Source organism: Candidatus Sphingomonas phytovorans (assembly GCA_029202385.1).
In the GTDB taxonomy this organism is placed as follows: domain Bacteria; phylum Pseudomonadota; class Alphaproteobacteria; order Sphingomonadales; family Sphingomonadaceae; genus Sphingomonas; species Sphingomonas phytovorans.
The window spans coordinates 2,634,920-2,750,262 of record CP119314.1 but is presented as its reverse complement, the minus strand read 5'-3'; the positions used below and the strand labels follow the sequence as shown (position 1 = coordinate 2,750,262).

Genomic DNA, 115,343 nt, shown 5'->3' with positions numbered 1-115,343 from the left:
GAAATATGGCGTGATGGGCGCGGCCGCGATCATCTTCTTCGCCTTTTACGGCTTCGACGCGATCTCGACGGCGGCGGAGGAGGCGAAGAACCCCGACCGCGACCTGGCGATCGGTATCGTCGGATCGATGGTCGCCTGCACCCTGATCTACATCATCGTCGCCGCGGCGGCGGTGGGCGCGGTGCATTACACCGTCTTCTCGAAGAGCGCCGAACCGCTCGCGCTCATCCTGCGGGAACTGGGCAGCGGCGGCGTGGCGACGGTGGTCGCGGCCGCCGCAGCGATCGCGCTGCCGACGGTGCTGCTCGCCTTTCTCTACGGGCAGAGCCGGATCTTCCTGGTGATGGCGCGCGACGGCTTCCTGCCGCCGGCGCTTGCCGAAATCTCGACGCGCGGCACGCCGGCGCGGATCACGGCGGTGACGGCGATCTTCGTGGCTATCCTTGCCGGGCTGCTGCCGCTCGACGTGATCGCCTCGCTCGCCAATGCCGGGACGCTGTGCGCCTTCGTCGCGGTGGCGACCTGCGTGCTGGTGCTGCGCCGGCGCAGCCCCGGGGCGCGGCGGCCGTTCCGCACGCCGCTTGCCTGGGTGGTGGCGCCCGCCGCGATCCTCGGCTGCTGCTATCTGTTCATGAGCCTGCAGCGGGTGACTCAGATATCGTTCCTGATCTGGAACGGGATCGGGCTGCTGGTCTATTTCCTCTACGCACGGATGCGCTCGCTTGAGGGGCGGGCATAGGGGCGTCTTGCCGCGGCTCAGCCGGGCAGGCGGGGGGCGTTCTCATTGGTCACGAGGCGGCAAAGCTCGACGCGGCGATTGATGTCGAGCTTGGCGAAGACTCGCCGCAGATGCGTGGATACGGTCCAGTGGCTGATCCGCAACGTCTGGGCGATCTCCTTGTTGGACAGGCCGCATGTCACCAGCTGCGCGATTTCCCGTTCCCGCAGCGACAGCAACTCGCTGGTGGGCGCGGGCTTGTGAACGGTCGGGGTCGCCCGGCGCCCGGCGATCACTCGTTCCGTTGCGTTGATTACCCAGTTCTCGGGCTCTCGCGCGCGGAGGCTCGCTGACATTGATCCGTCCCCGCTAATAGTTAATCAGAAGAGTGATGCCTTTGCTGCGCGCGCAGCCGGCCTGAACGAAACGACATTGTTATCGATCAATCCCGGTTGTTTGCGCAATCCCAACGACTCAGCGCTTGTCAGCCAATCGTCGCATGCGTCGACAATAGCTTCAAGTAGAGATTCGAAATCAATTCGCACCGTTGTGAGGAGATAATCCTCCGCCAGCCAGCGTAATATATCACGCCCGGTGACCGCCATACGACTGCGCTGAGATGTTACGGGGATTTCGTGGAGATAGCGCTTCATTACTTCCTCCAGCACGTCCCAACCGCTATCTGCACCGAACAGATTGACGATATCTGGCGAACCGAGAATGTCGAACGCTTCCTGGAGTAGCGAGAGGACTTCACTGCGCAGCACGGCGACATGGCCGTAGGAGACGTGTTTGAGATTCTGGCGCAGGTCCAGGCCTGAACGCCGCACCACCGCCATGCTGCCGAACGTCTCGCGCCCGCCATCGGGACGCAGCACTTCCGACACGCGCTTGTCTTCGAAGAAACGCGATACGTGCTGGCAGAAGGTGCTGAGCAAGGCGTGGAAGGCGATGTTCGGCTCGGCACCGGCGGGCGGCAGGGATTCGGTATAGCCGAACACCTTGCGATAGACCGACCGCCGCTCGCGCTGGGTATAGCGCAACACCCGTTTGCGATCGAACTGATAGAGCGCCAGCGCGCCGGGCCCGTCCGAAAGCCGCACCTCGCCCGACTGGAAGAGTTGCTGAAGCTTGAGCACGGCGCGGAACACGCCGGCGCGCTCGTGCTGGTAGATATAATAGAGATCGCCGACCGCCGCCAGGCGCTCGCGGCTGATCTGGTCGTCATAGGTCGGCACCAGCCCGACCGGTCGAACTTCGTCGAGCCGCGACGCGACATTGTCGCCGAGGCCAATCAGGCGGGCGAGGCCGTTGTCGCTGTCGGGTGCACCGGGATCCGGCTTCAGCGCGTCCATCAACAGTGCCTCGGCATCGCTGATATACTGGTTGATCAGCTCGGCCTGGGCAGGCGTCTTGGCCAGCTCGTCGCGGGCGTCGCGCACCATCGTCGAGCGAAGGGCCTGCAAGGATGCAAGCAGATCGTTGAGTTCACCCAGGGTTTTCGGATTGTTGGCCATGGCGGTCTCTCCGGTGCGTTGATCGATCAGGCGGTGGCGGAATAGTGGGCGCGCGGGTTTCCGCCGAGTTCCCCGGCATTGTCGGCGGCAGCGGTCAGGTAGCCGGTCAGCTCGACCAGCTGCTGGTGCGCGCCCAGTCGCGCGATGCCCATGCTGCGCGCCGCATGCTTGAAGCAATTGGCTGCCTCGGCCAGCGCGGCCAGCTCAAGAGCGAGGAGCACGGCTTCGCTCTGGCGCAATTCAGCGGCACGGTTGCCCGCCTGTGCAAAGGGCCGCGCGACGCTGTCCACCCAGCGAAGGAACTGGCCGATGGACAATTGGGTCCTCGTCCCCTTGCCATGCGACAGGAACTGGACTTCCTGTTCGTCCATGTCGGTGCCCGATTGCTCCAGCGCGGCTTCAAGCAGATCCACGCTGGTCAGCGCGCAGGTGAGCTGCGCCTCGAGACGCGCGGCGTAGAGGCCGAGGCGATAGCGGTGCGGGTCGCGGATGAGGCGCCCGCCCATCGAGGCGAGCAATTCCAGCAGATTGGCAAGCTCGGCACGCAGTTCCTCGTCCTCGACCAGGCTTGTCGGGGCACACACCTCTTCGTCGCGGAAGGTCGACAGCCAGGCGATGATTCTCTCGATCCCGTCGCCGGGGACGAGGGAGAATGTCCGCGCCTTGGGAAGCGCCTCGCCTTCCTGCAGATACTCCAGGATCGCGAGCACCAGCCGGTGGAACTGGAAGGTCGCGCGAGCGGCGTTGATCCCCATCGGGTCGCGCGCGCTGGCGACCAGGCCATTCAGCTCATCGCGAATGGCGGCGCGCTCGCGCGGCGGGCCGGCTTCGGCACCCCGCGCAAGTTCGAAACGGGTGGTGACGGGCAGCCGGCCGATAATGTCCTCGACCGCGTCACTTTCTGCCTGGAGCAGATCGGCATTCACGCGCTGGCCGCCGCGCAGCAGATCGGAATCGCCACTGGCACCGCGCGTCACGGTCCGCCGGTCGGTACGGTAATAGACGCGGTATCCGTCCTGTTCCCTGAAGGCGAAATTGTTCCTGAGTGCATCGATCAGGCGCTGCCGCTTGACCTCCACGGTGCCGGTGTCGCCGAGTGTCGGGAAGCCGGCGGTGTTGAGCGAGGCGGCCATCTGGTCGGTCACCGTCGCGAAGGCGCCCGAGCTGCGCCCGCGGGCAACCGAACCCCCTCCTTCCGAGATCATCGTGGCGAGGGTGATGCCGAGTTCCTCGACCGCAACGGCGGTTGCGTTGTCTTCCGGTTCCATGGTGCCTGTCTCCTTCGCGTCGATGCTGTGCGAAAAGTCTCTCGCCGCCTCGGCGAGGGACCCCGTCGAAGCCTTTATTGTGTCGAATTGGCTTTCCAGATCGGCCCACAGGCGCTGGAGCTTCGGCTGGGCGGACTTGCCCGAGACTTCGTCGAGCTGGCTGTCGAATTCGACGATGAAGTCGATGCTCAGGACGCTGTCGCCCAACGCCTCATGCAGCGACAGATAGGCCGCGATCGCCTCGCCATGGCCGCCTTCCGCAAGGCTCTCGATTGCCGTCGTCGAGTGATGCTCCGCATTTGCCAGTCCCTCGCGGGCGGTTGCCAGCAGCCGCGTCTCGTTGCCCCTGCTCAGTTTCGCGACCATCTGGCGCGCTGCCTTCGCCAATTGGCGAAGGGCGAACAGCTCCTGCCCGAACCGCTCTCGCGCGGCGCTGGTGAAGGGGTCGTCCTCCATCGTCAGCACCTCCCCAGCGCATCGTAGAAGTTGCGGTGGATCGTGGCGGGCGAGACCCGTGCCCAGGCGAGCGCCTGGCGCGCCGCCGCGATGAGGAAGCGTTCGGGAAGGATGCCGGTATCTGTGCCGGTCTGAAGCCGCTCGGCGGCCTCACGCACCAGCTCGGCATGCTTCGGCTCGAACCGGATGACATCGGCGAGTGCCTTGCCGCCATATTCGTCGAAGCTTTCGAAACAGATCGCATCGAGCACCGCATCGATCTGCTCGGGCAGCCGCGCCCGCACCCATTGGGGTACGGGCTTCCAGGCGCTCGCCGGATACAGCGCGTCCCAGGCGCGGCGAAAGGCGGCTGCGTCGCCGGCGAAGCCGATGCGCTCGAGCAGGCGGATGTTGAGCGGGACGCGAATGATCGGGGTGGGATGCACCGCCTCGTCGTTCCACGCCGCCGTCGAGGCGCGCGACCGGCCGACCACGTCCATCAGCGCGCCGACATAGGCAGGCCCGATCAGCAACAGGCCGGAGAGATCGGCATAGGTTTCCTTGTGCCAGCGCTGCCATACCTCGGCATTGCGCGCCGGGAGCCTGTGCGCGGCGAAGGAGGTGGCGATGCGCCGGGGCATCAGGTCCCACAGGCCGAGATCGCTCTGGAGGTTGTGCGACACCTCATGCGGCACCGCGCCCAGCGACCAGGGATTGAGCAGCCGGTGATACGGCACCTTGACCAGAGGGAAGGGGTTGAGCTGCTGCCCAAGCTTGCTGAGCCGCACGCCCCGCCGGAACGTGGCCGGACCGAAGCCGGTCTCCATATAGGTGAGCGGGGAAGGCGACGGGATCGAGCGCGCCTTGCCGAGCCCCATGTACACTGCCTGGTAACAATCGAGCGCGATTCGATCGAGTGCGCCGAGCCAGGGCGCGAACGATCCGGTGCGCTGGCCGAAGACGTTCAGGTAGAATTCCCAGATCTGTTCTGTCTCCCGCGCGCGGGTCTCACTGCGTTCCTTGAGATTGAGCAAGGTGGCGCGCCCCTTGTCGCCGGCGCCGGCGAGATCGCGGGCATGCAGTGCGAGGTCGCGTTCCTCGACCTGCTGGCGTCGCCGGGCAGCGTCGATCAGCGCGTTGACCGTCTTGAGGTGGGAGCGGTCGGGCGCATTCGGGCCGCGGCCGAACTCGCCCTCACGGAAGGGGCGCATGCCGCTCACATAGCGGTCGGCATTCACTGCCGTCCGCCAGGCGAAATAGGGCAGCGCGCTGGCCCCGCCGGCCGGGTCGGGCGTGCCGGTGACGGCGCCTGCTCCCGCGCCGGTGGCCATGCCCGCCGCCACGGCGTCGAGGTCGAGAAAGGCCATGGCGCTCACGGTGCCAGCTCGGCCTGGCGTTTGCCGCTGCTCTTCTTGCCGGTGGCCACGACCGCCGCCACCGTCGCCAGCATCTTGAACGCCGGGGAAAGGTCGGAGGCGACGACCGCGTTGACGGCCTTGGCGAGGGCTGACGTGTTGACCTGATCGACGATACCGAGTTCGGTCGCGGCCGAGGCCACCGCCGAGGCTACCACGGCACTGATGACGGTGCCGTCCAGCGTGCCGCCGCCATCGGACGAACTGATCAGGCTGACGATCTGCTGGATAAAACTGCTGCTGGCCAGGTTAGCCAGTCTGTCGACTACCTCCGGCATCACGCCGCCACCGGGATAGACGATCGGCAGCATCGCCCTTCTGAAGGATGCCGGCGCGCGATTGCGGATCAGCGCGATCGCCTGTTGCCGCGCACGCGCGCGGTCTTCGGCACCCTTCACGCGTTGTTGCGCGCGGTCGGTCCTGGTGCGGTCGACACCAATGGCCGCCTGCTTGTTGGCGCGGCTCCGTTTCGAGGTCGGGTCCATCGCATGGTCGGCCTCCGATTCGGATGACATGCCCCGTTGCAGGCGCGTGATCGCGTCCGTGGCGGCTCGGCGCAGCGACGCGAGCTCGTCGGCGCGGACTCCGGGCGTGGCGCCGTTCGGCCGCGCGGCGTCGATCGGGACAGGCGGCGTTTGCGGACCGGGCACCATCCATCGCGGAGCAGGCCGTGCTGTCGTCGGGAGGGCGGGGCCGCGTCCAATGCCGGCCATCGGCATGGTCGGTGGGCGGGGGCCGATCGCCGGACGGGGACCCGCCGGGGTCGTCATCGTCGGCGCGGGCCGTGTTGCCGGGCCGCGCGTATCGAGTTGCGCCAGCGTTCCAAGTATCTGCTTCAGGCCGGTAAGCGCCGTACGCAGTTGCGGGTCTGCGCGACCGGCTGGCGTCGCCGCCACGGCGAAGCCTGTGGCGGCGAGCTGATGCGCGCCCGCTTCGGCGCGGTGGACATCGGCGAGGAAACGGTGCCGCGCGATGGGCGTGGCCTTGCTCCAGGAGGCGGCGCGCCATTGCTTCAGGCGCGCTGCCTGCTGTCCAAGCGCCTTTGCCTGGGCCATCAGGGCAGGTGTCGTCGGGACCGGGTTTGCCATTGCTACCCTCCGCAAGTCAGCATTCGGGGACAGGCGGTGCGGGGGATCGCCCGCGCCGCCCTGCGCGCCTCAGAAGAAGCGCTCGGCGCCGGCCACGGCCCGACGATCGATGCCGCGCTTCTTCGCCGCATTCTGCGCGAGCGCCTTGGCGATCGACTGGGGATTGGCCAGGGTGCGGCTGGCATGCCGTGCCATCACCCGCACCGCGGTCTTCGGCGTCACCGGCCGGCCGGTCTGGGCCTTTTGGGTGAGCGTCGCCACGGTCTTCTTCTGGATGGTCGGCAGCATGCGGATCAGCGCCTTGGCGCGGGGATCGCCGGTGGCGGACAGGCGGCGCGCGACATCGCTACCCGCCTTGGCGAGCACCGGTACGACTGCCCGCACTGGCAGAGGGGCGCGGCTGGCGATCGTCACGGTGATGGCGGAGCCGAACATGCCGGCATCGTTCGGGTTCGCCCTGGTCGCCGCGACCGCCATCGATTCCGACAGCTGATCGTCGTCGCGGGAGACGCGCACCGGCGCATTCAGCTCGTCCTCGGTCTCGCCCTCTTCCTCGCCCTCCATCTGCTTGACGAAGCCGCCGAGCTTGCTGCCGAGCATGGCGCCCGCCGGGCCGCCCAGCGCGCCGCCGATCACCGATCCGATCTGCGGGGCGAATTTCTTGGCGATCGGCGCGACGACCTTCGCCGCTTTCTTGGCCGCGTCCCAGATCTTGCCGAAGAATTCCTCGCCTTCCTGGTCGCCGAAGGGATCGAAGCCTTCGCCTTCGAGCTCGCCTTCCCAGTAATTGTCGGCGGCGCCAAATTGGTCGAAGCCGTCGCCATATTGGTCGCTCAGCTGATCGAAGCCGTCGCCAGCGAAATCCTCGAAGTCGCCGCCAAAGCCCTCGCCTTCATATTCGGCATTCATGAAGCCATAGCCGCCGACCTCGTTCAGCTCGAACGGGTCGCCTTCCAACTCGCCGAAATTCTGCTGGTTCTCGTACATGGCTCGCCTCCTCGCGAAATCTCGACCCGCAGGGGGTCCGGCGCGGGTCTGCTCCCAGGTCCGCGAGAGGATATGACCATGTTCAGGTGGTCCGCCGGTAGTCGCGTGCATCGACTACCATAAGTGGGGTAGCATGTTTGCCGGCGAGCGCGGCTGTCAGGGCCAAGCCAGGCCCGGGGTCGGGCGAGGTCAGCCGGCGCAGACCAGGGCGAGGATTTCGTCGCCCGAGGGTTGTTCGTTCAACGGCTGGGTGAAGGGCTTGGCCGGGTCGGGCTTCCTGACGCCGGTCTGCACGCCCTTGTCGTAGAGTTCGGCACGGCCGATCGTGATCAGCTTGCTCTGGCAATCGAGCATCACGTCGGCGATCGCGTAGCGCGGATCGCCGATCTTGCCCGCGCGCAGGCGGAAATAGCGCAGCGTGCCCGATGTCTTGATGCTGTCCGTCGCGACGGCGCTGGCATAGCCGTCCGCCGTGACGAAATCCTTCCATTGCTCCGCCGCCGCAGCGACGGGAACGGCGGCGACCGCCAGGGCCAGAGACCAGACGATCGCCGTTCGCATCATGTCTTCCTCAGGCAGCCAGCTTGCGCAGCACATACTGCAGAATGCCGCCGTTGAGGAAATACTCCAGCTCGTTGACGGTGTCGATCCGGCAGCGGGTCAGGAAGGTTTCCGTCCGCCCGTCGGCACGGGTGAGGATCACCTCGACATCCTGGCGCGGGCGGATGTCCGCGACGTGCTGGATGGTGAAGCTTTCCGACCCGTCCAGGCCAAGCGTCTGGCGCGTCACCCCTTCCGCGAACTGCAGCGGGAGCACGCCCATGCCGACCAGGTTCGAGCGGTGGATTCGCTCGAAGCTCTCGGTGATGACGGCGCGCACGCCGAGCAGGTTGGTGCCCTTCGCCGCCCAGTCGCGCGACGAACCGGTGCCATATTCCTTGCCGGCGATGACGACGAGCGGCGTGCCATCGGCCTTGAAGCGCATTGCGGCGTCGTAGATCGGCATCACTTCGCCTTCATACTTCGACATGCCGCCTTCGACGCCGGGGACCATCTCGTTGCGGATGCGGATATTGGCGAAGGTGCCGCGCATCATCACGTCGTGGTTGCCACGGCGCGCGCCGTAGGAGTTGAAGTCGGCGCGGCTGACCTGATGTTCCTGCAGATAAGTGCCGGCCGGGCTGTCCGCCTTGATCGAGCCTGCCGGGCTGATGTGGTCGGTGGTGATCGAATCGCCGAGGATCGCGAGCGGGCGCGCCTCGATGATGTCGGTGACCGGTGCCGGGGTCATGGTCATGCCCTCGAAATAGGGCGGGTTGGCGACATAGGTGGAACCGGCGCGCCAGGTATAGGTGTCCGATCCCTCGACCTCGATGCCGCGCCATTTTTCGTCGCCGGCATAGACGTTGCCGTAGCGCGAGCGGAACATGGTGTCGTCGATATTGGCGCCCATCACCTCGGCGATCTCGGCGTTCGAGGGCCACACGTCCTTGAGGAAGACGTCCTCGCCGTTCGAGCCCTTGCCCAGCGGCGTCTCGACCATGTCCTCGGTCACCGTGCCCTTGATCGCATAGGCGACGACCAGCGGCGGCGAGGCGAGGAAGTTGGCGCGCACGTCGGGAGAGACGCGGCCTTCGAAGTTGCGGTTGCCCGACAGCACCGATGCGGCGACGATGTCGTTCTCGTTGATCGCGGTCGACAGCTCGCTGGCGAGCGGGCCCGAATTGCCGATGCAGGTGGTGCAGCCATAGCCCACCAGGTTGAAGCCGAGGGCGTTGAGGTCCTCGGTCAGGCCGGCCTTGTTGAGATAGTCGGTGACGACCTGCGAGCCGGGGGCGAGCGAGGTCTTGACCCAGGGCTTCGACGTCAGGCCGAGCGCGCGCGCCTTGCGGGCGACGAGACCGGCGGCGACCAGCACCGAAGGGTTGGAGGTGTTGGTGCAGCTCGTGATCGCGGCGATCACCACGTCGCCGTCGCCGATATCGTCCGGACGGCCCTCGACCGCGGCGCGGACCGGCTGTTCCTTGTGATAGACCTTGAACAGGTCGCCGTTGAACACCTCGTCGACCTTATTGAGCGAGACCCGGTCCTGCGGGCGCTTCGGGCCGGCGAGGCTTGCCTGGACGCTGCCCATGTCGAGTTCGAGCGTATCGGTGAAGACCGGATCGACGCTGTCGGCGTCGTGCCACAGGCCCTGCGCCTTGCAATAGGCCTCGACCAGCTCGACCGTCTCGTCGGGACGCGCGGTGAGCTTCAGATACTCGATCGTCTTGGCGTCGATCGGGAAGAAGCCGCAGGTCGCGCCATATTCGGGCGCCATGTTGGCGATGGTCGCGCGATCGGCGAGGGTCATCGAATCCAGGCCCGGGCCGTAGAATTCGACGAAGCGGCCGACCACGCCCTTGGCGCGGAGCATCTGGGTGACGGTCAGCACGAGATCAGTGGCGGTGATGCCCTCGTTCATCGCGCCGGTCAGCTTGAAGCCGACGACTTCGGGGATCAGCATCGAGACCGGCTGGCCAAGCATCGCCGCCTCCGCCTCGATCCCGCCGACGCCCCAGCCGAGCACGCCCATGCCATTGACCATGGTGGTGTGGCTGTCGGTGCCGACCAGCGTATCGGGATAGGCGATCGTTGCGCCGTCATTCGCCGAGGACCACACGCCCTGGCCGATATATTCGAGGTTCACCTGGTGGCAGATGCCGGTGCCCGGGGGAACGACCTGGAAATTGTCGAGCGCCTTGGAACCCCATTTCAGGAACTCGTAGCGTTCGAAGTTGCGGCTATATTCGAGGTCGACATTGTCCTCGAACGCCTTGGGCGTGCCGAACTCGTCGACCATGACCGAGTGGTCGATGACGAGATGGACGGGGACCAGCGGATTGATCTTCGCCGCGTCGCCGCCCAGCTTGGTGATGGCATCGCGCATCGCGGCCAGATCGACCACGCAGGGAACGCCGGTGAAATCCTGCATCAGCACGCGCGCGGGGCGATACTGGATCTCGCGGTCAGAGCGGCGCTCCTGCTGCCAGTCGATGATCGCCTTCACGTCGTCGGTGGTGACGGTCTTGCCGTCTTCGAAGCGGAGCATGTTCTCCAGCAGCACCTTCATCGAGAAGGGCAAGCGGCTGATGTCGCCATATTTCGCCGCGGCGTCGGCCAGCGAATAATAGTCGTACGACTTCGAGCCGACCTTGAGCGTCTTGCGGGCGCCGAGCGTATCCTGGCCAATGGCGGTCATCTGGGGCGGGTTCCTTCCCTGTCTGGCCGGGCGCGGCGGGGAGGCGGAAAGTTCCGCGCGGGCGCGCTCCGGGTTGTGCGAATGCGAAGAGTCGCGCGGGCCTTAGCAAGAGGGGGCGGGTTGGGGAAGGGTGGCGGTGATCGGAATTACGGGTCACTGTCATCACCCCCGTGATCAGGGCCGGCACCGCCCCGGCCGGGTCGCTCCCGATGATAAAATCATGAATTCCGCCGCCTTGTCGTGCGGCAAAGCTCCGGCGATCATTCGCGAAGCTGTTCGACCTGCGGACGAAACAAGGCGGCCGAAGTTCCGGATCTGAGTTCGCCACGGGCCTGAACCATGATCTGCATTCCGCCCCATAGCCCCAGCCCGGCCATCATTGTCGCGACGACCAGATCGGGCCATGCCGTACCGGTGCCGAACACGCCGAGCGCGGCGGCCATCACCGCGAGATTGCCGATCGCGTCGTTGCGGGAGCATATCCAGACCGACCGCATGTTCGCGTCGCCCGTGCGATAGCGATAGAGAAGGACCGCCACCGCGAGATTCACCGCGAGCGCGATGAAGCCGACCACGCCCATCATCTCCGCATGCGGCACTGACCCGTTCAGCGCGCTCCACAATGTCGCGCCGAGGATGGCGAGGCCGAACAGGAAGATCGTCGCTCCCTTCAGCAGCGCCGCGCGAGCGCGCCAGGCGAGCGCCATGCCGGCGACGCCAAGGCTGATCGCGTAGTTGGCTGAATCCCCGAGGAAATCGAGGGCATCGGCCTGCAGCGCCTTCGAATCACCGGCGATGCCGGCGCCGATCTCGCCCAGGAACATCGCGGCGTTCAGGATGAGCGCGATCCACAGGATGCGGCGCCAGCGCGGATCGTTCGTCACGTTCTTGTCTTCGCTAGGGCAGCTTGTGCAGGCCATCTTTGTCCTCTCGACAGTTTCCGAGTCGGACAGGCATATGCACCCTGTAGCGACTACAGGGTCAAGCGGATGGCGACAGCGTTGACGATCGGCCAGTTGGCCAGGGCGACGGCGACCAAGGTCGAGACGGTGCGCTATTATGAGCGGATCGGGTTGCTCGCGCCGCCGGGCCGCACTCAGGGCAATTACCGCGCCTATGGCGCCGGCGATCTGTCCCGGCTGAGTTTCATCCGCCGCGCGCGCGATCTTGGCTTCTCGCTCGATCAGGTGCGCAATCTGCTCGATCTCGCGGGGCAGGGGCAAAAGGATTGCGGCTCGGTCGACGTGATGGCGCAGGAGCATCTCGCCGAGATCGACCGCAAGCTGGCCGATCTGACCGCGCTCAGGCGGGAACTCGGCGTGCTGATCTCGTCATGCGAGGGTGGGGCGATGTCGGAATGCCGGATTCTGGAGGCGCTGGCACCGCGCTCCATCCTCATGCCTTGAAATGCCGGTTCCCGAGAGCGCAGGCGACGGTCTGTCCCCACTGCGCTGGAAACGGGAACGATCGGATGCGGTGAAGGCCAGCGTGAATTGCCGGGCAATGCGCATTGCCGTCCTGTCGAGGGAAAGCAGGATTTAAGCCTGCCGGAAGCGGCGGTCGAGATGCCGGCATCTCGCGCCGATCCCCGGGGAGCGTGAGCCCTCGATACTTTCAAGACAGTAGATGGCCGCTTTTTGTTTTCGCGGTCGTGCATCCGGATGGCCAGTGGCGCCGTATCTCCGGGCATCCCTCGATCGCGTGCAGCCATGCCGCCATCGGGATATCGGCGTTGCCAGCCGTTTCCAAAGAAAAATGAATCTTTTCAAATAGTTGGAACCTATGCAGCGCAATGATGTTTGCGTTGAACCGTCCGGATAAAAGGGAGGTTGAGCCATGACCGATGCCAGTAACCAACTCATCGATGTTCTCGACAGGCGTGTCGAACGACGCAACGAACGCCGCGAATTCTTCAGGACGGCGATCGGCGCCGCCGCGGTCGCCGGTGCCGGAGGCGCACTGACATTTGCCGGCCGGGTCGATGCGCAGAGCGCGCCGACCGATGCCGACGTGCTCAACTTCGCGCTCAACCTCGAATATCTCGAGGCGCAATTTTACAATGTAGCGGTGTTCGGCACGCCGCTGACGCCGGCCCAGACCAGCGGGACCGGCACGCCGGGCGTCGCCACGGGCGGTCGCCAGGTCAGCTTCACCGATCCCGTCGTCGCTCAATACGCCAAGGAAATTGCGCAGGACGAGGTGGCGCATGTGAATTTCCTGCGCACCGCGCTGGGCACCGCGGCGGTGGCGCAGCCGACGATCGATATCGGCATCGCCCCCAATGGCGCGTTCAGCAGCGCTGCCCGGGCGGCCGGCCTCATCAGCGGACCGACATCCTTTTTCGATCCTTATGCAAGCGACGAGAATTTCCTGCTCGGCGCCTTCATCTTCGAAGATGTCGGGGTGACCGCATACAAGGGCGCGGCACCGCTGATCACCAATAAGACCTACCTGGAGGCGGCGGCCGGCATTCTTGCGGTCGAGGCGTATCACGCGGCGCTGGTGCGCACCGTGCTCTATGCCAAGGGCGTTGCGACACCCTCGCTGCGCACCTCCGCCGATGCGATCTCCAACGCGCGCGACTCGCTCGACGGCCCCAGCGATGACGACCAGGGCATTTCCCCGGTCATGATCAACGGTGCCCTGGCATCGAACATCGTGCCGCTCGATGCGAACGGCCTCGCCTATAGCCGGACCACCGGCCAGGTGCTCAACATCGTGTACCTGAACAACATGGCCGTGGGCATGGGCGGGTTTTTCCCCGCTGGCGTGAACGGCTCGATCAAGACGAGCGCCGCCAACTGAGCGCGCCATCGTCCGTTTCCATTCGAAAGGGAGTTCTCCCGATGCATATCAACGACACGATGCTTCAATTGCTCGAGGCGAGCGATCGCCGCCGCGAGGAACGACGCCAGTTCATCCGCACCGCCGCATCGGCGACCATCGCCGTTGGCGGGCTTTCCCTGCTCTCGGCATGCGACGACAACAACGGAGGGACGGTTTCACCTACCCCGACGCCAACGCCTACTCCGACGCCCACCCCGACACCGACCGCCTTCACTGATGCCGACGTGCTGAACTTCGCGCTCAACCTCGAATATCTCGAAGCCCAATTCTACTCCTTCGCGGTCACGGGCGCGAGCATCCCCGGCAACCTGCTCACTGGCACGGGGACGCCCGGCGCGCCGACCGGCGGCCGTCAGGTCACGTTCACCGACCCGGTCGTCGCGCAATATGCCCGGGAGATCGCGGCGGACGAGCTGGCGCATGTCGCCTTCCTGCGAAGCGCCCTGGGATCGGCGGCGGTCGCCCAGCCGGCGATCGATATCAGCGCCGCCGGGCCGTTCACCGCGGCTGCGCGGGCAGCCGGCGTGGTCGGTTCGACCGGAACCTTCGACCCTTATGCAAGCGACGAGAATTTCCTGCTCGGCGCCTTCATCTTCGAGGATGTCGGCGTGACCGCATATAAGGGCGCGTCGCCTCTGATCGCCAACAAGACCTATCTCGAAGCGGCAGCGGGTATCCTGGCCGCCGAGGCCTATCATGCCGGGCTGGTGCGCACCGTGCTCTACGCAAAGGGCGTTGCGATGCCGTCCCTGCGCACGGCGGCCGGCCAGATCAGCGACGCGCGAGACTCGCTCGACGGCCCTTCCGACGACGACCAGGGCATTGTCGGCGACGCGACGACGTCGAACATCGTCCCGACGGACGCGAATGGCATCGTCTATAGCCGGTCGGCCGGGCAGGTTCTCAACATTGCTTATCTGAACAAGGCTGCGGTTGTCGGGGGCGGGTTCTTCCCGGTCGGCGTCAATGGCAGCATCAGGACAAGCGCCGCCAGCGGCTGACCAGTCTGGCGTCACTTCGATTACGGCCGTGCGATGGAGGTCGCGCGGCCGTTTTCGTTGGAGCGAAAGGCCGAGGGCGGCGACGGCCTGGATTGCTGCGATCGGCATCAGCCAGTCGAAAAGGGTTACTTGCGGGTCCTGTGTCGAAAGACGTGCCGCGCGGGGAGTGCGGTTGGCATCCCGCTGGCGCGCAGCAATCGTGCAGTGTGTAATGTTATTAGAAAGTAGATGTTGGTAAATTGTCGGATATCATTGATCCGATATGGTTGTAATGCTTGATGCTGGTGATGAATCAGGCAGATAATCGGTGCTATTGACTCCCAATTCAAATGCAGGATTATTCGGTGTAGCGGAGATACCGACAGGCAGGTTCCCGGGGGGTGAAATTGACACAGAATACAGTGCGGCACTGGGCTTGGCCCTGTGCGATCCTCCTTGTGATCCTGCCATTCTTTACGATCTACGTTTTTCATATAGATCATGAGATGCTGCAGCTGGACAAAGCGGCGGGATACAGCCGAACCGACTACAAGGATGCTCTGGGATTTCTGAGCAGTTGCTCGCAGTGGCTTGTCACCGTTTCGATTTCGACGATTGCGGCTTCCGGTTACCTGTTCGTGAAGAGTCGGGATAACCACCCCTGGTTATGCGGCGTGAGCGGAACCATCATTTTCTGCGCGAGCATAACCTCGATCTATTATTCGATCGAGCTGGCGCAATGTTCGGCGAATTTCCTCGCAAAATCTTTCCATCATATCGAGATCGTCAGCAGCATCCTGGTCGAGCAGGCTATTTTCGCGCTGGTCGCGGCAAGCTGCCTGCCCAGCCTGGCTTTGGGGGCAAAAGAAGCGTGAGAATGTTCAAAGGCCTCCCCTGGCTCGGAATTTTTTGTCTTCTCGGTCCGATGGCGATGGCGAGCTATGGCCAGGCATCGGCTCAGGAAGGAAAACGCCCTTCTGTCCAGGGAAGAGAGGTTGTCATCACCGGGCGGCGGGACCCGAACGACGTATCCTGGGGCAGGGCAAAGGTTCTTCTCAGCCTGGAGAGCGCGGTCAAGGAGAGGCGCCTGCTGCTTGTTCATCCGCAAAGCGCTGAACAGAGAATGTCGTCCGTGGATCTCGGGAGGCCGAATAGCGTGGTCCAGGGGTTTGTCTTCGAGATGAGCGTCGAAGGGGCCGCCTGTTTCGCCAATCCGGTTCTGAGCTGGCATATTCTCGGTGGGGACCAGGAGATAGATGAGGGGCACTATAATATCGGGCTGAAGTCATCGCCGAAATCATATGCGATACTGGGTTTTTCCTTCAGCCCGCTGGGGGATCGGGGCGTTGTTGGCGAGAGAACGTCGGTCTTCGTATATGTGGACATGCTGCTGCGTAGCGACAAAGGTATCTATAGCGACACTACGGGCGCGATATCAGAGCTTTACAGGATGGACCCCGGAAACCAGCGCGTAGGCCTGGTGCGGAAGAAATCGGCAAAATACATATGTTTGTCGGGTTCGAACCAGGTCGATGAAGATATCAGAAATCGCATATCCATGACGATCGACAAGAATATCGTGTGGACAAAGTTTCTGAGCGATATCGAGTATCGAGAGCTGGACAAGATATATTCCAACGACAATGCATTGGTGGAGGACATAAATAAATCAGTCCTCAAGATAACCAACCGTGATCCCTATTCCTACGGCACGCTTGTGATGGCCAATTACAACGGCCACGCGGGCGGCTTTGCCGGGAAGGGCGAAGAGCCCAATCGCCGATGGATAGGCTGTCTGCCGACCGATGTCAGCGGCACGATCGTTCGGTCCCTCGACTGCAACTCGGGACGAACCTGGGAAGTGTTCGATCCTTTCGGAATCCTGGGAACGGCGAAAGGGGCGATCCGGAAACTGGGGGCGGCCAAGAACAAATATAAGGGTATCGTATTCCCTGTGACGAACCTGCCCATGGCGTCGATTTCCTCGAAGCCGAGCGGGGCGGACGTCTATATCGACGAGGAATATCAATCCTCTCCGACCGATGACGACTATACGCTATCCGAAAACAGCGTGCCGGGGATCAGGATCGAGAAAAATGGTTACGCCGCCTGTGCCGGAGCGGCGCTGAAGAAGCGGCTCGTGCGCGAACGACCGAAGATCTACAAGATAGACTGTCGTCTGCGCCCGTTGAACCAGGGGCATTCAACGAAGCATTCGCGCCGCTGAACGCCCCCTGTTCCGCGGTGCGATTACGGCGCTGTCGTGTTGCCCGCCGCCTCGTCGCGGCGGACTCGCGCGGTCATGCCGGTCGCATCGGCATCGTCCTGGGTCTGTGCGTCGGGATCGGGCGGCGTCTCGCGCGGCTCGATAGCGGCGGCGTTGGCGGTTTCCGGCACCGGCTTCTCTTCCGGAACGACCAGGTTCACCGGCTCGACCTCGTTGACGGCGTTCTCGACCGGGGCGGGTTGCTCCGGTGCCGATTTCTCGCAACCCCCAAGCGCCGCCAGCGCCAATATCCCCGCCGCGGTTGCCGCGATCTTGCCCCGGTTCATTCTCATGATTTCGTCAGCTCCTCGAGTTCAGGCAGGACCAGCCGGCCGGATGACCGCGCTTCGATCTTGGCGGCCAGGGTCTTGTCCCAGCCATAAGGATCGGCACGGAAGTTCATCTGGCCGCTCGCGCTGGCGAACGCCGTCCAGTAAAGCAAATAGACCTCGACCGGATTGGTCAAGGTCACCCGCAACGTCTTGCCCTTTTCCACCTGCGCCGCGATCGCCTCGGGCGGCCAGTCCGGATTGGCCTTCAGCAGCAGCTCCGCGAGTTCGGCGGGTTTTTCAAGCCGCACGCAGCCATGGCTGGCGAGCCGGCTGAAGCTGGCGAACTTCGCGCGCGACGGCGTGTCGTGCAGATAGACGGCATAGGCATTGTTGAAGTCGAACTTGAACCGGCCGAGCGCGCTCTGGTCGCCGGCTGCCTGCTGAAGGCGCGTGCCGTCGATCACCTTGAAACCGTTGCGCTTGAAATAGCCGGGGCTCTTCTTCTCCTTGGGCCACAATTCCTTGGTCGCGATCGAGGTCGGCACGTTCCAGGGCGGATTGATCACGATGCTGTTGATGGTCGAGGACAGCATCGGCGTTTCGTCGCCGGGGCGGCCGGTGACGGCGCGCATCGACATCACCGGGGTGTCGCCGTCGAACACGGTCAGCACGGCGGCGGCGATGTTGACCTGGATCCGGTCGCGCGGAAGCTCCTGCGGCAGCCAGCGCCAGCGCTCAAGGTTCGCCATGATCTGGTGGACCCGGTCGATCGCCGGCACGTTGAGCGCGGCGAGCGTCTGGGTCGAGACCACGCCGGCCGGGTTCAGGCCATAGCGGCGCTGGGCGCGCTGCACGCCGGCGACGAGCGCGGCGTCGAAGGTGTCGCCGGTCGCGACGACGTCCTTGTCCTCCACCGCCAGCCGCTGGCGCAGCGCGAGGACGCGCGGACCCTTGGCGCCGAGGGTGAGATCAGGCCCCGCGGGAACGGGCTGCCAGCCACCCGCCGCCTCGATCGCGCGGTAATTGGCCAGGCCCTTCAGCAGCCCGTCATAACCGGCATAGGGTGGCGGGAGATTGGCAATCCACGATGCCAGCCGGTCGCGCCGCACCGCATCGGTCAAGCCGGGCAGGGGATCGTAAGGCGGGGGGCGGAGGCCCCAATCCTTGTCGAAATCGGCGGTATCGAGCCGCCCGGCATGGACCGCACGGGCATGGTCGAGCACGGCGCGGACAAGGGCTTCCCCATCGAGCCGCGTGGGTGAGGCCGTGGGCGCCGAGCGCAGGCCCTGTGCCATCGCATTCGCATCGAGCATGGCGCGGAGCTGGTCGGCCTGGGCAGCCGTGGGGACCGGCAGCGGAAGCTGCGGTGCCGCCGGTTGCACCTGCGGCGGCGGGACGGTGCGGACAACGGGTGGCGGGGTAACTGTCTGGCCAGCCTGTACCGGAGCGGCGAGCAGGGCGGGTATGATCGCCAGGGCAGTAAACCATTGCGCGGGCCGATGCCCGTAACCCCCGTGCCCGTAACCCCCGTGGCCGTAACCCTTGCCGAATTCTTGAGCCATCATCTTCCTGTCGTTCGTGGCGATCCGGGCCATGTGGCACGCCGCTGATCGCCCTAGTATGAATGGAATAGGGATTTCCAGTGCATGCCGCCACCCACCGCTCAAGGCGCGGGAGTGGCGGTTGGTTCCGGGCGGTCGTCGATAATCCAGCTATGATTCTCGATGATGATCGAGGACACCGGCTTGCCGCCCTCGTCCTTCGACGGCTTGAAACGGAAGCGCTCGCGGATGAGGCGGCAAGTGGTCTCGTCCAGTTCGGTATTGCCGCTCGATGTCGTCACGGTGCAGTCGGTGACGCGCCCGGTCTCAGCGACGACGTAGCGCACCGAGACGGTGCCCTGGACCAGCGCCTCCTTCGCGGCGCGCGGATAGTCAGAGTCCTTGATCCGGCCGCGAATCCAGCGCGGCGGTGTCTCCGCGCCGCCGTCTCCGTCGCCATCGCCCGCGCGACCGCTACCGGTGCCGTTCCCAACCCCGCCGGCGCCGGTGCCCGGGCCGGGAACCGGCGCCGCACCGGTGGAGGCCTGGTTGCCGGTGGCGGGTTTGAGTGCCGCGACGATCGGCGGCGGGACGACCGGTTGAACGATGGGAACGGGGGCAACAATCTCGGTTGCCCTGGATCGCAGGTTCGCCGGCGACGCGGCACCTTCCCGCCAGATGCTCCTGATCGGGTGAGGCCTGGTCTTCTCGGGCGGCGGCGTCGGTGGGGGAAGCACGGCGAACAGGGTGAGCGGACTTTCGACTACGCCCCGCGACTTCACCGCCAGGCCCATGACCAGCGCATAGACCAGCAGGCCCTGCAACGCCGCTGCGCCCAGCGCGGCCTTGATCCGGTCACTTGGGTTCGATTGCAGATAGGTCATGCTCGCCCGCGGTTTGCCACGTGGCGACAACGATCCGGGCCACGAAAAGGATGAACGGGCGCTGCGTTTGTCTTCAGTGCAAGGTTAACGGCTTGATAACCAAACATCGCGATATCCGGCTGGACATGATCGGCCACGGATTATCGAGATGAACACCGCGCGCGCGCACGAACTCCCGACCCTGCTCGATCGCGCGCCCGCGGGGGTGCGGTACCTGTCGCTCGACTGTTTCGATACGCTTCTGTGGCGCGATACCGGCGCGCCGGTTGATGTGTTCGCCGATCTCGGCCTGGATGGCGGCGCGATCCAGCCGCGGCGGCGGGCAGAGTCGGCGGCACGGCGCGCGGCGCATCTCGATACGGGGCGGAACGAGGTCTCGATCGAGGCGATCCATCAGCGCCTGCATCCGAACGATACGGAAGCGGCGGCGGCATCGACGGCGGCCGAGCTTGAGGCCGAGGCGCGGCATTGCTTCGGCTTCGCGCCGGTGATCGCGCTGATGGAGAACGCGAAGGCGAGGGGCCTCGGCGTCATCATCGTCAGCGACACCTATCTCGGCGAGGCGCAGCTTCGCGCGCTGATCGGCGCGGCCGCGGGGGAGAATGTCCTCGGCCTTATCGACCATGTCTTCTGTTCGTCGGATCATGGCATGGGCAAGGGGCAGGGCCTGTTCGGGCCGGTGCTGAAGAAGCTCGGATGCCAGCCCGGGCAAATCCTGCATGTCGGTGACAATCAGCATGCCGATCTGACGGCGCCGGCCGCGCTGGGCATCAACGCGGTGCATTTCGTTCAGTTTGACGAGGAGGCAGCGCATCGGCTGCGCCTTGAGGCAGCGGTTGCCTCGGTGCTCGATCCGCGTATCCGCGCCTCGTTGCCGGCGTGGCAGCCGCATCGCCCGGCCGTTTCGCTGCGCACCGACGACGATCCGGCGGTTGCGCTGGGGCACGACGTGCTCGGGCCGTTGTTCGCCGCTTACGCTGAATGGCTGCAGGGTGAGGTCGTGGAGCTCGCCGAAAAGACGGGGCGCAAGACTCATTTGCTGTTCCTGCTGCGCGACGGGCATCTGCCCTCGCGTGTTCATGCCGCGCTCCATGGCGAGGATGCGGGGAGGACGATCGAGATTAGCCGGATGACCGCGATGCGCGCCAGCTTTCGCGACGAGGCTGCGATCCGGAACCATCTGTCCCGCGTGCCCGCGGGATCGGAAGCACGCGCGATCGCAAAGCAGTTCCTGTTCAACGCTGATGAGATCGCGAAGATCGCGCCTGACATGGCCGGCAACGCCGGGGCTTTTGCCCGCATGATCCTCCAGCCGGCCAATATCGGCAAGATCGTCACGCGATCCGCGCGCTTCGCCGAACGGCTGATCGCGCATCTCGAACGCGCCGGGGTCGCCCGCGGCGACGCGGTGGTGTTTGCTGACCTTGGGTATAATGGCAGCGCGCAGAATCTGGTGGAGCCGGTGCTGCGCGAACGCATGGGCCTGCATGTCGCGGGCCGCTATCTGGTACTGCGCGAGGATTCGCCGAGCGGGCTGGACAAGGCCGGTTATTTCGATACGCGCGGCACCGATTTCCGCGTGCTCGACGCGATCTGCGGGCCGATCTCCCTGCTCGAGCAACTCTGTACCAAGGCGCAGGGGTCGGTTGTCGACTACAAGGCGAACGGCGAACCGGTTCGCGCAACGGAGAGCATCAAGACGCGACAGAGCGCCACGCGCGATACCGTCCAGGCGGCCTGCCTTTCCTATGCCGATGGCATGCGCGGTCGTGGCCCTGTCTCCCGCGCGGACAGTGTAGAGGCGCGGCGGATCGCGGCGACCGGACTGCTCGGACGGCTGCTGTTCCTGCCTTCGCACGCTGAGCTTGGCGTGATCCAGGCGTTCGAGCACGACTTCAATTGCGGCAGCAAGCAACAGGTGAAGATGATCGATCCGGCGGCGTCGCAGGCCGATCTGCGCCGGCGCGGCCTGCTCTACACCGGTTCAGCCGACCGCATGTTCCTGCCCGGCGAGTTCCGCAAGCATGGCCTGCCGCTGAACCTGTCCTTCCTCGTCACCAGCCGCTTCGGGCTCGATTTCAAGGGGGCCGACTTCAGGGGAGAGCCGATCAGGCTTCCCGTGATCCTGATGGACCAGCGCGGCCAGGCGATCATCGAGGTCGAGGCCTGGGCGACTCATGACGGCTATTATGCCGCGAACGTGCCGGTCGGCCGGGCGCTCTATTCGGCGGCGGTGAGCTGGGGACAGCTTTACGAGTATGTCGAGCTGGAGGAGATGAGCTTCCACCGCGTCTCCGAATTCGCCGAGGCGAGCCCGGGCGATCATCAGCCGATCCCTGCGACGATCATCCCCGATGCGATGGAGGGCGTGGGCGGCAGCCTCTACCGGTGCCAGTCGCCGAACGCCTTCACCCTGATGCCTCCCCCGGCCGGCACCGGCGACGACCTGATGCTGCTGAGCGTCGTCTTCCGCCCGATCGTTCGCCGCGATGCGGCGTTGGCCATTCGCGCGGTCGCCTGAGGCAGAAAGCCCTTTCAGGCTTCAATTCTTTTGCGCTGCAATATAATCGTCACTGCGCTGCAACGGAGGCGACGCGGTCGCCACCTACTCGCCCCATAACAACCAAAAACAAGGGGCTCCTTATGACGATCCGCTCGACGATTCTCGCGCTCACCTGCCTTCCGGCGCTGGCGATCGCATCGGCCGCCCATGCCCAGGCAGCGCCCGAAGCGACCGCGATGGTCCAGGAAGCGTCAGCCGAGGGCGACATCGTCGTGACCGCGCAGCTTCGCAGCCAGAATGCGACCGAAGTGCCGATGGCGCTGACTGCCTATTCCGGCCGGTTCCTCGATGATCTGGGCATCACCGATTTCGAAAAGCTGTCGCGCTACGTCCCCGGCTTCGTCGTGCAAAACCAGTCGCCCAACAATCCCGGCTTCGTGATCCGCGGCATCACCTCGGACAGCGGCTCCGCGTTCAACGAGCCGCGCGTCTCGGTCTTCCAGGACGGCGTCTCCATCTCCAAGTCGCGCGGTTCCTATGTGGAACTGTTCGATCTGGAACGGGTCGAGGTGGCGAAGGGCCCGCAATCGACGCTGTATGGCCGCGGCGCGCTGATCGGGGCGGTCAACATCGTCCAGGCCAAGGCCGATCCGAGCGAGCAATATGGCTATTTCCGCGCCAGCTACGGCAATTTCAACGCCTATCAGGTCGATATGACGGCGAATGCGCCGATCACCGATACCCTCGCGATCCGTATCGCCGGCCGTTCGAAGAAGCGCGACGGCTATGTCGACAATCTGCTCGCCAAGGGCAACGATCAGGATTTCAACTCGGTCGATACCCAGGCGATCCGTGGCTCGCTGCGCTGGGCGCCGGGCAAGCTGACCCTGGACCTGATCGGCAATTATCAGGAGGATCATGCCAACGGCACGCCGTTCAAGTCGATCGCCTACAACCCGACCGATCCGGTGACGGGTGCGGTGATCGGCGATCGCGGGCGTAATTCGGGCGCGGCACTGGCGCCGCAGCCGGGTTTCGAGAACAGCACGCCGCTCGGCCTGAATCGTCGCGTCTGGGGTGCGACGGGCATCGCCAATTACGCGATCGACGATCACTGGTCGATCAACGCGCTGGGCTCCTATCGGCGCTTCCAGTCGCTCGAAGTGTTCGATGCCGACGGCATCTCGCTGCCGGCGCTGACCGCGGCGGAGGATGCGCGCGGCAACCAGACGATGGGCACGCTGCGCCTGTCCTACACGTCCGACCGTCTGACCGCGTTTTTCGGCGGCACCTATTTCCATGAGGACGGGCTGCAACGCACGCCGGCGTCGTTCGACGAGCGTGTGGCCCTCGCCCGGGTGGCCTCGGCGCTCAACGGCTTCATTCCCGGGCGTCCCGCGACCGATCCGGCGCCGCTGAGCTGGATCGGCAACCCCGCCTTCACTTCACAACTGATCCAGGGCGTGGCCGCCGCGAGCGGCGTCTCGCTTGGTTCGACCCCGGCGCTGGCCGCGGCGACCGCGCTGGGGATCGCGAGGAACCTCAAGGCGAACCATCTCGAAAGCTCGACCAACTATGCGCGGACCAACGCGGTCGACCTGTTCGCCGACGCCACGTTCCGTGTCACCGACCGGCTCGAGCTGGGGGCCGGCATCCGCTACAGCCATGACGACAAGTCGACCGGGATCACCGCCGCGGTGCTCAATGGCCGGTCGATCCTGGGCGGCTTCATCGGCGCGCTCAGTCTGCCGGCTGGCGCGCAGCGCGATGCGCTGATCGGCGCTCTGGCGCTGCCGGGGGCAGTGCTCAACAGCTTGCCGGCGAGCGCCGTGCCGTTCTTCGGCATCGGGCTTCAGCCAACGGCCGGCAATGGCACGCGCTTCGATCAGGGCCTCAAGGATTCCGGTTTCACCTGGCGCGCGACCGCTCGCTACGAGGCGAGCGCCGACGCCAGCATCTACGCCACCTATGCCCGGGGCCGCCGGCCCCAGGTGCTGAGCGTGTCGACGCCCGGTGCGCCCTATGGCGCGCCTAGCTTCAAGGTGCTGCCGTCGGAGACCGTCGACAGCTATGAAGTGGGCGTGAAGACTGCCTTGCTCGACCGCAAGCTGTTCGCTGACGGATCGGTGTTCCTGTATAATTACAGCAACTTCCAGACCCTTGAGCAGATCGGCACGCAGTTCGTGACGACCAATGCCGGCAAGGCGCGAAGCTATGGCTTCGAGGGGCAGGTCCGCTATGTCCCATCGGACGCGCTGATGCTGTTCGCGACCTATGCCTATAATCATGGCCGGTTCACCGAAGGCGTGCGCGACGGCAATCATTTCCGCCTCTCGCCCGACAATGCCGCCTCGGCGGGTTTCACGCTGAAGCAGCCGGTCGGCCCGGTGAAGATCGATTTCACCCCGAGCGTGACCTGGCAGTCGAGCATCTTCTTCGATGACGACAACGATCTGCCGGCGCTGCAGAAGGGCAATCTGATCCCCGATATGGTGCAGGACGAATTCCAGAAGGGCTATGCGCTGGTCGATGCGCGGTTCGGCGTTGAATCCGCCAACGGCATCTGGCGGCTCGAGGCGTTCGTCACGAACCTGTTCGACCGCAAATATATCAAAGATGCCGGCAATACCGGGGACGCGCTGGGCCTGCCGACCTTCATCGGCGGCGAGCCCCGCTTCTACGGCCTGTCGCTGACCGTGCGGAGCCGCGCGCGCTGAGCGTCAACAGCAGTTGCGCGGAACCGCGCCGCGCCGTAGCGGTTGGACGGGGCGGGACGCCAACGGGAGAAATTAGATGCGGATCATGACGATCGGGACGGCGGCTGCGCTTGTGCTCGGGCTTTCGGCGTGCGGCAAATCGCATGCCGAGGTCGGGGCACCGGTCGCCGATGGTGCGGTGGCAACCGCAAGCCTGCGTACTGCGGACGGCGCCGATGCGGGCCGGGTCACCGCGCATGAAGTGACGGGTGGCCTGCGCTTCACCATCGATGCCAAGGGCCTGCCGCCGGGCACCCACGGTGCGCATGTACATACGACCGGCACGTGCACGCCGCCGGATTTCGCCAGCGCTGGCGGGCACTGGAACCCGACCGGGATGAAGCATGGCTCGATGAACCCGGCGGGGCCGCATGAGGGGGACCTGCCCAATCTCATCGTCGGCACCGACGGGCGTGGCACGCTTGGCATCACCATTCCGGGCGCGACGATGGCCGGACTGCTGGACGCTGACGGATCGGCGATCGTGGTGCATGCCGCAGCGGACGACCTGATGACCGATCCGTCGGGCAACAGCGGCGCGCGGATCGCGTGCGGGGTGTTCGCGGCGGGCTAGCCGCTGCCGGCACGTCGCGCTGGAAGCGGGCGCGGGTGGCGACGGTGTCGCTTGTCGTTCGGGACTGACATTCCTAGGCTCCGGCATCACCGGACGATAGGAAATGTCATGCACCTGAAGACCGCCCTCGCTGCCCTGCTCGCCTCCACCGCGACGGTGCCTGCCTATTCCCAGGCCTTGGCGCCGCCGGTGCCGCTCGCGGGCGACAGTGCCGAGGACATGAAGCTCAAGCGGCTGTTCTACGACAGCGACGAAGCAGGTCTGAAGCGCGACCCGATCTCGGCCATCTTCAGGGGCGATCTGCGCTATGCGGACCAGTTCGGCGACTATCTGTCCGACGCCCATATCGCTGCCGAACGTGCCGCCAATGACAGCAACCTGCGCAATCTGGCGACGATCGACCGGGCGAAGCTGACGGCGGTGGATCAGGTCGCCTATGACGTGTTCCGCAACCAGACCGAGATCGCCCTGCGCGGGCTGGGCCAGGATATCGTGGCGCTGACGATCGTCCGGCCGCTCGACCATTTCTTCGGTTTCCAGACCTTCTATCCCGATTTCGCGTCCGGCCAGGGGGCTGCGCCGTTCAAGACGCTGGCGGATTACGAGAACAACCTGAGGCGCAACACAGGCTATGCGCGGCTGCTCGACGAGGCGATCGTTCGCTTTCGCGAGGGCATGAAGGCGGGGATCGTCCAGCCCAAGCTGGTCGTGCGGAACATGATCGGCCAGTTCGACAATCTGATCGCCGAGCAGGGCGAGGCATCGACATTCTATGGCCCGGTGAAGAAGTTTCCGGAGGGAATCTCTCCCGCCGATCAGGCACGGCTCAGGGCCGCTTATGCGGCGCAGATCAGCGATGTGATCGTGCCGGCGGAGAAGCGGATGCGCGATTTCCTGGCCAATAGCTATCTGGCGGCGGCGCGGGACAGCGTCGGCCTGTCGGGCATGCCGGGCGGGGACAAGCTCTATGCCTATCTGATCGAATCCAACACGACGCTGCCGCTCGGGGCAGACGAGGTGCACAAGCTGGGCCTGTCGGAGGTCGCGCGCATCCTGAAGGCGATGGAGGTGCAGAAGAATGCCGTCGGCTTCAAGGGCACGCTGGCGGAATTCTTCACCTTCCTGCGCACCGACAAGAGGTTCGCGCCCCAATCTGCGGCGCAGTTGCGCGACGGCTATACCGCGATCGGCGCGCGCATCCAGAAGCGCATCGGCGAGCAATTCTCCCTGCTGCCCAAGACCGCGCTGGAGATCCGCCCGGTGCCGGCCTACAAGGAAAAGACCGATGCCGGCGGGTCCTACCAGGGCGGTACGCCGGACGGGTCGCGGCCGGGCGTCTTCTATTACAATACCTATGACCTTCCCTCGCGCTACATGTGGGAGATGGAGACCCTGTTCCTGCACGAGGCGGTGCCGGGGCATCATTTCCAGATCAGCCTCGCGCAGGAAAACGCGGCCCTCCCCGCTTTCATGCGGTTCGGCGGGAATACTGCCTATAGCGAGGGGTGGGGCCTCTATGCCGAGACGCTGTGGCCCGAACTCGGCGTCGAGACCGACGCGTATCAGCGGATGGGCGGCCTGAACGACGAGATGCTGCGTGCGATGCGGCTGGTGGTCGATACGGGCATTCACGCCAAGGGTTGGACCCGCGACCAGTCGATCGATTATATGCTCGCCAATTCGCCGATGGCCCGCACCGACGCGACGGCCGAGGTGGAGCGCTACATCGCGATTCCCGGGCAGGCGCTTGCCTACAAGATCGGGCAGCTGACCATTTCCGGCGCCAAGGCCAAGGCAAAGGCGGCGCTTGGCGCCAAATTCGATCCGCGCGGCTTCCACGCGGAAGTACTCGACACGGGCGCGTTGCCGATGCCCGTGCTGGAGAAGAAGATCGACCGCTGGATCGCGGCGGGTGGGCCCGTGGCGGTGCGCTGAGGTCCTCGGTACGGCCGCGTGGCAGGGTCAGATCGCTTCGCCTGCCTCGCGCGCCCAGGTCTCGCGACTGGCCTCGGCCTTCGGAACCAGCCGATAGGCGGCGATGCCGGCCGCCAGCGTGACGGGTATGGTCAGCAGCAGGGAAAGCACGCCGACCGACAGGCTGCCGGTCAGCGTGGAGACGCGCCCTGCCAGATAGGGGCCCATCGCCAGGCCGAGCAACGTCGTGCCGATGAAGAAGGTCCCCGTCGCCGTCCCGCGCATGCGCGGTAGCACCAGGTCCTGCATCGTCGCCGCGGAGGCGCCGAGGGCCGAGGCGGCGCAGATCTGGGCGACGGGGAGCATCGCGTAATAGAGCCACAGATCATGAGTGGTGAAGGCGACCCAGACCGCCGGCAGCGGCGCGACCGCCCCGAAGATGACGACCATCACGCGCCCGTTGGCGAAGCTCCGCCGAAGCCGGTCGGCGACGATGCCGCCGATCGTGACGCCGATGAAGCCGCCCGCAGCGCCGAACCCGCCGATCAGCAGTCCGGCGGTCGCGGGCGAGGCGCCCAGGTCGCGCAGCGCATGGGGTGCCGCCCAGAAGCTTACCGCATAGGAGAGGAAGGCGTTGAGGCCATAGGCGACGACGATGCAGAGGAAGGCGGGATTGCCGACGATCAGGCGGAAGGTCGGCGGATCGCGCCGCTTCAACGCACAAGCCCAGGAGAAGACGGCATAGACGCCGATCCCGATCGCGACCCATTGCGGCCAGGGCTCGCCGACGGCGATCAGCCCGCTGACGCAACCGATCACGACCGCCAGACCGAGCAGGTTGACGATGAAGGCGCGGACGCCGCCGCGCGCCGCGCCGATCAGGGTCAGCGGCGGCAAGATGGTGAGGAGTTCTTCGAGGAACTCGCGGAACGGGGCGGGGTGCGGTGCCGGCTCGGCCAGCCCCTCTGACGCGCCGCGCTTCGGTTCGCGCAGCGTCGCGATCCACAGGGCGACGATCAGCCCTGGAATGCCCACGATCAGGAAAGCCGCCTGCCAGCCGTGCAGGCCAAGTGGCCCGCCTTCGGGCCATGCCTTGTTCCAGCGCTGGACGATGAGCCCGCCGATGCCGAGCGACAGCCCGCCGCCGACATAGAGGCCGGAAGAGTAGATCGCGAGCGCAGTCGCGCGCAGGCGCTTCGGGAAATAGTCGGAGATCAGCGAATAGGCCGAGGGGCTGGCGGTGGCCTCGCCGACGCCGACGCCGATCCGCGCTGCCGCCAGCATCCCGCCGCTTCGCGCGAAGCCGGACAGGGCGGTCATGCCCGACCAGAGCGCGAGGCCGATCGTCATCAGCCGGACTCGGTTCCAGTTGTCGGCCAGGCGGCCGAGCGGAATGCCGAACAGCGAATAGAACACGCCGAACGCCGTGCCGTAGAGGAAGCCGAGATCCTCGTCCTTGAGCCCCAGGTCGCGCTTGATGTCCTCGGCCAGGATGGAGATGATCTGCCGGTCGACGAAATTGAGAATGTAGACCAGGAACAGGATGCCGAGGACGTACCAGGCATAGGCTGGCGTGCGCGACGACGCGCCGGTGGGTGTGGTGGCCATGATCCTCCCCATCTGTTTTTTGCCCGGTGAGGCTAGCAGAGCGTGGAGGATACGGAAGCGGATTCGGCTTCAGTCGAGGTGCCAGCGTTCCACGACGTCATATCGCGCGCCTTCGCCGCCGAGATGGCTTTCGAACAGGGTCATATGCTCGATCTTGAAGGGCGGGCTGGCCAGGCCGGCATGGGCCGCCCGCCACCGCTCGATCTCAGGCCCGAAGCCCGCGCCGCGGCTGATCCGCGCGAGCGTGACATGCGGTAGATAGGCACGACCCTCCGGCGCGAGGCCGAGGCGCACGAGTGCGTGATCGATCTTCCGGTGAAGCGCGGCGAGCGCGTCGTGCGGGGCGACACCGGCCCAGAGCGCATCGATACGGTTCTTCTTGTCGAAGGCGCCGACGCCCGACAGCGCCACCTCGACCGGCGGCGCATGGACCTGGCCGAGCGCCAGCACGATATCCTCCGCCGTGCGGCCGTCGACCGGGCCGATGTAGCGGACGGTCAGGTGGAGCTGGCCGTCATCCTGCCAGCGTGCCTGGGGCACGCCGTCCATCGTCGCGGCAAGGGCGGCGCGGACCGCAGGGGGTGGACGCAGGGCGACGAACAGGCGGTGCATGCGCGCGATTCTACCGCGCCTGTCGTCATTGTCATCTCCCGCGCCGGCTTTTGTAATAAAGTGTTGCTTGCCCCTAAGACACGCCCGCCGGATTGTCTTGAAAACCCCTCTGATAAGAGCGATATTCCGGTCATCCGGCATGATGCCGGGTCAAAGGAGCTTTTTCGAAATGGCTAATTGGTCCGACCCCCAATCTGGCGCGACATCGTTCGCGACGGCAACGGGCGCACGCACCGAGGCGTTTGACGCGGGTCTGCGCCGCTACATGCTGTCGGTCTATAACTACATGTTCTCGGGGATCCTGCTGACGGGTATCGTCGCGATGGCCTTCGCCGGCTCCGGTATGGCCGCTCAGGTGTTCCAGAATCCCGGCATCCTGAAGTGGATTATCGTGTTCGCCCCACTCGGTTTCGTGTTCGGCATGAGCTACGGCGGCGGGCGGATGTCCGCCGGCACGCTCCAGGCGATGTTCTGGGGCTTCGCGGTGGCGATGGGCCTGTCGCTCTCGACCATCTTCCTCCAGTACACCGGCACCTCGATCGCTCAGTCGTTCTTCGCGACGGCGGCGGCGTTCGGTGGTCTCAGCCTTTACGGCTACACGACCAAGCGTGACCTGTCGGCGTTCGGCACCTTCCTGATCATGGGCCTTGTCGGCCTGATCGTGGCGAGCCTGCTGAACCTGTTCTTCCAGTCGGGTGCGTTCGCGCTGGTGATCAGCATCGTCGGCGTGCTGCTGTTCGCTGGCCTCACCGCGTATGACACGCAGCGTACCAAGAGCATGTATGCTCAGGTCGCCGGTACCAGTGCCGAGCAGCATGTCGTGATCATGTCGGCGCTGAACCTGTATCTCGACTTCATCAACATGTTCATGTTCATCCTGCGTCTGTTCGGCAACCGGAACTAAGACGGGCCGGAACCAGAGCGCGGCTTGATCGCTCAAACGAGAGGCCCGGCGGGGAAACCTGCCGGGCCTTTTATTGTGTTTGATACTCCCTCTCCCATCGGGAGAGGGAAGGGGCCCATTACGCAAGCAATGGGACGGGTGAGGGTGTTGTCGCGCCTTCGCTCAAGCCCACCCTTCCGCCCCTTCGGGGCTCCCACCCTCTCCTGGAAGGAGAGGGGATTTAGGAACCGCCATGCGCCTCGCGATCGACGTGATGCTCGATTACTGGATCGAAGGTTCGGCGGACGTGCTGCTGCTGGTCGAGGCGGCGGCGATGGCCGATCAGCGGCTGGAGCAGCAGGACCTCAGCATCTATTGCAATGAGCCGTTGCGCGCCGTGCGCGGCGAGGAAGGGATCGGCCAGCGAACCTGGGCGCGGGGCGACGGTGCCTTCCGTGTCGAATATCGTGCGGTGGTGGCGATCGACCGGGGCGTCGCCGATCTGGCGGCACTGGCGCCGACCCCGGCGCGGATGCTGCCGGCGGTGACCATCCCCTATCTGCTGCCCAGCCGATATTGCGAGTCCGACAAGTTCGAAGGATTTGTCGAGCAGGAGTTTGCCGGGCTCGAAGGCGGCGCGCTTGCCGCGGCGATGGGTGACTGGGTGCGTGCACACCTGACCTATGCGTCGGGAAGCAGCAGCGGCGTGACGACGGCGCTGATGACCTTTGCCGATCGCCGCGGCGTGTGTCGCGACTATGCCCATCTGCTGGTCGCACTGGCACGGGCGGGTGGAATCCCGGCGCGGTGCGTGTCGGCCTATGCGCCGGGCGTCGATCCGCCCGATTTCCACGCTGTTGCTGAGCTGTGGCTGGCAGGGGCCTGGCATCTGGTGGATGCGACCGGCATGGCGTCGTGCAGCGATCTCGCCCGGGTGGCGGTTGGGCGCGACGCGACCGACATCGCGTTCATGACCGTCTTCGGCCGGGCGATGATGAACCAGCAGCGTGTTGTAGTTCGCCGGATCGACGGCTGATCCCGGCGTCGGCGGATCACGTGCGCAGGAACGCATCCGGCGCGTCGCTCGTTCTATCCTCGTAACAGCCCAGGAGAGTGGCGATGACCGAGGACCGGACGACAATCGATCAGAAGACGCCCGACAGCCGGGACGTGGCTGCAGGCGATCCCGAGGAAAATGAGGCGATCCATCATCCTCGGCAGGAAGCCGGGCAGGATGCCTCGATCGCCGCGCGGCTCGAGCGCGATCCTGAAAGCAAGGAGGCACGGCTCGACGCTGCACTCGACGAATCGATGGATGCGTCAGACCCGCCTTCCTCGACTCAGCCCGTGCACAATCACGCGCCGGCGGCATCCTCAGGCTATGACGCCGATGAAGAGGCGCGCCTGAAGAAAGAGAAGGCGGGCTGAGGCCTTCAGCGCCTGAACCCGTCTCAGGAATATTACCGACCATCACCGCCCCTGTCCGCATCCGCGGGGAGGGGCGGTTTCAGTGATATGTTGCGCAACTATCGCACTTGTCCGCACTTTTCGGTCTGCAGCACACCGTTCGTCGCAACCTTTGTTGCATCGCAGCAGGAACTATGATTCGATGCTTAACGCCGGACGACGGCGCGTTAAGGACCCTGTTAACCATCCTGGCGCATCATCGGCACCGGTTCCACGATTGCGGGTGGGGTGACGATATGGGTGCCAAGATGAAACCGGCGAATGGCGCGATGACGCTGGCCGAGATGAAGGAATTCGCGAGTTTCAGTTCCTCGACCCAGCGCTATATCCGGCGCTCGCTCGACATCGGTCTCGACCGCGACGACGCAATGAGCCGCTGGTCGCGCGACGTGGTGGAGGCCGCCAGCATCCGCGCCCAGGCCCGCCTCTATGCCCGCCTTCCCGATATCCGCGCGATCATCCCCGACGATAGCGGCCTCGACTCGGTCGAGCCCTTCCTGGCGCCGCTGATGACGGTGACGGCATTCGATCTGGGGCAGGGACGGCTCACCACTTTCTCTGCCTATCGCTTCCTCTACGAGCGGCTGATCGGCGCCGAGGTGCGGCCGTGGCTGCCCGCCGCTTTCTGCTCGGCGGCGGCGCTGCCGCACCTCCATCCTGACCTGCGCCGCAAATTGCTCCAGTCGATCAGCGAGGCGGCCGCAACCGCGTCGGGCTGGTCGAATCGTCAGCCGGCCTTCTTCCCGAAATGGGTTGAAAAGGTCGAGGCGCCCGCGCTGCCGCATTGATCACCTGCTTCCCCTCCCTTGAAGGGAGGGGGGCGTTCACCGGCACGCCCGCCAGCCGAACTCGCCGCGCGCTGCCTGGTCCAGGTGCAGATGGTCCCGGTGCGCCGCGTTATAGTCGGGCGATAGCGTGGTCGAGAACAGGCGGCATGCACCATTGCGGGCTTCGTGGAGGAACGTCGCTTCGGGCCCGTCGCCTTTCCAGTCAGCCGCCACGGTGATGCGCTTGCCGTTCGCCAGGCGGAAGCCCGCGATGTCGATCGCGTTGGCGGTGGCGTGCTCGCTCCATGCGGTGCTGCCGCCGATGCGACGGCAATTATAGCTGCCGAAATGCTCGATCGTCGCGACCGGGCTGCCGAGCAACCGGCGCGCGGCGGGCTGGATCACGTTCCACTCCCACACTGACAGGGCAGCCGCCACCGGGCAGGCGGTGCCGAGATCGGCCGGCGAATAGGCGGCGCGCCGGGATCCGCCGGAATCGAAGCGTACCCCGTCGGCATAGCCGCACCGGCCGGCCTTTACCTCGGCCAGCGCCGTGTAGCGTACTCCCGCCCTGTCGAGCAGCGCCCGGCATCTGGGGAAATCGCCGGTCAGGCTGGCGAGCTTCCGACCCGTCATCATGCCGACCGGCTGGCTCAGGTCGAGCGGGGTCCAGGGCAGATCCTGTGGCCGGCCGCGCAGCGCGGCGAACAGCAACAATGCCGCCGCCAGCACGATCGCGGCGATCGTCATGCCGCCGACCAACCCCCGTATTGTCCGCATTGCCGTCCGCATCGGGGCCCTCAACCTCTGAGGGCGCTCGTGATCGGTTCCGCGGTGACTGGATAGCCGAGATCGTCGGGGATGCGGAGGTGCGGCACGCCGCCGATCTGGTCTTCCCACGGCGTGACCGGACGGATCGGGTAGCGCGCCGCGTCGGCCGCCGCTTCGTCGAAGCTCGCGAAGCGCGCGAGGCGTTCGAGGTTGCGGCGCGTCGGGAAGATGATCCGTGCGCGGCCGGCATCGGCATCGTCGAGCACTGCCTGCGCCGTCGCCCAGAAGACGCGGACATTCTCGGTGTCGTCGACCACCGGTTCGGATACTCCCTCAGGCATGCGCGCGATATAGAATCGGGTGTCGAAGATGCGCATATGCGCATGCGCCGGCAGCCAGCGGGCAAAGGGGACGAGCGGTGCTGGGTCAAGCGCGAGCCCGGCGTCGTGCAGCGCCTCGCCGAACGAGATACCGGCGTGCAGTGCCGCGCGAAGAGCGGCGAGGGCATCGGCGTCCGGACTGGGATTCAGGCCGACCGGAACGCCCACTTCCTCGACCGTCTCGCGGATCGCGGCGATACGCGCCGCCATGTCCTCGGGATCGCCGGGCAGCGTCAGCGCCAGCGCATGGTCGCCCGGATCGACCCGGCCGCCGGGGAACACCAGCGCGCCGCCAGCGAACACCATCGCCTTGGAACGTTCCACCATCAGCAGTTCGGGCGCGCCCGGTCCTTCGCGGAACAGGACGAGCGTGGCGGCGGGGATGGCGGGCGACACGTCGGACATGGGGCTGGTGTAGGCATGCCAGGCGCAGCTTACCAGCGTGGCCATGAAGGTCTTCCGGGTAGCGCGCGAGACGGATCTGTCGGGAGCCATTGACGAAGCGCGGTTGAGACGTCGGATGATGGCGCGGCGACATGCCCTCGCGACAGGGGCGGCGATATTCAGTCCGGGTATCGGCACATGCTTTCGCGCTTCCCCGTTGCATCGCGGTGCCGGCGTGGCATGCTGCGCCAACACACAGGTCGCAGGGGGATTCTCTACATGGCGAAGCTCGGATTTCTGATGGCGGGCGCGTGCGCCCTGGTGCTGGCGCAGGCGGGGTTCGCGGCACCGGCGGACCAGAAGGCCAATGAGGCGGCGTTCGACGCGGGTGTGAGCTCGCAGGACCAGATGGACTGGCTCAAGATCATGTCCTCAGCGCCCAACCATGTCGGGTCGCCGCATGACAAGGCCAATGCCGAGTTCATCCTGGCGAAGTTCAAGGAATGGGGCTGGGATGCGAAGATCGAGACCTTCCAGGTGCTCTATCCGACGCCGATCTCGACCGTTGTCGAGATGGTCGCGCCCGAGAAGATCGTGCTCGGCGGGCAGGAGCCGGCGGTGCCGGGCGACGATACCTCGGCCAACCTCGCCGGCGCGCTGCCACCCTATGTCGCCTTCCAGGGCGACGGCGACGTCACCGGCGACCTGGTCTATGTGAACTACGGTCTGCCCGACGATTACAAGGCGCTCGCGCGGCGCGGGATCGACGTGAAGGGCAAGATCGTCATCGCCCGTTACGGTGCCGGCTGGCGCGGCCTGAAGCCCAAGCTGGCGCAGGAGCATGGCGCGATCGGCTGCATCATCTATTCCGATCCGCAACAGGACGGCTATGGTGACGGCGACGTCTATCCCAAGGGGGGCGCTCGTCCCGACTTCGGCGTGCAGCGCGGCTCGGTCGCTGACATGACCGTCTATCCTGGCGACCCGCTGACCCCGGGCATCGGCTCGACCGCGAATGCCAAGCGGATCGATCGCAAGGATGCGGTGACCATCCTGAAGATTCCGGTGCTGCCCATGTCCTATGGCGACGCGAGCAAGCTGCTGTCGCGTCTCGGCGGGCCGCTGGTGGCCAATGGCGCGCAGGGCGCCCTGCCGATCGCCTATCACACCGGGGGCGACGGCAAGGTGCAGGTGCATCTCGCGGTCAAGTCCGACTGGTCGCAGAAGACCATCTATGATGTGATCGCGACGTTGAAGGGGTCGCAATATCCCGACCAGTGGGTGGTGCGCGGCAACCATCATGACGGCTGGGTGTTCGGCGCGTCCGATCCGCTGTCGGGCAATGTCGCCATGCTGTCCGAAGCGAAGGCGCTGGGCGGCCTGTGGAAGCAGGGTTGGCGGCCGAAACGGACAATCGTCTATGCAAGCTGGGATGCCGAGGAGCCGATGCTGCTCGGCTCGACCGAATGGGCTGAAGCTCACGAGGCCGAGCTCAAGGCCAAGGCGGTCCTCTATATCAACACCGATGGCAATGGCCGCGGCTTCCTGGGCGCCGAAGGTAGCCATGATTTCCAGCATCTGGTGAATTCGGTCGCCGCCGACGTGACGGACCCGCAGACCGGCGTCAGCGTCGCTGAGCGGGCCAGGGCAGGGCTGCGCGCCCGGGCCTATGACAAGATTGGCCGGGTCGACGATGCCGCGCTGGCAGCGGCGGAAAAAGGCGGCGACGTGCCGATGGGCGCGCTTGGGTCGGGATCCGACTATTCGGCCTATCTGCAGCATCTCGGCTTGCCGGCGCTCAATATCGGGTTCGGCGGCGAGGAGGAAAGCGGCGGCGTCTATCACTCGATCTATGACAGCTATCACCATTTCACGACCTTCGACGATCCCGGCCTGAAATATGGCGCGGCGCTGTCCAAGACGGTTGGGCGGCTGGTGCTGCGTGTCGCCGACGCCGACACCCCGCCTCAGCGCTTCGGCGATTTCGCCGATACCGTCTCGACCTATCTGGGCGAGGTGAAGAAACTCGCCGAGGATCGCAGGACCGAGGATCGCAAGCGCGAGAAGCTGCTGGCTGACGGTGCTTTCCGCATCGCGAGCGATCCGCTCAAGCCGGTCGCGCCGGTGGCGGCCGAACCGAACACGCCGCATATCGAGCTGGCCGCACTCGAGGATGCGGTCGATCGGCTGAAGGCGGCGGCGACTGCCTATGACAGCGCCTATGCCGACAAGGGGGGCAAGCTCGATCAGGCGCGGCGCGTGAAGCTCAATGCGCAGCTCCGCGATATCGATCAGCTCCTGCTCGACGAGCGCGGCCTGCCCGGCCGGCCCTGGTACAAGCACATGATCTACGCGCCGGGCCGCTTCACCGGCTATGGTGCGAAGACATTGCCGGGGGTGCGCGAGGCGATCGAGGAGCGGCGCTTCGACGATGCCAATATCTATGCCGGGCGGACGGCCAAGGTGCTTGAGGCCTATGCGCTGCGGCTCGAAGCAGCGAAGGCGACGATCGAGGGCAAATAAAGGGCATTGGGAGAGGTGGTTTCGCGCAGCGGGACCACCTCTCCCCGCTCGAAACGAACGGCGACCTGGCTATGCCCGGCCGACAGCCGCTCCGGTCGCCCCGCCGGCTGCGAGCGCCTCGCGTACCCGGGCGAGCGCAGCCGCCTGCGGGTCCTGTTCGCCGAGCAGCGCGAAGGTGCCGTTGAGCGCGAACTCGCAATGGCCGTGGACCAGTGCCACCAGCGATCGGGCAAGGGCAGGGGCCTCGCCGCGCCGGTCCTGGGGCAGGACATGGGCGATCTCAGCCTCGACGATCCCGGTCAGCCCGCTGCGCAGCCGGCGATAGCCCTCGGGCATTTCGGTGCCCGGCGGCTGGCGGTGATCGTAGATCGCCATCCACAGATTGGGATTGCGCTCGGCGAAGTCGAAATAGCCGGCGACCAGCGCCGCGATCCGGTCGTCGCCGGCTACCGCCAGCTTCTCGCGCAGCCAGGCCGCCCACAGCACGAAGGTGCGGCTGTTGATCGCCAGCAGCAGCGCGTCGAGGCTGCCGAACACATTGTAGATCGTGCCGATCGAATAGCCGATCCGCTTCGCCACCTCGCGTGCCGAGAAGCGCGCATAGCCGGTTTCCGCCAGCAGCCCGTGACCTTCGGCGAGGATCAGCTCCTCCAGCTCCTCGCGCGAATGATCCGATCTGCGGCCCATGGAAGAGGGATTAGGGTTAAAATTGAACAGTGTCTAATTTATTTATTGAACAGCGCTCAATTTAATGGCATCTCCCCATCGTCCGGCGAGTCGCCGGGATTTGAACGGCTGGTCCCGGATCGGTGCAGACATGCCTTGGTGAAGGCGCGTCGGTCCGCCATGATCGCCCGTTCAGCTGGGAGGCACCTGATCAATGTCGGCACCCGATTTCTCGCTGCTCGCGAAACGGCGCTTCGCGCCGATGTTCGTCGTCCAGTTCCTTGGGGCGTTCAACGACAATGTCCTGAAGTTCGCGATGCTCAGCCTCGCGACCTACACGCTGTTCCCGCAGGACCCGAACCATGTCGCCCTGCTCGGCAACATCGCGACGGGCCTTTTCATCCTGCCCTATTTCCTCTTCTCCGCAATGGCGGGGCAGATTGCCGATGCGTGGGACAAGGCCCGGCTGGTCCGAATCATCAAGGGTGCTGAAATCGCCATCATGGGCCTTGGCCTGATCGGCTTCTGGTTCCAGTCAGTGCCGGCGCTGCTCGCCGCCCTCTTCATGATGGGCATGCACTCGACCTTTTTCGGGCCGGTCAAATATTCGATCCTGCCCCAGCATCTCCAGCATAACGAGATCGTCGGGGGCACCGGCCTGATCGAGGGCGGCACCTTCCTCGCCATCCTGGGCGGACAGTTGCTCGCGGTGACCGGCGTGCTGCCGGCCTGGGAATGCGGCCTGGCGGCGACCGCGCTGGCTGGCGTTGGCTTCGCGGCAAGCCTGGCGATCCCGCCCGCGCCGCCGGCGGCACCCGACCTGAGGATCGACCGCAACCCGTTCCGCAGCACCTGGCAGATCCTGAAGTCGGCGCATCAGGGCGAGGGCGTGTGGCTGTGCATCCTCGGGATCAGCTGGTTCTTCGCGGTCGGCGCGATCCTCGTCACCAATTTCCTGCCGCTGGTCTCCGGAGCGTTGGGCGGTACGCAGGGCGTGGTGACCCTGTTCCTGATCATCTTCTCCGTCTCGATCGCGCTCGGCTCGACCCTGGTCAACCGGCTGCTCAAGGGAGCCGTGTCGGCGAAATATGTGCCGGCCTCGGCGCTGGCGATGGCGGCCTTCATGATCGACCTGTGGCTCGCCACGCGCCATTATCCGATCCCGGGGACGCCGGTGACTTCCTGGGAGTTCGCGAAGAACCCGGGCAATTGGCGGGTGCTGGTCGATCTGGTCGGCATTTCGGCTGCCGGCGGCATGTTCGTCGTGCCGCTCTATGCGATCCTCCAGACGGCGACCCCGCCGGAGGAGCGCTCGCGCATCATCGCCGCCAACAATATCGTCAATGCGGCGATCATGGTCGCGGTGGTGGCGGTGGTTCTCTTCATCCAGGCCCAGGGCGCGAGCATCCCCGGCGTGATCGGGGCGCTCGGCTTCTCTACCATGGCGATCGCGCTGATCTCCTGCTGGCTGTTGCCGGAGACGGTGATCAAGTCCCTCCTGCGCGGCCTGCTCACCCTGGTCTATCGCATTGAGGTGCACGGCGCGGAGAATATGCCGCAACCGGGCGAACGCGCCGTCGTCGTGGTCAATCACGTGTCCTGGCTCGACGGACTGTTGCTCGCCGTGTTCCTGCCCGGCAAGCCGGTGTTCGCGGTGAACAGCCTGGTGGTGAAGCTGTGGTGGATCCAGCCGACGTTGAAGCTGTTCCGCGCCTTTCCGGTCGATCCGACCAACCCGATGTCGGCCAAGTCGATGGTCAAGGCGGTGCGCGACGGCAACACCCTGGTGATCTTCCCTGAGGGGCGCATCACCGTCACCGGCGCGCTGATGAAAATCTTCGACGGCCCCGGCATGGTTGCCGACAAGGCCGATGCGCCGATCGTCCCGGTGCGGATCGACGGGGCGCAGTTCACGCCCTTCTCCTATCTCAAGGGCAAGGTCAGACAGCGCACCTTTCCGCAGATCAGCCTGACGATCCTGCCGCCGCGCCGCTTCGTGATCGAGGGGCAGATGAGCGCGCGTGCGCGCCGTGCCATCGCCGGGCGGCATCTCTACGACGTGATGAGCGACATGATCTTCGCTACCTCCGACATCGACCGGACCCTGTTCCAGGCGCTGCTCGACGCGAAGGACATCCATGGCGGCAAGACGGCGGTGGTCGAGGACATCAAGCGCGATCCGCTCACCTACAAAAAGCTGATCACCGGCAGCCTGGCGCTTGGTCGCACGTTCGAACAGGGCACGAAGCAGGGCGAGGCGGTCGGCGTGCTGCTGCCCAATGTGTCGAGCGTGGTGGCGACCTTCTTCGCGCTCCAGGCGATCGGGCGGGTGCCGGCGATGCTCAACTATACCGCCGGCCTCGCCAACCTGAAGGCGGCGTGCGTGGCGGCGGAGGTCCGCACTATCGTCACCGCGCGTGCCTTCATTGCCCAGGCCAAGCTCGAGGCGGTGGCCGAGGGGCTGGCGGCGGAGGGTATTGCGATCCGCTATCTCGAGGACATCGCGGCCGGCATCGGTACGGGTGCCAAGCTTCGTGCGCTGCTCGCCACCCGCTTTGCCGGCCGGCTGCATCGCCGTCGCGTGGTCCCGCCGACGAGCGGCGCGGTGATCCTGTTCACCAGCGGATCGGAAGGCCTGCCCAAGGGCGTGGTGCTGACTCATCGCAACCTGCTGGCCAATTGTCTTCAGCTCTCTGCACGGATCGACTTCAACAAGAGCGACCTGGTGCTGAATGCGTTGCCGGTCTTCCACAGCTTCGGCCTGACCGGTGGCACGCTCCTGCCGATCCTCAGCGGCATCAAGACGCTGCTTTATCCGAGCCCGCTGCATTACCGGATCGTGCCCGCCCTGGCCTATGACGCCAATGCGACGATCCTGTTCGGCACCGACACCTTCCTCGCCGGCTATGCGCGCATGGCGCACAGCTATGATTTCTATTCGCTGCGCTACATCTTCGCCGGGGCCGAGCGCGTGCGAGACGAGACGCGGCGTGCCTATGCCGACAAGTTCGGGCTGCGCATCCTTGAAGGTTACGGCGCGACCGAGGCGGGGCCGGTGATCGCGGTCAACACGCCGATGTATTTCCGCTCGGGCAGCGTCGGCCGCCTGTTGCCGGGCATCGAGGCGACGCTTGAGGCGGTGCCCGGTATCGAGGAGGGTGGTCGCCTGTCGATCCGTGGGCCGAACATCATGGCCGGCTATCTCAAAGTCGACGCGCCGGGCCAGCTCCAGCCCCCGGCCGAAGGCTGGCACGATACCGGCGATATCGTCACGATCGACGAGGCCGGCTTCGTCACCATCCGGGGGCGCGCCAAGCGCTTCGCCAAGATCGGCGGCGAGATGGTCTCGCTCCCGGCAGTCGAGGGCTATGCCGCCGCGCTATGGCCTGACTCGGAACATGCCGTCGTCACCCGGCCTGACCCGAAAAAGGGCGAGCAGCTCGTGCTGTTCACCAGCCGCAGGGACGCGACCGCCGCTGCGCTCCAGGCCTGGGGCAAGGCGAACGGCGTGGCGGAACTCGCCATCCCGCGCGAGATCCGCGTGGTCGAGGCGCTGCCCGTGCTCGGCACGGGCAAGTTGGACTATGTGACGATGGGGGAAATGGCGGTGGGCGGGTGACGGGCTTGGGATGCCGCTGCTATGGGATCGGCCGCCCGGAATTCTTCCGGGCGACCTCCCCGCTATGTGCGCAGGCGTCTCCACTCTCGTGCCAAAGCACCGATGATTTGGTGGTCAGCATGGCCGCCTGGCGAGGCAGGCCTTGGCCAGGACGGGAAATCAGGAAGTAACATATCCCAGAATGCCTTCATAGAGATACCCGCCACTCGCGCCTTCCGAATAGTTTATCGTAATCAAATGGTCGCGCGTCGTGCCCCTGTAAAACCTGTAGAGCGGGTATGACCCGGGGTACTCCGAAATGGAGGCATATCCATAAATGCCCTCTTGGGTGAATCCTTCGCAATTACTCTGCGTTGACACGAAGTGATCGTTGTAAATGGCATTGTTGCATCGATAAAGGGCCTTCAGGCCAGAGTCCGCGGCTGGGAAAAGATGAAATCCGGTGGTTTCAAAAACGTAACCCGTACTGGCTCCCTCGGCATAAGAGGGCGTCATGAAGTGCTTCTGGTAACCGTAGAATCGGTATATCGGTATCATTGTAGTGATGGTTTGCCCTGGTACCGGGTAGGCGTTGAATGCATCGACTACCTCATCGACATTGCCCACCGCAAGTGGACATGAGTAAGTATAAGTAGATCCTGCAATAATATTTGTTTCTCCGAAGACGCATGACCATTTCGATGTGGCAGCTTGCCCGCCATATTTGATATAGGCAATATATCCTACACTCGGATTGGCAATGATGGCTGGCGATATCACGCCCATCGCATGCGCACCGTTCGGTTGCGCGATAATCACTGGTCTGGGCGTATGTTGACTGGGCGTATCAACCCCGCCCGCGGCAACCTTTATGAGTGTACGTGATGCGCGGTCATATTGCAGAAAAGTGCTGAAGCTGCTTGGCAGGTAGGCCGTTAATGCCTCAGCGTTGGATGAATTGTGATTCTCTGGGACGGTGAAACTGGTTTGAACATTGAGAAGATTGGGAATTGACGGGCCGAAAAAAGAGGTTGTTCTCGCTATCGTGTAATTGGAGAGGTCATTGGTATTTTGCGCAGTGGAAATTATATTGTCAGGGTATGGCAGGTTTGGGTTGCATGGTTTGTTGTAATTGTAGTTTTTAGGTAACCAGAATGCTGGCTGAGTCTGAGTCTGCAGAACATTGTTTGTATTTGAGATAAGATGTAATATACTTGTGGTCGTTTGACCGGTTCCGTCGGTTTCGGATCCAGCTTCGTTTGGATTGTAGCATTCGCCAAGATTATCCAGCTGGATAGCTGATTGTATTTCTCGGCCATGGTCGTAGATGTCTACATACTGAACGCCACGAAATGTAAGTGACACTATGGCGCCTGCGAAACGATCTGCTGATGCGGATACAGCCAAAGGATTGCCGTTCACGCTATAACTTATGGAAACGTCATTGGCATGTGCTGGTGTCATATATATAAATGGCAATATTATTGCTGAACGAAAAAGTAAGTATTTAGATTTTATGATCGAAATTGACACAGTCTTCTCCAAATGTAGGATGAGCGACATCGAATAATTGAAGAAATTGAAATGACGGTCAACTTCGGGTGAGGGAATCGTAGCCAGTTCGGTGAGAACTCTACATTCTTGTTCCAGGCGGGGAGTTGGTATTCGAAAGAACGAGGATCAAGGAAGGGGTGTCACCCGACAGGCGCGCGATTTCTTGCGCTGATAGCGGATTATCTATCGATAAGACGCCTCACGGCGTCTCCCCGGAGGGGGATGATTTTTGCTTGATTGGTGGAGCTGAGGGGAATCGAACCCCTGACCTCTGCAGTGCGATTGCAGCGCTCTCCCATCTGAGCTACAGCCCCGTTCCATCCGGCAAGAGCCGGAACCGCGCGTTTAGCGAGCCTTTCCGGGCGATGCAACCGGATCGCCCGGGCCCTCCGAACTTTCGCTGCGCCGAACTGCTCCAACGACGCGGCGAGATTTCGCTACGTCAGCGTAACTATCGGAACAATCACGGCTTTCATCCCTTTCTTGGCTGTCGGGCAGGCGCGATATTGCGGCCCGCCGGCACCGCAGAATTGAAGGAAGGACGCCGTCATGGATAATGGACGCTATCTCCGGAATACCAACCCGCAGGCCGATTATTCGGACAGCGGGGAAGGGAACTACACCCGCGATTATGGATCGGGTCAGGACTATACCTATTCCAGCGCCCGGGAATATCAGGCGGCCGGGGAACTGGGGCGCGGTCGTGGCCGGGACGATGGCCAGCGCGGCTATGGGCCGCGCGACTATGGCAATTCAGGCTATGCCTATCGCGACCAGCGTGCGCTTGGGCAGGGCCAGCGTCGCTATGCCCGGGATGCCGGCTTCCAGGGCGACTATCGCGGCAGCTATGGTGCTGACGGGCATCGCTTCACCGAGACGGGTGACCGCGACTATGGCCGCCGGGACACCTATGGCCAGCGGCGGGATCGTGAACGGCCTGAGGGGTATGATTATCAGGATCGCGACTTCTTCAGCCGTGCCGGTGACGAGGTTCGTTCGTGGTTCGGCGACGAGGAGGCTGAGCGCCGTCGTGAACTGGATTCGCGTTACGACGAGCGCCACGGCGGGCGCGGGCACGGCCCTTATGCGCGCGATGATGATTATCATAGCTGGCGCCGGTCGCAGATCGACGCGCTCGACCGCGACTATGACGAATATCGCCGCGAGAACCGATCGAAGTTCGAGAACGAGTTCGGCAGCTGGCGCACTGAACGCCAGACTCAGCGCAGCGCTCTGTCGAAGGTCGCCGAACATATGGAAGTGCTCGGCTCCGATGGTGAGCATGTCGGCACCGTCGACAAGGTGCGCGGCGATCGCATCATCCTGACCAAGAGCGATGTCGATGCCGGCGGACGACACCATTCGATCCCGTCGCGCTGGATCGAGTCGGTCGACGACAAGGTGAAGATCCGCAAGACGGCTGAGGATGCCAAGGCGCACTGGCGCGATGAGGAGCGCAACGGCGCCTTCTTCAACGAGAATCGCGACGAGGACAGCGGCAAGGGTCCGCATGCCCTCAACCGCAGCTTCTCGGGCACCTATTGAGGCCTTCTCCCCTCTCCCGGTGGGAGAGGGGGAAAGCCGCGTAGCGGCGCGGGGTGAGGGCGGCCGGTTTGCACCGGTTGTCCTCGCCTTTTCATGTCTAACGCCAGCATTGATGGCCGGGTATCATTCGGCCGTGGCCGAAGCATCTTTTCTGCTTCCTGCGCTATGGCCGGCGCATGACAAATCTCGCTTATATCCAGTGCTGGTTCCTGACGCCGGACCTTTTTTGTCGACAGATCGGTGCTGCCCCGGATCTCGTCGAACGCCTCGTCGCGGCCGGTGCGATGCCCGGTCCAATCTATGCCGAGCATGACGGGGTCTGGTGGAGTGCGCTCGAGGCGACCGAAAGGCCGCCGCCCGGCAGGCTCTGGTATGCTCCGGCCGCCATGTGGTGGGGGCGCCGCGCGCTGCTTGGTCTGAAGCGAGGCCTGTCCGTCGAGGAAGCGACGATACGGAATCGCGCGCATTTCATCGCGACCTTTGTCGAGGCCCTGGCCGCTGAACCGCTTGGCATTCTTGCCTTTCCCGGCGCCTTCGCGAAAGCGAGCGTCGATCCCGAAGGCGCCACCCGTTGCGCCGAAGCCGAATGGGCAAGCTGGACTGATGGAGGCTATGCCGTCTGCCTGCGCCGGTTCTCGGGCGAGAGTTGCGTCAGGAAGGAATCCCTCGCCCGGCGCATCCGCCATCATATGGAACAGGTACCCGGCTATCGGCTCGACGACGATGCGCTGTTCGACCTCGTTGAGCGACTGGAGAACCTGATGCTGCCCTTCGCCCCATGGCAGCGTCGCACGGGATCACCGGGCCGCGCCGTGGATGCGCCGCTCGCCGCCATGGGGCTTGGTGCCGAGATGCCGTACGATATCGGTGGCCTCTAGATCGCCCCGCTGAACGTATCGCACTGGTTGGGATCGCCGCTGTCGAGCCCGCGCTTCAACCAGGCCATGCGCTGCGCCGAGGTGCCATGAGTGAAGCTGTCGGGTACTACCCGGCCCTGCGCCTCCTGCTGCAGCGTGTCGTCGCCGATCGCGTGGGCGGCGGTCATGCCCTCTTCCAGGTCGCCCGGTTCCATGCGGTCGCGATTCTGCGCGGCCCAGACGCCGGCGAAGCAATCCGCCTGGAGTTCGAGCCGTACCGACAGCGCATTGCCCTGGGCCCGGCTTGATCGCGCCTGCTGCTGCTGCACCTTGTCGGAGGTGCCGAGCAGGTTCTGGATGTGATGGCCGAATTCATGGGCGATCACATAATCCTGCGCGAAATCGCCCTTGGCGCCGAAGCGGGTGGCGAGTTCGTCGAAGAAGCTGGTGTCGAGATAGATGCCCTGGTCGCTCGGGCAGTAGAACGGGCCCATCGCGCTTTGCGCCGCGCCGCAGCCCGATCGGCCCTCGCCCCCATAGAAGACCAGCTTGGGCTGGACGAAGCGTTCGCCCCCACGGCTGAACAGCGCCGCCCAGGTCTTGTCGGCCGAGCTGAACGCGTTGCACGCCGCCTTGCTCGCCGCATTGAGCGTGCAGCTCGATTTCGTGTCGCTACCCCCGGCCTGGCGATCGCTGACCTGAGTCGTCGGCGCGGAGAATTGGCTGCCCCCGCCGCCCGTGAGCGAGCCGAGCCCGCCGCCGAACACGGCGAAGACGATCAGCAGGACGACCACGCCGCCACAGCCGAACCGGCTGAACACCAGCGGCAGCAGCCCGAGCAGCATGCCGCCGCCCCCGCCACCGCCGCCGAACCCGCCGCCCTGTCCGCGCTGATCCTCGACATTGATGTTGGGATCGAAATCGTCGAGCCGCATGGCAGTGTTCCGGGGTCGTTGCCGATGCGGCATGAATGCGCGGCGGCCCGGCTTGTTGCAAGCGTCGCGGCGATATTCGGGCGTCACGCCCTTTGGTGCCGCCCGACGCCCTTTCGTGCCGCGCGCCGAGCGTGCGTGACGCGCTTTTCATCAAACTGCCGTTGATCCTGCCGTCGCGGCGGCGCATGGCGAGATCGATGGCCGATGTCGAACCCACCAGGCCGCCGCGCCAGGCTGATGCGCTGCCGCTGCCCGATTGCGTCGCGCTGGTGCTCCAGGGCGGCGGGGCGCTCGGCAGCTTCCAGGCGGGCGTGATCGAGGGGCTGGCGACGCGCGGAATCGAGATCGACTGGGTCGCCGGAATCTCGATCGGCGCGGTCAACGCTGCGATCGTCGCGGGCAATCCGCCGCACAAGCGGGTCGAGATGCTCACCGCCTTCTGGGACATGGTGACGTCTTCCCTGCCCAGCTTCCCGATCTATCCCGACGATCATATCCGCGAATGGCTGCACGAATGGTCGGCCGGCTATGTCATGGCGGCTGGCGTGCCCGGCTTCTTCACGCCCCGCATGGTTTCGCCGGTATTCGCCGCGCCAGGCACGTGCGAGGCGCTGAGCTTCTATGATTCGACGCCACTGAAGGAGACGCTCGATTCGCTGATCGACTGGGATCTGCTGAACAACGGGCCGGTGCGGCTCTCCGTCGGCGCGGTCGATATCGAGAGTGGCAACTTCAACTATTTCGACACGACCACGACCCGGATCGACGCGCGGCATATCATGGCATCGGGGGCGCTGCCGCCCGGCCTCCCGCCGGTCGAGATCGACGGGAAATGGTGGTGGGACGGGGGGCTCGTCTCCAACACTCCACTGACTCATGTGCTGGACAACCAGTCCGAGCCACTGCTCGCGTTTCAGGTCGATCTTTTCGCCGCGGCGGCCGAACGGCCCAAGACGATTATGGATGTCGCGGCGCGCGAGAAGGAGATCCGCTTCTCGAGCCGGACCCGGCAGGTGTCCAATCAGGTGATGCGAATCCGCAAGGATCGGGAGATCGCGCGCAAGGTGCTCGCCAAGCTGCCGGAATCGATGCTGAACGATCCCGATGTCGCGGCGCTTGCCGCCTGCTCGGCTGAGCACCCGGTCAGCCTCGTCCAGCTCATCTATCGCACCAACGCCTGGGAAGGCGGATCGCGCGACTTCGAATTCTCGGCGCGGACCATGCGCGAGCACTGGCATGCCGGGCGCGAGGCGGTCGCCGAGACGATGGTCAATGCACGCCTCGTTGCGGCGAACATCGAAACCGGCAAGACAGCGGCGTTCGACCTGACGGTGCGCCCCCCGGCCAAATCCGCCACCTGACGTTTCAACCACGGAGATACCCATGTTCCTCAAGGGCAAGAGCGCGATCATTACCGGTTCCACCTCGGGCATCGGCCTTGCCTATGCCAAGGCGCTGGCCGGCGAGGGCGCGAGCGTGATGATCAACGGCTTTGGCGATGCCGCGGCGATCGAGACGGAGCGCGCCGCGCTCGAGGCAACGAACGGCGCCAAGGCGCTGTACGATGCCGCGGACATGACTGATCCGGCGGCGATCGCCGCGATGGTCAAGCGCTGCCATGACGAGCTTGGCGGTCCGGACATCATCATCAACAATGCGGGCATCCAGCATGTCGCGCCGATCGAGGATTTCCCGGCCGACGCGTTCGAGGCGATCATCAAGATCAACCTCACCTCGGCCTGGTACATGATGCGCGCGGCGGTGCCGTACATGAAGGCGGCGAAATGGGGCCGGATCATCTCGACCGCCTCGGCCCATTCGATTGTCGCCAGCCCCAACAAAAGCGCCTATGTGATGGCCAAGTTCGGCATTGCCGGCCTGACCAAGACGATCGCGCTCGAGACGGCGACCGACGGCATCACCGTCAATTGCATCTCGCCCGGCTATGTCTGGACGCCCCTTGTCGAGAACCAGATCCCAGACACGATGAAGGCGCGGAACATGACGCGCGAGCAGGTGTTGAACGATGTGTTGCTCTCCGCTCAGCCGACCAAGGAGTTCGTGACGTCGGAACAGGTCGCTGCACTTGGCCTGTTCCTGTGCCGGGACGAGGCGAAGTCGATCACCGGCGCGAACCTGTCGGTCGACGGGGGCTGGACTGCTGCCTAGGCGCTTCCTCGGGCTCAATCGGGTTGGCATTCGAGGCGGGGCATGGTTAGCTGCACCCTTGCTGTAGAAAGAACCGGTCGCTTGAAAAGACTATCCCTCGGCCTGTGCGGTTGCGCTCTCCTCGCCGGTTGCGGTGGCAAGGCGCACAAGTCCGTCGAGGTTGCCGCGCCGCCGGTGATCGTGTCGACGACCACGCCACCGCCGGTGCCGGTACCACCCTTGCCGGCGGCGCTGAAGACGGCGGGCGCGGACTGGCACAAGGTCGTGACCGACCGTGATCGGGAAAGGCTGCGCACCTGGCGGACCGCCTGGCTCACTGCCCTGGCCAAGGTCAAGGCCGCCGGTCGCGGTGCTGACCTGACCGGGCAAGGCAGCCTGTTCGAGCCCGACCGGGCGCTGACGAATCCGGCGCCTCCCCCGGGGCGGTATCGCTGCCGCGTGTTCAAGCTGGGCGCCAACGGCACCGCGATGCGCGATTTCACTGCCTATCCACCCTATGAATGCCGGGTCAACGACGAGGGCGAGGTATCAAGCCTGTACAAGGCCGGCGGATCGCAGCGCCCGGTTGGGCTGCTGTTCGCCGACAGTGCCTCGCGGCAGGTGTTTCTCGGCACGATGATGTTCGGCGACGAGAAGAAGCCGATGGATTATGGCCACGACAATGGCCGGGACATGGTCGGCTATATGGAGCGCGTCGACGAGAGGCGCTGGCGATTGGTGCTGCCCTGGCCGAAGTTCGAATCGATCATCGACGTGATCGAACTCGTGCCGGCGGAGTAGCCGGCGAGCATCAGCCGCCGTTCTCCGCTTCATTGAGATGGAGAATGGGCGCATCCTCCCGCCGCTCCGGGCGGATATAGATCGAGGAGAGCATCGGCAGGGCTGCCTTGAGCTCGCTTTCGATCGCTTCGATCAGCGGCTCGGCGTCGCCCATGCTGAGCGTGGCGCTGAAATCGGCGCTGATCGCGACGAAGATCCGGTCGGGCGCGGTGTGGAGCGTGCGGACATGGTTCACCCAGATGATCTCCGGACGTGAATCGACGATCTTGCGCACCTGCGCGACGACCGCGGGATCCGCGCCTTCGCCGATCAGCAGGCCCTTGGCTTCCCGCGCGAGCAGGGCCGCGACCACGCCGAGCAGCAGGCCGATCGCGATCGAGGCGACGCCGTCGATGCGGGGATCACCCCAGGCATGGCTTGCCCACACGCCGATCGCGGCGATCACGAGGCCCGCCAGCGCGGCCGAATCTTCGAACAGCACGATGAAGCCGGCCGGGTCCTTCGACGCGCGCACCGCCTGCCACCAGCTCGTGCCGCGCACCGACCCGGCAAACTCGCGCATGGCGAACAGCCAGGACGCGCCTTCCATCGCGAAGGCGACGGCAAGCACGACATAGTTGATCGTCGGGTCGCGGAGTGGCTCCGGCTCGGCGATATGGACCCAGCCCTCATAGATCGACACGCCAGCGCCGACCGCGAAGATCAGGATCGCGACAACGAAGCTCCAGAAATACAGTTCGCGACCATAGCCGAAGGGATGATCGGCATCGGGCGGGCGGCGCCCGCGTTTCTGGCCGTAGAGCAGCAGGACCTGGTTGAGGCTGTCGACGACCGAGTGGAAACCTTCGGTGAGCATCGAGGACGAGCCCGAAATGGCCGCCGCCACGAACTTCGCGACGGCGATGCCGAGATTGGCCGCGAGCGCCGCATAGATGACGAAGTTGGAGCCGCCATGCTTGGTCGCCGCCACGATGAATTTCCTTGTGCCGCGACGCGTCATGCGCAGGGGCCGGCGTCGCCGACAGGCAGCATAACGGAAATGCCCGCCGACGTATCCGTCGGCGGGCATCCTTTCCTCCCCAGGAAACTTTCAAGGCGCCGCTTCAGGCGGCTTCCTATGGTTGCGCGATTTACAAGGTGGCTACCCGGACGGGGTACCTGAGATAGGCGTTACCGTGGGAAATCATGTGAGTCAGGCGGCGCAGGCCCGGCCGCAATGTCGCGATGTCTTATCTGCGCGGATCATTCATGAAATTTTGTAAAGAGTTGACAAAATCCCCCGTGCCGGTGAAAGCGGGCACGTCGAAGGGATGGGCGGAATGGCGGACAGGAAGCTCTTTGCCGGACACGCGGTGCGGCGTCTGCGCCGCCAGGCGGGTCTTACCCAGGCCGCGATGTCCGACGTGCTGGCGATCTCGGCCAGTTACCTGAATCTGGTCGAGCGCAATCAGCGACCCCTGTCGGCCTCGCTGCTGGTCAAGCTGGCCGAAAGCTTCGATTTCGATCCGCGCGCTCTCGCTGCGGGAGAGCCGGGTGGCGGAGAATCGGCGATCCGGCGCCGACTCGCCGATCCGATGTTCGCTGACCTTGAAATCGACCGGAACGAGATCGAGGAATGGCTGGCGGGCGCGCCGGGCGGCGCCGAGGCGTTCGCTCGTGCCTATGACCGGGTCGGGGTGGGTACGGCGCCGGGCGAGGCGAGTGATCCGATTTCCGAGGTGCGACGCGAGATCGAACGGTGGCGCGGTCATTTTGCCGATCTCGACGGGGCGGCGGAGAAGCTGGCTGACGAATTGCGGCTTGGTGCGGGTGATCTTTACGGCGCGATCGCTGAACGCCTTCGGGTCAAGCATCAGCTCACCATCCGAATCCTGCCGGTCGATGTGATGCCTGATCTGCTGCGCCGGCTCGATCTCCATGCGCGCCAGTTGCAATTGAGCGAGACGCTTGATCCGGCATCGCGCACCTTTGCCGCCGCCTTCCAGCTCGCCCAGATCGAGGCGCGGGGTGAGATCGAGGCGCTCGCCAAGGGCGCTGGCTTCGCCGATCGTGCGGCGGAGCGGCTCTATCGTCGCCATCTCGCCAGCTATTTCGCTGCCGCGGTGATGATGCCCTATGCGCGCTTCCTCCGGGCGTGCGAGGCGACTGGCTATGATCTCGAACTGCTCCAGCGGCGGTTCGGCGTCGGTTTCGAGCAGGTCGCGCACCGGTTGCAGACCCTGCAGCGCGTGGGCGCGCGCGGGTTGCCCTTCTTCATGCTCAGGCTCGACCGCGCGGGGCAGGCGTCGAAACGCTTTTCGGGCGCGAGTGGATCGCCACTCGTTGAAGCCGAGGGGCGCTGTCCCCTGTGGCGTGTGCACCATGCCTTCGATCGGCCCGGCACGCTCGCGGTGCAGCTGGTCGAGCTTGAGGATGGCGCTCGCTGGTTCACCATGGCGCGCACCGTGGCGCCGCAGGGCCGGCGCTATGGCGCCGTGCCGGCGGAATTCGCCGTTGGGCTGGGTGTGGCTGCTGACTTCGCCGACGGGTTGGCGGCGGCGCGGGGAATCGATCTCAAGGGCGAGGCGACGCCGATCGGCCTTGGCTGCCGGGCCTGTCTGCGTGATCGCTGTCCGCAACGTTCGGCACCCCCGATCGGGCGGGCTCTGTTGATCAACGAGCGCGAGCGTGGCGTATCCCCCTTCACATTCGGCGGAGATTGACTCTCTGTTACAAATTTACAAATTTACTGGATTATCTGGCAGGCTGTTACAGCTTAACGCAGTTCTCCCTCGTGGATTCGATCCAACCCTTGTCAATTTGTGTACTGATCCTCGTACTTCATCAAGCGAGGGACGTATCGTGACCTACCAAAGTGACATCGCACAGCTCGGCCAGATCATCGGCGGCAAGAACGGCACCTGGGACGGGATCGATGCCGAGGCAGTGGCGCGCATGCGCGTCCAGAACCGCTTTCGGACCGGGCTCGACATCGCGCGCTATACCGCTGCGATCATGCGCAAGGACATGGCGGCCTATGACGCCGACCCCGCGAACTACACCCAGTCGCTCGGCTGCTGGCACGGCTTCATCGGCCAGCAGAAGCTGATCGCCATCAAGAAGCATTTCGGCTCGACCGAGCGGCGCTATCTCTATCTGTCGGGCTGGATGATCGCAGCGCTCCGGTCGGAATTCGGCCCGCTGCCCGATCAGTCGATGCACGAGAAGACGTCGGTTCCCGCGCTGATCGAGGAACTCTACACCTTCCTGCGCCAGGCTGACGCCCGCGAACTCGGCATGATGTTCCGTGAGCTCGACGCCGCGCGCGAGGCAGGCGATCAGCTTAAGGAGAAGCAGCTCCTCGCGTCGGTCGAGAATTACCAGACTCATGTCGTGCCGATCATCGCCGACATCGATGCCGGCTTCGGCAACGCCGAGGCGACCTATCTGCTTGCGAAGAAGATGATCGAGGCAGGCGCCTGTGCGCTGCAGATCGAGAACCAGGTCTCCGACGAGAAGCAGTGCGGCCACCAGGACGGCAAGGTCACTGTGCCGCACGAGGACTTTCTCGCGAAGGTCCGCGCCTGCCGCTATGCGTTCCTTGAACTCGGCGTCGAGGACGGCATCATCGTCACGCGCACCGACTCGCTGGGTGCTGGCCTGACCAAGCAGATCGCCTTCAGCAAGGAGCCGGGCGATCTGGGCGACCAGTATAACGCATTTCTCGACTGCGAGGAGATCACGCCGGAGAATGCCCGCAGCGGTGACGTTGTCATCAACCGCGACGGCAAGCTGGTGCGGCCCAAGCGGCTGGCATCGAACCTCTATCAGTTCCGCGCCGGCTCGGGCGAGGATCGCTGCGTGCTCGACAGCATCACCTCGCTCCAGAACGGCGCCGACCTGCTGTGGATCGAGACGGAGAAGCCGCATATCGAACAGATCGCCGGCATGGTCGATCGCATCCGCGAGGTGATCCCCAACGCCAAGCTGGTCTACAACAACTCGCCGTCGTTCAACTGGACGCTCAACTTCCGCCAGCAGGTGTTCGATGCCTGGGCGACGGAGGGCAGGGACGTCTCGGCCTATGACCGGGCGAAGCTGATGAGCGTCGACTATGACGGGACCGAACTGGGCGACGAGGCCGACGAACGTATCCGCACCTTCCAGGCTGACAGCGCGAAGCGGGCCGGCATCTTCCATCACCTCATCACGCTGCCGACCTATCACACCGCGGCGCTGTCGACCGACAATCTGGCGAAGGAATATTTCGGCGAGGCCGGCATGCTCGGTTACGTCCTCGGCGTGCAGCGGCAGGAGATCCGCCAGGGCATCGCCTGCGTGAAGCACCAGAACATGTCGGGTTCCGACATCGGCGACGACCACAAGGAATATTTCGCGGGAGAGGCGGCGCTGAAGGCCGGCGGCGTACACAACACGATGAACCAGTTCGCAGCGTAAGCGAACGGTGCGTGACGAGAACGGCCCGGGGTGGAAGCCCCGGGCCGTTTTCGTGTTCGTCATGCGGAACTCGTTTCAGTAGGTGCGGCCAGTGGCGCGCTTGGTTTGCGATGACAAACCTGTCGACGAACAGGCATCTTGCCGGCGCACGATGATCAAGTCCGGAACTCTGCGCCCGCTGCGCGAACCCTGCTCTTTGCTGTACCGTGCCAGCAAGGTGAATATCGATCCGACCTAGATCTTCAGCAGGAGGATCGGCACCACCACGCCGGCCACCAGCATGATCGTCGAAAGCCGCCGCGTCGCGCGATTGCTGAGCGCGATGATCATGCCCAGCACTGCCGACAGGATCAGCCCGATCGACATGAGGACGGCGAAGATCTTGAAGGGCAGGGCCGACGGCCTGGGTTTCTGCGGCGCCTTGGGCGCCTGCCTGGCGGCCGGCTTCGCATGCTCGCCGCCACCCGCCTGTTTCGGCTGAGGCAGCCGGTCGTCCTTGTGGACGCTCGCCAGCCAGACGATCCATTCGGGCGGCGTGCCGCCCCAGCCCTTTTCCTCCTGAAGGCGAAACGTCTGCAACGCGCCGCTGAGCGCGAAGAAGATGATCGCCGGGGCGAGGAACATGCCGACATACAGATGATAGCGGCGAAGCTTCTGCAGGGTGTGGGCTTTCATGAATCCGCCCCTACGCGCGGCCACGATTCCGTCAACGGGAATCGCAGTCCCGTTGGCGTTCCAGTTCCGCCAGCCACCGGGCGCGCAATTGGGCTGGGCGGGTGGGATAGCGCGCATCTAGGGTCTCGGCCGCGATGATCCGGTCGAGCCTGAAACTGCGGAAATCCTCCCGCAGCTCGCACCAGGCGATCAGTATCCGCGCGCTGTGGTGATAGCCGAGCAGCGCCGGCCACACGGTCCGTTCGGTCAGCCCGCCATCCTCGGCGCGATAGGACAAGGCGATCTTGCGCCCGGCGCGGATCGCCTTGCGCAGCGTGGCCGCATCGATTGTATCCTCCGGCATCCGCCATGCCGGCGGCGTCCGTGCCGCGGGATCGTCGACCAGCGCCCGCATCTCGGCCGGCACCACGGCGCCGATCTTCGCGATCAGGTTGCGCGCCGCATGGGCGAGCGCCGGGTCGCCATGCCCCGCCACCCATTGGGCGCCGAGCACCGCCGCTTCGACTTCCTCGGGGCTGAGCATCAGCGGCGGCAGGTCGAAGCCGCTTTCCAGGATATAGCCGATTCCCGCTTCGCCCCGGATGGGCACGCGCTGCGCGGTCAGCGCCGCGATATCGCGATAGACCGATCGTTTCGAGGTTTCGAGCTCGGCCGCGATCGCGTCGGCCGTGATCGGGCGGCGCTCCCGGCGCAGGATCTGGACGATCTCGAACAGGCGGTCGGCGCGGCGCATGAGATGGTCCTAATGACAGGCTGCTGCCACCATGCTGGCAGCAGAGTGGCAGTATGTCGATCCCCGGAACCAACCAACAGTCAAAGGGAGATCATCATGCTCAAGACCTATCACGGCAGCTGCCATTGCGGCGCGGTCAAGTTCGAGGCCGACCTCGATCTCGCCACGGGCACTGGCAGGTGCAACTGCTCGATCTGCACCAAGCGGCGGGCCTGGGGGGTGACCATCAAGCCTGACGCCTTCCGCCTTCTCCAGGGCGGGGACTCGCTGTCGGATTATCAGTTCGGCACGCTGTCCGGTCATCACCGCTTCTGCCGGACATGCGGTTGCGCCCCGTTCGGCGACGGCCATGTCGAACAGATCGGGGGCGACTTCGTCAGTATCGCCGTCAACTGCCTCGACGATGCGACCCCGCAGGAACTGGCGGATGCGCCGGTCAACTACGCCAATGGCCGCGACAATCTCTGGTGGGAGAAGCCGGCGATCACCGCCTATCTGTGAGGTGGGGCCGGCCCCGATCGGGGCCGGTCGTCACAGCTTCACGAAGGCCAGCGCGTTGTTCGCGTTCATCGGCACGACCAGCTGGTTGGCGTCCACATCGAGGCACATCGATGCGGCGCTCGGGATGCCCGTGGCGATGAGCGTGGCCGCCTGGCCGGGCCGGATGCGCGAGATGCCGCCGTTCAGCACGCTGCTGACATATTTGGTGCCGTCCGGCATGATCACCAGGCCATCATTGCCGGCCTGGGCCGCGTGCTCGGTTTTCAGCAGCTTTGCTGCGGGCGAGAAGGTCAGCACTGAATCGTCACCGATGTTGACCACCACGATATTGCCGTCCTTGTCGATCGCGACGCCGTTCGGGCGCGACAGCGGCGCCCCTTCCAGGAAGATCGAGGTCCTGCCGTCGGGCGTGATCTTGTAGATCCGCCACGGCGTCCGGGCATCGGCGGTGCCGGTCTGCGATCCGTAGATGGTGCCGTCCGCCGCCACCTCGATATCGTTGAGCCAGGCCACGTCGGGGCTTGCGATCTCGCCGGCCGGCGCGCCGGTCTTCAGGTCGAACATGCGGATGACCGAGACTCGCTTCGCGCCGTCGGCGGTGTCCCCGTCGCTATCGGCGAGATAGAGCTTGCCGTCGTGCACGTCGCTGCCGAACGGCTGGTTGAGCACCAGTCCGTTGCGGTTCACGCCGATCCAGCGCGAGGTGTGGACCGACCCGTCATGATTGATCAGCGAGACGAAGCCGTCGTTCGGCGCTTCTTTCTGCGCGGCGCCGCGGTTGACCGCCATGATCAGCTTGCGGGCCGGATCGTAGCTGCAGCTCTCCGCGCTGACGATCGCGCCATGGACCTTCACGTTCGAGGACATCGGGGTGTGCTTGCCCTCGATCGTCACGCCCAATGGGGTTCCCGCGGTGAAGGGCTGCGGGGCCGTGGGCGCCTGCTGCGCAGTGGCCGAGGTGCCGGCAAGCAGAAGGGCAGCGAAAGTCGCCGCGACAATTGTCTTCATATCCTCGTCCCCCTTTTTGTCGGTCGTTCAGGCGCCGGCGTTGGTCAGCCGCTCCAGATGTGCCTCCGTCAACTCCAGGCCCATCGACCCGGCCAGTTCGTCGATCTGCGCGACACTGGTCGCGCTGGCGATCGGCGCGGTGACGCCGGGTTGCGCCGCCAGCCAGGCAAGCGCGATCTGGGCGAGCGTCGCGCCTGTCTCGGCCGCGACATCGTCCATCGCCGAAAGGACTGCCTTGCCCTTGCCTTCGATCAGGTCGCTCATCCGCCCGCCGCGCACGCTCTTGCCGAGATCGTCGGCCGAGCGGTACTTGCCGGTGAGGAAGCCGGAGGCGAGCCCGTAATAGGGCACCACGCCGATATCGTGGACGACGCAATAGTCCTGCAGCTCGCCCTCGAATTTGTGGCGGCTGACCAGATTATATTCGGGCTGAAGCACATGATATTGCGGCAAGCCATGCGCGGTCGCCGCATCGTGAGCCGATTTCAGGCGACCGGCATGGAAGTTGGATGCGCCGAGCGCGCGGACCTTGCCGGCGTCGATCAGCTTGCCGAATGCGGCCAGCGCCTCTTCCTGGGCGACCGCGTCATCGTCCTGATGCGCGAAATAGAGATCGATCCGCTCGATCCCGAGCCGCTTGAGCGACGCCTCCGCCGCGGCGGCGATCCGCGCAGGCGCCAGTTTCTCGCCGCCCTCGCCGGGCAGCATGCCGACCTTGGTGGCGATCTGCACCTTGTCGCGCTTGCCGCTGGTGCGCAGCCATTCGCCGATCACGCTTTCGGATTCGCCGCCCTGGTGGCCGGGCACCCAGGCCGAATAGACATCGGCCGTATCGATCATCGTGCCGCCCGCCGCGACGAAGGCATCGAGCACGGCGAAGCTTGCCGCCTTGTCCGCCGTCCAGCCGAAGACGTTGCCGCCGAGCACCAGCGGGGCGATATGGAGATCGGTCGATCCCAGGCGGCGAAGATTGGTCATTGCGGCTGCTCCTCGTTGCCGTCGTCGATCTGGTTGGCCGACACCGCGTTCATGTCGACGCTGTTGGCGTCGAGCATCGCGGCGGCGTCGTTGAGCGCGCGCGCCTCGGCCGGGCTCGCTGCCCCCGGCGTGTCGTTGCCGCCACTACAGCCGGCGAGCAGCAGCACGCCGGCCAAAAGGCTACCGGACCTGGGATAGGTCATCCGCGTGTCTCTCCGTTCATTCCGAACGTGTCGGAGGATCTTTCGGCTTCGCACTGTCAAAGCTGAACATTGTGCTTCGACATGTCGGGCGCGATCGGTCTGAGACCGGCTAGTCCTCGATCTCGCTGCCCGCCGCCTTCATCGCGTTGCCCGTCTTGTCCAATGCGCGGTCGGTCGCATTGCCAACCGCATTGCCCGCATTGTCGATCGACGCCTCGGCGGCGCCGAGCGCGCGGTCCGCGGCGGCACCCGTATCGGCGGCGGCCTCGCTCATCGTCGCATTGGCGTCGGCGGCGATGGTGTCGGCTGCCTGGGCGGTTTCGTTTTGTGCCTTGGGGCTGCAGGCGCCTAGGCCGATGGTTGCGGCCAGCACGAGCGGCAGGGCCAGGAATTTCCTCATCTGTCAGACTCCCTCTTATCAGATGCGCGCCGGCATCGGGCACGTCGGCGGACGCTATCGAAGCGGCGAGACGCGCGCAATCGGCTTCGGTTCCCTCGTCTCGGCGTTGACCTCATATAAAGATATCTTTATATGTCGATTCACGATGACCCTCGCCCTCGACATATTCCGCGCGCTCGCGGACGCCACCCGGCTGCGCATCCTCGCGCTGCTGCGCTCGATGGAGCTGTCGGTCGGCGAGCTGGCACAGGTGCTCGGACAAAGCCAGCCGCGCGTCAGCCGCCACGTGAAGATCCTGTGCGACGCCGGCCTTGCGGAGCGGCGCAAGGAGGGTAGCTGGGTGTTCGTGGCGCTTGGCACCGCCTCGAAGGTCGATCCGGTGCTCGCCTCGCTTGACGAATGGGGCAAGGTCGAGCCTGATCACTGGGCGGTGGCTGACGCGGCGCGCCTCGCGGCGGTGCGCGCCGACCGCGCTGCCTCGGCGGCCGGCTGGTTCGAGGCGAATGCCGGGCAATGGGATGCGATCCGCTCGCTGCATATCGCGGAGAGCGAGGTCGAGGCGGCGATGTCGGCGGTGCTTGGCGACGCGCCGATCGGCCAGCTCATCGATATCGGCACCGGCACCGGCCGCATGCTGGAGCTGTTCGCCGGCCGCGCGAAATATGCGCTCGGCATCGACCGCAGTTCGGAAATGCTCCGCCTTGCCCGCGCCAAGCTGTCCGAGCGCGGGCTCGCCAACACTGAACTGCGCCAGGCGGATCTGTATGCGCTGCCACTCGGCGATGGCGAGGCTGATGCGGCGATCCTTCACCACGTGCTCCACTTCGCTCAGCAGCCCGGCGCTGCCATCGTCGAGGCGGCGCGGGTGCTGTCCGATGGTGGGCGCCTGCTGATCGCCGATTTCGCGTCGCACGACCGCGAGGATCTGCGGACTCGCGACGCGCATACGCGCCTCGGCTTTTCGGATGAGCAGATCGCGGCGTGGTTCGATGCCGCCGGGCTGGTCTCGGCGCGGACCGAGACGCTTGAGGGCGGCGAACTGACGGTGAAACTCTGGCTGGCGCGCAAGGCGGCGGCCCCAAACCAGATACCGGTACGAGAGGTGAAGGCAGCATGACGACCCAGAACCCGCAAAGCGAAGCGCGTCGCGCCCAGGCGTCGCCCTTGTTCGCTGATCTCGCGGGCGACGCACAGGTGTCGTTCGAGTTCTTCCCGCCCAAGACGCCCAGGATGGAAGAAACCCTGTGGGAAGCGGTGAAGACGCTCGAGCCGCTCGGCCCGCGCTTCGTCTCGGTCACCTATGGTGCCGGAGGGTCGACCCGCGAACGCACGCATGCGACGGTCGCGCGTATCCAGCGCGAGACCTCGCTGGCGGCTGCCGCGCACCTCACCTGCGTCGAGGCGAGCAAGGCCGAGATCGATCAGGTGGCCGAGGAATATTGGGCCGCCGGTGTCCGGCACATCGTCGCGCTGCGCGGCGATCCGCCCGTCGCTGGCGCGAAGTTCGCGGCGCATCCTGATGGCTATGAGAATGCGGCCGCGCTGGTCGCCGGCCTGAAGAAGCTTCATCCGTTCGAGATATCGGTCGCCGCCTATCCCGAATGCCACCCGGATTCGCCGGACGCGACGGCTGATATCGACAATCTCAAGCGCAAGCTCGATGCCGGCGCGAACCGGGCGATCACCCAGTTCTTCTTCTCGCCCGAGGCTTTCTTCCGTTTCCGCGACCGCGTCGCCGCGGCCGGGATCACGGCTGAGATCGTTCCCGGCATCCTGCCCGTCTCCAACGTGGCGCAGACCCGCAAGTTCGCGGCGATGTGCGGCGCTGAAATCCCTGACTGGATGGGCCGGCTGTTTGACGGGCTCGACGATCACCCCGCCGCGCGCCAGCTCGTCGCGGCGACGGTCGCCGCCGAGATGTGCCGCCGGCTCTATGCCGGCGATGTGCGCAGCTTCCATTTCTACACGCTCAACCGCGCCGAGTTGAGCTTCGCGATCTGCCACATGCTTGGGTTGCGGGCGAAGGCACCGGCGCATGAGGCGGCGGCCTGAGGGATATGACCATGACTGCACGCGAGACACTGCTGGCCGAGGCTGCCAAGCGTATCCTGATCACTGACGGCGCGTTCGGCACCGAGATCCAGAACTGGAAGCTGAGCGAGGCCGATTATGCCGGCACGCTCGGCCTGGCCAAGGACCAGAAGGGCAATAACGACATCCTCGCGCTGACCAGGCCCGAGGTGCCGGAGACGATCACCCGCGAATATCTCGATGCCGGATCCGACATCGTCTCGACCAACACCTTCAGCGCCAATGTGATCAGCCAGGCCGATTATGCGGCAGAGAGCCTGGTCAAGGAAATCAACATCGCCTCGGCGCAGATCGCGCGCCGGCTGGCCGATCAATATGCCGCGAAAGACGGCCGCCCGCGTTTCGTCGCCGGCGCGATCGGGCCGACCAACAAGACGCTGTCACTCTCGCCCGACGTCAACGACCCCGGCTTCCGCGAGATCGACTTCGACTATCTGAAGGATGTGTACCGCGAACAGATCGACGCGCTGCTCGAAGGCGGCGTCGACTTCATCCTGATCGAGACGGTGTTCGACACGCTCAACGCCAAGGCTGGCGTCATGGCGGCGCTTGAGGCGGCGGATGCGCTCGGCCGCGACGTGCCGATCATGCTGTCGATGACCCTGACCGACCTGTCGGGCCGCAACCTGTCCGGCCACACGGTCGAGGCATTCTGGCACGCGGTGCGCCATGCAAGGCCGATCACCATCGGGCTCAACTGCTCGTTCGGGGCCGAACAGCTTCGCCCGCATGTGCGCACGCTCAGCGACATCGCCGACACGCTGATCATGGTCTATCCGAACGCCGGTCTCCCCAACGAACTCGGCGAATATGACGAGCAGCCGGCGACCACCGCCGGGCTGGTGCGCGAATGGGCGGCCAACGGCCAGGTCAACATCCTGGGCGGCTGCTGCGGCTCGACCCCCGCGCACATCGCAGCGATCGCCGGGGCAGTGGCCGGTCTCCCGCCGCGCGCGCCAGCGGTGCCGCCGGTGAGGACCCGGCTCGCCGGGCTGGAGCCGATGACGATGGGCGCGTAGGCGCAGGGGCAACCCAGCCGTTCGTGTCGAGCGAAGTCGAGACACAATGACGGCGCGCTCACGCAGCTTTCCCGACTTCGCTCGAAACGAACGGATTTTATTTTGGCCTCTGCCCCTTCCACTGCCCAGTTCGTCAATATCGGCGAGCGCACCAACGTCACCGGATCGGCGCGCTTCAAGAAGCTGATCATGGCGGGGGACTATCCCGCCGCGGTCGAGGTCGCGCTGCAGCAGGTGGAATCGGGCGCTCAGGTGCTCGACGTCAACATGGACGAGGGCCTGCTCGACGCCGAAGTGGCGATGACGACCTTCCTGAAGCTGATCGCCGCCGAGCCGGATATCGCGCGAATCCCCTTCATGGTCGACAGCTCGAAATGGTCGGTGATCGAGGCCGGGCTGAAATGCGTCAGCGGCAAGCCGATCGTGAATTCGATCAGCATGAAAGAGGGCGAAGCTCAGTTCCTCTCTCAGGCAAAGAAGGTGATGCAATATGGCGCCGCCGTCGTCGTCATGGCGTTCGACGAGGTGGGCCAGGCGGATACCAGGGATCGTAAGGTCGAGATCTGCGAACGTGCCTATAAGCTGTTGATGGGGATCGGTTTCCCGCCCGAGGACATCATCTTCGATCCCAACATCTTTGCCGTGGCGACGGGAATCGAGGAGCATAATAACTATGCGGTCGATTTCATCGAGGCGTGCAAGGAGATCAAGGCGCGGCTGCCGCATTGCCATATCTCCGGGGGCCTTTCGAACCTCAGCTTCTCGTTCCGCGGCAACGAGCCGGTGCGCCGCGCGATGCATTCGGTGTTCCTCTATTATGCGATTCCCGCCGGGCTCGACATGGCGATCGTCAATGCCGGGCAGCTCGACGTGTACGACACGATCGATCCGGAACTGCGCCAGGCTTGTGAGGACGTCATCCTCAACAAGGACGAGGGGACGACTGAACGGCTGATCGCCCTCGCCGAGCGCTACAAGGGCACTGACGAGGTCGCCGAGAAGCAGGCGGCCGAATGGCGCGGCTGGCCCGTCGCCAAGCGGCTCGAACATGCGCTGGTCAAGGGCATCGACGCGCATGTCGTCGACGACACGGAGGAAGCGCGGCAGCTCTACGCCCGCCCGATCGAGGTGATCGAAGGCCCGTTGATGGATGGCATGAACGTCGTCGGCGACCTGTTCGGCTCGGGCAAGATGTTTCTGCCCCAGGTGGTGAAGTCGGCGCGCGTGATGAAGAAGGCGGTGGCGCACCTGCTGCCGTTCATCGAGGCGGCGAAGGAGCCCGGCGCGCGCGGCAAGGGCAAGATCATCATGGCGACCGTGAAGGGCGACGTGCATGACATCGGCAAGAACATCGTCGGCGTCGTGCTCCAGTGCAACGGCTTCGACGTGGTCGACATGGGCGTCATGGTGCCCTGGTCCGACATCCTGAAGGCGGCGAACGAGAATGACGCCGACATGATCGGCCTGTCCGGCCTGATCACCCCGTCGCTCGACGAGATGGTCACCGTCGCCGAGGAGATGAAGCGGTCGGGCATGACGATGCCGCTGCTGATCGGCGGCGCCACCACGTCGAAGGTCCATACCGCGCTGCGCATCGCGCCTGCCTATGACGGTCCGGTCGTCCATGTGCTCGACGCAAGCCGCGCGGTCGGCGTCGCCTCGACCCTGGTCAGCGATACGCAGAAGGACGCCTTCGTCCTCAAGACAGCAGACGAATATGAGGCGGTGCGCGTCGCCCGCGCCGGCCGCAGCCAGAGCGAGCTGGTCACGCTCCAGGTCGCCCGCGACAATGCGTTCGAGGCCGATATGAACCTGAAGCCGCCAACGCCGCTTCAGCCCGGCGTGCACATCTTCCGTGACTGGGACCTGGCCGAGCTGCGCGAGATCATCGACTGGACGCCCTTCTTCCGCGCCTGGGAACTGGCCGGCAATTATCCGGCGATCCTCGAGGACAAGGTCGTCGGCGAGAGCGCGCGCAGCCTGTTCGCGGATGCGAACGCGATGCTCGACAAGATCATCGCCGAGAAATGGCTGGTCGCGCGCGGTGTCGCCGGCCTGTGGCCGTGCCGCCGCGAGGGCGACGACGTCATCATCCATCTCGAGGATGAAAGCCATGTGACATTGCCCTTCCTCCGCCAGCAGATCGCCAAGCGCGAGGGCAGGGCGAACATGTGCCTCGCCGATTTCATCAGCCATGACGGGGACTGGATCGGCGGCTTCGCGGTCAGCATCCATGGCATCGAGCCGCACCTCGCCCGCTTCAAGGCGGCGATCGACGATTATTCGGACATCCTGTTGAAGGCGCTGGCCGATCGTTTCGCCGAGGCGCTGGCCGAGGCGATGCACCGCCATGTCCGCACCACGCTCTGGGGCTATGCGCCGGACGAGCAGCTTACCAACGAAGCGCTGATCAGGGAGCAATATCGCGGCATCCGCCCGGCGCCCGGTTATCCGGCCTGCCCCGACCACAGCCTGAAGCCGACCCTGTTCAAGCTGCTCGACGCCCATCACGCGACGGGCATCTCGCTGACGGAAAGCTTCGCGATGCTGCCGACGGCGGCTGTTTCCGGCTTTTATTTCGGCCATCCCGAGGCCGAATATTTCGGCGTGGCGCGTGTCGGGCGCGATCAGCTCGAGGAATATGCCGGGCGGCGCGGGGTCGATCTCCAGACCGCCGAGCGGTGGCTGCGGCCGAACCTGGACTGACCCTTCCATTCCTTCCCGTCGCAGGCGGGGAGGGTGTCGCCTGGGCATGGTGGAAGGGATGTTCCGAGACATGTCGGCACGGCGCGTCGTGCCAATGCTGCGCCGACACTCTATGGTTCGGCGATGTCCTACCTATACCTCGCCATCGCGATCGCCTCGGAGGTCTGCGCCACCTCCTTCATGAAGCTGTCGGAAGGCTTCACCCGGCCGGTGCCGTCGATCGTCACCATCATCGGCTACGGAATCGCCTTCTATTTCCTGTCGCTTACCCTGCGGACGATCCCGACGGGCGTCGCCTATGCGATCTGGTCCGGCGTCGGCATCGTCCTGATCGCGGCGATCGCCTGGATCTTCCAGGGGCAGAAGCTCGATGCAGCCGCCATCGCCGGCATGACGCTGATCATTGCGGGTGTGCTGGTGATGAATGTCTTTTCGAAAGCGGCGGCGCATTAGGTCCGTCGCGTATTCTTAGGGGCAACGGGCTTATTATCACGCCGCCGGTGCCGATTTATAACCGTCGTTTTGTGGCGTGTGCGAATTTTTTACAATGAAGGGGTCGGAAATCGCTTCGCCAGGCATCTATGTCTTAAGAAGTCTGGCAACGTGCAGGGCGGGGGGAGCTGGTTTTGGAACAAGATCGCGCGGAACTCGTAGCCTGGGTGGCGGGAAACATTATCCCGCACGAGGGCGCGTTGCGCGATCGGCTTCGCTCCATTGCCGTGCCGCGCCAGGAAATCGACGATATCGTGCAGGACGCGTATCTGAGCATCACGCATCTCCCCAGCGTCGCGCATATCCGCGATGGCAGGGCCTATCTGTTTTCCGTGGCGCGCACGGTGATCTTGAAGCGCGTCCGGCGAGAACGCATCGTTCGCATCGATAGCCTGACCGAATTTCAGGCCCTGTCGTTCGCCGACGAAGATCCGGGGCCGGAACGCCGGGCAGGCGGGCGACGCGATCTTGAGCGCGTTCGTCAATTGATTGCGAACCTGCCGTCGCCCTGTTGTGAGATTTTCGAACTCAGGCGGATCGAAGGCGTGTCGCAACGGGAAATCGCGGCCCGTCTGGGCGTTAGCGAGCATGTCGTCGAAAAACAGTCGAGCCGTGGCCTGAAACTTATCCTGAAAGCCATTGCGGACGGCGAAAGTGACGTCGCCCAGCCTGTGAAGCAGCGTAAAGAAGGGGCAAAGCGTGATCGCGGCCATGAATGACAGCGAAGCGGCTGATTGGGCCATTCGCCGGGAGAACGGCCCGCTGTCGCCCGCCGACCAGCGCGCGTTCGACGCATGGCTTGCCGGCGACGAGCGCCGCGCCGGTGCGTTGCTGCGTGCGGATGCGGCGCTCATGTATCTCGATCGCGGCCGCGCGCTCGCCGGCCTTGCCCAGACAGGTGACGCACCGGAACCCGAGGCGGACGAGCCTGTCTGGATGTCGCGGCGGATGCTCGTGGGCGGCGGGATGGCGGCACTTGTCGCGATCGGGGCCGGCATTGCCGGCCTGGTGAATTTCCCGCGCAGCGACGTGATCGCGACCGGTGTCGGGGAAATCAAACGGACGCCGCTGGCCGATGGCTCGGTGGCGACGGTCAATACCGCCAGCCGGCTTACCGTTGCGATGACCGGGGACGTGAGGAACGTCTCCCTGGACGATGGGGAGGCGTGGTTCGAGGTTGCGCACGACCAGGCGCGCCCCTTCGTGGTCCAGGCGGGCGACGTGAGCGTTCGCGCGGTCGGCACGGCCTTTTCGGTTCGCCGCACCGAAACCGGCGTCGATATATTGGTGACGGAAGGGGTCGTCGAAGCATGGCGCGCTGATCAGCCGGATAAAGCGACGCGGATCGAACAGGGCGAGCGTGGCTTTATCGCTGACGCGGCGCGGCCGGCCGACAGCACCCCCGGCGAGGTGGTTGCGGTACAGTCCGACACCGAGATTGATCGGTCGCTGGCATGGCGCAACGGCGATCTAGCGCTCAATGGCGAGACGCTTGAGTATGCGGTTGCGGAGATCAATCGCTACAATCGGCGTAAATTGGTTGTCGATAATGTCGAATTGGGTCGATCGCCGATCGTCGGCTATTTCAAGGTCAATGAGCCAGAGAATTTCGCGCGTTCCGTAGCGGCACTGTTCGACGCGAGCGTGCATGTCACTGACAACACGATCAGGTTGGACACAAAAAAGGAATAATTTTTTTACGACAGGGGTCGGAATCTTCTCCCCCAAGCATCCTTACTGTTAGGGGGAGTGCAATGTACGCTCCCCATCATAGGGGAGGTACGGGGTGAGGGGCAGTTCTGCTGGTCTATATTGTGGTGCGGCTATTGCCGCGATTGTTGTTGCGAACCCGGTAGCGGCGCAAACGCGAACATTCGATCTTTCGGCGGGTCTGGCGGAACGGAGTATTCCTGCGTTCGCCAAACAGGCAGGCATTCAGATCCTTGCGAGCGGAAAGCTGGTGCGCGGCAAGCGCACCAACGCCGTGCGCGGCACCAAATCAGTTGAGGAGGGGCTGAACGATCTGCTCGCCGGGACAGGGCTCTCGGCGGTGCTTCAGCCGGGCCGGGCGGGCTCGTTCATCATTCGGGCCGGGAGCACGGCGCCGGCGCCGCAAAAATCGCGGCTTGTCGCATCGACGCCCGCACAACCGGGGCAGGCTGAATCGGACGGCCAGGATCAATCGCAATATTCCAACGACATTATCGTCACCGCGCAGAAGCGGCGGGAATCGATGCAGGATGTGCCGATCGCCATGAGCGCGTTCACCTCGAAATCGCTCGATGAAATGAAGATCGAGGGTGGGTCGGAACTGGTGCGCGCCGTCCCCAACATCACCTTCTCGAAGTCGAATTTCGCCAGCTACAATTTCTCGATCCGCGGCGTCGGCACCAAGGCGCTGTCGGTCACGTCCGATCCTGGCGTCGCGATCAGCTTCAACAATACCCCGCTGATCCGCAATCGGCTGTTCGAGCAGGAATATTTCGACGTTCAGCGGGTCGAGGTGCTGCGCGGGCCGCAGGGCACGCTCTACGGCCGCAACGCGACGGCCGGGGTGGTCAACATGATCCCGAACTTCGCCGATCCCGACAAGTTCGCGGCCAATCTCAAACTGGAAACCGGCAATTACGCATCGAAGCGGGTGAACGGCATGATCAATCTGCCAATCACCGACACGCTGGCGGTGCGCGCGGCCGGCGCGTGGACGAGCCGCGACGGCTATGACTACAACACCGTCACCGATCAGCGCGTCAATGGCCGCAACCTTTGGGGGAGCCGCGTCACCGCGACCTGGCAGCCGAGCAGCCGGTTCAAGGTCAATGCCGCGTGGGAACATTTCTCCGAGGATGACAATCGCTCGCGCACCGGCAAGCAACTTTGTCATACTGATCCTGGGCCAGCCTCAATTGGTGGCAAAAGCCTTACGCCGGTGATCAGGGGCGCCTTAAGCCAGGGGTGTTCGCCAGGCTCGCTCTATGACGACGGCGCCTATGGGGTTCCAAACGGCTTTTCTCTGCCGTACATCAACGCGGCTGCCTCCCTGATCGCGCTGGGGTACAAGGCCGGGGCTATAGGCGGAGCCGCTCCCGTCACGTTGATCGACGACACGCGAGACCCTTATGCGGGCGTAACGCAATCACGCAATCTTCGGGAGATCGCGACTGCTATCGATCCCAAGTTTCGCGCAAAAAACGATATTTTCCAGCTTAATATCGAGGCAGGCTTAGGGTCGAATCTGAAATTATATTCAAGCACGTCATATTCTGAAGATTCATATTATTCTTTTCAGGATTACAACAGATTCAATAGCGGCAGCGTATTCAACGATTCGAGTGTTCTGTTTGCTCTCAGGACCAGGCCGCTGGCGACCAAAGGCATCGCCATAGGGGGTATTCTAGACGACCCTCAATTGGGTGCTTCGTCTAATATCCTCGGTGCGGACATGGTCGATTCTCATAGCAAGCAATGGTATCAGGAATTCCGCTTGCAATCGTCATTCGACGGAAAAGTAGAATTCAACATAGGTGTTAACTATCTTAACTTTAAGATAAAAGAAGATTATTATGTATTCAATAATCTATTTACCGCAATCGCCAGAACGGTTTTAGGAACCGGAAATACCAGCGGCGTTGTTAAGGATTGCGCTGGATGGGCCGGGGGAGCGGATTGCACCTATGTTGATCCAAATCCATTGAGCTCACTCAATGGAAACGGTCATAATTATTTCCGTAGCCAGAATGTCGCCAGAACGGAATCCTATGCAGGGTTCGGTGAAATATATTTCAAGGCCACCGACCAGCTGAAATTTACGGCAGGGCTTCGCTATACTGATGATAAAAAGGTGGCGACGCCCATCCCAACGCAGCTGCTCTTGGGAACGGGGATTTTGGGATTTGGCCTGATTAATGAAGGGTACCAGGTCTCTCCGGATATCGTGCAGAAATGGGGTCGCGTAACGGGAAGATTTGTCGTGGATTGGAAGCCGCACCTAGCTTTCACCGATGAAACGCTGTTCTACGCATCCTTTGCACGTGGATATAAAGGAGGCGGCACCAACCCTCCAGGGATTGGGGCCAATCCGGCCTATCTTCAATTTTTCCCCGCACCTCAGGCCTTTAAACCCGAAAGCGTCAATGCATTTGAGGTCGGAACGAAAAATTCTTTGGCCGGAGGGCGGCTGACGCTGAATGCAACCGCCTTCTACTATAAATATAAGGACTATCAGGTTTCTCAGATTGTCGACCGTATTGCCCTGAACGAAAATTATAATGCCGATATCTGGGGTGCCGAACTGGAAATGCTGTGGCGGCCGACACGGCGCGTCAGTCTCAACGCTAATGTCGGGTATCTCGGCACGCGCATCGCGAACGGCATGAAATCAGTCGATGTCATGAATCGCACGCAAGGAAATCCAGACTGGGTCATTGTCAAACCCTGGATTCAACTTGCTTCCAATTGCATCGCGCCGCGCGCTCTCGTTGAGAAGATTATCAAAAGATCATCTTTCAATAACGCGAGCGGCCCTGGTGATCTGTCAACGTTTTGCGGCGGGCAAGTTGGCAAGAATTTTACCGCTGGAAGTTACTTCTCGAATCTCACTGGGATCGTATATGATCCGGCAACGGACGCGCCAAATAACGGCAGAGGTTTTTACGCTGACCTCGGTGGAAATGAGTTGCCAAATTCTCCTCATTTGACGGTTAACATTGGGGCTCAATATACACTTCCTATTGCAAGATGGAATCTTACGTTTAGAGGTGATTATTATCGCCAAAGCGCAAGTTGGGCGCGTGTGTATAATACATCGATCGATCGTTTGCGGTCATGGGATAACGCAAATATGTCCGTGACACTTGATCGCCCGGAAAGTGGGTTCTCGATGCAATTATATATTAAGAATGCATTTAATAAAACACCCATTACGGATGCCTTCGTCAATAGTGATGATAGCGGTCTTACAACCAATGTATTTACACTTGATCCAAGGATAATTGGTTTTAACGTGTCAAAGAAATTTTGATAATTCATCAGAGGTGATTCTATAGTTCTGCATCATGGCATCATATTTTGCTAAAATTGCAGGGATGGTTCCATGAATATGGGAGATGATGTTCGCGGGAATAATTTAACATCTGCGATCATCTGGGGAGCGACACCTTTTATGTCGCATATAGAAGGAGAAGGATGATGTTGAAGGCTTTTATCGGCACAATCACCGTGCTGGCAAGCGCGACGGCAATGCCCGCTTATGCCCAGAGCTTTACTCCGGCGCCGACGACGGTTTCCGGAACCGGTACTGGATATGTGAATGGTACCCCTTGCACCGGCGCGGCTGTCAGCGGGTCGGTAAATTCGTCCGGTACGTACGCGGATGTGTCGTTCGACAATTCGGCAACTGCCTGTTCTGCTTACGGGGTCACCGCCCGCGTCTCGGCGAACGGTACTTTGAGCAACGTGGTTGTTACCTATCTTCCGACGTCCACCGTCATTTGTAACAGCGGGACCACAACCTACCCGGGCGTGGTGGAGTACACCAATGTAACCGGGACAACGATGAACGCGTATGTCGATCCTTCGGCCCCCGTGACCGTCGGCGCCTGCGCGGTGGCGGCCGACATGACGGTCGGCACCGTACAATTCGTGCCGTAAGGCATGATTGTCCGATGAAATAAGCGGACGCCCCGACCGGCGGATTGTCGGTTGAGGCGCCCGCACTCGAACCAGTCCAACTGGCACCGCGTCGTTCTGAGCGACGCGGTGCTGTTTTCACCTGAATTGTTGTGAGTCGGCAACAGTTCAGTAAGGTGACCTAAAGGGTCTTGCGATGTGCGCTTGTCTACAGGATCATCTGCGCGCATCCTGCTAGCGCTGATTTTCGCGCCGGCTGTCGCTCACGGCGAAGCTGCGAAAGGCGACGCCGTGATCGAACAAGCGATGGATCGCGCGCAAGTCCAGTTGCCCAATCAAACAGTTGAGCCGGATGATATTGTCGTCACCGCGATGCGGCGGGGCGAGGCGCAGGTTCCCGCCGAAACCGAATTCACCGAGGATCAGATCGCGGCGCAAGGGGCGGACTCGGTCGATGATCTGATGTCGCGGCTGAGGCCCTTTGTCAGCCCCGACGGGGAGGAGCCGGTGCTCTTGATCAACGGCAGGCCGGCTGGGTTTGATCGCTCGGTCCTGGGCTATCCGCCTGATGCTCTTACCCGTCTTGCGATCCTCAAACCTGAAGCTGCCGCGCGTTACGGCACCGCGCCGGGCAGGCGGGTGGTCAATCTCGTTCTCAAGAAACACTTCACCGGTCTTGACGCCGACGCCGGCACCTCCGTCCCCTTTCGCGGTGGGCAAATGGGCAACGATCTGACCTTGGCCCGCACGGCCATCAACGGGGACACGCGCTGGAACGTGCGCGCGATATTCGGGCGCGATAGCGGCCTGCGCAAGAATGCACGATCGATCTCACGCGATCCGGGCATTTATGATGGCAGGGGGTTCATATCGGCGCTTGATGGTGGCGAAATTGATCCGGCCCTCAGCCTCGCGGCGGGATCGAGCGTCGCCGTCGCGGCTTTCCCTGCCGCAATACCTGCGGGCACGCCCTCGATCGCCGATTTCGTTGCGACGGCCGGACAAAGGCATCCGCTTGATCCCAACGCCTATGCCACCCTGCAATCCGCGCGCCGCACGATGGGGCTGAATATCGGCGTGACGCGGCCGCTTGGTGCCCTCAGCGTTTCGCTCGCCCTGACGGCGAACAGCACAAGCAACGAGGGCCTGCGCGGGATACCCATGGCGTCGGTCGTCTTGCCGACAGGCAACCCATGGTCGCCCTTTGCACGGGATGTCCTGCTGACTCGGCCCCTCGATGGTACCATGGCTCTCCGCGCCAATACCAGTTCGCGAACGCTTGGAGGTTCACTGACGGTCAACGGCACCGTCGCTGGATGGCAGGGCAGTCTGGGCATCAGCTATCGCAAGTCGTGGAAGGAGAATCTTCTGGAAACCGGCATCGATACCGACCGCGTGCAGCACTTGCTCGATACCGGCGATGCTGGTTTCAGTCCTTTCGGCCCGTGGGATCGTACTTTGCTGCGCGCGACCCGGCGCCGCTCGCTTTCGGATGATCTTAGCGCGCGGCTCAGCCTTCAGAAAAGCGTGATCGACCTGCCGGCTGGGCCGATCACCCTGAACCTCACCGGCAACGCGACGCGTGGCAACATCCAGACCCGGCAGCGCGATGCCGTGGGCGATCTGATCTCTGCGAACGACATTTCGCGGGTTCAGGCAAGCACACAGGTGGCTCTCAATGTGCCGATCGCAGGGCGTGGCAAGCATGGCTTGCTGCCCGTTGGCGATTTGTCGCTTGACCTGACGGCCGGATGGCAGGCGATGAGCGGGAGCAGGCCGCAACGCAGCTACAATGGCGGCTTCACCTGGTCCCCGATCAAGGCGATCCAGCTTCGCGGCATGATCAACTATCAGCAATCCTCTCCATCGGTGGCCGACCTCGACGGTCCGATCGAGACGACAATCACGCGGATGTTCGACTATGCCCGGCAGGTCGTCGCCGAACCATTCCTGATTACAGGAGGCAATCCGACCCTAAAGGCGGGCAGTCGGCAAGGGCAGACGATAGCGGCAATGGTGCGGCCATTGGGCAGCGAGGCGCTGACGTTCAATGTCGAATATCGCAAGACCGTCGCGAAGAATATGCCGAGTTCCTTTCCCGAACTGACGCCGGCGATCGAGGCGGCCTTTCCGGAACGGGTGACACGCGATGCGGCGGGAAATCTGGTGTCGGTTGACGCGCGGTCGATCAACATCGCGCACGATGTGACCGCTGAATTTTCAGGCGGGGTCGCGCTGCGCTTTTCGAGCGGCGCCAGGGCCCCCGTGCCGGGCGGGGTCGCCAATGCCATCCAATATACCCTGTCGCTCACGGAAACGTACCGGATGAAAAGCGAGATGCTGATCCGTGCGGGATTGCCCGTCATCGACCGGCTCGGGGGGGGCAGCGGCCAGTCGCGCCATACCGTCAGCCTGCAATTCGGGGCGGGCAAGCGGGGCATGGGGGCGTCGCTCAGCGCAAGCTGGAACAGCGCGGCGTATCTCGGCGATCTTGAAGCCGATCCGGATCACGCGTTCCGGATCAGGCCGCCCCTCCTGGTGGGAGTGTCCGCGTTCCTCGATCCGGACAGCGTGTTCGCGGGGCTGCGCGATAATCCGCTCACGAAAGGCTGGAAAATCTCTGTCAGCGTCCAGAACCTGTTCGACAGCTACCGGCATGTCGTGCTCGCGAATGGCCTCGTCCCGGCAGGCTATAGCCATGATGAGATCGACCCGGTCGGGCGAAGTATTCGCTTGCAGATACACAAGCGCTTCTAGCGCAAGCGATCCGAAATCCGAATCGATATGAACGCTGAACGGCTGGCATTGGTGGAGAGCGGTCGTTCCTATTCGCAATCAGCTCCCGCGAGTTTGATCCACAGGCTGGGAGCAGCGGTGGTGACTTTCATCAGGAATTGGCTGGTCGTTCCCTCTCGTGCGCGCACACAATCCTGCTAAAGCCAGCGATGAACAGGGTGCATGAATGACCGCATTTGATTTTTTCTTTAGCCTCTATGGTCTGGTGTTAGGTTTATCCGTTGCCACGATTGCTACCGGCGTAGCCGCTGTTTTCGAGTTCCGTCGAACGATCAGGATCGGGGTGCTAACGCCGCTTCTGGCGATATTCGTCATGCTTGATATCGCGAGCTTCTGGGAAACGGCCTGGACGTCGCTACGCAAGGCTCCCTTCAGTTATGGCTTGCTCGTCATTGGCATGGGAATATCCTTCATCTATTTCATTGCCGCATCGCTCGTCTTTCCCCGTGCAGTTCAGAATGCTTCGTCGCTGAACGAACATTTTTGGCGCAACAGGCAACCAGTCCTTCTTCTAACCAGCCTCGCCAACCTCATCATGCTTATCGTCGTCATGGTTTTCGCAAGCGGAAACCCTGACGGCACGAAGCTACAAATCAACTATGCGATAACGGGTGTCCTCTATGCGCTGCTCATCGTGCCCGCAGCTTTCATCAAGAGGCCTTGGGTGGTCGCCACTCTTATCGGCCTGCACGTCGCGCTATACATATTTATCGCCGCGATCTCCCTCATTATAGCCAAGCCCTGAGCGAGGCGCGCGCTTCCAAATGCGGAGCGAGCGCAAATTGTTTGCCGACTGATTCAAATCGCACCAAGCCTGGCGCAGCATGATCTCGGCCGAAGTCTTCGGTCCCGCTCTTTCTCATTTTTGCAACACTGATTTCCCTGTTCCGGCAGGGACTTTCCCTGTTATCCGGCAACAGGGAATTCAATATCAAGGCATTGAATATATTCAATAATATTGACGAATAAGCGCCCTGTTCCGCTGAGAAAAAAGAAATTCCCTGTTAATTTCCCTGTTAATCGCCCGTAACAGGGAAATTGTGACGTCCGGGGCGGATGTGATCCCGCTGGCGGGGCCGCGCTACCGCCATACCGGATTTGACGTCAGGTCCGCCGGATACATGTTCACATATTGCGCCATGCGCGGCCGGGCGGCGCGGTTCGGGCTTGCGCCGTGGGGCAGGTCCTGCCGCCAGAGGATGAGGTCGCCCGCACCGGCGCCGATCGGCACGGCCCGGTCGCTCAGGTCGATCGTCCGCGGGTCCCCATCGCCCACGCTTTCGAGCCAGTCCTCGATTCCGTGATGGAAACCCGGCACAAGCTGAAGCGCGCCCTGGTCCCCGGTGGTCTCGGTCAGATAGAGGATGCCCTGGGTCGCGAACGGGATCGGCAGGGCAAGGCTCATGTCGAAATGCAGGTTCGGCCCGGGAAAGGTGAAACCCGGCCGCTCGGGCGGGTTGAAGCTCAGCCGGTCCGTGATCATCCAGAGGTCGGCGGTTCCCCAGAGCTGGGCGAATGCCTTGTGCACCCGTGACGATTGTCGCGCCGCTTCCATCGCTGAATCCTGGAAGTGCTGGACCATGATGCCGTTGGGGCGGCGTTCGTACCAGCTTTCCGGGTCGTCCGGCGTCGCGTTCACCTGCCGCCAGAGCAGTTCCTCGGCCGCGCTGGCCTGATCCGGGGTGATTGCCTGACGCAGGATGACGAAGCCATGCTCGTCCCAATGCGCCAGATCCTCCCGGTCGAGAACGGGCGGAGCCTCGTCGATCGCCCGCAACCTCTGCGCGATCCCGTCCGGCGGTGGCGCGCCGTCGAGCCATGCATGATAGCGCGCGACCTTCAGGGGGTCGGGCTCCCCGGCGGTTTCCAGGACCCAGGCCTGGAATGTCGGCAAATCGGGCTGTTCGGCGCCAAGATATTTCAGCGTCTGCTCAAGCCCGAGACCCAGCACGTCGAGCAACGGGCGCGACTGGGTTTCCCGGTTCGCCTCCGCCTGCGACCTGAAGGTGCAGCGCGCCCAATAATCTTCAAGCCCGCGGATATGGGGCAGATGGTCCGGGACGGACGCGAGCGCGGCTGAGGAAGCGGTCATCGGGGCCCAACATCAATCAGCGCCACGCCCTCGTCAACCGTCCCGGCGCCTTCGTCAGGGGCAGGTCGAACCCGGGCCCGCATCGAGATCCAGGCACCGGCCATCCGGCTTGGGCGCTGAGACCGGCAGGCCGATCAGGCCGGCGAGCGTCGGCATGATGTCGACCGTTTCGACCGACAAGGGTTGTTCGAACCCGGTCATGCCCTTGCGCCAGAACAGGATCGGCACCCGGCGGTCATAATCCCAGAAGCTGCCATGGGTCGCGACGCTGCCCCTGGTCGGATCGGCGATCGGCGTGATGCGCGGCTTCATCGCGACAAGAATGTCGCCCGATCGCGGTGCGTAATAGGAAGCGCGGGCACGCTGGAGCAATGTCCAGGTTTCGGGCGGGCCGCTCGGGCTCGGCGTCGCCGCGATCGCGCTGGCGGGGAGGGCGTCGGCGACCTGCGGATGGGCGCGGATTCGGGCAAGCGCTTCCTTCAGGACAGCGGCATGCTGCTCCCTGGTCAGCTTCGGGTCGATCCAGACATCGCCCGACCCGGCATCGCCGTAGAGCAGCGGGCCGGCGACCTTGAGCTTCAGCTTGGCGATGATGTGCTCGCCGATGCCGGCCAGGGTGAAATTCGGGTCGATCCGCGCTTCTTCGGGAATGCCGTGGTCGCGGTTACGCTCCGGCAGGTCGTGGCCGCCGTGGTCGGCGGTGAGCACGACGGCGTAATCCACCCCGGTCTTGTCGAGCACGTCGAAGAAGGAGCCGAGCGACCGGTCGAGATTGGCGAGTTGCACGCACATCTCATTGCCCTCGGTGCCATAACCATGGCCGACATAGTCGGTGGCCGAGGCGCCGACCGCGATCAGGTCGGTCGTGCTGCCCTGGCCGAGCTTCATGTCCTGGACCATGCCGGCGGCGAGCGCGAGGATCGCGGCGTCGAAGGCGGGCGAGGCGCGGAACTTGCCCGCGTCGCCGGCGGCCCGCTCGAACCGGCCGCTGCCGACGGTCTTGCCGCCGCCGACCGGGATGGCGCGGTCGTGCGGCAGGCAGAAATCGGGTTCGTCGAGCGGCCCCTGCGCCTGCGCGATCAGCGCCGACACGGTCGTGTTGGTACGCTCGACCACCGGCGGCGCGACGCGGCCGGCATAGGATACGAACGCCTTGCCGTTCCACCACCAGAGCTCGTCCACCTTGTGGCCGCCCATCATCACCGCCGCGCGGTCCTTGCCGGCGACCGACACGACGCGCGCCGCCGGGTTCGCCGCCTTCATCCGCTCGCCGAGCGTCGGGACGAGCAGATGCTTGTCTGACACGGTATATTTGGAGGAGGTGCTGCCGGGCACGCTCTCGTCCTCGGCGCAATAGACCTGCTTGTCGGCCCGCGGTGTCTTCAGGTCGGTCCAGTTGTTGGCGATGATGCCGGTATGTTCGGGGCGGAACCCGGACAGGATGGTCGAATGGCCTGGGCAGGTCTCGGTCGCGGCATGGCTCTGATAGCCCGAGGGGAAGACCGCGCCGTTCAGCAGCCGCGCAAAGCCACCGGTGAAGCGGTTGCGATATTCGGCGAACAGGTCGGCGGAGAATTGATCGACCGAGATGGTGACGATCAGCTTCGGCGGGGTCCGGGGGGCGGCTGCGGCGCTTGGCGGGGGCGTTTCCTGGGCCTGGAGCGGGGCCGACAAGGCGATGGCGGCCAGGGTGGCGATCGATGCCAATCTTTTCACGTGTTGTTTCTCCGCGCTCAGGTGCAATGCACCCCGCCTGCCGCTATGGGCGAGTGGGTGACTGCCGACAAGGATGGGCGATGCGCGCGTTCGGTTACCTGATTGTGACGATGCTGGCCGCGATGTTCGCGGCGGCAAGTGCCCCGGCGGAGGCGCCGGGCGCCCTTGGCAAGGGCCCGCACCTCGCGATGCGCCTGGTCGCCGAGAGCATGACGCCCGCCCCCGGGCAGGACGTGACGCTCGCGCTCGACTCGCGGCCAGAGCCTGGCTGGCACGGCTATTGGCAGAATCCTGGCGACGCTGGTTTCCCGGCGACGCTCAAATGGACTCTGCCCAAGGGTGTGACCGCGGGCGAGCCGGCCTATCCGGTTCCGGGCATGCTGCTGATGGCCGGCCTGATGAACTATGTGTTCGAGGCGCCCTATGCGCCGCTGGTCACGCTCAGGATACCGGCCGGGCTCGCGCCGGGAACCGCGCTGCCGGTGAAGCTTCATGCGCAGTATCTCGTCTGCACCAAGACGGTCTGCGTACCCGAGGAGGCCGATCTGTCCGTCGACCTGACCATCGGCGACGGCGCGGTCGCGGCCGAATCCCGCGCGCGTTTCGATGCCTGGCGCCGCGCGATCCCGAAGCCGCTCGATGCGAAGGCGAGTTTCCAGGCGGCGGCCGGACAAATCCGGATCGCCATCCCCTATCCCGCGAGCGCGCCCCTGGCCGATGCCTATTTCTTCCCGGTCACGACTGGCCTGGTCGATTATGCTGCCGGACAGAAGGTGTCCCGCGACGGTGATCGGGTGGTGGTCGAGACCAAGGCGGCGCCCGGCGGCGGCGCGGGGCCGCTGGTCGGCGTGCTGCGGATCGCGCCGGGGCAGGGGTTGATGGTGACGGCGGCGGCGGGAACCGTCGCAGCCTCTTCGACTGGCATTCCGGACGGTGTCCTGATGGCGACGCTGATCGCCTTTGCCGGTGCGATGCTTGGCGGGCTGATCCTCAACATCATGCCCTGCGTCTTCCCGATCCTGAGCCTGAAGGCGCTCAGCCTCGCGCGCGGGCATCTCGATGAACGCTCGGCACGGCACGAGGCGCTCGCCTATACCGCGGGCGTGGTCGCGGTATGCGTGGCGCTGGGCGGTGCGATCCTCGCGCTCCGGGCTGGCGGCAGCGCGGTCGGCTGGGCGTTCCAGCTTCAGGATCCGCGGGCGATCATGCTGCTGCTGCTGCTCACCGTGACGCTCTCGCTGAACCTCGGCGGCCTGTTCGAAATTCCCACGCCGCGCTTCGTCAATCAGGCCGGTGGTGCCGGCGGTGCCTTCGCGACCGGCGCGCTGGCAGCGTTCATCGCGACTCCCTGCACCGGCCCGTTCATGGGCGCGGCGTTGGGGGCGGCGCTGATCCTGCCCTGGCCCGCCGCGCTCGCGGTCTTCGCCGGGCTTGGGCTTGGGCTTGCCTTGCCCTTCCTGGCGCTGGGCTTCGTGCCGGCGCTGCGCAAGCGCCTGCCCAAACCGGGCGCCTGGATGGAGACGTTCCGCCGTTTCCTCTCGATCCCGATGTGGCTCACCGCCATCGCGCTGGTGTGGGTGCTCGGCCGCCAGACCGGGGTTGACGGCATGACTCAGGGGCTGCTCGTCGCACTCGGCGCGGCGGTTGTACTGTGGGCGGCCGGCCGCCGCCAGGCGCGCGGGCTGAGCTTCGGTATCGTCGCCATCGCGCTGCTGCTCGCGATCGTCGCGGGCGGCATCTGGCTCGCGGCGACCGCGCACCGCCCCGACGTCGCTGGCGCGAAGACGGCCGGTGCGGCCGAGCCGTTCAGCGAGGCGCGGCTCGCCACGCTCCGCGCCGAGGGCAGGCCGGTGTTCGCCTATTTCACCGCCGACTGGTGCCTGACCTGCAAGGTCAACGAAAAGGTGGCGATCGAGACCGAGGCGACTCAATCCGCCTTCGCCGCGCACAAGGTCGCGGTGATGGTCGGCGACTGGACTGACGGCGATCCCACGCTTGGCCGCTTCATCCAGGCGCACAACCGCGCCGGCGTGCCGCTCTACCTCTATTACGCGCCCGGCGTCGCCGAACCCCAGGTGCTGCCGCAGGTCCTCACACCCGGAATACTGGCGGCGCTCGGCTCTTGACGGGTAGAAGCAGGCGCTTGGTTTCGTCAGCACGCTGGCAGGAGCGGAACCGCGCAAGATCGAAGAGATTTACGGCGAGCAATAGGGTCGCCGATTGATTAAATATCGACGTCCTCGGTCCAGTTTGGATTCTTCAGCGTCCCGGACCATTTGGGTTTTGAGTCCGCGAACACGATAAGCCGCCAGCCCACTTTTCCCAACATGTTGCATTCGGCATGCTCGGGCAGGCGCTGGCCGGGGCGCATCACGATTTCACCGCTACACCTCGAGCATTGATAAATGCCCTGATACGCGACGGGGCTCCCTGTCGCGAGCACTTCATCGTAGCAGGGCTGATCGCAATGCTTGAGATAGTCGCCATATTTGAACCAGGGCATGAGCGATCAATTCTTGCGTGGGGGGCAGGTATGCGGCGGGCATTCGTCGCTGGGTCGGCAGCCATTGCCCGGAATGCAACTCGGCGTGCCGGGCGTGCACAAGGGGCCGCATCCCCAGGGATTGCACTCGGATGGATCGGAGGGCGCGCATACTGGAGTGCATCCAGCGGGGTTGCACTCAGGGGTGCAGTCGGCGTTGATGGTGTTCGCCATCGCCTCCTCCGCATATGCAATGCGAAAGTCAGTTAGCGCCGCGCCCTCCACAATCTCGCTCAACGTTGATGCCCGAATATTCCCGACATTCTCATGGCGCGAGAAAATGCAGGGATAGCAATTCCCATCGAACGAAACAGCAAGCGTTCCCTTCCAGCATCCGCCGCACAGCGTTTCGGATTGCGATACGAAAGGCGTTATCTTGCTTCCTCGCCCGACGGGCCTGACATTGTCGACACCGATTCTCTGTCGGCTTATGCCAAGCTGCTCAAGGTAAATCATCGTTATTTCGATATCATCTCGAACGGACGCTTGCGTTTCGTCTTCCAGATTTATCAGTCCCACTCGAATGGGAATGCCGTACTCAAGCGCCAATTTGATGCCGGAAACTGTCTGGTCGAAGCTTCCATCAGTCAATGTTATGGCATCGTGCTTGCGAGCATCCGCAGAGTAAAATGAGGTGGCGAGTTGCACGCCGAATTTGGCCATGAGCTGGCAAATCCCCTCGCCCAGAAGGGCGGCATTTGAGAATATCTCGATATTCGAGAACCCGTTCTCGCCGGCGAACGTGATATAGTCGTTGATTCTGGGGTGCGTTAGCGGCTCGCCTCCGATGAACTGAACGCCCTCGCAGCCCAGTGCCTTGGCTTGAACAAGCAGGTCGAGCCAATCAATGTCGTTGTGCGGCCTGGCGGGCGATGACGTGGTGTAACAATGGCGGCATCGAAGGTTGCAATGTTGGGTCAGCTCGAGCCAGATAAAACGCAAGCCCTTCGCTTCATGCAAGATATTCGCGGAATGATCCATTTGTTCATGAATGCGAGCTTCGCCTGCAATTGCCATTTCGAGCATATCGACTCCTTGGCGTCACGGAACGTAAATTGAACATCGATTAAAGTCAGGAAAATGTAATAACGACTGCTGCCTGCTCGTCGATAAAGCGCTTCGATTTTAGAGCTTTCGATTCGTGTTATGATGAAACGTATGCTTTTCTCTGAAAGAGTCCATATCCGGATTGAATGACTCGCGGTTGCAAGCGGTAGATGTGAAACTGCGCATGGAGGCACGCGGTGGCTGAATATGTCAGTTAGAAAAACGATGAGAATATTTATGCTGCTATTCCAGTCCGATCGATGGGTATGCCAAACCTTGGCCTTTCGGCGGATCGGGTGTCCCAAGGGGGAGGCGTGACAGAGGCCGATATCGACAATTACCTTGCCTAAAGATTCTGCATGCTTCTCGTCTTCCGGGCCGGCCAGCCTTCCCATCGTTGACTAAAAAAGGGCCGTTCGCGCCTCTGGCACGCGGGTACCAAGCGTTCGATTTTGACCATCGGCGCCCGGACATTTTACGGCGTGAAGAACGCCCCTTGTGCGCCGCAGCAAAACATCGCAGCATGGAACCAGGCGGTCATACGGGGGCTTTACCGTTTCTATGGGGACACGACGCGCGTTTGACGAGATCATGGGGCAGAGCGGCTCGACCACGCCGCGACCGGAACTCGCCGCGCTTGGCGACTGGCTTGAGGAGACGCCCGACGCCGAATTGCGCCGCCGCCAGCAATCGGCCGAGGCGACCTTCCGCCAGCTCGGCATCACCTTCGCGGTTTATGGCGACAGCGACGCGTCGGAACGCATCATCCCGTTCGACATCGTCCCGCGCATCTTCCTCGCCGACGAATGGTCGCGCCTGTCCGAAGGGCTGGTGCAGCGGGTCGAGGCGATCAACGCGTTCCTCGATGACATCTATGGCGATCGGAAGATCCTCAAGGCGGGTGTCCTTCCCGAGGACCTGATCTTCGGCAACCCGCAATTCCGCCCGGAGATTGCCGGCATGCGGCCGCCGCACGGCATCTGGGCCCATATCTGCGGCATCGATCTCGTCCGCACCGGGCCCGACGAATTCTTCGTGCTCGAGGATAATGCCCGCACGCCCTCCGGCGTCAGCTATATGCTCGAAAATCGCGAGGCGATGCTGCGCCTCTGTCCCGAACTGTTCCGCGACTTCCGCGTGGCGGCGGTGGACAGCTATCCCGACCGGCTGCTTGAGACGATGAAGTCGGTCGCGCCGCACGGCTCGGGCCAGAATCCGGTCTGTGTCGTGCTGACGCCCGGCCACTACAACTCGGCCTATTACGAACATAGCTTCCTCGCGGATTCGATGGGCATCGAGTTGGTCGAGGCGGCTGACCTGGTGGTCGACGACGATATCGTCTGGATGCGCACCATTGCCGGCCGGGTGAAGGTCGATGTGATCTACCGCCGTATCGACGACGACTATCTCGATCCTTTGGTGTTTCGCCCGGATTCGATGCTCGGCGTGCCTGGCCTGATCGCCGCTTATGCTGCGGGCAATGTCGCCCTGCTCAACGCGCCGGGCAACGGCATCGCCGACGACAAGGCAATCTACAGCTACATGCCGGAGATCGTCCGTTTCTATTCGGGCGGCGAGCCGAAGCTGCCCAATGTCGAGACCTGGCGTTGCCGCGAGCCGCAGGCATTGAAATACGTCCTCGACAATCTCGAGGATGTCGTGGTGAAGCTGGTCGACGGCTCGGGCGGCTATGGCATGCTCGTCGGCCCGACCGCGACCAGGGCAGAGATCGAAACCTTCCGCGCCGCGCTGATCGCTGAGCCGCACCGCTATATCGCGCAGCCCACGCTCGCGCTGTCGACCGTGCCCACCCTGAGCGACAGCGGCCTCGCCCCGCGTCACGTCGATTTCCGGCCTTTCGTGCTGACTGGTTCCAGGGGAGTCCAGGTGGTGCCCGGCGGCCTGACTCGCGTTGCGCTCAAGGAGGGCTCGCTGGTGGTCAACTCGTCGCAGGGCGGCGGGACCAAAGACAGCTTCGTGCTGATGGGCGGCGGGAACACGCAGATCCAGGGGCAACAATCGTGAGGGGCGCGGGGCAGGTCCTCCTCGGCGCGGGGGGGATTTAAATGCTCTCCCGCACCGCCTCCTCGCTCTACTGGCTTGGCCGCTATATCGAGCGCGCCGATTTCATCGCGCGGCTTGTCGAGGCGACCGTTCGGCTCGATGTCCTCTCGCCGCGCCCGGCCGGAGAGGCTGCCTGGGCCAGCGCCCTCGCCGTCACTGAAACCGACGCCGCCTTCGCCGCGACCGGCGAGACAATGACCCAGCAGCATGTCGTGCGCTTCCTGACGCTCGATGGGAGCCACCCCGGGTCGATCGTCCGCTGCCTCGACATGGCGCGCAACAATGCGCGCGCGGTGCGTACCGCGCTGACCCGCGAGGCCTGGACGGCGATCAACCGCGTCTGGCTGATCTTCCACAGCCGATCGAGCCCCGGCGGCGTTACCGCGACGCTCGGACTGGTCGATGCGGTGAAGACGGAAGCGCGCGGGTTCGAGGGGGCGATCCACCGCATGCTGCGCAACCAGACCACCTGGTTCATCCGCCTCGGCCAGGCGGTCGAGCGCGCCGACAATACCGCCCGCCTGCTCGACGTGAAATACCACCTGCTGCTGCCGGAGGGCGAGCAGGTCGGCGGCGTGGTCGATCGCGACCAGTGGACAACGATCCTGCAGACCGTCTCCGCGGTCACCGCCTATCGCTGGCTTTATTCGGAAGGGCTGCGGCCGTCGAACGTGATCGACCTGCTGATCTCCCGCGCCGAATTGCCGCGCAGCCTCGCTGCCTCGGCCGAGGAGACGCTCGAAATCCTCAACCTGCTCGCCAAGCGTACCGGCCTTCACGGCGAGGCTGACCGCATGGCGCGGATGCGCCAGCAACGACTGGGCAAGACCCGTTCTGGCGAAGTGATCGCCAACGGGCTGCACCAGTATCTCCAGGCCTTCAACGCCGAGAATGATCTCCTCCATGAGGCGATCGGCCGGCAGTTCAAGTTCGGCTGATGCGGATAACGGTCGACCACCGAACGATCTATCGCTTCTCGGTGCCGCAAGGGCGCCTCACCCAGATGCTCCGCCTCACGCCGGAGGATACGCACGACCAGACCGTCGCGGGCTGGCAGCTCCATGTGGATTGCGATGCGCGGATGCGCCCGGGTCGCGACGGCTTCGGCAACCGGGTGACGATGCTCTATGTCGAGGGCCCGATCGGCCATATCGAGATATCCGTCTCGGGCGAGGTGCTGACCAATAGCTCCAACGGCATCGTCCATGGCGCGCACGAGCCGCTGCCGCCACCGCTGTTCCTGCGCACGACGCCGCTGACCGAACCGAGCGTCGCGCTGGCCGGGTTCGCGGCGGAGGCGGTGGACGGCAGAGATGATCCGGTAGAACGGCTTCACGCGCTGAACCTGGCCTTCCACCGGCGTTTCGCGCTTGATCGCGGCCGTCCCGTTTCCGGGCGGACCGTGGCGGAGGCATTCATGCTGGAGAGTGCGACGCCGCGCGATTTTGCGCAGATGTTCGCCGCCGCTGCGCGCGGGCTCGGTGTGCCGGCGCGCTACGTTTCCGGCTACAGCTCGGTCTGCGTCATCGGCGACACGCCACCGGCGCCGCATGGCTGGGCTGAGGCCTGGGTCGAGGGGCTCGGCTGGGTTGCGTTCGATCCCTGCACCGGGCTGTCGGCTGACGAGGCGCATGCGCGTGTCGCGGTGGCGCTTGATTCCGCTGGCGCCGCACCCGTTGCCGGATCAAGGCTCGGCGAAGGCAGTGAAGAACTCGACGTGGACCTGCACGTCGGAAGGGGAAGTCCGCAGGATTGATTCAGGCCTCCCGCTCTTGCGGGAGGGGAATCGTGCTCAGGCCAGTTCGTCCGCCATCAGCACGTTCTTCTGCGCGGGCGGCGCGTAGGTCGCGTCCTCGTCGGTCAGCACGGTCCAGCCGGTCGGGCCAAGCACTTCGATCGGGCGATAGCGCGTCTTGTACGCCATGCGCTCCGACCCCTTCACCCAATAGCCGAGATAGACATAAGGCAAGCCGATGCTCCGCGCGCGCAGGATATGGTCCATGATGATCATGTTGCCCATGCCGGCGCGCAGCGAATGTTCGGCGTCGAAGAAGCTGTAGATCATCGACAGCCCGTCCGCCTGCTGGTCGGTCAGGCACGCCCCGATCAGCCGTCCGCGCACGCCGTTCTGCGATGGCTCGCGATATTCGATGATGTAGCTGTTGACCGGCGAATGCTCGACCATGTCGGCATAATCGCCTTCGTCCATGTCGGCCATGCCGCCGCCGGGATGGCGCGAAGCGAGATAGCGGCGCAGAAGCTGATATTGCTCGTCGGTCGCCCAGGCGCGGCAGGGGCTGACCTCAAGGTCCGCATTGCGGCGGATCTGTTTGCGCTGGGTGGCGTTGGGTACGAAATCCGACGCGACGACACGGACCGAGACGCAGGCGGTGCAGCCGGCGCAACTCGGCCGGTACGCGACCGACTGGCTGCGGCGGAAGCCGATCCGGCCCAGTGCGTCGTTGAGATCGCCGGCGTGCGGGCCGTTCAGCTCGGTGAAGACCTTCCGCTCCTGGCGCCCCGGCAGATAGGGGCAGGGGGACGGGCTCGTCACGAAGAAGCGCGGAAAACGAAATGGCGCGGTCACCGCCTATAGCCTCCTTTTCCACCTTGGCCCGGTGCCTGGTTCGACCCCGTTATGAATCGCCTGAGTCGTGATGAAAAGTGGCTTTACCATGAAAGAGAGTTAACGCTGCGGTTGCTTTGAGTCTTGGAGATTCATGGCCCGAGCGGACTTGACGCGCACCATATCGCATCCCGCGACTCGCGGATAGAGTCGCGGGAATCGGTTCACCGCAGCTGTGATTCATTTCGTCAGGCGAGTTCGACCGGACTGACTTCGTACCCATCCGCGCGCAACGCCGCCATCAGCCGGTCGAGATGCGCCTTGTCGCGCGTCTCGCACTCGATGTCGGTGATCAGGCCCTTGGCCGGCAGCGTGGTGAACACGCGCTGGTGATAGATTTCGATGATGTTGACCCGTTCGGCGTCGAAGATCCGGGCGACATTGAACAACGCGCCCGGCTGGTCCTGCAGCCTGATGCGCAGGCGCGCGAGCCGGCCCGACCGGGCCAGGTCGCGCAGCAGCACATTGGCGAGCAGCCGCGTGTCGATATTGCCGCCGCACAGGATGATGCCGACGGTCTTGCCCTTGAAGCGCTCGGGATGCTGGAGCAGCGCGGCCAGACCCGCCGCGCCGGCGCCCTCGACCACGGTCTTCTCGATCTGGAGCAGCAGGCTGACCGATTCCTCCAGGCTGCGCTCGCTGACCAGCACGATGTCGTCGACAAGCGCCTTCACCATGCGCGACGTGATCCCGCCCGGCTCCTTCACCGCGATGCCCTCGGCGAGCGTGTCGCCGGCGCAGGGCAGGTCGGTGCCGTTGAGGCGGTTATACATTGACGGGAACAGCTCGGCCTGCACGCCGATCACTTCGACCGGATGGTCGGCCGCGCGGGCGACCGTCGCCGTGCCGGAGATCAGCCCGCCGCCGCCGATCGGCGTGATGAAGGTGTCGATCGCCGGGGCATCTTCCAGCATCTCCAGCGCGACGGTGCCCTGGCCCGCGATCACCCGGACATCGTCGAACGGATGGACGAAGGTCAGGCCGCGCTCCGTTTCAAGCTCGCGGGCATGGGCATAGGCTGCGTCGAAGGTGGTGCCGAACAGCACGACCGTCGCGCCGTGGCCCTCGGTCTGGGTGACCTTCACCGTCGGCGTCGTGGTCGGCATCACGATCGTCGCGGGAATGCCGAGCCGGTTGGCGTGATACGCCAGGCCCTGTGCGTGGTTGCCGGCCGAGGCGGCGATCACGCCCTTGGTCTCCGGGCCGAGCTGCAACAGCGTGTTGAGTGCGCCGCGCTCCTTATAGGCTGCGGTGAACTGAAGGTTCTCGAACTTCAGATAGACGGTGGCGCCGGTCAGCCTGGACAGCGTCTTGCTGATGAAGGTGGGCGTCCGGACGATCGACGTGGCGATCCGCGCATGCGCCGCCTTGACGTCGGCCAGGGTGACGGGGAGCGTTTCGGCGGCGGGCAGGGGATCGGTAGCCATAGGTGGGCGAGGTAGGCCCTGAAATCGTCAGCCGCAATGGTCGTTACGGCATGTGCCTTGTCACTCTCATCTAGCATGACGCGAAAACAGCCTCTATCGCGACGCCATGAGCAATATCGCATTCATCGGAACCGGAGTGATGGGCGCGCCGATGGCGGGGCATCTCGCCGCCGCCGGCCACAGCGTCACCGTCTACAACCGCTCGCGCGCCAAGGCCGAGGCCTGGGCCGGGAAACATGGCGGCACGGTCGCGGCGACCCCGGCCGAGGCCGCGGCCGGCAAGGATGCGGTGTTCAGCTGTGTCGGCAATGACGACGACTTGGCCGAGGTGATGCTGGGCGTCGACGGTGCGTTCGGCGCGATGGCGGCGGGCAGCCTGTTCGTCGATCACACCACTGTCTCAGCGCAGATCGCGCGTTGGCTGGCGGAAGAGGGCGGGGCCAGGGGCTTGCTCGTGGTCGATGCCCCCGTCTCGGGTGGCCAGGCGGGCGCCGAAAACGGCAAGCTCTCGATCATGTGCGGCGGCACCGCCGAGGCGATGGCCGTGGCTGAGCCGCTGATGCAGGCCTATGCGCTGCGCATCGTCCATATCGGCGCGGCGGGTGCGGGCCAGACGACCAAGATGGTCAACCAGATCGCGATCGCGGGCGTGGTGCAGGGCGTGGCGGAAGCACTGCGTTTCGCGCAGATTGCCGGCCTCGACACCGACAAGGTATTCGAGGCGGTATCGGGCGGCGCTGCGTCGAGCTGGCAGATGGTCAATCGCTGGGCGACGATGAGCGAGGACAAGTTCGATTTCGGCTTCGCGGTCGACTGGATGCGCAAGGATCTCGGCCTCACGCTTGACGAGGCACGGCGGAACGGAGCCACGCTGCCGCTGACGGCGCTGGTCGATCAATTCTATGCCGACGTCCAGAAGATGGGTGGCGGTCGCAACGATACGAGCTCGCTGGTGCGCAGGTTGCCGCGGTGAGGCTCCTTGTCGCGGCGGCGGCCGCACTCGCATTTTCCGCACCCGCTTTCGCCGATGCCCTGGTCGACAATGTCAACGGCATGACGCTCGACAAGGATGGCAAGGTCGTCCACTTTAACGGCCTGCTGATGACGCCCGACGGCAAGGTCATCCGGCTGATGCAGCCCAGCGACAAGCGTCCGGAGAAACTTGACTGGCGCGCCGATATGAAGGGGAAGGTCCTGCTCCCCGGCTTCATCGACGCGCATGGTCATGTGATGGAACTGGGCTTTCGCGATGTCGAACTCGATCTGTCGGGCACGAAATCGCTCGACGAGGCCCTGGCCAGGATCGCTGCTTATGTCGCGGCGAATCCTGACAAGAAATGGGTCCTCGGCGGTGGCTGGAACCAGGAGGCATGGGGCCTTGGCCGCTTCCCGACCGCGGCCGATCTCGATGCGGTGGTGAGCGATCGTCCGGTCTGGCTGTCCCGCGCCGACGGCCATGCGAGCTGGGGCAACAGCGCCGCGATGAAGGCGGCAGGCGTTACCCTCAAAAGCGTTGCGCCGCCGGGCGGCCGGATCGAGAAGACCGGCCTGCAGCCGAACGGCGTGTTCGTCGACGCGGCGATGGAGCTGGTCGCCAAGGCCGTGCCGCAGCCTTTGCCCAAGGATCGCGACGCAGCCTTCCTCAAGGCGCAGGCGCGGCTGCTCAGCCTCGGCATCACCGCGACGGCTGACATGGGCACCAGTCTTGACGACTGGCTCAGCTATCGCCGCGCCGGAGATGCGGGCGCGCTCCGCATCCGCATCATGAGCTACAGCAGCGGTGTCGAGACGGCGATCCGGGTCGGCGGGGCAGGGCCCACCTCCTGGCTCTACGCCGATCGGCTGCGGATGGGCGGCGTGAAGCTTTATGCCGATGGTGCGCTCGGTTCGCGCGGCGCGTGGCTCAAGGCTCCTTATAGCGACGTTCCCAAACAGTCGGGCCTTGGCTTCATGGCCGACGACGTGATCCGCAACCTGATGAGCCGCGCGGCGATGGACAATTACCAGGTCGCGGTCCACGCGATCGGCGACAAGGCCAATGCGCAGGTACTCGATGCGATCGAGGAACTGTCCGAAACCTACAAGGGCGATCGCCGCTGGCGGATCGAGCATGCCCAGATCGTCGATCCGGCCGACCTGCCGCGCTTCGGCCAGCACGGCACGATCGCGTCGATGCAGCCGGTGCACCAGACGTCCGACCGCGCGATGGCGGAGGCGCGGCTCGGCCCGGCCCGGCTCGCGGGGGCCTATGCCTGGGCTTCGATGCTGAAGAACGGCGCGGTGCTGGCGTTCGGCTCGGACTATCCGGTCGAGAGCCCGGATCCCTTTGCCGGCTGGGCGGCGGGGTTCACCCGGCAGGATGCTGAAGGCCAGCCCTATGGCGGCTGGCGGCCGGAGGAAAAGCTGACTCGCGAACAGGCCTGGTGGGCGTTCACGGGCGCGGCCGCCTATGCCGGGTTCGCGGAAGAGAAATTCGGCCGGCTCGCACCCGGCCAGCGCGCCGACTTCATCATCGTCGACCGGGATCCGTTGCTGGCAAGCCCAGGCGATTTGCGCGCCACGAAGGTCGAGGAGACCTGGGTCGGCGGGCACAAGGAGTTCGTGCGGAAATAGGATTTTCTTACCCGATCGTCATGCCGGACTTGTTCCGGCATCCATGTTTCCGCAAGAACTGCCCTTTGTGAGAGAGCGGCAACCCTGCATCTACATCCTGGCAAGCGCCTTTTACGGGCGTCTCTATACCGGTGTGACCTCGAATCTTATCGGCCGTATCCAGCAGCACCGCGACGGTACGTTTGATGGCTTCACCAAGCAGTACAACATCAAGCGTCTCGTCTGGTTCGAGGCGGGCGACACGATGGACGGCGCGATTGCACGCGAAAAGACGATCAAGAAGTGGCGGCGCGACTGGCGCATCAACCTGATCGAGCGCGACAATCCGGCCTGGAATGATCTTGCTGTAGGGTTCGGGTTCGATCAGTTGCCGTAGTGTTCGCGGATCGATGGACCCCGGAACAGGTCCGGGGTGACGGTGTATTCCTGGCCACCCAAAAAACGAAAGGCCGCGACATCCCCCCGGATGCCGCGGCCTTACGTCGTGAAATGATTGCTGGGGATCGTGAAGCTCAGGCGACCTCGGCGACCGGTGCGCCGATTTCGTCCGCGTCGCGCAGCACATAGCCGCGGCCCCAGACGGTCTCGATATAGTTCTCGCCCTCGCAGGCAAGGCTCAGCTTCTTGCGGAGCTTGCAGATGAAGACGTCGATGATCTTGAGTTCGGGCTCGTCCATGCCGCCATACAGGTGATTCAGGAACATTTCCTTGGTCAGCGTCGTGCCCTTGCGGAGCGACAGCAGCTCGAGCATCGCATATTCCTTGCCGGTCAGGTGGACGCGGCTGCCATCGACCTCGACCGTCTTGGCGTCGAGGTTCACGGCGAGCTTGCCCGTGCGGATGACCGACTGGCTATGGCCCTTGGAACGGCGGACCACGGCGTGGATGCGCGCGGTCAGCTCTTCGCGGTGGAAAGGCTTGGTGACGTAATCGTCGGCGCCGAAGCCGAAGCTGCGCACCTTGGAATCCATCTCGTTGATGCCCGACAGGATCAGCACCGGCGTCTGCACCCGGGCGACCCGAAGCTTCTTCAGCACGTCATAGCCGTGCATGTCCGGCAGGTTCAGGTCGAGCAGGATGATGTCGTAATCATACAGTTTGCCCAGATCGAGGCCTTCCTCGCCCAGATCGGTCGTGTAGACATTGAAGCCTTCGGTCGTCAGCATGAGCTCGATCGCCTTGGCGGTCGTCGGCTCGTCTTCGATCAGCAGCACGCGCATCTGGCAGTTCCCCTGTCACTTCGCGGCGCTCGATGCCCCCTACGGCCCGACGCACCCTGCACAAACTATTAACCTGATCAGGAATGAACGCAAAAGGTTAATTCTTCGCTAACCGGCCTGACTCCACGAGTCGCGAGGAATCGGCGGATCAGGAATTACCCTTAGGCAGACGGTTTCAGGCGTGCCCGGCGCCCTCGATCGCGCAGATGGCGCGAAACCTGTCGGTAAGGAAACTTATCAAGGCTTCCACGCGCGCGGGACGCAGATTGCCCGGAGGCGTGAGCAGGTGAAGCGCGATTGGCGGCGTGTGCCAGTCGGTCAGGATCGCCTCGAGCGTTCCCGTCGCCAGGTCCCCGCCGACGATGAAGTCCGGCAGGACTCCGATGCCCAGGCCAGCCCGGAGCGCCGGCAGCAGGGCGTCGCCGCTGTTCGATCGCAGCGGCCCGGCCGGGCGCACCGCGGCCTCGCCGCCATCGGGGCCCACGAAGCGCCAGGGCCCCGTCACATTGGTATAGCCGAGACAGGCATGCTCCCCAAGTTGCGCCGGATGCGTCGGGCGACCATACTTTTCGAGATAGGAGGGCGCGGCGACGATATGCGTCGCGATCGGCCCGAGCCGGCGCGCGCGCAGGGAGCTGTCGGGCAGGTCGGCGATGCGCAGCGCGACATCGATGCCTTCCGCCACGATGTCGACCTTCGCATCGGACAGGTTGAGATCGATCTCGATCCCCGGATGATCGGTCAGGAACTCGGCGAGCGCCGGGGTGAGGCTGAGCAGCCCGAGCGTCATCGGCGCGGTCACCCGGATCAGGCCATGCGGCGCGGTGGCCGCATCGTGCGCCGCTTCTTCGGCGGCCAGCGCCTCGGCGAGGATTCGCGCGGCATGCTCGGCCAGGCTCTTGCCGCTTTCGGTCAGGGTCAGCCGGCGGGAGGTGCGGTGGAACAGCGACTGGCCGAGATGTGCTTCCAGCCGGGTGACTGCCTTCGACACCGTCGCCTTCGACACGCCGATCGCGTCAGCCGCGCCGCTGAACGAGCGGTGTTCGACGACTGAAGCGAAGATCGCCCATGCTTCGAGATCCGGCAGCCGCATTTTCGTTCCTCCCTGAGCTGGCTCGGGGGGACTGTATAACGGGAAACGATCAGTTTCCAGCGTTTCCATTTACGTCGCGATCCCAGCCCTTATCTTGGCGGCAATCCAATTCCTGCTTTTTAGGGAGACACCCAATGATCGAGAAAAGATCGTTCGAAAGCCTGGGCCATGCCGATCATGGCTGGCTCAACGCCCGGCACCATTTCAGCTTCGCCAATTATTATGATCCTGCCCGCATGGGCTGGGGCGCGATCCGCGTCTGGAACGACGACGAGATCGGGCCGAACTCCGGCTTCCCGGCGCATCCGCACCGCGACATGGAGATCATCACCTATGTCCGCAAAGGTGCCATCACCCACAAGGATTCGATGGGGAACGAGGGCCGCACCGGGGCAGGCGATGTCCAGGTGATGAGCGCTGGCACCGGCGTGCGCCACGCCGAATATAACCTTGAGCCCGAGACCACGACGCTCTTCCAAATCTGGATCGAGCCGAAGAGGACCGGCGGCTCGCCGAGCTGGGGCGCCAAGCCTTTCCCGAAGAGTGATCGCAGCGGCAGGTTCGCCGTGCTGGCCAGCGGGTTCGCGGAGGACAAGGATGCCCTGCCGATCCGCGCGGACGCGCGGGTACTCGGGGCGACGGTCAAGGCCGGGGAGACGATCACTCATAGCGTGGGCGAGGGGCGGCATGCCTATCTCGTCCCAGCGACCGGCGCGATCGAGATCGACGGCCAGCCCTTCAAGGCGCGTGACGGCGCGGCGATCGGCGGCGGCCAGACGGTCGAGATCAAGGCGATCGAGGATGCCGAGCTGGTGCTCGTCGACTCCGAATAGCGAGTTCCTGTTCCCGCTCCGTCCCTCCGGGGCGGGAACAGGTCAGGGGGTGGGCATTCGTCCTCCCCGAACGCCCGGCCAGTTGCAGACCGGGTGCCCACCCCCAAGTCCCTCCCGCCCGGATTTCCCATGGCGCGGGAGGGACATTTTCCAGGAGATTTCCATGCCTAAGGTTCTGGTACTCTATTATTCGTCCTACGGTCATCTCGAGCAGATGGCTGATGCCGTCGCCGAGGGCGCCCGCGCCGGCGGTGCCGAGGTCGATATCCGCCGCGTGCCCGAAACGGCGCCGGCCGAGGTCGTCGCAGCCGCTGGCTTCAAGGCCGACACGGCGCATCCGGTGATCGAGGGCGTCGAGGCGCTGGCGAATTATGACGCGATCATCATCGGGGCGCCGACCCGCTTCGGCCGCATGTCGAGCCAGATGGCGTCCTTCCTCGACCAGGCCGGCGGCCTGTGGTTCCGCGGCGCGCTCAACGGCAAGATCGGCGGTGCCTTCACCTCGACCGCCACCCAGCATGGCGGCCAGGAGACGACGCTTTTCTCGATCATCACCAACCTGCTGCACTTCGGCCTGACTGTCGTCGGCCTGGACTATGGTTTCGCCGGCCAGATGGGCGTGCAGGAAGTGCACGGCAATTCGCCTTACGGTGCGACCACCATCGCCGATGGCGACGGCAGCCGCCAGCCGAGCAGCGTCGAGCTTGACGGCGCGCGCTACCAGGGCCGCCGGATCGCGGAGGTCGCCGCGAAGGTGTTCGGCTGAGCATCTGCGATTCAAGATATCATGGGGCGTTCGCGGCTTGCCGCGGACGCCTTTTTCCTGTGCGGCCAGTACGGGAGGTCGCGTCGCGAGGCGTTGTCGCTTCGGCTGAAGCCGGCACTGTTCGCTCAGCCAGCGTTCGTGTCGAGCGACGTCGAGAAACCCGCTCTGGGTGCCGCCAATATATCTCGACGTCGCTCGACACGAACAGAAGGAGATGATGCCGGACGGGTAGAGCCAGCCCTAATAATAGACCCCCGGCCAGACGACCGGGATCGGCAGGACGGCCGGCGAAGGCCGGGCGTGAGTCACCTGGATCACCGGGCCGGCGATCATCGGCCTCGCCGGGAATAGGGCGCGGGCGTGCGCGAAGATCGTGCGTGCCCGTGCCGCGCCGGGTTCATTGGCGGTTCTGCCAACCCAGCGCCAGTGCCACGGCTCCCAGCCGACATTCTGCTTGTTGCCCGCCGGGAAGGACAGTTCGAAGCCGAACTCCCGCGCATGGGCAATCAGCCACAGGCCGGTGGGGGTGCTGGCCATGCACCATTCGAGATCCCGGCAGCCGGGCGAGGGATGGACCCCGAAATCGATCGCATAGCCGGTGGAATGCTCGCTATATCCGGGCGGCCCGACATCGTGCGCGCGAGAGGCCGTGTCGCCGCAGGAATCGCGTCCGCCAGCCCGACAGAATACCGACCGCTGATAAGCGATCGTTCGATAGCAGGAGACCCCCCTGAGTTTGTGCGCGATGCCCGGCGTCGCGTTGGCCGCCTCGATCAAGAGGACAAGATCGGCGGCCGCATCCTTTTGCAGACGGCATGCTCCGCCAAGCGCGAAGCCGGGCGACGTAACGGGCACCATGTCGGTCGCTGGTGCTTCGGCATAGGGCAAGTGGCCGAACATCCGCCCATCGGCGCTGGTGACCCCGATACCGGGCACCATGACGGGTGCGATTGATGCCGGGGTTCCCGCATTCGGGACCTGAGCGAGAACCGGCATCGTACCGAGGCACGCCACCGACAAGACCATCCCGATCGCGTGCTTTGTCTTCGACGTCACGGGGATCCTCTGGCATGTGGGTGCGCGGAGTGGCAAGGGCAGGAAATGCTCCTCGATAAAGTCCTGTTCCTCGATGGCGAGGCAATCGTCATCGACAAGCCGGCCGGCCTTCCGGTCGACCGCCCGCGCGATGGCTCGCTAAGCCTCGAAAATCATCTTGAGGGGCTTGCCTTCGGTTTCCGCCGCTGGCCGCAGGCGGTGCACCGGCTCGACCGCGATACCTCCGGCTGTCTGCTGCTTTCGCGCAACCCAAAGGCGCACGCGCGTTTCCACCATGCCTTCGAGGCAGGCATCGTCGAGAAACGCTATCTCGCCGTGTTGGAGGGCGTGCCCGATGGGGAGAGCGGCCTGGTCGATCTCGCTTTGTCGAAAGTCAGCACGGCCGAAACCGGCTGGCGCATGCGTGGCGACCCGAACGGCAAGCCTTCGCGCACCGCCTGGCGCGTGCTGGCGGTGAAGGACGGGCGCAGCTTCGTCGAGTTCCGGCCCGAGACCGGCCGTACCCACCAGATTCGCGTTCACGCCGCCGAGGCGCTTGGCGCGCCAGTGGTGGGTGATCCGGTTTATGGCGACGGCAAGGGTGAAACCCTGCTCCACGCCGCCTCGCTGCTCGTGCCGCGTACCGGCAAGGATCCGATCAAGGCAGAGGCCCCGTTGCCGGAGCGTTTCCTGAAGGCCGGCTTCAGCGTCTGAGCCCGCGCGCACGAAAGCCCGGCACGCGATCAGTCGATCGGCTTGCCGCGCAGCGATTTGACGCTCGATCGCTTCGCCTTCCCCTCCATGCGCCGCGCCTTTGCGGCTTTGGACGGTTTCGTGGGGCGGCGCTTCTTCGGAACGATCGTGGCTTCGCGGATCATCTCGATCAGCCGCTCGCGCACCTCCTGCCGGTTCAGGAGTTGAGACCGCGCGCCCTCGCTCCGAAGGACAATCACGCCCTCGCGGGTCATCCGCGATCCCGCCAGCACCGCCAGCCGGTTCTTCACCGCAACGGGCAGGTTGGGCGAGGCGCCGACATCGAACCGCAGCAGCACGGCGGAATCCGTCGTGTTGACGTGCTGGCCACCCGGTCCTCCCGCACGCGTGAAGGATTCTTCCAGCTCATCGCTGTCGATCGAGATCGATCGGGTGACGGGAATGGCGGTCATGGTGCCCGGTTAGGCGATTCGGGGTTCTTGGCCAAATGGATGATGGCGCCGCGCCATCTCGATGCCCCCGGACGACTTGCGAAGCGAGGCGCCCGGCCTCATCTCGCGCAGGCAGACAAAGGAATATGTGTGTACCAGTTCGACATCACCAGCGGCTCAAAGGCCGAGCTCTATCACGACCTTGAAGCGGCGCTGGGTGCGCTCACCGCTGACGAGCCTGACGCCATCGCCAACATGGCCAATGCCGCTGCCCTGATCTGGCAATATCTGCCCGACCTCAACTGGGCCGGTTTTTACCGCCTTGTCGGAGGGGAGCTTGTGCTTGGCCCGTTTCAGGGCAAGCCTGCCTGTATCCGCATCGCGATCGGCGCCGGCGTATGCGGCGCGGCTGCGGCCAGCCTCGAAACCCAGTTGGTCGAGGACGTCCATGCCTTTCCCGGCCATATCGCCTGCGACGCGGCGAGCCGGTCTGAACTGGTCGTGCCGATCGTCCATGACGGCCGGCTGATCGGCGTGCTCGATCTCGACAGCCCGGAACCGGCGCGCTTCGATGCGACTGATGCGGCCGGTTGTGAGGCTCTCGTCAGGCTGCTGGCGCCCCGCATCGCGGGCTGATCCGTTTCGGGACAGGAGTCTGACTCGCCGAAATCGACGCAATTTGGTAACGAAACTCTTAATCATCGGGCGATCGCGCGCCCTTACGGGAGTTGTTTACCATGCGGAACCTCACGATCGCAGGCCTTGTAATGGTTACCGCGATCACCGCGACTCCGGCCGAGGCGCAGCGGAGTCCCTCCAATGGTCAGGGCTGGCAGAATGGCCGGGCCATGCCGCCGGCGGCCGTCGTGCCCAGCATGCCGGCCAGCAACTCTCGGCCGGGCGTGACCTGGAACCGCACTGGCCCGGGCCCGCATGTCGCGCCGCCTGCGACCGTGTCGCCCAATCCACCCTTCCGTAACGGGCCCGACGGCCGGCGCTGGTCAGGCAATCGTCAGTGGTCAGGTAACGGGCAATGGTCGGGCAACCGCCAATGGTCGGGCGGCAACCGTGGCAATCATGGTACGACGCCGCTGCCTGGCTATCGTCCGGTCCAGCCGGGGACTCGGCCCAGCCGCTGGGGCGGTTCGGTGGGCGGGCGCTGGTATGCGGGAAGCAACGCGCCCGGCGGCTGGAAGGCCTATCGCCGCCCGGACCGTGGCTGGACGCTGCCGCGCTACTGGATCGCGCCGAGCTTCTTCATCGGCAATTATGGCCTCTACGGCCTGTCCTCACCGCCCGTCGGCTATAACTGGACGCGCTATTATGACGATGCGGTCCTGACCGATTCCTATGGCCGCGTGTATGATTCGGTCGGTGGGATCGACTGGGATTCCTATGACGACGGGTACGGCTATGGCGACGACTACGCCTATGGCGGCGGCGACGATGGTTATGCTTCCGGTGGAGACGGCTATGGCGCGCGCTATGCGCCGCCGCCGGTCCAATATACCCAGGGCCCGCCGCCGCAGGTCGTGCAGGGCGGTTATACCCAGACCTATTCCTCTGGCTATGCCGGCTCGGGCGGCTATGCGAGCGGCGGTTACTGGTATCCGCCCGCGACTACCACGACGATCACCGTCCAGTCGGCGCCCGTCGTGACCACCACGACCACCGAATATGTCGAAACCACCTATCGGCCGGTGCGGCGTGTCTATAAGGCGGCCAAGCGGACCTGGCGTCCCAAGTCCAAGATACGCTGCGCCTGCAACTAAGGTCGATCCGAACACCCCTCCCCGCAAACGGGAGGTTGGGGCCCGCGCCGCGCGCGGGAGAGTGAGGGCGAGCCGGGGGGACTCGCCCTCCTCTGTCTCAAGGGCCTGCGAAGGTCACCAGGCTTTCCGCGCCGCCCGTCCCAAGTGCCGAGACGCCGACGAAATGGTCGTCGACCGGCACGTCCTTTAACACATCGGTCACCGCGCTCGCCGGAAGGTCGATCGATTTCTGCCAGTCCCGCGCGTCGTTGCGGCGCCAGTGAACGCGGTAGCCCGTCGCGCCATCGACCGGCTGCCATTTGACCGTGGTGTCATATCCGAGCGCTCCCGAGATCGTGACGCCCGACGGCGCGGCGGGTGCCGCGGCGAGCCGGCGGATCGTCGCGACGTTGATCGCTGTCACCTTGGCGAGATAGTCGAAATCCATCTTGTCGACCGTATCGCCATAGGCGACGCCCTTCTCGGCCCGCACGTCCTGGTGCTGCCCCTTCCAGTTTTCCGCGGCGACAGTGAAACGGATCGCCGGATAGCCCAGCGCCAGGAACGGGCTATGGTCGCCACCCCGGCCGAACCGGTCGGGCCTGCGGTCGACGAAGACATCGATCCCGCCCTTGATCTTGCCGGCGATCCCGTCGACCGCCTTGGCCAGCGCGCGCGAGGGGCCGTCATCCTCGCCGCCATTCTGCCGGCGTTTCTGGAGTGTCGGCAGATCTTCCGCCGCGCCGATCCCTTCGGAAAACACCCGCACCCGATCGGCGACGCGCGCGCCGTTCTCGCCGATCGTGTTGCCGACGATGTCGTTGTTGAGCATCGCTGAAACGGTCCACTTCTTCTCCTTCGCCGTCTCGGCCAGCAGGGTGCCGCCCCACAAGCCCTGCTCCTCGCCGGAGAAGAGGGCGTAGACGATCGTCGCGCGGAATTTCTGTTTTGACAGGATACGTGCCGCCTCGAGCACCAGCGCGACGCCGGAACCATTGTCGTTGGCGCCGGGCGCGTCGCTCGTCGCGTTCATCACGTCGGTAACCCGGCTGTCGATATGCGCGCCGATGATGATCACGCGGCGCGGTTCGATTCCCTGCTGGAATCCGAGCACGTCGACGATCTCCACGCCGTTCGGCGCGCGCGGGCCGGTGAAGCTGCGGGCGATATTGGCGCTGGTGATGCAGCCGCCGCACCCGTCCGAAATCCGGGTCAGCTCGCCCGCCGCCCATCGCCGCGCCGCGCCGATGCCGCGCACCGGGTCGTCGGTGGAGGACAGGCTGTGCCGCGTGCCGAAGCTCACCAGCTTCTCGACCGTCGCCTTCAGCCGGGCGGGGTCGGGGGTGTCTTGCGCGACTGCCGGGGTGACGGCGATGAACTGGACAAGGGCGGCGAGGGGGAGGAAACGATGCATGAGGCAATGTTGGCGGGAAGCACGGGCGCCTTCAACCCTCTTCCGTATTGCCGGCGTCAGCTCAGCCGGTCGATCGCTTCGCGGCTCAGCGAGCCCGGGATGATCATCAGCGGGATCGGCAGCGCCCCCGCGTCGGTGCCGGCGAAATGCGCGACGAGCGGTCCGGGCGCGCCGCTCGCGGCGGCGCCGAGCACCAGCGCCGAGATATCGGGATTCTCGGCGATCATGTCGCGGATGATCTTCGGGCCTTCGCCTTGCCGAACGGTGATCGACGGGCGCAGGCCCGATTCCTCGAGCAACGTGCCAGCCGCGCCGGCAACCAGCGCCTCGGCATGGATTCGCGCCTCGTCCTCGATCGTCGCCTGAACGCCGCCGAACGCGACGAACTCGGCCGGCGGGATCAGGGCGAGGATCTCGACCCCGCCGCCGGTCTTCACCGCGCGCCGGGCCGCGAAGCGCAGGGCGATCTCGCTTTCCGGATTCTCGTCGATCACGACCAGATAGATGCGCATGGCTTACCCCTCTCTGCGCTAGTTGGGCCGGGCCCGGGTTTTGCGCAAGAGCAGCGTCGTTGAACGCACCCGGTCTTGACCCCGCTCGCATCGGGCGCGAAGGGAACGGGCCGCTACGGATTCGGTTAGAGGAAAGCCTCCCCATGTCGATCGAGATCAAAATGCCCGCGTTGTCGCCTACCATGGAGGAGGGCACGCTGGCGAAGTGGCTCGTGAAGGAAGGCGATATCGTCAAGTCGGGCGACCTGATGGCCGAGATCGAGACCGACAAGGCGACGATGGAATTCGAAGCCGTCGACGAAGGCGTGATCGGCAAGATCCTGGTCGCCGAGGGCACCGACAATGTGAAGGTCGGTACCGTCATCGCCACCCTGCTGGCAGAGGGCGAGAGCGCCGACTCGGCCCCCGCGGCCAAGGCCGCCGCGCCGAAGGAGGAGCCCAAGGCAGACGCGCCGAAGCAGGAAGCCGCGCCCGCTCCCGCCGCGCCCGCCGTGGAAGCGCCCAAGCCAGCCGCAACTCCGGACGCCGCCTCGGGCGATCGAGTGAAGGCAAGCCCGCTCGCCCGGCGAATCGCCGCGGAAAAGGGCGTCGAGCTGTCGGCGCTCGCCGGTACCGGCCCGAACGGCCGCATCGTCAAGGCTGACGTCGAAGGCGCCAAGCCCGGCGCCGCGCCTGCTGCTACCGCGCCAGCACCTGAAGCGGCTCCGGTTGCTGCGCCCGCCAGGCCGGCGGTCGTCCCCGACATCCCGCATACCGCGGAAAAGCTGTCGAACATCCGCAAGACGATCGCGCGCCGTCTCACCGAATCCAAGCAGACGGTGCCGCATATCTACCTCACCGTGGATATCCGGCTCGACAAGCTGCTGAAGCTGCGCACCGAATTCAACGCAGCGCTCGAATCGCGCGGCGTGAAGCTGTCGGTCAACGACCTCCTCATCAAGGCGCTGGGCGTCAGCCTGATCCAGGTGCCCAAGTGCAACGTCATGTTCACGCCCGACCAGCTCATTTCCTTCCAGCGTGCCGACATCTCGGTCGCCGTCTCGACGCCTTCGGGCCTGATCACCCCGATCATCGCGGGGGCCGATACGAAGGGGCTCGCCACGATCTCGGAGCAGATGAAGGATCTCGCGGCCCGTGCCCGCGACAACAAGCTGAAGCCCGAGGAATATCAGGGCGGCACCGCGAGCCTGTCCAACATGGGCATGTTCGGCATCAAGCAGTTCGAGGCGGTGATCAATCCGCCGCAGGGTATGATCATGGCGATCGGCGCGGGGGAGAAGCGCCCCTGGATCATCGACGACGCGCTCGGTATCGCGACGGTCATGTCGGCGACCGGCAGCTTCGATCACCGCGCGATCGACGGCGCCGATGGCGCGCAACTGATGCAGGCGTTCAAGGCGCTGGTGGAGAACCCGTTGGGCATGGTCGCGTGAGGGCGCGGTGAAGCGGACTCTCTTCGAACTGCTTCATATCGCGGCCGGCCTTGTCGGCACGGCGCTGCTCGCGTCGGCCGCTGCCTGGGGCGTGCCCCGCTCGGCGGGGGCAATCTGGGACGTTGCCTATGTTGTGATGGCGGTGGTGGCGTTCATGGGCATACGCCCGCTCAGGCTTGCCTGGCGCGCCGATCAGGAATCGAAGACTGGCCAGCCCCGCGCCAATGGCTGACGGCCCTCCCGAAAGCCCGCCCGTCATCCGGGCGACCGCGATGGCGGCGGATGCGAATCCCTATGGTTTCATCTTCGTCGGCTGGCTGATGGGGCAGATGGCCCTTGCCGCCGGCTCGGTCGCCTCGCGCCATTGCGGCGGGCACGCGCCCGTCGTCGCCGCGAATGATTTCAGCTTCACAACGCCGGTCACCATCGGCGACGAAGTGTCCTTCCACGCGAAGATCGTCGCGACCGGCAAGACCTCGATGACGGTCGCGGTCGATGTCTGGCGCCGCGATCGCCACGGCGAGGGCACTGCGCGGGCGGCGCAGGGCACCTATATTCTGGTATCGATGGGCAAGGACGGCAGGCCAAAGGCGTTGGCCGGATGATCAGCCTGTCTTCTTCTAATCCTTCGCCCCTTGCGCGGGAGGGAGGGCCCCAACGCGAAGCGTTGGGAGGGAGACGGGGCTCGACGAAGTCGAGCACGCTTGGCAACGCCGGGCACATGTGCGCCAACCCGACGGAGGCGGAGCGTGCGCTTTGGCAACTCCTTCGCAACAAGCGGCTCGCCGGCTGGAAGGTCAAGGGACAGCAGCCGATCGATCCGTACATCGCCGATGTCGCGTGCTTTGCCGCAAGCTCGATTGTCGAGCCTGATGGCTCGCAACATCTGGAAAGCACCTACGACACGCATCGCGACGACTGGCTGAGAGCCGGGGGCTCCGGTCTCCTGCGTTTCTGGAACAACGACATACTGCAGAATCCGGAGGGCGTTCTTACGTCCATCCTCGTTGCGCTCGAAGGAGACGAACCCGGCATCGAGCCGGTTTCGTCTCCGCCCCCTCTCCCCAGCCCTCCCCCGCAAGGGGGGAGGGAGAAGAAGGACCTACCACGTGGCTGACAGTTTCGACCTCATCATCCTCGGTTCGGGCCCCGGCGGCTATGTCGCGGCGATCCGCGCGGCGCAGCTCGGGCTGAAGACCGCGATCGTCGAGCGGGAGCGTCTCGGCGGCATCTGCCTCAACTGGGGCTGCATCCCGACCAAGGCGCTGCTGCGCACGTCGGAAATCTATCATTATATGAGCCATGCCGCCGATTACGGCCTGAAGGTCGAGAATCCCGGCTACGACCTCACGAAGATCGTCGAGCGCTCGCGCAAGGTCGCGGGCCAGCTCAACGCTGGCGTGAAGGGCCTGATGAAGAAGAACAAGGTGACCGTCTATGAGGGCACCGGCACCATCACCGCCAGGGGCAAGCTCAGCGTCAGGCAGGGCGACAAGACTACCGAGCTCGAAGCGAAGAACATCATCATCGCGACCGGCGCCCGCGCCCGCGACCTGCCCTTCGCCAAGGCCGACGGCAAGCGAATCTGGACCTATCGCCACGCGATGGTCCCGGAAGAGATGCCGACGAAATTGCTGGTGATCGGCTCCGGCGCGATCGGCGTCGAGTTCGCCAGTTTCTATTCGGACATGGGCGCCGAGGTGACCATCGTCGAGATGCTGCCGCGCATCCTCCCCGTCGAGGATGAAGAAGTCTCCGCCTTCATGGAAAAGGCGCTGACCAAGCAGAAGATCCGAATCATCACCGGCGCCGGCATCGAAGGTCTGACCCCGGGCGCCAAGAGCGTTAGCGCCAAGATCAAGGGCAAGGACGGCACGGTGACCACCGAGGAGTTCAGCCACGCCATCGTCGCGATCGGCATCGTGCCCAACACCGAGGATATCGGGCTCGAGAAACTCGGCGTGAAGACCGACCGCGGCCATATCGTCACTGACGGCTATGCGCGTACCAATGTCGAGGGCATCTACGCGATCGGCGACGTGACGGGTCCGCCCTGGCTGGCGCACAAGGCGAGCCATGAGGGCGTCGTCTGCGTCGAGGCGATCGCCGGCGAGAAGCCGCATCCGTTCGAGACCTGGAATATCCCGGGCTGCACCTATTCGCGGCCCCAGGTCGCTTCGGTCGGCTTCACCGAGGCGAAAGCGAAGGAAGCCGGCCATGAGGTCAAGGTCGGCAAATTCCCCTTCATCGGCAACGGCAAGGCGATCGCGCTAGGCGAGGCCGAGGGTTTCGTGAAGACGGTGTTCGACGCGAAGACCGGCGAACTGCTTGGCGCGCACATGGTCGGCGCCGAGGTGACCGAGCTGATCCAGGGCTATGTCGTCGCCCGCCAGCTCGAAACGACCGAGGCGGAGCTGATGGAGACGGTGTTCGCTCACCCGACCCTGTCCGAGATGATGCATGAGAGCGTGCTCGGCGCCTATGGGAAGGCGCTGCACATCTGACCGTTCGGTGCCCGCCGGCCTTGTGGCGCGTGAGGTCCGTCCTTCATGCGCCTCCCGGCCGTCTCGGTGGTTGGCCGGCACGAACGGAAGTTGTGTTTCGTCGGATTTCGAATCTGCGCTAGTCCGGTGGCGGGTTCGAAAAATGGCCCGTCGCGAGGCGATGGCGGGTCGAACGGGGGGAAAGCCATGCTGAAATATCTGGGCGGTGCGTTGCTGGCGCTGGTCGCAGCGCCAAGCGCGGCGGAGACGGTGGTCGTCACCGCCGATCACCTGGTCGACGTTGCCGCCGGGCGGACCCTAGACAAGCCGGCGGTGGTGATCGTCGATGGCCGGATCACCACGGTCGGTACCCAGGGCGTGGTTGCGATCCCGAAGGATGCGAAGCGGATCGATCTCGCCGGCAAGACCATCCTCCCCGGCCTGATCGACATGCATGTTCATCTCGATTCGGATGCGCGGATCAGCGGTTTCAAGGCGCTCGAATTCACCGACAGCTTCTGGCAGGCGGTGGGTGTCGCCAACGCGAAGGCGATGCTTGAGGCCGGCTTCACCACGGTGCGCAATGTCGGTTCGCGCGGGTATAACGATGTCGGCCTGAAACAGGCGATCGAGCGTGGCTATGTGCCTGGCCCGCGCGTCGTTCCCGCCACTTTCGCGCTCGGCGCGACCGGCGGGCATTGCGACGGGACCGAGGGTCTGCCTCCCAGCTTCGCCGAGGTGCCGACCCCCTCGGTCGCCGACGGGCCGGAGGGCTATCGCAAGCTGGTGCGCAAGGTGCGCAAATATGGCGCCGAGGTGATCAAGATCTGCGCGACCGGTGGCGTGCTGTCGCGTTCCGATGTCGCCGGCGCCCAGCAGATGACCTATGAGGAGATGAAGGCAGTCGCCGACGAGGCGCATATGCTCGGGCTGAAGGTCGCGGCGCATGCCCATGGTACGGCCGGGATCAACGACGCGCTCCGCGCCGGGATCGACACGATCGAGCATGCCAGCCTGGCCGATGCCGAATCCTTCAGGCTGGCGAAGGAACATGGCGCCTGGTTCTCGATGGATATCTATGACGACGACTATATCCTTGCCGAGGGGGCGAAGAACGGCGTCTATCCGGAATCGCTTGAGAAGGAGCGCGCGATCGGCCGCCGCCAGCGCGAGACCTTCCGTGACGCCTACAAAGCTGGCGTGAAGATGGTCTTCGGTACAGACAATGGCGGGGTCTTCCCCGCCGGCCAGAACGGGCTGCAATTCGCCAAGATGGTCGAATGGGGCATGCCGCCGCTCGAGGCGATCCGCGCGGCGACCAGCAATGCCGCCCAGGCGCTTGGGCGCACCGGCGATGTCGGTACGATCGCGGTGGGGCGCTATGGCGACATCGTCGCGGTCGATGGCGATCCGCTGGCCGATGTCCGCCTGCTCGAACATCCGGCGGCCGTCATCAAGGGCGGTCAACGCATCCGCTGATCCGGCAGCGCAGATGGCTTCGGGATATTCAGAAAACGTGACTGTCGGGCGAGGGAGCCCGGTCCGCCTCGCCATCGCTGCCTCGCTTCTCTGTTGCGCCGCGCTGGCGATCTGGTGGCCGGGCGTGGTCGAGTATGACTCGGTCGAGCAGTACAAGCAGGTCCTGAGCGGCACCTATCTCGACTGGCATCCGCCGGCGATGGCGCGGCTCTGGGCGGCGCTGCATCCGTTCGGGCCGGGCGCGACGCCGATGTTCGTGGTCCAGTTCGTCCTGTACTGGCTCGGTCTGGGTCTGCTCGCGGCCGCGCTCGCCCGATCGGACAAGGCGCGCGCTGGCGTGGCGGTGCTCGCCATCGGCGCGCTCCCGCTCTTCGCCGGATGGCAGGCTGCGGTGCTGAAGGACACTCAGATGCTCGGCGCGATCGTCGCCGCTACGGGGCTGGTCGGCTGGTGGCGCTTCGCGGACAGGCGCGTGCCGATCATTGTCATGGCGGCGGTGGGGGCATTGCTCGTGTATGCGATGCTGGTTCGGGCGAACGCCGTCTTCGCGGTCGTGCCGCTGGTCGTGATGCTGGCGCCATGGCCGCTGCGCCTCTGGCAGCGCGGCCTCGCCATTGTCGTGGGCATCCTCATGGTGCTCGCGGTGAGCCCGCCGATCAACCACGGCCTGCTCGGTGCTGACGAGACCAAGGTCACGCGCACCTTGCCGATCTTCGACCTTGCGGGCATCGCCCATTTCTCCGGCAGCGCCGATGTCCTTCTGCCGGCCGAGCACACGCTGATCGAACAGCGCCAGTGCTATCAGCCCTATTTCTGGGATCCGCTTGGCGACGACGATCATTGCGGCAGCATCGCCCGGCGTCTCGAACTGATTCCGCCGCGTGCTCTTACTACCCTGTGGCTCGGGTCGATCGCACATCATCCCATCGCCTATGCCAGGCACCGCCTGGCGCATCTCAATTCGACCGATCGCCTGCTCGTGCCGGCGGGCAGGCCCGATGCGGCCCCGCCCCGCCGGTCGGAACCGAACGGTCTTGGTCTCGGTTCCCCGGGACCGGTCGCGTCGGCGATCGCCTGGTTCGGCGGCTGGCTGGCCGAGACACCGCTCGGCTGGCCGATCGCGTGGATCGTCGTCGCTGCCGTCGGCCTGTGCGTCGCGCTGGCCCGGCCACGGAGCCCCGCGCGCGATCTCGCACTGGCGCTTGCTGTCTCGGCGCTCACGCTTGAGGCGAGCTTCGCCGTGGTGAGCATCGCTTCCGATCTTCGCTATCATCTCTGGCCGATGATGGCGGCGGCGCTGGCGGCAATATTGCTGGCCGCCGAGCGGCGCCCGTCGCGGCGGGCGCTGGTCCTTGGTGGTGCGGTGCTCGCGCTTATCGTAGCGGCCGGGGTCACGGCGCGGATATCGTTGCCGCGAAGTCCGACAAGCTATCAGGGCATGCTGGGCTGAACGATCGAACCTATACGAGCCCGGCACGTTGGAGCGTTTTTTCCGAAAGAAGAGTGCAGCCAATGCCTCACGCCAGCATGATCGTTACCTGCGCGGGGCCGGACAGCCCGCACGCGTTCGACATCGTCCCGCTTCAGCCCCGCAACGGTACGCTCGATGCGATGTGCCCCGTCTGCGTGGGGCATGGGCAATGGAACAGCGAGATCGATCTGGTGAGTTTTCGCTGCACGCGCGTGATCTGCGATCACTGCCTCGGTGCAGGGTGGGTGGAGACGGGGGACGATCCCATCGGCCTTCCCGATATCGAGATGACGCCCGGGGGCTACCCGCAATGGACCACGCGATATGTCTCGGCTCAGGAACTGACGGAACAGGATCTCGATCGCGCCCGGCTGATCGCACCATAGAGCTCTATTCAGCCAGGCCCGAAGCGCCGATCAATTCTTGTACCGCTGCCATCCACCGAGCGAGAGATCGACTGTCCCGTTGAAGCCCTGCCGCTATGCAAACCCACCGGAACATGCCGGATAGCGTTCATGTGTCAGTCGATGATATCCGCGCCCTCCGACCTCAAACGGGCAAGACCGTTTTTCATCTGCTGTAATTGTTCAGGCGGGTGTCCCTCCCACTTCGTAACTTCGGCAATGACGCGCAGTGGATCGCGGGAGCGATAGGAGAGCGTCGGATTGCCGGGAAACTTCTTGTCGGTCAGGTTGGGATCGTCCACGATCGGCCCGGTCGGTTCCACGACGTAAATCCGTTCTCGCGCACCGTTCACGGCAAGCTCGGCGCCCCAGATCGCAGCATCGAGCGTGCCCGCCAGATACACCCAGGATAGCGGCGTGGCTTCGGTAAAGTTGGATTGGTAGCCGACGACGATCAGGTCTCCGGGTTTCAGGTCGGCCCGTGTTCCGTGGAAGAATGATGGTGAAAACATGCTGGCGGAAGCTGACATGGCTCGCGGCTCCTTTGATGCGAATCGAGGGCCGTTTTCATAGGACAAGAGGCGCGGCTTGCGGCAAGCCCCACCATGGGATACACGATAGTAGCGGGAGATGCGGCGAGATCCTGCGACTCACCTTTCAGCGATACGCTCGGGCAGGGCGGCGGATTGACATCGGCCGGCATGGCTTTTGCCTCTCGGCCTAGTGAACAGATATGCCAAGTATGACACCTCGCAAGAAGCATTGGTCCAACGTCGAATATCTTCACGAGACGGTAAAGAATCCGAACATCCATATCCGTGGACGAGGCAGCTATTATAGCGACGCCTGGTCGGGCTCGTTTGAGCAGAGCGTTGTCCGCTATCTCTATGGCGACGAATACAGCGCAGCCACCTGGGTGTCGCAATGGCCTGTCGACCAGCTCCATATCGGCGATCATGTGTGCATCGGTGCTGAGGCGGTCATCCTCATGGGTGGCAACCACACTCACCGCACTGACTGGTTCAGCCTCTACCCCTTTCCCGAAGTCATCCTCGATGCCTATGCTGGCAAGGGAGACACGGTCATCGGAGACGGCGCCTGGATCGGCATGCGTGCCATGATCATGCCCGGCGTCACCATCGGCGAAGGCGCGGTCATTGCCTCCGGTGCGATCGTCACGAAGGATGTCGCGCCCTACATGGTCGTGGCCGGCAATCCCGCTGCTCCAATCCGCCAGCGTTTCCCATCGGAGACGGTCGCTGCCCTCCTCGCCCTGGGCATCTACCAGTGGGAGAAGGCAAAGTTCGATGCATTGAAATCGTTCATCTGCTCGGATGATATCGCGGGGCTCGCTGCCGCGTCGTCAAAATATGATGCCGAGCCGGAAGCGAGGGCCCGCGCGTAGCGGAGGACGGTCGCCGGATCGACCTGATCCGGCTGCCGGCTGCCGGCTGCCGGCAGCGGGTGAGCGTCCGGGTCCGAGATGGCTTCAGGGCAGCGTCTGGCGGGCGGCGTGCCTGAGCGGACGCCCGATCACGCCGGATCGTTCGCAACCCTGGCTTTGACCCTCGCGACGCTGCGTTCGGAAAATTCGGCGAAAAGAGGCCTGGCGCGTTCGATATCCTTCTCGCGGAACGCGGCAATGGCTTCGCGCAGAAGTTGGCGATCGTTCAAGTCGGCGTTGCTCATCTCGACCTCCGGACGACAATAAGGGGACCAGGCGTGGTTCCGACCGCTAAGCCTGCTCGGCAAACTCGGCGAGCAGTTTTCCGAAATCCGCCATCTCCGGAAACTGCGGGTAGCGATGCTTTGCGGGTGTCTTCGCCCAGGGCAGTGCTTCGCTGGTATAGGTCTCCATGAACGGAACGTACCACCCCGCATCGTCGAGCATCGTCGGGCGGACATTGACGAAGCCGACGTCGAACGCGATCCGGGTGAAGACCCAGCTCTTGCACCAGTCGCAATGATGATGCTGCGATTGGTCGCCGTGGAGCCCCCCGATCACGGTGTCGCCCTTCGTCACCGTGAAGCCGTCGGTGGGAATGGCGACGCTGAGCGAATAGGCGCTGGCGCTCATCTTCTGGCAGCCGGTGCAATGGCACGCCATCGTCAGCATCGGCGGCTTGTCGATCCGGATGCGCACCTTGCCGCAGCGGCAGCCACCCTCCATCGGCAGGGTCATCTGGGTCATCGTCGCTCTCCCGTTGCTACTGGACTCGCTCCCTTTGCCACGGGCACAATCGTCGCGACAGGGGAGAAGCTTCATGCCGTTCAGGCACAACCCGCCATCCGCCGTCGACATCGCGAGGGCGTCGATCCGATATCAGGACGCGATGGGCAATATCGACATGTAGGGGGCGGTCGCGCTGACCGCCGCCCATGAGGATCAGGCTGCTTCGCCGCTAGAGCTGACCACGATGATGTCCGGCGCCGGGGCCATCGGCGCATTGCGCTCGAAATTGCGAGTACCCGCATCGGCGGCGATATGCTTCAGGCGGCCGTCGATCGACGCGCCATTCTCGATCGCGATCGTCTCATATTCGACATCGCCGGTGATCCGCGCGGCACGTTCGATGGTGAGCTGGCGCACCGAGACCGATCCTTCGATTGCACCGGCCAGGCGCGCGATGTCCGCCTTGACCGATCCGTTGATCCGGCTGTCCGTGCCCTGCACGATGCTGCCGCAATTCACGTCGCCGTCGATACGGCCGTCGATATGCAGATCTGCCGTCGCCGTCACGTTGCCGACGATGGTGACGTCGGGCCCGAGCACGGAGAACATCCCGCGCTTCCCGCCCGAGGCCTGGGCGGCGGGGGCGGGCGGCAGCGTGACGCCCGGATCGCGGCTATTCCTGTTGTTGTTGAACATCGACATCCGAAAGAAGCCCCCATTCCCGAATCGCACGAATGGCTCAGATAGCTATCATAAGTTACGCTTTTGCTGGAGCTTCGATCGTCAAATCGCGCGTGCCAGAAGGGGATTGTCGTTCGCAGCGGGCTTGAGCAGCGGCCGGGCAAGGAAAAGCGTCGCGACGATCATCGCCACCGCGCCGAGCGCGGCCAGTCCGGCGATGCCGCTCAGATAGCTGAGCAACGCCAGGGTCGAGCCCGCCTGGACCAGGATCGCGATCGTCAGGCTATGCCTGTCGCGGCATATCAGGGCGAGGACCAGCGCCAGCACATCGGCAAGGAAGAAATAGCGCTCATGCATGCGCGGCAGCAGCCCGGCGGTGACGAGTGTCGCCAGCAAGGCGGCGGACAGCAGGGCCTTGTTGTCGAGAATCTGGGTCGAGAAGCGGGCAATATAGGCGGCGGTCCCGCCGATCGCCGCGGCGCAGGCGAGCCCGGACAGCGGCAGGCCAAGCGGCAGCGCCTGCAGGATCGCCCAGATATTCGGCGCGTTGAACGACAGCATCTGGAATGTATCCGCCTGGCGGAGATAGATCGTCGCGAGATCGGCTGCTGGCCAGCCCGCCGCCCAGGCCGGCAGCATCGTCGCGATCGTGACCGCGGGCGCGATGAGCCAGAGCCTCAGCGGCACGCGGCGCTTGATCAGCACCGCCAGAAAGAAAGGCGCGACCAGCACTGCCTGTGCCTTGAACGCCAGCGCGAGCCCGCACCAGGCGAGCATCGCGCTGTGCCGGCGATCCAGCGCGGCGGCGATCCCCATCACGCACGGCGCGGCCCATAGCGCGTCGCACTGGCCGAATAGCGTCGCGTTGAGCAGGATGCTGGGCATCGCGAAGACCAGCGCTGCGGTGCGAAGCGGCTGGGGCGTGTCGAAACGGGTGAGCAGGTGCCGCACCGCGAAGGCCAGCGCCACCGTCCCGGCGATCGACAGCAGCTTGATCAGCGTCATGGCGGGCAGCACGCCGTTGAACAGGCTTAGCGCGGCAAGAAGGTAGAGATAGGGTGGGGCATAGTTGGAAAAGGGCTCGGCGAAGGACGATACCGGGCCGGTCGCGACGATATGGTCGAACCAGGGGAGGAGATACGTCGTCATGTCCGTGGTGACGAGGGGCATCGTCATCCACACCACGGCCACCCAGAGGATGGTCAATGCCGCGGCGAGGGGCAGCGGGATTGATGGCAGGGGCGGGACAGGCTTACGAACCATCATCATGGCCCGATCTTGCCCCGGCGGGTGTTGAGGCCACGTTAAGGAGGGGCCCGCATCGTCCAAGGTTGCGCCCGGCGCTCGGCTGTGTTCCACTGCCGTCCAACGACACGCGCCCTGGAACACAGGGGAAAGGTGGGAGGATGGCGACAGCTGCGGTCGAGCGACCTGTGATTCCGTCGCCACCGGGCCTGCCCGTCGTCGGCCACCTCCACCAGATCGCCCGCGCCGGGCTGATCGGTCACCTGCTCGCCGTCAGCCGCGATTTCCCCCAAGGCATCTTCAAGCTCAAATTCGGCAGCCGCATCGGTCTGTTCGTCACCTCGCCGGACCTTGTCGCCCAACTCTGCGACGAGACTCGCTTCCGCAAGATGCCCGGGCCTGGCCTGCGCGTGGTGCGTAAATTCGCCGGCGACGGGCTGTTCACGGCGTTCAGCGAGGAGCCGAACTGGGGCAAGGCGCACCGCATCCTGCTCCCCGCCTTCAGCCAGCGCGCGATGCGCGGCTATTTCGACATGATGCTTGAGGTGGCCGACCAGCTAGTCGGCAAATGGTCGCGCCTGTCGGGAACTGACGTGCTCGTCGCCGACGACATGACCCGCTTCACGCTCGATTCGATCGCGGTCGCGGGGTTCGGCCACCGCTTCAACAGCTTCGAGAAGGAGGAACTCGACAGCTTCCTGGAGGCGCTCGGCCGGGCGTTGGGCGAATCGCTCAACATGATCACCCGGCTGCCGATCCAGCAGCGCTTCGCCAAAAAGGCGATGCGCCAGTACGAGGCCGACATCGCCGAGATGAACGCGCTGGTCGACGGCATCATCGCCGAACGCCGCCTTCATCCGAACGACGGCAAGGATCTGCTCAACCTGATGCTGAGCGCGGTCGATCCTGAAACGGGCGAGGGCCTCGACGATATCAACATCCGCTATCAGGTGCTCACCTTCCTGATCGCCGGGCACGAGACGACCTCGGGCCTGCTCACCTTCTCGCAGCATCTGCTGCTGCGTCATCCGCATGTGCTGGCCCAGGCCTATGCCGAGGTCGACCGGGTCCTGCCCGGCGACAAGCGCCCTGACTATACCGATATCGTGAAGCTAGAAGTGATCGAGCGCGTCCTGAAGGAGGCGATGCGCCTCTGGCCGACCGCGCCCGCCTTCAGCGTGGCGCCGTTCGAGGATGTCGTGATCGGCGGCAAATGGCACATGCGCAAGGATCGCCCGATCAACGTGTTTTCGCCTGGCCTGCACCGCGATCCCGGCGTCTGGGCCGACCCGGAAGAATTCGACATCGACCGCTGGCTGCCCGAGGCTGAGGCCGCGCGGCACCCCCATGCCTACAAGCCGTTCGGCAATGGCGAGCGCGCGTGCATCGGTCGCCAGTTCGCCATGGTCGAGGCGAAGCTGGCGCTGGCCATGCTGCTCCAGAAATTCGCGATCAGCGATCCCCATGCCTATAAGCTGCGGATCAAGGAAACGCTCTCGATCAAGCCGGACGAGTTCTACATGCGCGTCCGGCTCCGCGCGCCGCACGAGCGGCTGAGCGTCGCTCCTGTCGAGGAGCGGGCAGAGGAAACGCCGGTCGCCTCGGTCTCCGGCACTGGCCAGCGTTTCGCGGTGCTATATGGTTCAAGCCTCGGTACCGCGCGCGACATTGCGGAGGAGATCGCCGAGCGCGCCAATCTCGATGGGTTCGAGACGATCGTCCGGTCGATGGACGAGAGCTTCAAGGGCGGGGCCGCGCCCGAGGACAAGGTGATCGTCATCGTCACTGCCACCTATAACGGCCGCGCGCCCGACACGGCGCTGGCGGTCGAGAAGGCGCTCGACGCCGGGGCCTTTGAGGGTGCCGACTGGAGCGGCGCGCGCTTCGCCGTGCTCGGCATCGGCAACAGCCAATGGCCCAATTACCAGATATTCCCCAAGCGGGTGGATGCCGCGATCGAGGCTGCGGGCGCGACCCGCCTGCTGCCCCGCGCCGAAGCGGACGGGCAGGGCGATTTCGACGGTGCCGTTGCCGGGTTCGTGCGGGATTTGTGGAAGGCGCTGGGCAGCGATGCGGCGCCGAGCGAGTCGGTCTCGACCCTGTCGCTCCAGCCGATCGATACCTCGGTGGCACGTGCGGCCGCCTTGCCGGAGCATGCCCAGCAGCTTGAGATCGCCGGCAATGACGAGATGATCCTGCCCGCCGACGGGCTTTGGGATTTCGCGAAGGAGCCGCCGCGCCCGTCGACCCGTTTCATCCGCATCCGTCTGCCGCAGGGCCAGCATTACCACACTGGTGATCACATCGCCGTCTATGCCCATAACCGCCCCGATCTGGTCGAGCGCGCTATGGACCGGCTCGGCCTCAAGGGCTCGACCCAGTTGCGCGTGGACGGGCAGGGCGGGCGCTTCCGCCACCTGCCGCTCGGCCAGACAGTGACGGTCAGGCAATTGCTGACTGATTTCGTCGAGCTGTCCGATCCGTTGCCCCGGCGTGCTCTAGCGGTGATCGCCGCGCAGACCCGCTGCCCCAACACGAAGCGCGACATGGCGCGGCTGGAGGAGGCGTTCGATGCAGAGGTGGCAGGCAAGCGCCTCACTCTGCTCGACCTGCTCGACCAGCATCCTGCCGCAGAACTCTCGCTCGACTCGCTGGTCGAATTGTCGGCGGCGATCTCCCCGCGATTCTATTCGATCGCGTCCAGCCCGCTGGTGTCGCCCGACGTCGCCGAACTGATCGTCGGCACCATGGCGGCGCCCGCTTGGTCGGGCCTTGGCGAGCATCGCGGTTTCGCCTCCGGTTATATGCAGGGCGTCGCGCCGGGCGATCAGGTGTTCGGCTATGTCCGCCGCCCGAACCCGCCCTTCGCCCCGCCTTCCGATACAGGCGTGCCGATGATCCTGATCGGCCCCGGCACCGGCTTCGCGCCCCTGCGCGGCTTCATCCAGGAACGGGCGGCGCAAAAACGGGCGGGGAAGGAGGTTGCGACAAGCCTGCTCTTCTTCGGCTGCCGTCATCCCGATCATGACTGGTTCTGCCGCGACGAAGTCGACGGCTGGGCGCGGGACGGGGTGATCGATCCCTATCTCGCCTTTTCCGCTGTCGACTCTCATCCGTGGAAGTTCGTTCAGGACGCACTCTGGGCCGAACAGGACCGCGTCTGGGCTGCGCTCAGCGCCGGCGCGCAGATATTCCTGTGCGGTGACGGACGTTTCATGGCGCCGGCGGTGCGTGACACGCTGATCCGCATCCAGATGCAGCAGGCTGGGGACGAGCATGCACAGGGATCGGCATGGCTTGAGGAACTGATCGAGGACGGACGCTTCCACCAGGACGTGTTCGGCTTCGGGAAATAAAGGCCCTCTCCCCTCTGGGGAGAGGGCAGACGAGCGGAGCGAAGTCGGGAGAGGGGCAGTGAGGGAAGGGCGGTTCGACACACTGCCCCTCTCCCCGACCCTCTCCCCGAAGGGGAGAGGGAGTACGCATGCTTCAGCTATCGGGCCAGGATGCCTCGTTCGTCTATCTGGAGACGCCACATACACCGATGCATATCGGTTCGGTCGCGATCTACGATCCCTCCACCGCGCCGGGCGGTTTCGTCCGCTTCAAGGATATCCTCAACTTCATTGGTTCCCGCCTCTCCGGCGCGCGCAGCTTCCGCCAGCGGCTGGTGCGCGTCCCGTTCGATCTCGATCACCCTTACTGGATCGAGGACCCCGAATTCGACATCGAATTCCACGTCCGTCACATCGCGCTGCCCAAGCCCGGTGACTGGCGCCAGCTCTGCATCCAGGTCGCCCGTCTCCACTCGCGCCCGATGGATCTCAACAAGCCGCTCTGGGAATTCACCGTGATCGAGGGGCTCGACAATGTGGAGGGCCTTCCGCCGGGCTGCTTCGCGCTCCTCTCCAAGGTCCATCACGCAGCGGTCGACGGCATGTCCGGCGTCGAGATGTCGACCGCCGTCCACGATCTCGACGCGAGCATGGCGCCGCCCAAGGAGCAGGACCAGTGGAAGCCGGAGCATATGCCCAATGTGGCCGATCTGCTCACCCGCAGCTATTTCAACTCGCTCCGCCAGCCGATGCGCGTGGTCGAGACGATCGGCCGCTCGCTCCCCGGCATGGCCAGGCTCGCGGCAACCGTCAGCAAGGGCGAGGTCAGCCTGTCGAATACGAAGATGGCGCCCAAGACCCGCTTCAACGGCAAGGTCTCGCCCCACCGCGTGTTCGACGCCGTGCCGTTCAGGCTCGCCGACATTCGCGCGATGAAGGATGCCGTGCCCGATGCGACCGTCAACGACGTCATCCTTGCGATCGTCGGCGGCGGCCTGCGCACCTATCTCGAGGACAAGAACGAGCTGCCCAGGGAATCGCTCACCGCGATGGCGCCGATCTCGGTGCGCGGCGAAGGGGAGAAGACGGCGCTCGGCAACCTCGTCTCGGCGATGGTCATCCCGCTCGGCACCCATATCGCCGATCCGCTGGCGCGGCTGAAATATGTCCATGACGAAGCGGTCAATTCAAAGGCGATGACCAACGCCGTCGGCGCGCGCAGCCTCGCCGATTACAGCCAGCTCATTCCCTCGGGCCTCGCCGGTCTCGCCGCGCGGCTCTACACGAGGGTAGGAGCCGCGAACACACATGCACCGGTGTTCAACACGGTCGTCACCAATGTGCCCGGTCCGCGCGTCCCGCTTTATTTCTGCGGCGCGAAGATGCTGGCGAGCTACGGCACCGCGCCGGTGTTCGACTCGATGGGCCTGATCAATCCGGTCTATTCCTATGGCGACACCATCGCGATCTCCTTCACCGCCGACCGGGGCATGATGCCTGACCCCGAAAAATATGCGGCGGCGCTCCAATCGTCGTTTGAAGCGTTGAAGGCAGCGACGCTCGGCGGAACCGAGCCAGTGAAACCCAAAGCCGCGCCCAGGCCAAGGGCCGCGGTCAAACCCAAACCGGCGGCGAAGCCGGCACCTCGCAGGAAAGGAGCAGCATGATGGCCGAGAAAAAGAGCACCACGGAAAAGGTGAAGGACACGATCAACGAGAAGATCGTCGATCCGGCGAAGAAGGCGGGGGAGGCGATGCGCGCCTCGGGCGCCAAGGTCGCCGAAGGCGGCTCGACCGTCAGCATGAAGCTGATCGACCAGGCGGAGAACAATGCCCGCCAGGCCTTTGCCGCGATGCGCGCCGCCGCCGCCGCCAAGGACCTGTCCGAGGTGATGAAGGTGCAGGGCGATTACCTGCGCGACCAGGGCAGCCGCAGCATGAGCCAGGCGCGCGAGATCGGCGAACTGATCATGCAGATCGGCCGCGACGCCGTCGCCCCGCTCAAGGGCGACAAATAACCTTTCGCCCTCTCCCTTGCGCGAGGGAGAGGGCGAAAATATCCGGTCGTCGGCCCGCCTGCGCCTCTCCGAACATGACAATAAGTTCATTTGAACCCGCTTCGGGAGAGGCACATCGTCCCCGCATCCTGCCGCCGGTACCCGGCGGCTTCAGGGGAGAAGAGCGATGTCGCGATGGTCGATTGCAGCCTGTGTCATCACGGGCACCATGCTGCTGGCGGCGGCGCCCGCTTCGGCGCGCAACTATGATTGTTCGAAGGCAGGCAACGCCAACAAGGCGGCGTGCAAGGGCGCGGCGGTTGCCGCGCCCAAGCCAGCGGTGAAGCCGGCGCCCGTAATGGCGGTGAAACCGGC

104 protein-coding genes and 1 tRNA gene (2 of these 105 running past the window's edge) are annotated in these 115,343 nt (G+C 64.6%); 60 read left to right on the top strand and 45 right to left on the bottom strand.

Features of this window, described 5'->3' with window-relative positions; genetic code table 11:
• On the top strand, positions 1-739 hold the 3' portion of the coding sequence (locus P0Y59_12545; protein WEJ97798.1) for an amino acid permease. The gene continues 707 nt to the left of window position 1, outside the view; the window shows 739 of its 1,446 coding nt (coding positions 708-1,446); its start codon lies beyond the left edge, outside the window; its stop codon occupies positions 737-739.
• Between the two features lie 17 nt (positions 740-756).
• Here the strand turns inward: P0Y59_12545 and P0Y59_12540 are convergent, their stop codons facing one another.
• From P0Y59_12540 to P0Y59_12500, 9 genes are all read right to left on the bottom strand, one after another.
• Positions 757-1,074: a LuxR C-terminal-related transcriptional regulator gene (locus P0Y59_12540; protein WEJ97797.1), complete on the bottom strand. Its 318-nt coding sequence runs from the start codon at positions 1,072-1,074 to the stop codon at positions 757-759.
• Between the two features lie 24 nt (positions 1,075-1,098).
• Positions 1,099-2,235 carry a hypothetical protein gene (locus P0Y59_12535; protein ID WEJ97796.1) on the bottom strand — a complete coding sequence of 379 codons (1,137 nt, stop codon included), beginning with the start codon at positions 2,233-2,235 and terminating at the stop codon, positions 1,099-1,101.
• A 26-nt stretch (positions 2,236-2,261) separates the two neighbouring features.
• Positions 2,262-3,959: a hypothetical protein gene (locus P0Y59_12530; protein WEJ97795.1), complete on the bottom strand. Its 1,698-nt coding sequence runs from the start codon at positions 3,957-3,959 to the stop codon at positions 2,262-2,264.
• Between the two features lie 2 nt (positions 3,960-3,961).
• Positions 3,962-5,305: a hypothetical protein gene (locus tag P0Y59_12525; protein ID WEJ97794.1), complete on the bottom strand. Its 1,344-nt coding sequence runs from the start codon at positions 5,303-5,305 to the stop codon at positions 3,962-3,964.
• Between the two features lie 5 nt (positions 5,306-5,310).
• On the bottom strand, positions 5,311-6,441 hold the full coding sequence (locus P0Y59_12520) for a hypothetical protein (GenBank protein ID WEJ97793.1): 1,131 nt from the start codon (positions 6,439-6,441) through the stop codon (positions 5,311-5,313).
• Positions 6,442-6,510: 69 nt separating this feature from the next.
• Entirely contained in the window at positions 6,511-7,428 is a 918-nt protein-coding gene (locus P0Y59_12515; protein WEJ97792.1) for a hypothetical protein, read from the bottom strand.
• A gap of 189 nt (positions 7,429-7,617) precedes the next feature.
• Entirely contained in the window at positions 7,618-7,989 is a 372-nt protein-coding gene (locus tag P0Y59_12510) for a hypothetical protein (GenBank protein WEJ97791.1), read from the bottom strand.
• Positions 7,990-7,999: 10 nt separating this feature from the next.
• Complete coding sequence (gene acnA / locus P0Y59_12505) at positions 8,000-10,669, bottom strand: aconitate hydratase AcnA (protein WEJ97790.1); 2,670 nt, start codon at positions 10,667-10,669, stop codon at positions 8,000-8,002.
• A 260-nt stretch (positions 10,670-10,929) separates the two neighbouring features.
• Positions 10,930-11,589 carry a cation transporter gene (locus P0Y59_12500; protein WEJ97789.1) on the bottom strand — a complete coding sequence of 220 codons (660 nt, stop codon included), beginning with the start codon at positions 11,587-11,589 and terminating at the stop codon, positions 10,930-10,932.
• 69 nt (positions 11,590-11,658) lie between these two features.
• On the opposite strand from P0Y59_12500, the gene P0Y59_12495 reads away from it, so the two are divergent.
• From P0Y59_12495 to P0Y59_12475, 5 genes are all read left to right on the top strand, one after another.
• Entirely contained in the window at positions 11,659-12,075 is a 417-nt protein-coding gene (locus P0Y59_12495) for a helix-turn-helix domain-containing protein (GenBank protein WEJ97788.1), read from the top strand.
• A 430-nt stretch (positions 12,076-12,505) separates the two neighbouring features.
• Positions 12,506-13,474, top strand: a complete 969-nt coding sequence (locus P0Y59_12490; protein WEJ97787.1) for a ferritin-like domain-containing protein — start codon at positions 12,506-12,508, stop codon at positions 13,472-13,474.
• A gap of 41 nt (positions 13,475-13,515) precedes the next feature.
• Positions 13,516-14,517: a ferritin-like domain-containing protein gene (locus P0Y59_12485; GenBank protein ID WEJ97786.1), complete on the top strand. Its 1,002-nt coding sequence runs from the start codon at positions 13,516-13,518 to the stop codon at positions 14,515-14,517.
• Positions 14,518-15,002: 485 nt separating this feature from the next.
• Entirely contained in the window at positions 15,003-15,371 is a 369-nt protein-coding gene (locus P0Y59_12480) for a hypothetical protein (protein WEJ97785.1), read from the top strand.
• A 2-nt stretch (positions 15,372-15,373) separates the two neighbouring features.
• Positions 15,374-16,723 carry a hypothetical protein gene (locus P0Y59_12475; protein ID WEJ97784.1) on the top strand — a complete coding sequence of 450 codons (1,350 nt, stop codon included), beginning with the start codon at positions 15,374-15,376 and terminating at the stop codon, positions 16,721-16,723.
• 23 nt (positions 16,724-16,746) lie between these two features.
• On the opposite strand, the gene P0Y59_12470 is transcribed toward P0Y59_12475, so the two are convergent.
• The 3 genes from P0Y59_12470 to P0Y59_12460 form a co-directional block, all read right to left on the bottom strand.
• The gene (locus P0Y59_12470; GenBank protein ID WEJ97783.1) at positions 16,747-17,055 is read right to left on the bottom strand and encodes a hypothetical protein; all 309 of its coding nucleotides are present in this window, start codon (positions 17,053-17,055) and stop codon (positions 16,747-16,749) included.
• Positions 17,052-18,629, bottom strand: coding sequence for a L,D-transpeptidase family protein (locus P0Y59_12465; GenBank protein WEJ97782.1), 1,578 nt, complete (start codon positions 18,627-18,629; stop codon positions 17,052-17,054). The genes P0Y59_12470 and P0Y59_12465 overlap by 4 nt, the downstream gene beginning before the upstream one ends.
• Positions 18,630-18,697: 68 nt before the next feature.
• Positions 18,698-19,459 carry an energy transducer TonB gene (locus P0Y59_12460; GenBank protein ID WEJ97781.1) on the bottom strand — a complete coding sequence of 254 codons (762 nt, stop codon included), beginning with the start codon at positions 19,457-19,459 and terminating at the stop codon, positions 18,698-18,700.
• 148 nt (positions 19,460-19,607) lie between these two features.
• On the opposite strand from P0Y59_12460, the gene P0Y59_12455 reads away from it, so the two are divergent.
• The 4 genes from P0Y59_12455 to P0Y59_12440 all read left to right on the top strand — a co-directional run bounded on the left by P0Y59_12455 (position 19,608) and on the right by P0Y59_12440 (position 27,227).
• Entirely contained in the window at positions 19,608-21,980 is a 2,373-nt protein-coding gene (locus tag P0Y59_12455; protein WEJ97780.1) for a hydrolase, read from the top strand.
• A 122-nt stretch (positions 21,981-22,102) separates the two neighbouring features.
• A complete protein-coding gene (locus P0Y59_12450; protein ID WEK02451.1) occupies positions 22,103-24,679 on the top strand; it encodes a TonB-dependent receptor in 2,577 nt (858 codons plus the stop codon).
• A gap of 76 nt (positions 24,680-24,755) precedes the next feature.
• A complete protein-coding gene (locus P0Y59_12445; protein WEK02450.1) occupies positions 24,756-25,292 on the top strand; it encodes a superoxide dismutase family protein in 537 nt (178 codons plus the stop codon).
• A gap of 108 nt (positions 25,293-25,400) precedes the next feature.
• Positions 25,401-27,227, top strand: a complete 1,827-nt coding sequence (locus tag P0Y59_12440; GenBank protein WEK02449.1) for a DUF885 domain-containing protein — start codon at positions 25,401-25,403, stop codon at positions 27,225-27,227.
• Between the two features lie 27 nt (positions 27,228-27,254).
• Here P0Y59_12440 and P0Y59_12435 read toward each other — a convergent pair whose 3' ends face one another.
• Together P0Y59_12435 and thpR are read right to left on the bottom strand one after the other, a co-directional pair.
• On the bottom strand, positions 27,255-28,814 hold the full coding sequence (locus P0Y59_12435) for an MFS transporter (protein ID WEK02448.1): 1,560 nt from the start codon (positions 28,812-28,814) through the stop codon (positions 27,255-27,257).
• Between the two features lie 69 nt (positions 28,815-28,883).
• Complete coding sequence (gene thpR, locus P0Y59_12430; protein WEK02447.1) at positions 28,884-29,426, bottom strand: RNA 2',3'-cyclic phosphodiesterase; 543 nt, start codon at positions 29,424-29,426, stop codon at positions 28,884-28,886.
• A gap of 169 nt (positions 29,427-29,595) precedes the next feature.
• On the opposite strand from thpR, the gene P0Y59_12425 reads away from it, so the two are divergent.
• From P0Y59_12425 to P0Y59_12410, 4 genes are all read left to right on the top strand, one after another.
• Positions 29,596-30,330, top strand: a complete 735-nt coding sequence (locus P0Y59_12425) for a Bax inhibitor-1/YccA family protein (protein WEK02446.1) — start codon at positions 29,596-29,598, stop codon at positions 30,328-30,330.
• 232 nt (positions 30,331-30,562) lie between these two features.
• On the top strand, positions 30,563-31,345 hold the full coding sequence (locus P0Y59_12420; GenBank protein WEK02445.1) for a transglutaminase family protein: 783 nt from the start codon (positions 30,563-30,565) through the stop codon (positions 31,343-31,345).
• A gap of 83 nt (positions 31,346-31,428) precedes the next feature.
• Positions 31,429-31,737, top strand: a complete 309-nt coding sequence (locus P0Y59_12415) for a hypothetical protein (GenBank protein WEK02444.1) — start codon at positions 31,429-31,431, stop codon at positions 31,735-31,737.
• Between the two features lie 275 nt (positions 31,738-32,012).
• Positions 32,013-32,564 (top strand): hypothetical protein, encoded by a 552-nt coding sequence (locus tag P0Y59_12410; GenBank protein WEK02443.1) that lies wholly within the window; start codon positions 32,013-32,015, stop codon positions 32,562-32,564.
• A gap of 36 nt (positions 32,565-32,600) precedes the next feature.
• Here P0Y59_12410 and P0Y59_12405 read toward each other — a convergent pair whose 3' ends face one another.
• Together P0Y59_12405 and P0Y59_12400 are read right to left on the bottom strand one after the other, a co-directional pair.
• Positions 32,601-33,323 (bottom strand): extensin family protein, encoded by a 723-nt coding sequence (locus P0Y59_12405; GenBank protein WEK02442.1) that lies wholly within the window; start codon positions 33,321-33,323, stop codon positions 32,601-32,603.
• Between the two features lie 20 nt (positions 33,324-33,343).
• On the bottom strand, positions 33,344-34,099 hold the full coding sequence (locus tag P0Y59_12400; GenBank protein WEK02560.1) for an NUDIX domain-containing protein: 756 nt from the start codon (positions 34,097-34,099) through the stop codon (positions 33,344-33,346).
• A gap of 258 nt (positions 34,100-34,357) precedes the next feature.
• Here P0Y59_12400 and P0Y59_12395 point away from each other — a divergent pair, with 258 nt between their 5' ends.
• Positions 34,358-36,601, top strand: a complete 2,244-nt coding sequence (locus P0Y59_12395; GenBank protein ID WEK02441.1) for a transferrin receptor-like dimerization domain-containing protein — start codon at positions 34,358-34,360, stop codon at positions 36,599-36,601.
• 69 nt (positions 36,602-36,670) lie between these two features.
• On the opposite strand, the gene P0Y59_12390 is transcribed toward P0Y59_12395, so the two are convergent.
• Entirely contained in the window at positions 36,671-37,288 is a 618-nt protein-coding gene (locus P0Y59_12390) for a TetR/AcrR family transcriptional regulator (protein WEK02440.1), read from the bottom strand.
• 193 nt (positions 37,289-37,481) lie between these two features.
• On the opposite strand from P0Y59_12390, the gene P0Y59_12385 reads away from it, so the two are divergent.
• Positions 37,482-40,886 (top strand): acyl-[ACP]--phospholipid O-acyltransferase, encoded by a 3,405-nt coding sequence (locus tag P0Y59_12385; protein ID WEK02439.1) that lies wholly within the window; start codon positions 37,482-37,484, stop codon positions 40,884-40,886.
• A 159-nt stretch (positions 40,887-41,045) separates the two neighbouring features.
• Here P0Y59_12385 and P0Y59_12380 read toward each other — a convergent pair whose 3' ends face one another.
• Together P0Y59_12380 and P0Y59_12375 are read right to left on the bottom strand one after the other, a co-directional pair.
• A complete protein-coding gene (locus tag P0Y59_12380; GenBank protein ID WEK02438.1) occupies positions 41,046-42,398 on the bottom strand; it encodes a hypothetical protein in 1,353 nt (450 codons plus the stop codon).
• 259 nt (positions 42,399-42,657) lie between these two features.
• Positions 42,658-42,733 (bottom strand) — tRNA-Ala (locus tag P0Y59_12375).
• A 235-nt stretch (positions 42,734-42,968) separates the two neighbouring features.
• On the opposite strand from P0Y59_12375, the gene P0Y59_12370 reads away from it, so the two are divergent.
• On the top strand, positions 42,969-43,964 hold the full coding sequence (locus P0Y59_12370) for a DUF2171 domain-containing protein (protein ID WEK02437.1): 996 nt from the start codon (positions 42,969-42,971) through the stop codon (positions 43,962-43,964).
• Positions 43,965-44,140: 176 nt separating this feature from the next.
• Positions 44,141-44,842, top strand: a complete 702-nt coding sequence (locus P0Y59_12365; protein ID WEK02436.1) for a DUF6058 family natural product biosynthesis protein — start codon at positions 44,141-44,143, stop codon at positions 44,840-44,842.
• On the opposite strand, the gene P0Y59_12360 is transcribed toward P0Y59_12365, so the two are convergent.
• On the bottom strand, positions 44,839-45,756 hold the full coding sequence (locus tag P0Y59_12360) for a zinc metallopeptidase (GenBank protein ID WEK02435.1): 918 nt from the start codon (positions 45,754-45,756) through the stop codon (positions 44,839-44,841). The genes P0Y59_12365 and P0Y59_12360 overlap by 4 nt on opposite strands.
• A gap of 197 nt (positions 45,757-45,953) precedes the next feature.
• Between P0Y59_12360 and P0Y59_12355 the strand changes: the two genes are divergently transcribed.
• The 3 genes from P0Y59_12355 (at position 45,954) to P0Y59_12345 (ending at position 48,705) form a co-directional block, all read left to right on the top strand.
• On the top strand, positions 45,954-47,117 hold the full coding sequence (locus P0Y59_12355) for a patatin-like phospholipase family protein (protein WEK02434.1): 1,164 nt from the start codon (positions 45,954-45,956) through the stop codon (positions 47,115-47,117).
• 22 nt (positions 47,118-47,139) lie between these two features.
• Positions 47,140-47,925 carry a 3-hydroxybutyrate dehydrogenase gene (locus P0Y59_12350; protein ID WEK02433.1) on the top strand — a complete coding sequence of 262 codons (786 nt, stop codon included), beginning with the start codon at positions 47,140-47,142 and terminating at the stop codon, positions 47,923-47,925.
• An 81-nt stretch (positions 47,926-48,006) separates the two neighbouring features.
• Positions 48,007-48,705, top strand: a complete 699-nt coding sequence (locus P0Y59_12345) for a DUF4893 domain-containing protein (GenBank protein ID WEK02432.1) — start codon at positions 48,007-48,009, stop codon at positions 48,703-48,705.
• 10 nt (positions 48,706-48,715) lie between these two features.
• On the opposite strand, the gene P0Y59_12340 is transcribed toward P0Y59_12345, so the two are convergent.
• Positions 48,716-49,675 carry a cation diffusion facilitator family transporter gene (locus P0Y59_12340; GenBank protein ID WEK02431.1) on the bottom strand — a complete coding sequence of 320 codons (960 nt, stop codon included), beginning with the start codon at positions 49,673-49,675 and terminating at the stop codon, positions 48,716-48,718.
• Between the two features lie 349 nt (positions 49,676-50,024).
• Here P0Y59_12340 and P0Y59_12335 point away from each other — a divergent pair, with 349 nt between their 5' ends.
• Together P0Y59_12335 and P0Y59_12330 are read left to right on the top strand one after the other, a co-directional pair.
• Positions 50,025-51,407: a short-chain fatty acyl-CoA regulator family protein gene (locus P0Y59_12335; protein ID WEK02430.1), complete on the top strand. Its 1,383-nt coding sequence runs from the start codon at positions 50,025-50,027 to the stop codon at positions 51,405-51,407.
• 139 nt (positions 51,408-51,546) lie between these two features.
• Positions 51,547-53,142, top strand: coding sequence for an isocitrate lyase (locus P0Y59_12330; protein ID WEK02429.1), 1,596 nt, complete (start codon positions 51,547-51,549; stop codon positions 53,140-53,142).
• 234 nt (positions 53,143-53,376) lie between these two features.
• Here P0Y59_12330 and P0Y59_12325 read toward each other — a convergent pair whose 3' ends face one another.
• Positions 53,377-53,817 carry a hypothetical protein gene (locus P0Y59_12325; GenBank protein ID WEK02428.1) on the bottom strand — a complete coding sequence of 147 codons (441 nt, stop codon included), beginning with the start codon at positions 53,815-53,817 and terminating at the stop codon, positions 53,377-53,379.
• 31 nt (positions 53,818-53,848) lie between these two features.
• Positions 53,849-54,550 carry a YafY family protein gene (locus P0Y59_12320; protein WEK02427.1) on the bottom strand — a complete coding sequence of 234 codons (702 nt, stop codon included), beginning with the start codon at positions 54,548-54,550 and terminating at the stop codon, positions 53,849-53,851.
• A 96-nt stretch (positions 54,551-54,646) separates the two neighbouring features.
• On the opposite strand from P0Y59_12320, the gene P0Y59_12315 reads away from it, so the two are divergent.
• Complete coding sequence (locus P0Y59_12315; GenBank protein WEK02426.1) at positions 54,647-55,051, top strand: GFA family protein; 405 nt, start codon at positions 54,647-54,649, stop codon at positions 55,049-55,051.
• Between the two features lie 30 nt (positions 55,052-55,081).
• Here P0Y59_12315 and P0Y59_12310 read toward each other — a convergent pair whose 3' ends face one another.
• The 4 genes from P0Y59_12310 to P0Y59_12295 all read right to left on the bottom strand — a co-directional run bounded on the left by P0Y59_12310 (position 55,082) and on the right by P0Y59_12295 (position 57,640).
• On the bottom strand, positions 55,082-56,059 hold the full coding sequence (locus tag P0Y59_12310) for a hypothetical protein (GenBank protein WEK02425.1): 978 nt from the start codon (positions 56,057-56,059) through the stop codon (positions 55,082-55,084).
• Between the two features lie 27 nt (positions 56,060-56,086).
• Positions 56,087-57,037, bottom strand: a complete 951-nt coding sequence (locus P0Y59_12305; GenBank protein WEK02424.1) for an aldo/keto reductase — start codon at positions 57,035-57,037, stop codon at positions 56,087-56,089.
• A complete protein-coding gene (locus P0Y59_12300; GenBank protein WEK02423.1) occupies positions 57,034-57,240 on the bottom strand; it encodes a hypothetical protein in 207 nt (68 codons plus the stop codon). The genes P0Y59_12305 and P0Y59_12300 overlap by 4 nt, the downstream gene beginning before the upstream one ends.
• A 109-nt stretch (positions 57,241-57,349) precedes the next feature.
• Positions 57,350-57,640 carry a hypothetical protein gene (locus P0Y59_12295; GenBank protein WEK02422.1) on the bottom strand — a complete coding sequence of 97 codons (291 nt, stop codon included), beginning with the start codon at positions 57,638-57,640 and terminating at the stop codon, positions 57,350-57,352.
• Positions 57,641-57,785: 145 nt separating this feature from the next.
• On the opposite strand from P0Y59_12295, the gene P0Y59_12290 reads away from it, so the two are divergent.
• From P0Y59_12290 to P0Y59_12250, 9 genes are all read left to right on the top strand, one after another.
• Entirely contained in the window at positions 57,786-58,757 is a 972-nt protein-coding gene (locus P0Y59_12290) for a metalloregulator ArsR/SmtB family transcription factor (protein ID WEK02421.1), read from the top strand.
• On the top strand, positions 58,754-59,692 hold the full coding sequence (metF, locus tag P0Y59_12285) for a methylenetetrahydrofolate reductase (protein ID WEK02420.1): 939 nt from the start codon (positions 58,754-58,756) through the stop codon (positions 59,690-59,692). Before P0Y59_12290 ends, metF begins: the two co-directional genes overlap by 4 nt.
• 11 nt (positions 59,693-59,703) lie before the next feature.
• Positions 59,704-60,750 carry a homocysteine S-methyltransferase family protein gene (locus P0Y59_12280; protein WEK02419.1) on the top strand — a complete coding sequence of 349 codons (1,047 nt, stop codon included), beginning with the start codon at positions 59,704-59,706 and terminating at the stop codon, positions 60,748-60,750.
• 99 nt (positions 60,751-60,849) lie between these two features.
• Positions 60,850-63,456, top strand: coding sequence for a methionine synthase (metH, locus tag P0Y59_12275; protein ID WEK02559.1), 2,607 nt, complete (start codon positions 60,850-60,852; stop codon positions 63,454-63,456).
• A gap of 123 nt (positions 63,457-63,579) precedes the next feature.
• Positions 63,580-63,909 (top strand): SMR family transporter, encoded by a 330-nt coding sequence (locus tag P0Y59_12270; protein WEK02418.1) that lies wholly within the window; start codon positions 63,580-63,582, stop codon positions 63,907-63,909.
• Between the two features lie 173 nt (positions 63,910-64,082).
• The gene (locus P0Y59_12265; protein WEK02417.1) at positions 64,083-64,667 is read left to right on the top strand and encodes an RNA polymerase sigma factor; all 585 of its coding nucleotides are present in this window, start codon (positions 64,083-64,085) and stop codon (positions 64,665-64,667) included.
• On the top strand, positions 64,648-65,640 hold the full coding sequence (locus P0Y59_12260) for a FecR domain-containing protein (GenBank protein ID WEK02416.1): 993 nt from the start codon (positions 64,648-64,650) through the stop codon (positions 65,638-65,640). Before P0Y59_12265 ends, P0Y59_12260 begins: the two co-directional genes overlap by 20 nt.
• Positions 65,641-65,734: 94 nt before the next feature.
• A complete protein-coding gene (locus P0Y59_12255; protein WEK02415.1) occupies positions 65,735-68,968 on the top strand; it encodes a TonB-dependent receptor in 3,234 nt (1,077 codons plus the stop codon).
• 167 nt (positions 68,969-69,135) lie between these two features.
• Entirely contained in the window at positions 69,136-69,597 is a 462-nt protein-coding gene (locus tag P0Y59_12250; GenBank protein WEK02414.1) for a hypothetical protein, read from the top strand.
• Between the two features lie 213 nt (positions 69,598-69,810).
• On the opposite strand, the gene P0Y59_12245 is transcribed toward P0Y59_12250, so the two are convergent.
• Positions 69,811-70,014 (bottom strand): hypothetical protein, encoded by a 204-nt coding sequence (locus P0Y59_12245; protein WEK02413.1) that lies wholly within the window; start codon positions 70,012-70,014, stop codon positions 69,811-69,813.
• Positions 70,015-70,038: 24 nt separating this feature from the next.
• Between P0Y59_12245 and P0Y59_12240 the strand changes: the two genes are divergently transcribed.
• Positions 70,039-72,333: a TonB-dependent receptor gene (locus P0Y59_12240; GenBank protein WEK02412.1), complete on the top strand. Its 2,295-nt coding sequence runs from the start codon at positions 70,039-70,041 to the stop codon at positions 72,331-72,333.
• A gap of 205 nt (positions 72,334-72,538) precedes the next feature.
• Positions 72,539-73,117 (top strand): hypothetical protein, encoded by a 579-nt coding sequence (locus P0Y59_12235; protein ID WEK02411.1) that lies wholly within the window; start codon positions 72,539-72,541, stop codon positions 73,115-73,117.
• Between the two features lie 336 nt (positions 73,118-73,453).
• Here the strand turns inward: P0Y59_12235 and P0Y59_12230 are convergent, their stop codons facing one another.
• Entirely contained in the window at positions 73,454-74,464 is a 1,011-nt protein-coding gene (locus P0Y59_12230) for a phytanoyl-CoA dioxygenase family protein (GenBank protein ID WEK02410.1), read from the bottom strand.
• 54 nt (positions 74,465-74,518) lie between these two features.
• A complete protein-coding gene (locus tag P0Y59_12225) occupies positions 74,519-76,171 on the bottom strand; it encodes an alkaline phosphatase family protein (GenBank protein WEK02558.1) in 1,653 nt (550 codons plus the stop codon).
• Between the two features lie 89 nt (positions 76,172-76,260).
• Between P0Y59_12225 and P0Y59_12220 the strand changes: the two genes are divergently transcribed.
• Positions 76,261-78,306: a protein-disulfide reductase DsbD family protein gene (locus P0Y59_12220; GenBank protein WEK02409.1), complete on the top strand. Its 2,046-nt coding sequence runs from the start codon at positions 76,261-76,263 to the stop codon at positions 78,304-78,306.
• 98 nt (positions 78,307-78,404) lie between these two features.
• Here the strand turns inward: P0Y59_12220 and P0Y59_12215 are convergent, their stop codons facing one another.
• Together P0Y59_12215 and P0Y59_12210 are read right to left on the bottom strand one after the other, a co-directional pair.
• A complete protein-coding gene (locus P0Y59_12215) occupies positions 78,405-78,683 on the bottom strand; it encodes a hypothetical protein (protein WEK02408.1) in 279 nt (92 codons plus the stop codon).
• Positions 78,684-78,689: 6 nt separating this feature from the next.
• Positions 78,690-79,748, bottom strand: a complete 1,059-nt coding sequence (locus tag P0Y59_12210) for a radical SAM protein (protein ID WEK02407.1) — start codon at positions 79,746-79,748, stop codon at positions 78,690-78,692.
• Positions 79,749-80,330: 582 nt separating this feature from the next.
• Between P0Y59_12210 and P0Y59_12205 the strand changes: the two genes are divergently transcribed.
• From P0Y59_12205 to P0Y59_12195, 3 genes are read left to right on the top strand one after another with little or no spacing between them, the layout of a single operon-like run.
• On the top strand, positions 80,331-81,794 hold the full coding sequence (locus P0Y59_12205) for a circularly permuted type 2 ATP-grasp protein (protein ID WEK02406.1): 1,464 nt from the start codon (positions 80,331-80,333) through the stop codon (positions 81,792-81,794).
• 41 nt (positions 81,795-81,835) lie between these two features.
• Positions 81,836-82,771, top strand: coding sequence for an alpha-E domain-containing protein (locus P0Y59_12200; GenBank protein WEK02405.1), 936 nt, complete (start codon positions 81,836-81,838; stop codon positions 82,769-82,771).
• The gene (locus P0Y59_12195; protein ID WEK02404.1) at positions 82,771-83,589 is read left to right on the top strand and encodes a transglutaminase family protein; all 819 of its coding nucleotides are present in this window, start codon (positions 82,771-82,773) and stop codon (positions 83,587-83,589) included. Before P0Y59_12200 ends, P0Y59_12195 begins: the two co-directional genes overlap by 1 nt.
• Positions 83,590-83,625: 36 nt before the next feature.
• On the opposite strand, the gene P0Y59_12190 is transcribed toward P0Y59_12195, so the two are convergent.
• Positions 83,626-84,420, bottom strand: coding sequence for an arginyltransferase (locus P0Y59_12190; GenBank protein ID WEK02403.1), 795 nt, complete (start codon positions 84,418-84,420; stop codon positions 83,626-83,628).
• Positions 84,421-84,647: 227 nt separating this feature from the next.
• Positions 84,648-85,886 carry a threonine ammonia-lyase gene (locus tag P0Y59_12185; GenBank protein ID WEK02402.1) on the bottom strand — a complete coding sequence of 413 codons (1,239 nt, stop codon included), beginning with the start codon at positions 85,884-85,886 and terminating at the stop codon, positions 84,648-84,650.
• A gap of 106 nt (positions 85,887-85,992) precedes the next feature.
• On the opposite strand from P0Y59_12185, the gene P0Y59_12180 reads away from it, so the two are divergent.
• The 3 genes from P0Y59_12180 to P0Y59_12170 are packed head-to-tail and all read left to right on the top strand — an operon-like array spanning position 85,993 to position 88,875.
• Entirely contained in the window at positions 85,993-86,859 is an 867-nt protein-coding gene (locus P0Y59_12180; GenBank protein WEK02401.1) for an NAD(P)-dependent oxidoreductase, read from the top strand.
• Positions 86,856-88,499 (top strand): amidohydrolase family protein, encoded by a 1,644-nt coding sequence (locus P0Y59_12175; GenBank protein WEK02400.1) that lies wholly within the window; start codon positions 86,856-86,858, stop codon positions 88,497-88,499. The genes P0Y59_12180 and P0Y59_12175 overlap by 4 nt, the downstream gene beginning before the upstream one ends.
• A 43-nt stretch (positions 88,500-88,542) precedes the next feature.
• Positions 88,543-88,875, top strand: coding sequence for a GIY-YIG nuclease family protein (locus P0Y59_12170; GenBank protein WEK02399.1), 333 nt, complete (start codon positions 88,543-88,545; stop codon positions 88,873-88,875).
• 136 nt (positions 88,876-89,011) lie between these two features.
• On the opposite strand, the gene P0Y59_12165 is transcribed toward P0Y59_12170, so the two are convergent.
• Both P0Y59_12165 and P0Y59_12160 read right to left on the bottom strand, forming a co-directional pair.
• On the bottom strand, positions 89,012-89,719 hold the full coding sequence (locus P0Y59_12165; GenBank protein ID WEK02398.1) for a response regulator transcription factor: 708 nt from the start codon (positions 89,717-89,719) through the stop codon (positions 89,012-89,014).
• A 175-nt stretch (positions 89,720-89,894) separates the two neighbouring features.
• Positions 89,895-90,812 (bottom strand): LysR family transcriptional regulator, encoded by a 918-nt coding sequence (locus P0Y59_12160; protein ID WEK02397.1) that lies wholly within the window; start codon positions 90,810-90,812, stop codon positions 89,895-89,897.
• Between the two features lie 134 nt (positions 90,813-90,946).
• Here P0Y59_12160 and P0Y59_12155 point away from each other — a divergent pair, with 134 nt between their 5' ends.
• Positions 90,947-91,645 carry a pirin family protein gene (locus P0Y59_12155; GenBank protein WEK02396.1) on the top strand — a complete coding sequence of 233 codons (699 nt, stop codon included), beginning with the start codon at positions 90,947-90,949 and terminating at the stop codon, positions 91,643-91,645.
• 163 nt (positions 91,646-91,808) lie between these two features.
• Complete coding sequence (gene wrbA, locus P0Y59_12150; protein ID WEK02395.1) at positions 91,809-92,411, top strand: NAD(P)H:quinone oxidoreductase; 603 nt, start codon at positions 91,809-91,811, stop codon at positions 92,409-92,411.
• Between the two features lie 240 nt (positions 92,412-92,651).
• Here the strand turns inward: wrbA and P0Y59_12145 are convergent, their stop codons facing one another.
• The gene (locus P0Y59_12145; protein WEK02394.1) at positions 92,652-93,467 is read right to left on the bottom strand and encodes a M15 family metallopeptidase; all 816 of its coding nucleotides are present in this window, start codon (positions 93,465-93,467) and stop codon (positions 92,652-92,654) included.
• A gap of 45 nt (positions 93,468-93,512) precedes the next feature.
• Between P0Y59_12145 and P0Y59_12140 the strand changes: the two genes are divergently transcribed.
• On the top strand, positions 93,513-94,160 hold the full coding sequence (locus P0Y59_12140) for an RNA pseudouridine synthase (GenBank protein WEK02393.1): 648 nt from the start codon (positions 93,513-93,515) through the stop codon (positions 94,158-94,160).
• Positions 94,161-94,189: 29 nt separating this feature from the next.
• Here the strand turns inward: P0Y59_12140 and arfB are convergent, their stop codons facing one another.
• Positions 94,190-94,612, bottom strand: coding sequence for an alternative ribosome rescue aminoacyl-tRNA hydrolase ArfB (gene arfB / locus P0Y59_12135; GenBank protein ID WEK02392.1), 423 nt, complete (start codon positions 94,610-94,612; stop codon positions 94,190-94,192).
• Positions 94,613-94,741: 129 nt separating this feature from the next.
• On the opposite strand from arfB, the gene P0Y59_12130 reads away from it, so the two are divergent.
• Both P0Y59_12130 and P0Y59_12125 read left to right on the top strand, forming a co-directional pair.
• Positions 94,742-95,227 (top strand): GAF domain-containing protein, encoded by a 486-nt coding sequence (locus P0Y59_12130; GenBank protein WEK02391.1) that lies wholly within the window; start codon positions 94,742-94,744, stop codon positions 95,225-95,227.
• A gap of 101 nt (positions 95,228-95,328) precedes the next feature.
• Entirely contained in the window at positions 95,329-96,363 is a 1,035-nt protein-coding gene (locus P0Y59_12125; protein WEK02390.1) for an RcnB family protein, read from the top strand.
• Positions 96,364-96,460: 97 nt separating this feature from the next.
• Here the strand turns inward: P0Y59_12125 and P0Y59_12120 are convergent, their stop codons facing one another.
• Positions 96,461-97,756, bottom strand: a complete 1,296-nt coding sequence (locus P0Y59_12120; protein ID WEK02389.1) for a M20/M25/M40 family metallo-hydrolase — start codon at positions 97,754-97,756, stop codon at positions 96,461-96,463.
• Between the two features lie 56 nt (positions 97,757-97,812).
• Positions 97,813-98,268, bottom strand: coding sequence for a universal stress protein (locus P0Y59_12115; protein WEK02388.1), 456 nt, complete (start codon positions 98,266-98,268; stop codon positions 97,813-97,815).
• A 143-nt stretch (positions 98,269-98,411) separates the two neighbouring features.
• On the opposite strand from P0Y59_12115, the gene P0Y59_12110 reads away from it, so the two are divergent.
• The 8 genes from P0Y59_12110 to P0Y59_12075 all read left to right on the top strand — a co-directional run bounded on the left by P0Y59_12110 (position 98,412) and on the right by P0Y59_12075 (position 105,520).
• Positions 98,412-99,701, top strand: a complete 1,290-nt coding sequence (locus P0Y59_12110; protein ID WEK02387.1) for a pyruvate dehydrogenase complex dihydrolipoamide acetyltransferase — start codon at positions 98,412-98,414, stop codon at positions 99,699-99,701.
• A 7-nt stretch (positions 99,702-99,708) separates the two neighbouring features.
• The gene (locus P0Y59_12105; GenBank protein ID WEK02386.1) at positions 99,709-99,933 is read left to right on the top strand and encodes a hypothetical protein; all 225 of its coding nucleotides are present in this window, start codon (positions 99,709-99,711) and stop codon (positions 99,931-99,933) included.
• Positions 99,926-100,306 (top strand): hotdog domain-containing protein, encoded by a 381-nt coding sequence (locus tag P0Y59_12100; GenBank protein WEK02385.1) that lies wholly within the window; start codon positions 99,926-99,928, stop codon positions 100,304-100,306. The genes P0Y59_12105 and P0Y59_12100 overlap by 8 nt, the downstream gene beginning before the upstream one ends.
• Positions 100,307-100,422: 116 nt before the next feature.
• Entirely contained in the window at positions 100,423-100,818 is a 396-nt protein-coding gene (locus P0Y59_12095) for a DUF559 domain-containing protein (protein ID WEK02384.1), read from the top strand.
• Positions 100,811-102,205, top strand: a complete 1,395-nt coding sequence (gene lpdA, locus P0Y59_12090; protein WEK02383.1) for a dihydrolipoyl dehydrogenase — start codon at positions 100,811-100,813, stop codon at positions 102,203-102,205. The genes P0Y59_12095 and lpdA overlap by 8 nt, the downstream gene beginning before the upstream one ends.
• A 186-nt stretch (positions 102,206-102,391) precedes the next feature.
• A complete protein-coding gene (locus P0Y59_12085) occupies positions 102,392-103,663 on the top strand; it encodes an amidohydrolase family protein (GenBank protein ID WEK02382.1) in 1,272 nt (423 codons plus the stop codon).
• 37 nt (positions 103,664-103,700) lie between these two features.
• Positions 103,701-105,113, top strand: coding sequence for a hypothetical protein (locus P0Y59_12080; protein ID WEK02381.1), 1,413 nt, complete (start codon positions 103,701-103,703; stop codon positions 105,111-105,113).
• A 62-nt stretch (positions 105,114-105,175) separates the two neighbouring features.
• Complete coding sequence (locus P0Y59_12075; GenBank protein WEK02380.1) at positions 105,176-105,520, top strand: hypothetical protein; 345 nt, start codon at positions 105,176-105,178, stop codon at positions 105,518-105,520.
• Positions 105,521-105,654: 134 nt separating this feature from the next.
• Here the strand turns inward: P0Y59_12075 and arr are convergent, their stop codons facing one another.
• The gene (gene arr, locus P0Y59_12070; protein ID WEK02379.1) at positions 105,655-106,068 is read right to left on the bottom strand and encodes an NAD(+)--rifampin ADP-ribosyltransferase; all 414 of its coding nucleotides are present in this window, start codon (positions 106,066-106,068) and stop codon (positions 105,655-105,657) included.
• Positions 106,069-106,280: 212 nt separating this feature from the next.
• Here arr and P0Y59_12065 point away from each other — a divergent pair, with 212 nt between their 5' ends.
• The gene (locus tag P0Y59_12065; GenBank protein WEK02378.1) at positions 106,281-106,943 is read left to right on the top strand and encodes a CatB-related O-acetyltransferase; all 663 of its coding nucleotides are present in this window, start codon (positions 106,281-106,283) and stop codon (positions 106,941-106,943) included.
• 128 nt (positions 106,944-107,071) lie between these two features.
• Here P0Y59_12065 and P0Y59_12060 read toward each other — a convergent pair whose 3' ends face one another.
• From P0Y59_12060 to P0Y59_12045, 4 genes are all read right to left on the bottom strand, one after another.
• Positions 107,072-107,227, bottom strand: coding sequence for a hypothetical protein (locus P0Y59_12060; GenBank protein WEK02377.1), 156 nt, complete (start codon positions 107,225-107,227; stop codon positions 107,072-107,074).
• A 46-nt stretch (positions 107,228-107,273) separates the two neighbouring features.
• Positions 107,274-107,729 (bottom strand): GFA family protein, encoded by a 456-nt coding sequence (locus P0Y59_12055; GenBank protein ID WEK02376.1) that lies wholly within the window; start codon positions 107,727-107,729, stop codon positions 107,274-107,276.
• 195 nt (positions 107,730-107,924) lie between these two features.
• The gene (locus P0Y59_12050; GenBank protein ID WEK02375.1) at positions 107,925-108,413 is read right to left on the bottom strand and encodes a polymer-forming cytoskeletal protein; all 489 of its coding nucleotides are present in this window, start codon (positions 108,411-108,413) and stop codon (positions 107,925-107,927) included.
• Positions 108,414-108,494: 81 nt separating this feature from the next.
• A complete protein-coding gene (locus P0Y59_12045; protein WEK02374.1) occupies positions 108,495-109,655 on the bottom strand; it encodes a hypothetical protein in 1,161 nt (386 codons plus the stop codon).
• A 143-nt stretch (positions 109,656-109,798) separates the two neighbouring features.
• On the opposite strand from P0Y59_12045, the gene P0Y59_12040 reads away from it, so the two are divergent.
• The 4 genes from P0Y59_12040 to P0Y59_12025 form a co-directional block, all read left to right on the top strand.
• A complete protein-coding gene (locus P0Y59_12040; protein ID WEK02373.1) occupies positions 109,799-112,993 on the top strand; it encodes a cytochrome P450 in 3,195 nt (1,064 codons plus the stop codon).
• 128 nt (positions 112,994-113,121) lie between these two features.
• Positions 113,122-114,639 carry a wax ester/triacylglycerol synthase family O-acyltransferase gene (locus P0Y59_12035; protein WEK02372.1) on the top strand — a complete coding sequence of 506 codons (1,518 nt, stop codon included), beginning with the start codon at positions 113,122-113,124 and terminating at the stop codon, positions 114,637-114,639.
• Positions 114,639-114,989, top strand: coding sequence for a phasin family protein (locus P0Y59_12030; protein WEK02371.1), 351 nt, complete (start codon positions 114,639-114,641; stop codon positions 114,987-114,989). The genes P0Y59_12035 and P0Y59_12030 overlap by 1 nt, the downstream gene beginning before the upstream one ends.
• Before the next feature lie 166 nt (positions 114,990-115,155).
• On the top strand, positions 115,156-115,343 hold the 5' portion of the coding sequence (locus P0Y59_12025) for a hypothetical protein (protein ID WEK02370.1). It continues 310 nt past the right edge of the window; only the first 188 of its 498 coding nucleotides appear in the window; it begins with the start codon at positions 115,156-115,158; its stop codon lies off the right edge, out of view.

Excerpts from the sequence above, each read along its gene's own strand:
- P0Y59_12085 (WEK02382.1), top strand. The coding sequence starts at position 102,392 with ATGCTGAAATATCTGGGCGGTGCGTTGCTGGCGCTGGTCGCAGCGCCA.
- P0Y59_12215 (WEK02408.1), bottom strand. The coding sequence starts at position 78,683 with ATGCCCTGGTTCAAATATGGCGACTATCTCAAGCATTGCGATCAGCCC.
- P0Y59_12170 (WEK02399.1), top strand. The coding sequence starts at position 88,543 with ATGTTTCCGCAAGAACTGCCCTTTGTGAGAGAGCGGCAACCCTGCATC.
- P0Y59_12440 (WEK02449.1), top strand. The coding sequence starts at position 25,401 with ATGCACCTGAAGACCGCCCTCGCTGCCCTGCTCGCCTCCACCGCGACG.
- P0Y59_12485 (WEJ97786.1), top strand. The coding sequence starts at position 13,516 with ATGCATATCAACGACACGATGCTTCAATTGCTCGAGGCGAGCGATCGC.
- P0Y59_12450 (WEK02451.1), top strand. The coding sequence starts at position 22,103 with ATGACGATCCGCTCGACGATTCTCGCGCTCACCTGCCTTCCGGCGCTG.
- P0Y59_12095 (WEK02384.1), top strand. The coding sequence starts at position 100,423 with ATGTGCGCCAACCCGACGGAGGCGGAGCGTGCGCTTTGGCAACTCCTT.
- thpR (WEK02447.1), bottom strand. The coding sequence starts at position 29,426 with ATGCACCGCCTGTTCGTCGCCCTGCGTCCACCCCCTGCGGTCCGCGCC.
- P0Y59_12280 (WEK02419.1), top strand. The coding sequence starts at position 59,704 with ATGACTGCACGCGAGACACTGCTGGCCGAGGCTGCCAAGCGTATCCTG.
- P0Y59_12520 (WEJ97793.1), bottom strand. The coding sequence starts at position 6,441 with ATGGCAAACCCGGTCCCGACGACACCTGCCCTGATGGCCCAGGCAAAG.
- P0Y59_12030 (WEK02371.1), top strand. The coding sequence starts at position 114,639 with ATGGCCGAGAAAAAGAGCACCACGGAAAAGGTGAAGGACACGATCAAC.
- P0Y59_12315 (WEK02426.1), top strand. The coding sequence starts at position 54,647 with ATGCTCAAGACCTATCACGGCAGCTGCCATTGCGGCGCGGTCAAGTTC.
- P0Y59_12210 (WEK02407.1), bottom strand. The coding sequence starts at position 79,748 with ATGCTCGAAATGGCAATTGCAGGCGAAGCTCGCATTCATGAACAAATG.
- P0Y59_12525 (WEJ97794.1), bottom strand. The coding sequence starts at position 5,305 with ATGGCCTTTCTCGACCTCGACGCCGTGGCGGCGGGCATGGCCACCGGC.
- arr (WEK02379.1), bottom strand. The coding sequence starts at position 106,068 with ATGTCAGCTTCCGCCAGCATGTTTTCACCATCATTCTTCCACGGAACA.
- P0Y59_12205 (WEK02406.1), top strand. The coding sequence starts at position 80,331 with ATGGGGACACGACGCGCGTTTGACGAGATCATGGGGCAGAGCGGCTCG.
- P0Y59_12230 (WEK02410.1), bottom strand. The coding sequence starts at position 74,464 with ATGACCGCTTCCTCAGCCGCGCTCGCGTCCGTCCCGGACCATCTGCCC.
- P0Y59_12445 (WEK02450.1), top strand. The coding sequence starts at position 24,756 with ATGCGGATCATGACGATCGGGACGGCGGCTGCGCTTGTGCTCGGGCTT.
- P0Y59_12115 (WEK02388.1), bottom strand. The coding sequence starts at position 98,268 with ATGCGCATCTATCTGGTCGTGATCGACGAGAATCCGGAAAGCGAGATC.
- P0Y59_12335 (WEK02430.1), top strand. The coding sequence starts at position 50,025 with ATGGCGGACAGGAAGCTCTTTGCCGGACACGCGGTGCGGCGTCTGCGC.
- P0Y59_12320 (WEK02427.1), bottom strand. The coding sequence starts at position 54,550 with ATGCGCCGCGCCGACCGCCTGTTCGAGATCGTCCAGATCCTGCGCCGG.
- P0Y59_12455 (WEJ97780.1), top strand. The coding sequence starts at position 19,608 with ATGAACACCGCGCGCGCGCACGAACTCCCGACCCTGCTCGATCGCGCG.
- P0Y59_12365 (WEK02436.1), top strand. The coding sequence starts at position 44,141 with ATGACAAATCTCGCTTATATCCAGTGCTGGTTCCTGACGCCGGACCTT.
- P0Y59_12310 (WEK02425.1), bottom strand. The coding sequence starts at position 56,059 with ATGAAGACAATTGTCGCGGCGACTTTCGCTGCCCTTCTGCTTGCCGGC.
- P0Y59_12140 (WEK02393.1), top strand. The coding sequence starts at position 93,513 with ATGCTCCTCGATAAAGTCCTGTTCCTCGATGGCGAGGCAATCGTCATC.
- P0Y59_12355 (WEK02434.1), top strand. The coding sequence starts at position 45,954 with ATGGCCGATGTCGAACCCACCAGGCCGCCGCGCCAGGCTGATGCGCTG.
- P0Y59_12155 (WEK02396.1), top strand. The coding sequence starts at position 90,947 with ATGATCGAGAAAAGATCGTTCGAAAGCCTGGGCCATGCCGATCATGGC.
- P0Y59_12120 (WEK02389.1), bottom strand. The coding sequence starts at position 97,756 with ATGCATCGTTTCCTCCCCCTCGCCGCCCTTGTCCAGTTCATCGCCGTC.
- wrbA (WEK02395.1), top strand. The coding sequence starts at position 91,809 with ATGCCTAAGGTTCTGGTACTCTATTATTCGTCCTACGGTCATCTCGAG.
- P0Y59_12100 (WEK02385.1), top strand. The coding sequence starts at position 99,926 with ATGGCTGACGGCCCTCCCGAAAGCCCGCCCGTCATCCGGGCGACCGCG.
- P0Y59_12415 (WEK02444.1), top strand. The coding sequence starts at position 31,429 with ATGACCGAGGACCGGACGACAATCGATCAGAAGACGCCCGACAGCCGG.
- P0Y59_12420 (WEK02445.1), top strand. The coding sequence starts at position 30,563 with ATGCGCCTCGCGATCGACGTGATGCTCGATTACTGGATCGAAGGTTCG.
- P0Y59_12490 (WEJ97787.1), top strand. The coding sequence starts at position 12,506 with ATGACCGATGCCAGTAACCAACTCATCGATGTTCTCGACAGGCGTGTC.
- P0Y59_12295 (WEK02422.1), bottom strand. The coding sequence starts at position 57,640 with ATGAGGAAATTCCTGGCCCTGCCGCTCGTGCTGGCCGCAACCATCGGC.
- P0Y59_12465 (WEJ97782.1), bottom strand. The coding sequence starts at position 18,629 with ATGGCCCGGATCGCCACGAACGACAGGAAGATGATGGCTCAAGAATTC.
- P0Y59_12530 (WEJ97795.1), bottom strand. The coding sequence starts at position 3,959 with ATGGAGGACGACCCCTTCACCAGCGCCGCGCGAGAGCGGTTCGGGCAG.
- P0Y59_12395 (WEK02441.1), top strand. The coding sequence starts at position 34,358 with ATGGCGAAGCTCGGATTTCTGATGGCGGGCGCGTGCGCCCTGGTGCTG.
- P0Y59_12410 (WEK02443.1), top strand. The coding sequence starts at position 32,013 with ATGGGTGCCAAGATGAAACCGGCGAATGGCGCGATGACGCTGGCCGAG.
- P0Y59_12390 (WEK02440.1), bottom strand. The coding sequence starts at position 37,288 with ATGGGCCGCAGATCGGATCATTCGCGCGAGGAGCTGGAGGAGCTGATC.
- P0Y59_12060 (WEK02377.1), bottom strand. The coding sequence starts at position 107,227 with ATGAGCAACGCCGACTTGAACGATCGCCAACTTCTGCGCGAAGCCATT.
- P0Y59_12110 (WEK02387.1), top strand. The coding sequence starts at position 98,412 with ATGTCGATCGAGATCAAAATGCCCGCGTTGTCGCCTACCATGGAGGAG.
- arfB (WEK02392.1), bottom strand. The coding sequence starts at position 94,612 with ATGACCGCCATTCCCGTCACCCGATCGATCTCGATCGACAGCGATGAG.
- P0Y59_12460 (WEJ97781.1), bottom strand. The coding sequence starts at position 19,459 with ATGACCTATCTGCAATCGAACCCAAGTGACCGGATCAAGGCCGCGCTG.
- P0Y59_12165 (WEK02398.1), bottom strand. The coding sequence starts at position 89,719 with ATGCGCGTGCTGCTGATCGAAGACGAGCCGACGACCGCCAAGGCGATC.
- P0Y59_12325 (WEK02428.1), bottom strand. The coding sequence starts at position 53,817 with ATGAAAGCCCACACCCTGCAGAAGCTTCGCCGCTATCATCTGTATGTC.
- P0Y59_12510 (WEJ97791.1), bottom strand. The coding sequence starts at position 7,989 with ATGCGAACGGCGATCGTCTGGTCTCTGGCCCTGGCGGTCGCCGCCGTT.
- P0Y59_12400 (WEK02560.1), bottom strand. The coding sequence starts at position 34,099 with ATGTCCGACGTGTCGCCCGCCATCCCCGCCGCCACGCTCGTCCTGTTC.
- P0Y59_12270 (WEK02418.1), top strand. The coding sequence starts at position 63,580 with ATGTCCTACCTATACCTCGCCATCGCGATCGCCTCGGAGGTCTGCGCC.
- P0Y59_12305 (WEK02424.1), bottom strand. The coding sequence starts at position 57,037 with ATGACCAATCTTCGCCGCCTGGGATCGACCGATCTCCATATCGCCCCG.
- P0Y59_12360 (WEK02435.1), bottom strand. The coding sequence starts at position 45,756 with ATGCGGCTCGACGATTTCGATCCCAACATCAATGTCGAGGATCAGCGC.
- P0Y59_12470 (WEJ97783.1), bottom strand. The coding sequence starts at position 17,055 with ATGAGAATGAACCGGGGCAAGATCGCGGCAACCGCGGCGGGGATATTG.
- P0Y59_12435 (WEK02448.1), bottom strand. The coding sequence starts at position 28,814 with ATGGCCACCACACCCACCGGCGCGTCGTCGCGCACGCCAGCCTATGCC.
- P0Y59_12045 (WEK02374.1), bottom strand. The coding sequence starts at position 109,655 with ATGGTTCGTAAGCCTGTCCCGCCCCTGCCATCAATCCCGCTGCCCCTC.
- P0Y59_12540 (WEJ97797.1), bottom strand. The coding sequence starts at position 1,074 with ATGTCAGCGAGCCTCCGCGCGCGAGAGCCCGAGAACTGGGTAATCAAC.
- P0Y59_12405 (WEK02442.1), bottom strand. The coding sequence starts at position 33,323 with ATGCGGACAATACGGGGGTTGGTCGGCGGCATGACGATCGCCGCGATC.
- P0Y59_12035 (WEK02372.1), top strand. The coding sequence starts at position 113,122 with ATGCTTCAGCTATCGGGCCAGGATGCCTCGTTCGTCTATCTGGAGACG.
- P0Y59_12475 (WEJ97784.1), top strand. The coding sequence starts at position 15,374 with ATGTTCAAAGGCCTCCCCTGGCTCGGAATTTTTTGTCTTCTCGGTCCG.
- metF (WEK02420.1), top strand. The coding sequence starts at position 58,754 with ATGACGACCCAGAACCCGCAAAGCGAAGCGCGTCGCGCCCAGGCGTCG.
- P0Y59_12040 (WEK02373.1), top strand. The coding sequence starts at position 109,799 with ATGGCGACAGCTGCGGTCGAGCGACCTGTGATTCCGTCGCCACCGGGC.
- P0Y59_12240 (WEK02412.1), top strand. The coding sequence starts at position 70,039 with ATGTCGCGGCTGAGGCCCTTTGTCAGCCCCGACGGGGAGGAGCCGGTG.
- P0Y59_12185 (WEK02402.1), bottom strand. The coding sequence starts at position 85,886 with ATGGCTACCGATCCCCTGCCCGCCGCCGAAACGCTCCCCGTCACCCTG.
- P0Y59_12500 (WEJ97789.1), bottom strand. The coding sequence starts at position 11,589 with ATGGCCTGCACAAGCTGCCCTAGCGAAGACAAGAACGTGACGAACGAT.
- P0Y59_12125 (WEK02390.1), top strand. The coding sequence starts at position 95,329 with ATGCGGAACCTCACGATCGCAGGCCTTGTAATGGTTACCGCGATCACC.
- P0Y59_12385 (WEK02439.1), top strand. The coding sequence starts at position 37,482 with ATGTCGGCACCCGATTTCTCGCTGCTCGCGAAACGGCGCTTCGCGCCG.
- P0Y59_12495 (WEJ97788.1), top strand. The coding sequence starts at position 11,659 with ATGGCGACAGCGTTGACGATCGGCCAGTTGGCCAGGGCGACGGCGACC.
- P0Y59_12250 (WEK02414.1), top strand. The coding sequence starts at position 69,136 with ATGTTGAAGGCTTTTATCGGCACAATCACCGTGCTGGCAAGCGCGACG.
- P0Y59_12065 (WEK02378.1), top strand. The coding sequence starts at position 106,281 with ATGACACCTCGCAAGAAGCATTGGTCCAACGTCGAATATCTTCACGAG.
- P0Y59_12180 (WEK02401.1), top strand. The coding sequence starts at position 85,993 with ATGAGCAATATCGCATTCATCGGAACCGGAGTGATGGGCGCGCCGATG.
- P0Y59_12050 (WEK02375.1), bottom strand. The coding sequence starts at position 108,413 with ATGTCGATGTTCAACAACAACAGGAATAGCCGCGATCCGGGCGTCACG.
- acnA (WEJ97790.1), bottom strand. The coding sequence starts at position 10,669 with ATGACCGCCATTGGCCAGGATACGCTCGGCGCCCGCAAGACGCTCAAG.
- P0Y59_12200 (WEK02405.1), top strand. The coding sequence starts at position 81,836 with ATGCTCTCCCGCACCGCCTCCTCGCTCTACTGGCTTGGCCGCTATATC.
- P0Y59_12075 (WEK02380.1), top strand. The coding sequence starts at position 105,176 with ATGCCTCACGCCAGCATGATCGTTACCTGCGCGGGGCCGGACAGCCCG.
- P0Y59_12195 (WEK02404.1), top strand. The coding sequence starts at position 82,771 with ATGCGGATAACGGTCGACCACCGAACGATCTATCGCTTCTCGGTGCCG.
- P0Y59_12350 (WEK02433.1), top strand. The coding sequence starts at position 47,140 with ATGTTCCTCAAGGGCAAGAGCGCGATCATTACCGGTTCCACCTCGGGC.
- P0Y59_12515 (WEJ97792.1), bottom strand. The coding sequence starts at position 7,428 with ATGTACGAGAACCAGCAGAATTTCGGCGAGTTGGAAGGCGACCCGTTC.
- P0Y59_12535 (WEJ97796.1), bottom strand. The coding sequence starts at position 2,235 with ATGGCCAACAATCCGAAAACCCTGGGTGAACTCAACGATCTGCTTGCA.
- P0Y59_12290 (WEK02421.1), top strand. The coding sequence starts at position 57,786 with ATGACCCTCGCCCTCGACATATTCCGCGCGCTCGCGGACGCCACCCGG.
- P0Y59_12480 (WEJ97785.1), top strand. The coding sequence starts at position 15,003 with ATGCTGCAGCTGGACAAAGCGGCGGGATACAGCCGAACCGACTACAAG.
- P0Y59_12235 (WEK02411.1), top strand. The coding sequence starts at position 72,539 with ATGACCGCATTTGATTTTTTCTTTAGCCTCTATGGTCTGGTGTTAGGT.
- P0Y59_12160 (WEK02397.1), bottom strand. The coding sequence starts at position 90,812 with ATGCGGCTGCCGGATCTCGAAGCATGGGCGATCTTCGCTTCAGTCGTC.
- P0Y59_12370 (WEK02437.1), top strand. The coding sequence starts at position 42,969 with ATGGATAATGGACGCTATCTCCGGAATACCAACCCGCAGGCCGATTAT.
- P0Y59_12425 (WEK02446.1), top strand. The coding sequence starts at position 29,596 with ATGGCTAATTGGTCCGACCCCCAATCTGGCGCGACATCGTTCGCGACG.
- P0Y59_12300 (WEK02423.1), bottom strand. The coding sequence starts at position 57,240 with ATGACCTATCCCAGGTCCGGTAGCCTTTTGGCCGGCGTGCTGCTGCTC.
- P0Y59_12220 (WEK02409.1), top strand. The coding sequence starts at position 76,261 with ATGCGCGCGTTCGGTTACCTGATTGTGACGATGCTGGCCGCGATGTTC.
- P0Y59_12055 (WEK02376.1), bottom strand. The coding sequence starts at position 107,729 with ATGACCCAGATGACCCTGCCGATGGAGGGTGGCTGCCGCTGCGGCAAG.